The 115343-nt window shown below is 60.8% G+C and carries 92 protein-coding genes, 2 tRNA genes and 2 pseudogenes (2 of these 96 cut by a window edge); 30 read left to right on the top strand and 66 right to left on the bottom strand.

Annotated elements, in window-relative coordinates; all coding sequences use genetic code 11:
* The 11 genes and pseudogenes from ACFX4T_RS00760 to ACFX4T_RS00710 form a co-directional block, all read right to left on the bottom strand.
* Positions 1 to 1290, bottom strand: partial view of a peptidoglycan DD-metalloendopeptidase family protein gene (locus ACFX4T_RS00760; RefSeq protein WP_377650619.1) — the 5' portion only. 126 nt of this gene lie to the left of the window's left edge; only the first 1290 of its 1416 coding nucleotides appear in the window; the start codon lies at positions 1288 to 1290; its stop codon lies off the left edge, out of view.
* A 55-nt stretch (positions 1291 to 1345) separates the two neighbouring features.
* Positions 1346 to 2260: a permease-like cell division protein FtsX gene (ftsX, locus tag ACFX4T_RS00755; RefSeq protein WP_216924000.1), complete on the bottom strand. Its 915-nt coding sequence runs from the start codon at positions 2258 to 2260 to the stop codon at positions 1346 to 1348.
* Positions 2257 to 3021: a cell division ATP-binding protein FtsE gene (gene ftsE, locus ACFX4T_RS00750; RefSeq protein WP_216924001.1), complete on the bottom strand. Its 765-nt coding sequence runs from the start codon at positions 3019 to 3021 to the stop codon at positions 2257 to 2259. Before ftsE ends, ftsX begins: the two co-directional genes overlap by 4 nt.
* 179 nt (positions 3022 to 3200) lie before the next feature.
* On the bottom strand, positions 3201 to 4316 hold the full coding sequence (prfB, locus tag ACFX4T_RS00745; RefSeq protein WP_216924002.1) for a peptide chain release factor 2: 1116 nt from the start codon (positions 4314 to 4316) through the stop codon (positions 3201 to 3203).
* 86 nt (positions 4317 to 4402) lie between these two features.
* Positions 4403 to 4855: a pilus assembly protein TadG-related protein gene (locus ACFX4T_RS00740; protein ID WP_346346989.1), complete on the bottom strand. Its 453-nt coding sequence runs from the start codon at positions 4853 to 4855 to the stop codon at positions 4403 to 4405.
* A gap of 28 nt (positions 4856 to 4883) precedes the next feature.
* Positions 4884 to 5438, bottom strand: a complete 555-nt coding sequence (locus ACFX4T_RS00735) for a hypothetical protein (RefSeq protein ID WP_377650485.1) — start codon at positions 5436 to 5438, stop codon at positions 4884 to 4886.
* Complete coding sequence (locus tag ACFX4T_RS00730; RefSeq protein WP_377650618.1) at positions 5419 to 5841, bottom strand: TadE family protein; 423 nt, start codon at positions 5839 to 5841, stop codon at positions 5419 to 5421. The genes ACFX4T_RS00735 and ACFX4T_RS00730 overlap by 20 nt, the downstream gene beginning before the upstream one ends.
* A gap of 45 nt (positions 5842 to 5886) precedes the next feature.
* Complete coding sequence (locus ACFX4T_RS00725) at positions 5887 to 6087, bottom strand: hypothetical protein (RefSeq protein WP_377650484.1); 201 nt, start codon at positions 6085 to 6087, stop codon at positions 5887 to 5889.
* A 126-nt stretch (positions 6088 to 6213) separates the two neighbouring features.
* Positions 6214 to 7155, bottom strand: a complete 942-nt coding sequence (locus ACFX4T_RS00720) for a type II secretion system F family protein (protein WP_377650483.1) — start codon at positions 7153 to 7155, stop codon at positions 6214 to 6216.
* Entirely contained in the window at positions 7152 to 8009 is an 858-nt protein-coding gene (locus tag ACFX4T_RS00715; RefSeq protein ID WP_377650482.1) for a type II secretion system F family protein, read from the bottom strand. Before ACFX4T_RS00715 ends, ACFX4T_RS00720 begins: the two co-directional genes overlap by 4 nt.
* Positions 8009 to 8359, bottom strand: a pseudogene (locus ACFX4T_RS00710) (CpaF family protein); the annotation flags it as partial. The pseudogene ACFX4T_RS00710 and the gene ACFX4T_RS00715, both read right to left, overlap by 1 nt.
* 382 nt (positions 8360 to 8741) lie before the next feature.
* Here ACFX4T_RS00710 and ACFX4T_RS00705 point away from each other — a divergent pair.
* Together ACFX4T_RS00705 and ACFX4T_RS00700 are read left to right on the top strand one after the other, a co-directional pair.
* Positions 8742 to 9578: an HNH endonuclease gene (locus ACFX4T_RS00705; protein WP_377650481.1), complete on the top strand. Its 837-nt coding sequence runs from the start codon at positions 8742 to 8744 to the stop codon at positions 9576 to 9578.
* 82 nt (positions 9579 to 9660) lie between these two features.
* On the top strand, positions 9661 to 10308 hold the full coding sequence (locus ACFX4T_RS00700; RefSeq protein WP_377650480.1) for a hypothetical protein: 648 nt from the start codon (positions 9661 to 9663) through the stop codon (positions 10306 to 10308).
* A gap of 123 nt (positions 10309 to 10431) precedes the next feature.
* Here the strand turns inward: ACFX4T_RS00700 and ACFX4T_RS00695 are convergent, their stop codons facing one another.
* Positions 10432 to 10944 carry a hypothetical protein gene (locus ACFX4T_RS00695; RefSeq protein ID WP_377650479.1) on the bottom strand — a complete coding sequence of 171 codons (513 nt, stop codon included), beginning with the start codon at positions 10942 to 10944 and terminating at the stop codon, positions 10432 to 10434.
* A 192-nt stretch (positions 10945 to 11136) separates the two neighbouring features.
* Here ACFX4T_RS00695 and ACFX4T_RS00690 point away from each other — a divergent pair, with 192 nt between their 5' ends.
* Positions 11137 to 11736: a recombinase family protein gene (locus tag ACFX4T_RS00690; protein WP_377650478.1), complete on the top strand. Its 600-nt coding sequence runs from the start codon at positions 11137 to 11139 to the stop codon at positions 11734 to 11736.
* A gap of 135 nt (positions 11737 to 11871) precedes the next feature.
* On the opposite strand, the gene ACFX4T_RS00685 is transcribed toward ACFX4T_RS00690, so the two are convergent.
* Positions 11872 to 13440 carry a recombinase family protein gene (locus tag ACFX4T_RS00685; protein WP_377650477.1) on the bottom strand — a complete coding sequence of 523 codons (1569 nt, stop codon included), beginning with the start codon at positions 13438 to 13440 and terminating at the stop codon, positions 11872 to 11874.
* 32 nt (positions 13441 to 13472) lie between these two features.
* Positions 13473 to 14363, bottom strand: a pseudogene (locus ACFX4T_RS00680) (CpaF family protein); the annotation flags it as partial.
* 287 nt (positions 14364 to 14650) lie between these two features.
* On the opposite strand from ACFX4T_RS00680, the gene ACFX4T_RS00675 reads away from it, so the two are divergent.
* Together ACFX4T_RS00675 and ACFX4T_RS00670 are read left to right on the top strand one after the other, a co-directional pair.
* Entirely contained in the window at positions 14651 to 17365 is a 2715-nt protein-coding gene (locus tag ACFX4T_RS00675) for a GH25 family lysozyme (RefSeq protein ID WP_377650476.1), read from the top strand.
* Positions 17366 to 17614: 249 nt separating this feature from the next.
* Positions 17615 to 18961, top strand: a complete 1347-nt coding sequence (locus tag ACFX4T_RS00670) for a hypothetical protein (RefSeq protein WP_377650475.1) — start codon at positions 17615 to 17617, stop codon at positions 18959 to 18961.
* Between the two features lie 77 nt (positions 18962 to 19038).
* Here the strand turns inward: ACFX4T_RS00670 and ACFX4T_RS00665 are convergent, their stop codons facing one another.
* Together ACFX4T_RS00665 and ACFX4T_RS00660 are read right to left on the bottom strand one after the other, a co-directional pair.
* Complete coding sequence (locus ACFX4T_RS00665; RefSeq protein ID WP_377650474.1) at positions 19039 to 19569, bottom strand: hypothetical protein; 531 nt, start codon at positions 19567 to 19569, stop codon at positions 19039 to 19041.
* Positions 19570 to 19655: 86 nt separating this feature from the next.
* Positions 19656 to 20462 (bottom strand): hypothetical protein, encoded by an 807-nt coding sequence (locus ACFX4T_RS00660; protein ID WP_377650473.1) that lies wholly within the window; start codon positions 20460 to 20462, stop codon positions 19656 to 19658.
* 360 nt (positions 20463 to 20822) lie between these two features.
* Here ACFX4T_RS00660 and ACFX4T_RS00655 point away from each other — a divergent pair, with 360 nt between their 5' ends.
* Positions 20823 to 24125 carry a chitobiase/beta-hexosaminidase C-terminal domain-containing protein gene (locus ACFX4T_RS00655; RefSeq protein ID WP_377650472.1) on the top strand — a complete coding sequence of 1101 codons (3303 nt, stop codon included), beginning with the start codon at positions 20823 to 20825 and terminating at the stop codon, positions 24123 to 24125.
* 87 nt (positions 24126 to 24212) lie between these two features.
* Here ACFX4T_RS00655 and ACFX4T_RS00650 read toward each other — a convergent pair whose 3' ends face one another.
* The 10 genes from ACFX4T_RS00650 to ACFX4T_RS00605 all read right to left on the bottom strand — a co-directional run bounded on the left by ACFX4T_RS00650 (position 24213) and on the right by ACFX4T_RS00605 (position 35514).
* Complete coding sequence (locus ACFX4T_RS00650; protein ID WP_216924011.1) at positions 24213 to 25169, bottom strand: glycosyltransferase family 2 protein; 957 nt, start codon at positions 25167 to 25169, stop codon at positions 24213 to 24215.
* A gap of 3 nt (positions 25170 to 25172) precedes the next feature.
* Positions 25173 to 25658 (bottom strand): GtrA family protein, encoded by a 486-nt coding sequence (locus ACFX4T_RS00645; protein ID WP_377650471.1) that lies wholly within the window; start codon positions 25656 to 25658, stop codon positions 25173 to 25175.
* 3 nt (positions 25659 to 25661) lie between these two features.
* The gene (locus ACFX4T_RS00640) at positions 25662 to 27776 is read right to left on the bottom strand and encodes a DUF6541 family protein (RefSeq protein WP_377650470.1); all 2115 of its coding nucleotides are present in this window, start codon (positions 27774 to 27776) and stop codon (positions 25662 to 25664) included.
* A gap of 74 nt (positions 27777 to 27850) precedes the next feature.
* Positions 27851 to 28582 carry an ABC transporter ATP-binding protein gene (locus ACFX4T_RS00635; RefSeq protein WP_224164744.1) on the bottom strand — a complete coding sequence of 244 codons (732 nt, stop codon included), beginning with the start codon at positions 28580 to 28582 and terminating at the stop codon, positions 27851 to 27853.
* Complete coding sequence (locus ACFX4T_RS00630) at positions 28583 to 29440, bottom strand: ABC transporter permease (protein ID WP_216924015.1); 858 nt, start codon at positions 29438 to 29440, stop codon at positions 28583 to 28585.
* Between the two features lie 2 nt (positions 29441 to 29442).
* On the bottom strand, positions 29443 to 31455 hold the full coding sequence (locus tag ACFX4T_RS00625) for a glycosyltransferase (protein WP_216924016.1): 2013 nt from the start codon (positions 31453 to 31455) through the stop codon (positions 29443 to 29445).
* A complete protein-coding gene (glf, locus tag ACFX4T_RS00620; protein WP_377650469.1) occupies positions 31452 to 32636 on the bottom strand; it encodes a UDP-galactopyranose mutase in 1185 nt (394 codons plus the stop codon). The genes ACFX4T_RS00625 and glf overlap by 4 nt, the downstream gene beginning before the upstream one ends.
* Positions 32637 to 32822: 186 nt before the next feature.
* Positions 32823 to 33809, bottom strand: a complete 987-nt coding sequence (locus tag ACFX4T_RS00615; RefSeq protein ID WP_216924018.1) for a Gfo/Idh/MocA family protein — start codon at positions 33807 to 33809, stop codon at positions 32823 to 32825.
* Positions 33809 to 34900 (bottom strand): DegT/DnrJ/EryC1/StrS family aminotransferase, encoded by a 1092-nt coding sequence (locus ACFX4T_RS00610; RefSeq protein ID WP_377650468.1) that lies wholly within the window; start codon positions 34898 to 34900, stop codon positions 33809 to 33811. The genes ACFX4T_RS00615 and ACFX4T_RS00610 overlap by 1 nt, the downstream gene beginning before the upstream one ends.
* Complete coding sequence (locus ACFX4T_RS00605; protein WP_216924020.1) at positions 34897 to 35514, bottom strand: acyltransferase; 618 nt, start codon at positions 35512 to 35514, stop codon at positions 34897 to 34899. The genes ACFX4T_RS00610 and ACFX4T_RS00605 overlap by 4 nt, the downstream gene beginning before the upstream one ends.
* A 174-nt stretch (positions 35515 to 35688) precedes the next feature.
* Between ACFX4T_RS00605 and ACFX4T_RS00600 the strand changes: the two genes are divergently transcribed.
* Positions 35689 to 39864, top strand: a complete 4176-nt coding sequence (locus ACFX4T_RS00600) for an FtsK/SpoIIIE domain-containing protein (protein WP_377650467.1) — start codon at positions 35689 to 35691, stop codon at positions 39862 to 39864.
* Here ACFX4T_RS00600 and ACFX4T_RS00595 read toward each other — a convergent pair.
* Positions 39861 to 40217: a hypothetical protein gene (locus ACFX4T_RS00595; protein WP_377650466.1), complete on the bottom strand. Its 357-nt coding sequence runs from the start codon at positions 40215 to 40217 to the stop codon at positions 39861 to 39863. The two genes, ACFX4T_RS00600 and ACFX4T_RS00595, sit on opposite strands and share 4 nt — an antisense overlap.
* 392 nt (positions 40218 to 40609) lie before the next feature.
* On the opposite strand from ACFX4T_RS00595, the gene ACFX4T_RS00590 reads away from it, so the two are divergent.
* A complete protein-coding gene (locus tag ACFX4T_RS00590; RefSeq protein ID WP_003804966.1) occupies positions 40610 to 40858 on the top strand; it encodes a WhiB family transcriptional regulator in 249 nt (82 codons plus the stop codon).
* 123 nt (positions 40859 to 40981) lie between these two features.
* On the opposite strand, the gene ACFX4T_RS00585 is transcribed toward ACFX4T_RS00590, so the two are convergent.
* Genes ACFX4T_RS00585 through ACFX4T_RS00570 form a run of 4 tightly spaced genes read right to left on the bottom strand, consistent with a single transcriptional unit; the run spans position 40982 to position 49342 of the window.
* Positions 40982 to 42451: a sensor histidine kinase gene (locus ACFX4T_RS00585; RefSeq protein ID WP_216924023.1), complete on the bottom strand. Its 1470-nt coding sequence runs from the start codon at positions 42449 to 42451 to the stop codon at positions 40982 to 40984.
* Between the two features lie 31 nt (positions 42452 to 42482).
* On the bottom strand, positions 42483 to 47339 hold the full coding sequence (locus ACFX4T_RS00580; RefSeq protein WP_377650465.1) for an NAD-glutamate dehydrogenase: 4857 nt from the start codon (positions 47337 to 47339) through the stop codon (positions 42483 to 42485).
* 57 nt (positions 47340 to 47396) lie between these two features.
* Positions 47397 to 48701 carry a CpaE family protein gene (locus ACFX4T_RS00575; RefSeq protein ID WP_377650464.1) on the bottom strand — a complete coding sequence of 435 codons (1305 nt, stop codon included), beginning with the start codon at positions 48699 to 48701 and terminating at the stop codon, positions 47397 to 47399.
* Entirely contained in the window at positions 48698 to 49342 is a 645-nt protein-coding gene (locus ACFX4T_RS00570; protein WP_216924026.1) for an SAF domain-containing protein, read from the bottom strand. Before ACFX4T_RS00570 ends, ACFX4T_RS00575 begins: the two co-directional genes overlap by 4 nt.
* A 152-nt stretch (positions 49343 to 49494) precedes the next feature.
* Between ACFX4T_RS00570 and ACFX4T_RS00565 the strand changes: the two genes are divergently transcribed.
* Positions 49495 to 49710 (top strand): helix-turn-helix domain-containing protein, encoded by a 216-nt coding sequence (locus ACFX4T_RS00565; RefSeq protein ID WP_216924027.1) that lies wholly within the window; start codon positions 49495 to 49497, stop codon positions 49708 to 49710.
* A gap of 30 nt (positions 49711 to 49740) precedes the next feature.
* Here the strand turns inward: ACFX4T_RS00565 and ACFX4T_RS00560 are convergent, their stop codons facing one another.
* Positions 49741 to 50310, bottom strand: coding sequence for a hypothetical protein (locus tag ACFX4T_RS00560; protein WP_377650463.1), 570 nt, complete (start codon positions 50308 to 50310; stop codon positions 49741 to 49743).
* 145 nt (positions 50311 to 50455) lie between these two features.
* Between ACFX4T_RS00560 and ACFX4T_RS00555 the strand changes: the two genes are divergently transcribed.
* On the top strand, positions 50456 to 51250 hold the full coding sequence (locus ACFX4T_RS00555; RefSeq protein WP_377650462.1) for a LysM peptidoglycan-binding domain-containing protein: 795 nt from the start codon (positions 50456 to 50458) through the stop codon (positions 51248 to 51250).
* A 175-nt stretch (positions 51251 to 51425) separates the two neighbouring features.
* Complete coding sequence (locus ACFX4T_RS00550; protein ID WP_254186208.1) at positions 51426 to 51848, top strand: Rv3235 family protein; 423 nt, start codon at positions 51426 to 51428, stop codon at positions 51846 to 51848.
* Between the two features lie 101 nt (positions 51849 to 51949).
* On the opposite strand, the gene secA is transcribed toward ACFX4T_RS00550, so the two are convergent.
* The 4 genes from secA to ACFX4T_RS00530 form a co-directional block, all read right to left on the bottom strand.
* Complete coding sequence (gene secA / locus ACFX4T_RS00545; protein WP_377650461.1) at positions 51950 to 54691, bottom strand: preprotein translocase subunit SecA; 2742 nt, start codon at positions 54689 to 54691, stop codon at positions 51950 to 51952.
* 42 nt (positions 54692 to 54733) lie between these two features.
* Positions 54734 to 56023, bottom strand: coding sequence for a winged helix-turn-helix domain-containing protein (locus tag ACFX4T_RS00540; RefSeq protein ID WP_377650460.1), 1290 nt, complete (start codon positions 56021 to 56023; stop codon positions 54734 to 54736).
* Between the two features lie 27 nt (positions 56024 to 56050).
* Positions 56051 to 56779: a ribosome hibernation-promoting factor, HPF/YfiA family gene (gene hpf / locus ACFX4T_RS00535; RefSeq protein ID WP_216924033.1), complete on the bottom strand. Its 729-nt coding sequence runs from the start codon at positions 56777 to 56779 to the stop codon at positions 56051 to 56053.
* A gap of 158 nt (positions 56780 to 56937) precedes the next feature.
* Entirely contained in the window at positions 56938 to 57141 is a 204-nt protein-coding gene (locus ACFX4T_RS00530; protein ID WP_263426299.1) for a phosphoribosyltransferase, read from the bottom strand.
* On the opposite strand from ACFX4T_RS00530, the gene ACFX4T_RS00525 reads away from it, so the two are divergent.
* Positions 57130 to 57846 (top strand): hypothetical protein, encoded by a 717-nt coding sequence (locus tag ACFX4T_RS00525; RefSeq protein WP_377650629.1) that lies wholly within the window; start codon positions 57130 to 57132, stop codon positions 57844 to 57846. The genes ACFX4T_RS00530 and ACFX4T_RS00525 overlap by 12 nt on opposite strands.
* Positions 57847 to 58052: 206 nt before the next feature.
* Here ACFX4T_RS00525 and ACFX4T_RS00520 read toward each other — a convergent pair whose 3' ends face one another.
* The 3 genes from ACFX4T_RS00520 to mtrA all read right to left on the bottom strand — a co-directional run bounded on the left by ACFX4T_RS00520 (position 58053) and on the right by mtrA (position 62390).
* The gene (locus tag ACFX4T_RS00520) at positions 58053 to 59771 is read right to left on the bottom strand and encodes an LpqB family beta-propeller domain-containing protein (protein ID WP_223946418.1); all 1719 of its coding nucleotides are present in this window, start codon (positions 59769 to 59771) and stop codon (positions 58053 to 58055) included.
* Positions 59768 to 61546, bottom strand: coding sequence for an MtrAB system histidine kinase MtrB (mtrB, locus tag ACFX4T_RS00515; RefSeq protein ID WP_377650617.1), 1779 nt, complete (start codon positions 61544 to 61546; stop codon positions 59768 to 59770). The genes ACFX4T_RS00520 and mtrB overlap by 4 nt, the downstream gene beginning before the upstream one ends.
* Before the next feature lie 169 nt (positions 61547 to 61715).
* Positions 61716 to 62390, bottom strand: coding sequence for an MtrAB system response regulator MtrA (gene mtrA / locus ACFX4T_RS00510; RefSeq protein WP_144649950.1), 675 nt, complete (start codon positions 62388 to 62390; stop codon positions 61716 to 61718).
* Between the two features lie 233 nt (positions 62391 to 62623).
* Between mtrA and ACFX4T_RS00505 the strand changes: the two genes are divergently transcribed.
* The 6 genes from ACFX4T_RS00505 to ACFX4T_RS00480 all read left to right on the top strand — a co-directional run bounded on the left by ACFX4T_RS00505 (position 62624) and on the right by ACFX4T_RS00480 (position 68953).
* A complete protein-coding gene (locus tag ACFX4T_RS00505; protein WP_223946419.1) occupies positions 62624 to 63889 on the top strand; it encodes a hypothetical protein in 1266 nt (421 codons plus the stop codon).
* Entirely contained in the window at positions 63886 to 64578 is a 693-nt protein-coding gene (locus ACFX4T_RS00500; RefSeq protein ID WP_377650459.1) for a DUF4129 domain-containing protein, read from the top strand. The genes ACFX4T_RS00505 and ACFX4T_RS00500 overlap by 4 nt, the downstream gene beginning before the upstream one ends.
* A 110-nt stretch (positions 64579 to 64688) precedes the next feature.
* Entirely contained in the window at positions 64689 to 65768 is a 1080-nt protein-coding gene (locus ACFX4T_RS00495; RefSeq protein ID WP_377650458.1) for a DUF4350 domain-containing protein, read from the top strand.
* Positions 65765 to 66880, top strand: a complete 1116-nt coding sequence (locus ACFX4T_RS00490) for an AAA family ATPase (protein ID WP_377650457.1) — start codon at positions 65765 to 65767, stop codon at positions 66878 to 66880. The genes ACFX4T_RS00495 and ACFX4T_RS00490 overlap by 4 nt, the downstream gene beginning before the upstream one ends.
* A 43-nt stretch (positions 66881 to 66923) precedes the next feature.
* Positions 66924 to 68216 (top strand): DUF58 domain-containing protein, encoded by a 1293-nt coding sequence (locus ACFX4T_RS00485; RefSeq protein WP_223949322.1) that lies wholly within the window; start codon positions 66924 to 66926, stop codon positions 68214 to 68216.
* An 11-nt stretch (positions 68217 to 68227) separates the two neighbouring features.
* Positions 68228 to 68953 (top strand): DUF4166 domain-containing protein, encoded by a 726-nt coding sequence (locus ACFX4T_RS00480; protein ID WP_377650456.1) that lies wholly within the window; start codon positions 68228 to 68230, stop codon positions 68951 to 68953.
* Positions 68954 to 69002: 49 nt separating this feature from the next.
* Here the strand turns inward: ACFX4T_RS00480 and ACFX4T_RS00475 are convergent, their stop codons facing one another.
* A complete protein-coding gene (locus tag ACFX4T_RS00475; protein WP_377650455.1) occupies positions 69003 to 70034 on the bottom strand; it encodes a hypothetical protein in 1032 nt (343 codons plus the stop codon).
* Between the two features lie 4 nt (positions 70035 to 70038).
* Positions 70039 to 70428 (bottom strand): chorismate mutase, encoded by a 390-nt coding sequence (locus ACFX4T_RS00470; protein ID WP_216924041.1) that lies wholly within the window; start codon positions 70426 to 70428, stop codon positions 70039 to 70041.
* A 128-nt stretch (positions 70429 to 70556) separates the two neighbouring features.
* Between ACFX4T_RS00470 and ACFX4T_RS00465 the strand changes: the two genes are divergently transcribed.
* Positions 70557 to 71213: an NADPH-dependent F420 reductase gene (locus ACFX4T_RS00465; RefSeq protein WP_216924042.1), complete on the top strand. Its 657-nt coding sequence runs from the start codon at positions 70557 to 70559 to the stop codon at positions 71211 to 71213.
* A 137-nt stretch (positions 71214 to 71350) separates the two neighbouring features.
* On the opposite strand, the gene ACFX4T_RS00460 is transcribed toward ACFX4T_RS00465, so the two are convergent.
* The 4 genes from ACFX4T_RS00460 to ACFX4T_RS00445 form a co-directional block, all read right to left on the bottom strand.
* Positions 71351 to 73057 carry an ABC transporter ATP-binding protein gene (locus tag ACFX4T_RS00460; RefSeq protein WP_377650454.1) on the bottom strand — a complete coding sequence of 569 codons (1707 nt, stop codon included), beginning with the start codon at positions 73055 to 73057 and terminating at the stop codon, positions 71351 to 71353.
* Positions 73054 to 74046 carry an ABC transporter permease gene (locus tag ACFX4T_RS00455; RefSeq protein WP_377650453.1) on the bottom strand — a complete coding sequence of 331 codons (993 nt, stop codon included), beginning with the start codon at positions 74044 to 74046 and terminating at the stop codon, positions 73054 to 73056. Before ACFX4T_RS00455 ends, ACFX4T_RS00460 begins: the two co-directional genes overlap by 4 nt.
* A gap of 2 nt (positions 74047 to 74048) precedes the next feature.
* A complete protein-coding gene (locus ACFX4T_RS00450; RefSeq protein ID WP_223946425.1) occupies positions 74049 to 75140 on the bottom strand; it encodes an ABC transporter permease in 1092 nt (363 codons plus the stop codon).
* A 125-nt stretch (positions 75141 to 75265) separates the two neighbouring features.
* Complete coding sequence (locus tag ACFX4T_RS00445) at positions 75266 to 76894, bottom strand: ABC transporter substrate-binding protein (protein WP_216924046.1); 1629 nt, start codon at positions 76892 to 76894, stop codon at positions 75266 to 75268.
* 320 nt (positions 76895 to 77214) lie between these two features.
* On the opposite strand from ACFX4T_RS00445, the gene ACFX4T_RS00440 reads away from it, so the two are divergent.
* Positions 77215 to 78042 (top strand): caspase family protein, encoded by an 828-nt coding sequence (locus ACFX4T_RS00440; RefSeq protein WP_377650452.1) that lies wholly within the window; start codon positions 77215 to 77217, stop codon positions 78040 to 78042.
* A gap of 73 nt (positions 78043 to 78115) precedes the next feature.
* Here ACFX4T_RS00440 and ACFX4T_RS00435 read toward each other — a convergent pair whose 3' ends face one another.
* Complete coding sequence (locus tag ACFX4T_RS00435; RefSeq protein ID WP_223946428.1) at positions 78116 to 79741, bottom strand: hypothetical protein; 1626 nt, start codon at positions 79739 to 79741, stop codon at positions 78116 to 78118.
* A gap of 103 nt (positions 79742 to 79844) precedes the next feature.
* Complete coding sequence (gene mnmA / locus ACFX4T_RS00430) at positions 79845 to 80984, bottom strand: tRNA 2-thiouridine(34) synthase MnmA (RefSeq protein ID WP_377650451.1); 1140 nt, start codon at positions 80982 to 80984, stop codon at positions 79845 to 79847.
* 177 nt (positions 80985 to 81161) lie between these two features.
* On the opposite strand from mnmA, the gene ACFX4T_RS00425 reads away from it, so the two are divergent.
* The gene (locus ACFX4T_RS00425; protein ID WP_377650450.1) at positions 81162 to 82415 is read left to right on the top strand and encodes an NAD(P)/FAD-dependent oxidoreductase; all 1254 of its coding nucleotides are present in this window, start codon (positions 81162 to 81164) and stop codon (positions 82413 to 82415) included.
* A gap of 9 nt (positions 82416 to 82424) precedes the next feature.
* Here ACFX4T_RS00425 and ACFX4T_RS00420 read toward each other — a convergent pair whose 3' ends face one another.
* Positions 82425 to 83654 carry a cysteine desulfurase family protein gene (locus ACFX4T_RS00420; RefSeq protein WP_216924051.1) on the bottom strand — a complete coding sequence of 410 codons (1230 nt, stop codon included), beginning with the start codon at positions 83652 to 83654 and terminating at the stop codon, positions 82425 to 82427.
* Between the two features lie 39 nt (positions 83655 to 83693).
* Positions 83694 to 84377 carry a metalloregulator ArsR/SmtB family transcription factor gene (locus ACFX4T_RS00415; protein ID WP_216924052.1) on the bottom strand — a complete coding sequence of 228 codons (684 nt, stop codon included), beginning with the start codon at positions 84375 to 84377 and terminating at the stop codon, positions 83694 to 83696.
* Between the two features lie 91 nt (positions 84378 to 84468).
* On the opposite strand from ACFX4T_RS00415, the gene ACFX4T_RS00410 reads away from it, so the two are divergent.
* On the top strand, positions 84469 to 84888 hold the full coding sequence (locus tag ACFX4T_RS00410; RefSeq protein WP_216924053.1) for a hypothetical protein: 420 nt from the start codon (positions 84469 to 84471) through the stop codon (positions 84886 to 84888).
* A gap of 3 nt (positions 84889 to 84891) precedes the next feature.
* On the opposite strand, the gene ACFX4T_RS00405 is transcribed toward ACFX4T_RS00410, so the two are convergent.
* Positions 84892 to 85599 carry a hypothetical protein gene (locus tag ACFX4T_RS00405; RefSeq protein ID WP_377650449.1) on the bottom strand — a complete coding sequence of 236 codons (708 nt, stop codon included), beginning with the start codon at positions 85597 to 85599 and terminating at the stop codon, positions 84892 to 84894.
* Positions 85600 to 85715: 116 nt separating this feature from the next.
* Entirely contained in the window at positions 85716 to 86642 is a 927-nt protein-coding gene (locus ACFX4T_RS00400; RefSeq protein WP_377650448.1) for a diacylglycerol/lipid kinase family protein, read from the bottom strand.
* A gap of 122 nt (positions 86643 to 86764) precedes the next feature.
* Between ACFX4T_RS00400 and ACFX4T_RS00395 the strand changes: the two genes are divergently transcribed.
* From ACFX4T_RS00395 to ACFX4T_RS00380, 4 genes are all read left to right on the top strand, one after another.
* Entirely contained in the window at positions 86765 to 87709 is a 945-nt protein-coding gene (locus tag ACFX4T_RS00395; RefSeq protein WP_377650616.1) for a J domain-containing protein, read from the top strand.
* 100 nt (positions 87710 to 87809) lie between these two features.
* Positions 87810 to 88277, top strand: coding sequence for a tRNA (cytidine(34)-2'-O)-methyltransferase (locus ACFX4T_RS00390; protein ID WP_216924056.1), 468 nt, complete (start codon positions 87810 to 87812; stop codon positions 88275 to 88277).
* Positions 88278 to 88453: 176 nt separating this feature from the next.
* Entirely contained in the window at positions 88454 to 89059 is a 606-nt protein-coding gene (gene sigK, locus ACFX4T_RS00385) for an ECF RNA polymerase sigma factor SigK (protein ID WP_254186254.1), read from the top strand.
* Positions 89060 to 89890: an anti-sigma factor gene (locus tag ACFX4T_RS00380; protein WP_223946433.1), complete on the top strand. Its 831-nt coding sequence runs from the start codon at positions 89060 to 89062 to the stop codon at positions 89888 to 89890.
* 97 nt (positions 89891 to 89987) lie between these two features.
* Here ACFX4T_RS00380 and ACFX4T_RS00375 read toward each other — a convergent pair whose 3' ends face one another.
* From ACFX4T_RS00375 to ACFX4T_RS00350, 6 genes are all read right to left on the bottom strand, one after another.
* Entirely contained in the window at positions 89988 to 91391 is a 1404-nt protein-coding gene (locus ACFX4T_RS00375; protein WP_223946434.1) for a gluconate:H+ symporter, read from the bottom strand.
* The gene (locus ACFX4T_RS00370; RefSeq protein ID WP_216924060.1) at positions 91388 to 91933 is read right to left on the bottom strand and encodes a gluconokinase; all 546 of its coding nucleotides are present in this window, start codon (positions 91931 to 91933) and stop codon (positions 91388 to 91390) included. Before ACFX4T_RS00370 ends, ACFX4T_RS00375 begins: the two co-directional genes overlap by 4 nt.
* A 74-nt stretch (positions 91934 to 92007) precedes the next feature.
* Positions 92008 to 92787 (bottom strand): PIG-L deacetylase family protein, encoded by a 780-nt coding sequence (locus ACFX4T_RS00365; RefSeq protein WP_377650447.1) that lies wholly within the window; start codon positions 92785 to 92787, stop codon positions 92008 to 92010.
* Between the two features lie 5 nt (positions 92788 to 92792).
* Positions 92793 to 93746, bottom strand: coding sequence for an electron transfer flavoprotein subunit alpha/FixB family protein (locus ACFX4T_RS00360; RefSeq protein ID WP_216924062.1), 954 nt, complete (start codon positions 93744 to 93746; stop codon positions 92793 to 92795).
* A gap of 12 nt (positions 93747 to 93758) precedes the next feature.
* Complete coding sequence (locus ACFX4T_RS00355; RefSeq protein WP_216924063.1) at positions 93759 to 94562, bottom strand: electron transfer flavoprotein subunit beta/FixA family protein; 804 nt, start codon at positions 94560 to 94562, stop codon at positions 93759 to 93761.
* Between the two features lie 268 nt (positions 94563 to 94830).
* A complete protein-coding gene (locus tag ACFX4T_RS00350; protein WP_377650446.1) occupies positions 94831 to 96501 on the bottom strand; it encodes a trypsin-like peptidase domain-containing protein in 1671 nt (556 codons plus the stop codon).
* 345 nt (positions 96502 to 96846) lie between these two features.
* On the opposite strand from ACFX4T_RS00350, the gene ACFX4T_RS00345 reads away from it, so the two are divergent.
* Both ACFX4T_RS00345 and ACFX4T_RS00340 read left to right on the top strand, forming a co-directional pair.
* A complete protein-coding gene (locus ACFX4T_RS00345; protein WP_377650445.1) occupies positions 96847 to 98898 on the top strand; it encodes a TPM domain-containing protein in 2052 nt (683 codons plus the stop codon).
* 99 nt (positions 98899 to 98997) lie between these two features.
* Positions 98998 to 99786, top strand: coding sequence for a PspA/IM30 family protein (locus ACFX4T_RS00340; protein WP_216924066.1), 789 nt, complete (start codon positions 98998 to 99000; stop codon positions 99784 to 99786).
* 101 nt (positions 99787 to 99887) lie between these two features.
* On the opposite strand, the gene ACFX4T_RS00335 is transcribed toward ACFX4T_RS00340, so the two are convergent.
* The 5 genes from ACFX4T_RS00335 to ACFX4T_RS00315 all read right to left on the bottom strand — a co-directional run bounded on the left by ACFX4T_RS00335 (position 99888) and on the right by ACFX4T_RS00315 (position 105655).
* Entirely contained in the window at positions 99888 to 100685 is a 798-nt protein-coding gene (locus tag ACFX4T_RS00335) for a GntR family transcriptional regulator (RefSeq protein ID WP_216924067.1), read from the bottom strand.
* A 144-nt stretch (positions 100686 to 100829) separates the two neighbouring features.
* Positions 100830 to 100903: transfer RNA gene (locus tag ACFX4T_RS00330), tRNA-Met, on the bottom strand.
* 221 nt (positions 100904 to 101124) lie between these two features.
* Positions 101125 to 101198 (bottom strand) — tRNA-Met (locus ACFX4T_RS00325).
* A 205-nt stretch (positions 101199 to 101403) separates the two neighbouring features.
* On the bottom strand, positions 101404 to 104388 hold the full coding sequence (locus tag ACFX4T_RS00320) for a UPF0182 family protein (protein ID WP_377650444.1): 2985 nt from the start codon (positions 104386 to 104388) through the stop codon (positions 101404 to 101406).
* Positions 104389 to 104518: 130 nt separating this feature from the next.
* A complete protein-coding gene (locus ACFX4T_RS00315; protein WP_216924069.1) occupies positions 104519 to 105655 on the bottom strand; it encodes a PDZ domain-containing protein in 1137 nt (378 codons plus the stop codon).
* Positions 105656 to 105866: 211 nt separating this feature from the next.
* Here ACFX4T_RS00315 and ACFX4T_RS00310 point away from each other — a divergent pair, with 211 nt between their 5' ends.
* Entirely contained in the window at positions 105867 to 107333 is a 1467-nt protein-coding gene (locus ACFX4T_RS00310; RefSeq protein WP_377650443.1) for a zinc-dependent metalloprotease, read from the top strand.
* Positions 107334 to 107379: 46 nt separating this feature from the next.
* On the opposite strand, the gene ACFX4T_RS00305 is transcribed toward ACFX4T_RS00310, so the two are convergent.
* From ACFX4T_RS00305 to nudC, 3 genes are read right to left on the bottom strand one after another with little or no spacing between them, the layout of a single operon-like run.
* Positions 107380 to 108024, bottom strand: coding sequence for a M48 family metallopeptidase (locus ACFX4T_RS00305; protein WP_216924071.1), 645 nt, complete (start codon positions 108022 to 108024; stop codon positions 107380 to 107382).
* Entirely contained in the window at positions 108024 to 110156 is a 2133-nt protein-coding gene (locus tag ACFX4T_RS00300; RefSeq protein WP_377650442.1) for an ATP-dependent DNA helicase UvrD2, read from the bottom strand. The genes ACFX4T_RS00305 and ACFX4T_RS00300 overlap by 1 nt, the downstream gene beginning before the upstream one ends.
* Complete coding sequence (gene nudC, locus ACFX4T_RS00295) at positions 110153 to 111142, bottom strand: NAD(+) diphosphatase (protein ID WP_377650441.1); 990 nt, start codon at positions 111140 to 111142, stop codon at positions 110153 to 110155. The genes ACFX4T_RS00300 and nudC overlap by 4 nt, the downstream gene beginning before the upstream one ends.
* Positions 111143 to 111321: 179 nt before the next feature.
* On the opposite strand from nudC, the gene ACFX4T_RS00290 reads away from it, so the two are divergent.
* Positions 111322 to 112638 (top strand): macrolide 2'-phosphotransferase, encoded by a 1317-nt coding sequence (locus ACFX4T_RS00290; RefSeq protein ID WP_223946442.1) that lies wholly within the window; start codon positions 111322 to 111324, stop codon positions 112636 to 112638.
* A 24-nt stretch (positions 112639 to 112662) separates the two neighbouring features.
* Here the strand turns inward: ACFX4T_RS00290 and ACFX4T_RS00285 are convergent, their stop codons facing one another.
* Positions 112663 to 115343, bottom strand: the 3' portion of a protein-coding gene (locus ACFX4T_RS00285) for an ATP-dependent helicase (protein WP_377650440.1). 853 nt of this gene lie beyond the right edge of the window; the window shows 2681 of its 3534 coding nt (coding positions 854-3534); its start codon lies off the right edge, out of view; the stop codon is at positions 112663 to 112665.

Below are 115343 nucleotides of genomic sequence, written 5' to 3'. Positions count from 1 at the left end.
GTTGGACACCACAATGCTGCTGTTGTGGTAGTAAATGGTCGTCAGGGAGTTGCCCTGCACCACACCGTGGGACAGCTTCACCCGCCATCCACCGCCGTCTGCCGAGTTCCAACCAGAGTTGAAGACAGTACCGGCAGCTGCAGCGTAAACAGGAGTGCCGCAGGCTGCACCGAAGTCGATGCCCGTGTGCATGTAACCACCGGTGCCGTAGAAGTCGATCGTTCCCGGGGGTGTTGCACGCCAACCAAACCCGGACGTAATGGGCACATAGCTTGCGAAGGGATGACGAAGTCCGAACGCTGACGGCGAACCGGCGGGCGGCGGGGAGTACGGGGGCTCAGGAGGCGCAGGCCTTCCTTGGGCGGCTGCCGCAGCGGCGGCCGCAGCAGCGGCCGCTTCGGCGAGCCGACGCTGCTCGGCCTCCCACGCCTCCCGAAGCTTGCGGTCCCTCTCAACGATTTCGGCCGCAACAGAGTCCTGTTCGGCCTTCACGCGGGCAAGATCGGCTTCAATGCCGGGCTTGGCCGCCTGTAGTTGTCCATTCAGGCGCGTAGTGTCCTCGATGAGCTTGTCGACTTCGGCTTTCTTGCTGGCAGCCTCGTCGCGCGCAGCCTTCTCCCGCTCAAGCGCGGCGTCGGCTTTGGCCTTCAGGTCCTGGATCTCAGCCTCGACGGCGGCCAGCCGGGCCTGGGAGTTTACGTTGGTGGCGTTCTGCTGGGTCAGCTTGGTCATTGCAGCGTTCTGGCTGCGCATTGCCTGATCGGCGAGGTCCATGGACTCCGTCAGGCTGCCGGACTCGTTAGATCCGAAGAGCAGGGCGATGTTGGTGGGCACGCCCCCGGATTTATAGGCCTGTGAGGCGATTTGGCCGATCAATTTCTTCGTATCGGTGATCTTCTGCTTGTCGCTCTCAAGCTGCTCAGTAATTTTGGCTTTGTTCTGCTGGGCGAGCTCCACCCGGGCAGCCAAAGCCTCGACCTCCTTGACAGCACTGGCCACGCGGCCCTGCGCTTCGAGAAGTGCCTGCTGGGCGCCCGGGAGTCGTCCTTGGTAGATGACGAGATCGCCCGCGGCCTTGGCGATCTTCGAGTCCACAAACTCCAAGGACGCCTGGACGCGCGCCGATTCGGCCTCGAGCGCAGCTTGCTGGTCGTCCAGGTTGTCCGCATGGGCCGTAGGTACAGCAGACAGGAGGCTAACGGCGAGGCCCAGGGCGAGAACGCCACCAAGAATCCTGGCCTGACCGGACGCAAGGCGCCGACGCAGGGAGTTCTGGTCCAACGTGGTCATCATGAGTCCTTTTCGCTTGTCAGCAGAGTCGTTCGCAGCCGCCCGTCCTTCATCACTAAACCTTCAAGTAACGCCGGAGGGTCAACAAGGAGGATATCCCGGCCAAGCCACCGCCGAGCGCAATCAGCACCGGTGCGATCACCAGGACCTGCGTCGATGAGATGAAGGGAGTGTTGAGGAATTGCCGGGACAGATCACCGTTGAGCCAGAAGTGTGCCATCAGCCACAGCGTCACGGAGGCCAACAAGGCGCCGACAACAGCGGCGATCACACCCTCCAGGATGAACGGCAACTGGATGACTGTCTTCGAGGCGCCCACCAAGCGCATGATCCCCGTTTCCCGGCGCCGGCTGAACGCTGAGAGCCGGATAGTAGTGGTTATCAGAAGTACCGCGCAGAAGATCATCACCGCGGCCACACCCATCGCCGCTACCGAAGCGCCGTTCATCCAGGAGAAGATCCGCTCCAGTACCTGGCGCTGGTCACTCACCGTCTCAACGCCAGGTTGCGAGGAAAATGTTTCGCTGATGATCTGGTACTTCTCGGGATTCTTCATGTTGATACGGAACGAGGCCGGCAACTGGTCCTGGGAGACGGAATCAACAATCGGCGAATTGGAGAACTGCTCTTTGAAGTGTTTGTAAGCTTCGGCTTGGGATTCGAACTGGAAATCGTTGATGTACTGCTTGACTGCGGGAGACTCCAACATTGCCTGCAGATTGTCCTGCTGTTCCTTGGTGGCCGGCCCCGAGGCGCAACCAACCGCCGTCGAGCCATCGTTGCAGAGGAAGACCGCAACCTGGACTTTGTCGTACCAGTAGCCCTTCATCTGGTTGATCTGCATCTGCAGCATTCCGGCTGCGCCCACGAACGTCAGGGAAACAAAGGTCACCAAGACGACCGAGATCACCATGGACAGGTTGCGGCGCAGGCCGCTGCCGATTTCCCCAAGGATGAAAAGAAGCCTCACAGCTGTGCCCCCTGTGCGCGGTTGAGTTCCTCGCCACTGGCATCCTTCAGCCGTCGCGATTCACCCACAACCGGGATCATGGACGTGTACAGTGCCTTCGCTTCGTCGCGGATGACCTTGCCATTCTTGAGTTCCACCACGCGGCGGCGCATTTCATTAACGATGTCGTCGTCGTGGGTAGCCATGACCACAGTGGTGCCGTTCTGGTTGATCTTGTCCAGGACGCCCATGATTCCCATGGACGTAATGGGGTCAAGGTTTCCCGTGGGTTCGTCAGCAAGGAGAATGCCCGGGCGGTTGACGACGGCGCGGGCAATCGCCACACGCTGCTGCTCGCCGCCTGAAAGTTCGTGAGGCATCCGCTTTTCCTTGCCCTCAAGACCAACGGTCTTCAATACCTCAGGAACCGTCTCACGGATGATGGAACGGCTCTTGCCGATGACCTGCATGGCAAACGCCACGTTTGCGAAGACGTTCTTCTGCGGGAGAAGACGGAAATCCTGGAAGACCACGCCGATACCCCGGCGAAGCTTGGGCACTCGCCAGCTCGAAATGTTGGCCACGTTCTGGCCGGCAACGTAAACCGAACCTGAGGATGCTTTGTCTTCCTTCAGGATCAATCTCAGGAAGGTGGATTTTCCTGAGCCTGAGGCGCCCACCAGGAAGGTGAATTCACCGCGGTTGATCTCAAGGCTTACAGAATCGAGCGCCGGTCGGGCATTCTGCTCGTAGACCTTGGTGACATTCTCAAATCTGATCATGGCCCTTTAGAACCCCGCCGGACCTGACGTACTCGCCCAGTCCAACAGCCGGAGCGCGGGCTTTCGATGGGGGAAGTGAGAGCACCGGCCACTCGACTATACGCACGCAGCAGCCGGGATTCCGGGGGTTTCGGGGGCGTGTCGTGGAATCGGACGCCCCCGGCAGGCGGACTGAGACCCTAGCTGGCAGCGTTACGGTTGCCGGTGCGCCAACGGATACCGGCGTCGATGAAGTCATCGATGTCGCCGTCGAGTACAGCCGAAGTGTTGCCTACTTCGTGTTCCGTGCGCAGGTCCTTGACCATCTGGTACGGATTGAGCACGTAGGAGCGCATCTGGTCTCCCCAAGACGCCTTGACGTCACCGGCCAAGGCTTTCTTCTCAGCGTCCTGCTGTTCCTTCTTAACAAGCAGCAACCGCGACTGGAGCACACGCAAAGCAGCGGCCCGGTTTTGCAGCTGGGACTTTTCATTTTGCATTGACACTACGATGCCCGTGGGGATGTGTGTCAGGCGAACGGCGGAGTCGGTCGTATTCACCGACTGGCCTCCTGGTCCTGAGGACCTGAAGACGTCTACGCGGATCTCGTTGTCCGGAATCTCAATGGAGTCGGTCTGTTCAATCAACGGGATGACTTCGACGGCGGCGAACGAGGTCTGCCGGCGGCCCTGGTTGTCAAAGGGGCTGATACGGACCAGCCGGTGTGTGCCCGCCTCGACGCTCAGGGTGCCGAATGCGTACGGCGCCTTGACTTCGAACGTGGCGGACTTCAGGCCTGCTTCTTCAGCATAGGACGTGTCCATCACGGTAGTGGGGTACCCGTGGCGCTCCGCCCACCGCAGGTACATACGCATGAGCATCTCGGCGAAGTCGGCAGCGTCAACACCGCCGGCTCCAGCCCTGATGGTCACAACGGCTTCTCGTTCGTCGTACTCGCCGGACAACAGTGTGACGATTTCGAGGTCCGCGAGAGCCTTGCGAATAGAAGTCAGCTCTTTGGCGGCCTCGGCCATTGAGGCTTCGTCGCCCTCGTCCTGGCCGAGTTCCACCAGTACTTCGAGGTCGTCAATCCGGGAGGCAAGTTTGGACAAGCGCTCCACTTCGGCTTGACGGTGGGACAAACGCGACGTCACGACTTGCGCCGATGCGGGGTCATCCCAAAGGTCCGGGGCGCCAGCCTGCTCACTCAATTCGGCGATTTCTGCCTTCAAGGCATCAACATCGGTGACGTTCTCGATGGAACTGTAAGTGGCGCGAAGCGCGCGGATTTCTGCGGGAAAATCAATCTCAGCCATGGTCTTTCCAGCGTACGCTATCAGCCGGACTCCCCCGACTGGGCGCCGTCATTGCGTCTCTATGATTGCGTCCTTGCGTTGTGCCGCTATTGGGTGAGCCGGGACCTGGCGGTGGATCTTGCTTCAACGGGGATTCCCTCAGGCAGCAGGAAGGTGACCAAGGGCGGATGGGCAACGGCAGTTAAGACCACCAGCGCTGTACCGCCGGGTGAACTACCCGTTTCAGGAGAAATTTCCAAGTGATCGTGCGTTGAAAAGGCTTCGCTGTTTCCCAGATACAGTTCAACCGCGCCCAGCACCCGCTCGTCCACCAGCGACGCCGAGGGCGCACCGCTTCCTCCGATGTCACCCACCACGTACGAGTCTGCAGCAGCAAGTGCGGCGCCATCAGCCAAGGACAGGAGTTTCTTATGCTCCAGGTAAATCGCCGAAGCAGCCATTACCACCGCGGCCAACAGGAGCGCCAGAAGTACGAATCCTACGATCAGCACGGTCATCTGGCCCTCTTCCGCTTTGCGCCCTATTCGCCCCATCACCATGTTTACGGCTCCTCCTCACGTTGACGATTCACTTAAAGCGGCCAACGACTTGTGTGGCAGAGGCATTGAGCACGGCAGCGTTCAGATGTAGGGAGTCGCCAAACGGCACCATCGGCAACGGGACAGTCAGTCGAACCCAAACTGTCACTGCTGCGCCCGCTGAAAGGCAATCTGCCCGGTCGCACGTGATCTCCATCTTGGCCGCTTGCGCCGGGTAGCCGTAGTCCTTCAACGCCATGAGGACGCTCTGTTCTGCGTTGGTCCTCGCCAGGGCGGGTTCAGTTTGGGAGACAAAGACCTTGGCCGCCTGATCCGCAGCACCCACCACCGCGAAGGATCCGCCTTGGATTTGGCCCACGGTTACCAGGAAATAGACAACCGGGACCATGAGCATCAGTGCCAGGAACGTAAACTCCACGATGGCACTGCCGCGTTGCCTTTCGACTTCGGTACCCACTGTGGATATGTCTTGATATGGTCCGAACGCCAACCGCCAAGCCTTGGTCAGCAGATGCCTGCGGCGGTTCGAGGGCGAAGCGGGAAACGGCGCCGGAGCCAGAACATCACTTTGGAAGGGCAGCATGTCCGGTAACCTCCATGACTCCACGCGGTCCGATAAGCCCCACGACTGGCATAGGCGCCCTCACGGTCACTTCCAATGCCCGAATTCCATCCAGATTCCTTTCGGCGGTGGTCACATCTGCCGCGAAATCGCCATTGAGCGCCGTTTCGATCAGTTCGGACGCCCTGGCCTCCGCGTCCGTTTCCGTTCGATCGGCAAGGGTTCCATATCGCGCTCCGGACGCGGCGGCATCAACAATCGTGTTTCGGACGTGAAGGACAAGCGTGAGCTGGACGATCGCCATGAATAGCAACGTCAACAGGGCAGCAACCATCACAAAATCGATAACCGCGGAACCTCGTTCCCCGCTATTAGGTGCGTCGGGACGTTTTAATTCACGGAGCCTTTCAAATGCGCAGGACAGGCGGAGTGTGTGATATTTTCTGCGGGACCAGGCTTGTCCCATCTCCTAGTTGCCCACTTTGGCCATGGCCTGCGTGAAGAGGTCCGCCAGCGCTGGCGATGCAATTGCGAGGAGTCCCGCGACCAATATTGCAGACATTAGTGTGATCATCACCCACCCCGGGACGTCACCGCGCTCACGGTGTTCCAGCGGCGCAACATTTCGCGACGTCACGGCGAAGGCCCATGAGAAAAAGGGCCAAGTCATCGTGTTTGCGGCAGAAAACGATCGTCCATGCTTCTTCATTATTTTCCCCAATGTGTGTGTTTGTATCGCTGGCATTAAGCGATGGGTGGATAGAGATAATTGGTCAAGGCGCCCGGCTTGGTCCCGTCAAAGGCTCAGCTGCAAGGCGGCAAGTGCTGGAAACGCTGCGAAAATTACCGTTAGTGGAAGGACTCCGAATACCAGGGGCACCATCATGCCGATTTCTTTTCGACCGGCTGATTCCATCAATTCCCGCTTCGCAGCGTCGCGGACATCGGCGGCTTGCGCCCGAAGTACATCGGCCAACGGAGTCCCCCGCTCCACGGCCACCACCAGTCCGTCAACGAATCGGACGAGGGGCGGCAGTTGCGTCCGGGTAGAGAACGCTTGGAGTGCTTGGACCAAGGACTTTCCTGATCTCGTATCCGCCAGAACCGCGGTGAACTCCTTGGCCAGTTCGCCGGTGGAGGTACGGGAGATCCTGTCCATCGCACCCACTGCGCTCTCTCCGGCGGCGACGGCCAGCGCCATGAGTTCGGCAAGGCTGGGAAACTCCGCGAGAATTACCGATTCGCGGCGCTTAATTTTTTGGCCAAGCACGAAATCGCGGAGCACGTACCCACAAAAGGCAGCCCCGATTACCGCCACCAGTGATGGAAGCGGGCTGAATCGTCCGGAGGCAGCACCCAGCCCTACGCCGACCACAGCAAGCAGGAAACCGGCTGCGGCCCACACCAGTTGCTCCGCCCTGAAATCCAACACGCTTTTCGCGGACCCGGCACGAGCGAGTCTCTTTCGCAACGCTGGGCCGCCGCTGTTAAAGCGGGACAAGTAGCCAATTCCGTCCTGGATAACCGGGCGGAGTATGCGTTCCAATGGTCCAAAGGGTGTCAGATTATGTGTAGGCGCCCGAAGGAGGCGCGACTCGAGATTATGCGACCTAAGCTGCGGGTGAATGCGCTCCGCGAAAGTCCGGCCACGCATGAATGGAAGCCGCACCAGGATCAACCATGTCCCTGAACCCAGGAGTAGTCCGAGGAGTGTTGCGATGGCGGTCGAGGTGCTCATCGCAGGACCCGCCCATCTTCGGGTAACGCCCCAATGCGCAGCATGACTGCGTAACACAAAACCGAGACGATAAGCCCGCCGAGTAGCACCACGGCCCCGATTCCGGAGTTGTAGGCAAGCATGGCTTCAGGTCTACCGGCCATGACCACCAAGACTATCCAGGGTGCTGCGACGGCAAGCCGGGCACCGTTTACGGTCCAGGACTGCCTGGCCTCGAGTTCGCTGCGCGTCCGGGCGCTTTCCCGAAGAAACCCGGCCAACGTACCCAACATGCGCCCGAGGTCCGAGCCACCCACCTCCCGGGTCATGCGAAGTGCCTCGATGATCCGGTCAGCCACCGGATCTGCCAGGCGGTCCTTGAGTTTGTTGACAGCCGCATCGAACTGACCGCCGGACCTATAGTCGGCACCAAAATCCAGGAACAGGCTCCTTAGTTCGTCCGGCCCGTTGTGTCCAAGTTGGATCAAGGCCTCTGGCAAAGCCAGACCGGCGCGAATGGCGGATCTGAGGTGGTCAACAACATCTGGCCACAGTTGGCGCAGGGTGGCACGGCGTTTCCGCGCCCGCCGACGCACGAGGCCAAAAGGGATCCAAGCGCCAAAGAGGCCGAAACAAAGGCAGACCGGCAATGACGCGGTCACAACGAAAAACAGGAGCATCGCGATGATTCCGCATCCAGTGCAACTGAGAAGGAGGCCCGCACTCGTGACCTTTTCTATGCCTGCTGAGAGCAAGAGATGTTCAAGCCGTCGTGGTCGGGGTTCCCTTGCCCTGACGCCTGGCGGATGCTCCCAGGTGGACCACCAGATAAGTAATGCTCCACCGCCGCAAAGGATCCCCAACAGCGGTGCCATTAGTTCAGTTCCAGCAGCGCGGCCACATCAAAACCTGCCACGGCAAACTTTTCGACCGCGGGCATGGAGTTGGCTTTGGGCTGCAACTGCCCTTCCAGCATGCGGAACACCACCGAGGATTCGATGACGCCGTTTTCCACACGGCGTCCCAACGACAGGATTTCGGTTACCTGCCTGCGCCCATTGGCCTGCCTGGCGCAATGCACCACCAAGTCAATGCACGAAGCAACTGTGGGCAGGACGAATGCACTGGAAATGTTCGCCCCTGCCAGCAAAGGCAGCGTGCAAATCTTGGTGACGGCATCATGTGCCGAATTGGCATGGACTGTGCACATGCCAGGCAGGCCGAGAGATGTTGAAACGCAACTCATGTTTCCCCAATTCGCGAGCATTATCGCCCGAGTTTCCGGCAATTACGGACAATTCCGCAGGTCTCGCCTGTGGACGACCGGTGGATTGAATAACATAATGGTTCTGTGGCACTTGACAGATCGCCGGTCGTCTGATCCGTTCGCTGATCCAGTGCTTGCACTACATGTACGGTAGTTATACGAGATCAAGGGAGAGACCCGCTCACGCTGGAGTCCCCCGCTCGCTGAGCGCCTACTCATTCCCATTGCGCCCATCAGGGCGCGCCCTTTCGTCATGCCCTTCCACGCCGTCCGTCCTTTCTGGCGACGGCCCACAACCACGGAGTTTCCCATCACCAGCACCATCCATGCCGTCTCCGCTTTGAGCTACGACGGCCAGACCGAGACCGACAGCAAGAACACCGATGCCATATATAACCCAGAGGCCAGCGACAGGAGTCCAGGCGCTCACAAAAACCCCGCCGACATGCCGGGGAATCAGGGGCAACCGGCAACAGCAACACCGAAAAAAGCGCTACAGGGCCAAGCCACCGCGAAGCCCAAGAAAGCATGCGCCTTGGACGGGGCCGACAAGCCGGTCAACTGCGGCAAGCCGATCCACGCACGGAAGCGCTGCAAGACCCACTACCAGCAATGGCTACGCAAACAGATCAAGTGCAGAGTGCCGGGATGCAACCGCGTCAAGGCCGCGCACTACCTGTGCCGCACGCATGAAAGGCTTGCGCTTTCCGAGCGCAGCCCCGAAGCCCAAGCAGAAACGCTGATGAACTTCCGGTTGCAAATTGAGCCAGACCCCGTAACTGGATGCTGGCTCTGGACCGGCACCAAGAATCCGAAAGGCTACGGCCATTCCGGCACGGTCGGCGGCACATGGCTGGCCCACCGCTTCGCCTACGTCTGGTTTTGTGGTGGCCACGCCCCCGGGAAAGTTCTTGATCACATCTGCAACGTGGTGCACTGCGTCCGGCCGGATCACCTATGGGCGATCACGAACACCGAGAATCTGAGGCTGATGCACGAGCGAGCCGCCGCCGACGATAAAGAGTTCTGGCGGCACACGCGAACCACACCAGTCATTGACAGCATGATCATTTGGGCCATTGATAATGGCCTCCCCTACCTCAAGCCAGAGCCGTCAAAGCACGGCACAGAGGCACCCAAAACACTGGTGCGGGTCCAGTTGGCCCTTGCGGCCTAATCGCCCCGCAGTGCCAACACCGGCACACCTTCAAGCGGCACTCACAAGGAGTTCCGCACACCACTCCAAAGGAGATACACCCATGAGCACCACAACCAACAACGTCAAGACCACAAGCGCCAACCTCAAGGCAGCGGAGACCAAACTGGCCGAGACCATGACCGCGCTGACAACGGCAGGTATGGGAGTTGTCAACGCCGCCAATGAAATTCGGCGGATTCAAAGCGCCATCGAAGCTGGCGACGACAGCATCCAACTGGACGATCTCACCAAGGCCAATGCCGAACTGAACTTTTACCAACTCAAGCAGCAGGCGAAAGCGCGCGCTGTCGAGGCTGCACAGCAAGCCGAGCGTGAGGCCAAGAGCGCTCACGTTGTGGCTCGCGTGGAGTCCGGCGAGTACGGCCTGTCTGCCGACGCATTGCGCACAGAGGGCGAGGCACTTGCTCAGCAGATCGCCACAATGCTGGCCGATCACAAGGCCAAGTGCGAGGCCCACAACGCCGCGCGGGCGCGGCTCATGGCCGATGTAAAGGAGATCACCAAGGGCGGCGAAACCGAGGGCGCTGCGCTGGCCTGGGGCAAGGAGTTCATGATGCCCGATTGGGTATCGGTGAACGGCGAACGAGTTCGCTACGTCTACGATTCCCGCGTTGAGACGGTCGCCAAGCGGGCCACCCAGACTGTCGCCCTCGGAGAGGAGTTTGCCGCCGAACACTACACGCTGTAGTGGCAGCAAGGGCGGGGCTGCGGCCCCGCCCGTCGACTTTCTAACCCGTACACGTGGGGAGGCGCTATCACGACCGGGGGCGGCTGGAAACCGGCAGGGGGTTACCCCCCCTCCCCTTTGCGTCTAAGCCTCCTCAAGCTGCTCCTTCCGGCGCGATGCCGCCACGGCACGCTCGCGCGCGCGTTTGCGCGATGCTTCAGCGAGGGAAGCGAAGTAACCATCGGGATACCCGTCAGCCGCCCAGCCTCTCAACATGGAGGTCAAGTAGCCAGCCTCCCAAGCAACCGCTTCAAAGTTTCCTTCGTCCTCAAGGTGCCAGATTTCATTGGCCTTGTCAGATGCCCACTCCGAGGCGTCCGAATACTCGGCCTCTCGGACGGAGAAGCGAATGAGAGCATGATTCAATTCCCGAGGGCTGTCCTGATCGCGGAGATCAAGCGCCGCTTGCAGAACGTCACCGATCGATTTCGCGGTCCTCTCTTTCCGCTCCTTAGCCTCCTCGGCCTCCCGAGCCTTCTTGTCCCGGTCGAGATCGTGACGACGCGTGAGCACAAAGGCGACGAGTACGCCGACCAAGGCGATAACGGCTCCGACTGATCCTTGTAAGAGATACACCCACCACGGCAAGTTCTGCATGCGCCCATCATGTCACCACTGGCACCGGCGTTCTCATGTCTCGCAAGCCAAGGGATTTAAGACACCTTGCCAGCGAGACACCATTCCCCATCCAGAGCACCATCAAAGTGTCTCGCTTGTATGTCTCGCAAGTGACTGTTAATTTGGATGTAAGCAAACACTGTTGCGAGACACTTTAGATAGGAGTTCCACATGGCAAAGCTGATCGGATACGCTCGCGTTTCGACCAAGGCACAGGAGACTGACCGGCAGGAGATTGACCTGCTCGCTGCTGGAGTGCGGCGAGATGACCTGTACGTAGATCACGGCGTGAGCGGAGCCAAGGCAACCCGGCTGGCGCTGGATAAAGCGTTGGCCGCGCTGCACGACGGTGACACTCTGGTTGTCACTACGCTGGATCGCTTGGGGCGCTCCACCGTGAACATGCTCAAGCTGGCTGAGGAGATCAAGGACAAGGGCGCAGGGCTGCGCGTGCTCAACTTGGGCGGCAGTGTGATGGACACCAGCACCCCCATGGGGGCCATGATCTTCACAGTCATGGCCGCGCTCGGACAGATGGAGCTTGAGATCAAACGCGAGCGCATCAATGACAGCGTGAGCAAGCGCCGAGCCGCTGGCAAGGACTTGGGCGGACGCAAGGAGCAGTTCACGGATCGCCAGATCAGGAGCGCTTTCCGCTTGATCCAGTCCGGTGAGCCAGCCGCTCAAGTCGCACGTGACATGGGAATGTCCAGGGCTACGCTTTATCGCCGGATGGACGCGCTTGGCCTCACGGATAAAGCCAGCGCCTAACTACACACCAACAGCAAGACCCCCGGTTTACGCCGGGGGTCTTGTCGTTTCTCAGAGTGCCCTCTAAACGCCGTGCCCGAGGGGCCAATTAGCGCCTATCGGGACCGGGGCGATGGTTGGGTACCCCTGCGCACTTTACGGGCGCCCTAATCTGCGCCCGGCCGCCAATGCATTATCCACGTCGCCGACTGTGGTGAGGAGGAGACTCGGGCTGATTGGAAGATCGCCCCATCCATTGGCCGTGGCGCGCCAGTCCGCCACGTGCTCTTGTGTGATCTCAGCATCGGGCGTCGCCTTGAGCGCCACCTGAATGGTGAGCGGATCAAAGACGCGGGCACTACCGCGCGCGTGTCGATGGAGCACAATCACCATGTTGGCCCGCAGCCATGCACGCTTACGCTCGACATGCAAGGCGCTCCAGTGTGCTGAGGCGTCGCTGTTCTTCCAATCCACCTGCCCAGCCAAGTCCGTTTCCTTGCTGCGCGCCGTCTCCTCATCCAGCGCCGCCAGCTTCGCTTGTGTCTCAGTAAGTTTGGCCCGCAGCCCTTTCGACATTGCCGCCAGTTGCTCGCTGTCGATGTCTCCACTGGCAAACATCCGCGCCGCCTCATTGAGCCGCTCGCGGTATGCCGACTCATCGGTGCGCAGTGCGCTCACCACCTCAGGATCAACCGCGTGCGTAGACTGGCGATCCGCGCTTGCCAAGAACCACAACACGCGCTCCTCAACCGCCGCATCTACGTACTCAATCCGCTTGTTCACGTGGCCGGGGCCACGCTCTGAACAACGGTAGATCATGTGCTTGACGCCCTTGCGGTCTACGACCTGACCGGACTTCACGGGGCGCAGACACTCACAGAGCGCGATGCCTGCCAGCAGGTATTTGACCTTGTTGGTGGTGGATCGTCGCCGTGCCGGGTCCGTGAGCACCGAGCGCGTTGCCTCCCACACGTGGCGCTCAACGATCGCCGGGAACTCGGACGCCCCCACGATCTCGCCTTTCCACTCAGCAAGGCCCGCGTTGCGGGGGCGCATCAGCATTTGCCGCAGCGTTGCATAGGACCAGGAGCCACCACGCGCGGTCTTGACGCCGCGCTCTGCAAGGCTGTCGATGAAAGAGCCAAGCGACAGGCCAGCCAGTACATGCGAGTGCGCCTCTCGGATGATCGCCGCCTCAGTTTCTTCAATGACTGGCTTGCGATCCACGAACTGCCAGCCAAAGGGGCGAGCACCTCCCGTCCACTGACCATTCATAGCCTTTTGCTGTTGCTCACGGCGGATGCGATCCGCCTTGTGCTCGGACTCCTGCCTACTGACAGCGCCGTGGATACGGGCTGTCATGCGGCCCGTTGCAGTGGACAGATCAAGCTCGCCAGCTTGGACGGTCCGCGTAGTCACGCCATGCTTTTCGGAAAGGCTAATGTACTCCTCAAGCTCAAGTGGGCTGCGATGCAGCCTGTCAGTGTGCCATGCCAACACCACGTCAACATCACCGGACTCCATGGCGGATAGCATTTCCCGGTAGCCGGGACGCTTCTTGCCTGAGTATGCACTTATGTCGTTGTCGGTAAACACCTTGGCGACGGTCCAGCCTTGCGAGGCTGCGAGCGCTTGGCAGTCCTCTAGCTGGCGTTGCACGCCAAGGCCCGCGCCGGTCTTGTCTTCGGAGATGCGGGCATAGATCGCCGCTCGTTGCTGTGCCATGAGGACAGCCTACGTTGTATTGCGTTTGAACGTATACCGGGAAGCCCGGAATTCAACGCGATCAGCATGTCCAGGCTTTCGGCTTCGCGGACTTCGCCAACCACCAGGCGATCAGGTCTCATGCGAAGGGCTTCCTTAACGAGCCTTCGCAACGGAATTTCTCCATGACCTTCCAGGTTCGGTTGCCTGCATTGCAGACCCACAACATCACGCAGAGGGAGTTGCAATTCAAAGATCTCTTCAACGGTCACAACGCGCTCACGTGAGCCAATGCTTGCCGAAAGGCAGTTCAACATTGTGGTCTTCCCTGCCTGGGTCGCACCGGAAACGAGGATGTTGAGTCCGCTTGCAACGGCTGCGCCAAGGAATCTGGCGGATTGGGGTGTGAGGCTTCCCAACTCGACGAGATGCTCAAGCCGGTTCGCCCTGGCGATGAACTTTCTGATGTTGACGGCCCAGTGCTTCCTGGTCACGTCTGGAATAGCAACATGCAATCGTGACCCGTCCGGCAGGGCCGCATCCACGAACGGTGACGACAAGTCCAGCCGCCGTCCCGAACTCTTGAGCATCCGTTCAACGAGGTCCCGGATTTGCTGTTCGCTCAGGGTGATGCCCGTCAGCTCGGACTCCCCATTACGCGCGACATAAATCTCGTGGGGCGCGTTGATCCAAATTTCCTCAATTCCGGGATCATCCAGGAACGGCTGCAGGGGTCCGAATCCCGCTACGGCGTCAAAGACGTGCCTGCGGGCGGTATCCAGATGTCCCAATGGCGGAAGGGGTCCAAGGAGCGCCCTCTCGTCATAGTCGTTGACCGCGTCCTCAACCAAACGTCGGACTTCCGCGGTCTGTTCGAAAGGGTCCAAGCCGCGGCGTCTGATAAGTTCGCGGACCTCACCTTCCACAATCCCAACGGCCTCCATATTTCCCCCAAAAAACCTTCGTGTCCGTATCCGAGAGGCGTATCTCGAGTGACCTACGCTAAGGGAGCCGCTGTCGAGGGCCAAGTTGTGCTTGGCGGGTTGTGGATAACTATTGGAACAAGAGTCCCTTCAGCATCGCCTGTACCACTAGTCACTCCAGTTTCCGAATGTTAGGGTAAAGCCCGTTAGGAGCTGGCCTTTGGTCCCATGCGCAGGCGCCCGCCCCGGAGCTTGTCAGCAAGCCACACCATGCGCCGCTGAACCGCGGCACAGGGCCGGAATTGGATATGACAAGAACCCCCATAGAGTTGGTCCGTCGCTTGCCGCTTGCAAGGACTGGAATCACCCTTTGCCTGGCCCTCCTTGCAGGGACTTTTTCCGGCATTCCTGCATGGGCGGAGGACTCCGGCCCACGCCCGGCTCCCGCCCCCATCGCTGAACAGACGCCGCCCGCAGCGGACTCGCTTCGTCCATCCGGTTCGGGGAGCACCTCGGACAGCGCCCCGACGGTGACCGACCAGCCGCAGGTGCCTACCGCCGTCGAGCCTTCACCTTCGGTTGCACCGCTGCCGGCCGTCGGCCCTGCTCCGGACGATCAAGCAACGCTGCCTACTACGAAAGCAATGCCTGGCAGTGCTCCGGATGCCGAGACCATGAAAGCGGCAATGCGCGCCGCAATTCCTGCTGGCGGGGCAGAGATGGGTCAGCGCTCACCCAGGGTCATTGCAGCAAAGCAAGGCAGCGGAAATTCAGGGCCTGCTGGCGCACGCACAGTGGGACAGGTGGTGCCGATGGACGCCGATCCAGGTCATTGGAGACCAACCATCGGTATCCATGGACAGGACGTCAGCGCGCACCAGGGCAACGTCGACTGGCAAAGCCAATGGAACGAAGGATCCCGCTGGGCTTACGTGAAGGCCTCCGAGGGCAACTATTACCTGAACGAAAACTATGCACAGCAATATAACGGATCCCGCAACGCCGGCATGGTCCGCGGCGCCTATCACTTCGCCATCCCCAACTGGTCTTCGGGTGCGGACCAAGCGAGATACTTCGTGGCAAATGGCGGCGGATGGACAGCGGACGGTTACACACTTCCTCCAGTCCTGGACATCGAATACAACCCCTACGCCGGACGGACCATCAATGGCTTCTACTTCGGCAACACGTGCTACAACATGTCCAAGGCACAACTTGGACAGTGGGCTGCCGATTTCGGCAACACGGTCAAAGCCCTCACGGGGCGTTTTCCCGTCGTTTACAGCACCACTGACTGGTGGAATACGTGTGTAGGAAACTCCACGTTCGGGAGTTACCCGCTGTGGATCGCCTCGTACTGGAACAACCCCACGAACTCCCCTGGCTCCTTGCCCGCCAGTTGGGGCAACTACACCATGTGGCAGTACAGCAGCACCGGGCCGTTCGAAGGTGATTCCAACATCTTCAATGGCAGCTACGATCAGCTGCGGACGTTCGCACGTGGCGCCTCAGCCCCCTCCAACCCGTCCATCAAGTCCGGTGCTGACCTCCTGGCTACAAGCTCAACCGGCAGGCTCGATGCATTTCCGGCGGACGGAAGTGGCCGGATCACTGGTCCAGTGGCCATCGGTTCGGGGTGGACGGGTGCAAAATCGCTCTACGTCGTCGATTGGAACCAGGACGGTGTTCAGGACATTCTTTCTCAGTGGTCCGACGGAACGCTGAAAGTCTTCCGGGGTGCTCCTGGCGGCAGCTTCTATGCTCCCATCCAAGTCGGTTCCGGTTGGCAGGAAATGTCCCTGACCGTGGGTTGGTGGAACTCCAAAGATGCCTATCCGGGCGTTATAGGACAGGACTATCTGGGCAATCTGTACAGGTACCCCAACACAGGAGGTGGAGCGCTTGGGGGTGGCGTCTTGATTGGGACAGGCTTCAGCGGCCACCAGCTGAACCAGATCGACTTCGATGGCGACGGCAGCCAAGACATCGTTACGCGCACTTCCGATGGCACTCTTCGACTGTACCGTTCGAATGGCTTGGGTAGCTTCCTCAACCAAGCCGCCCACGTGATCGGTTCCGGATGGAATGGCATGACGTCGGTAAGTTCAGCAATCGGCTTCAGCGGCGCCGGTTCCCAGGGACTCCATGCCCGCACCGCCAATGGTGACCTCTACTATTACCCAGCCGTCGCGGGTTCGTGGGGCGACCGCAGTCTCATCGGACTGGGCTGGGATGACGCGATCCGGATCAGCGACGCTCCCCTGGATGTTGAGACAACACTCGGCATCGACCCGGAGGATGTTGTCGCGGTCCGTGCCGATGCCAACCTCTACCGCTATCCCGGGACTGGTACCACTGCCCTTCTACCGGAAGACCTCATCGGAACAGGGTGGGCCGGCCTGAAGGCCGGGTTTGTCACGGATTGGAACGGAGACGGCGCCCTGGACATTGTGGCGCAGTGGGCCGACGGCCGGCTTAACGTCTACCCGGGCAAGACGGGCAGCGGTTTTGGGGCTCCCATCGCCCTCGGCAGTAACTGGAAGGACTGGACGCTAAGCGTTGGGACATGGAAAAAGGCCGATGCACATCCCGGAATCGTAGGATACGACTCCACGGGTCGCCTCTACTACTTCAGCAACCCCAGCGGAAAGACGGTGTCCACCGGTATCTCCATCGGAGTCGGTTGGACTGGCTTGGACATAGTTCAAATGGACTTTGACAAAGACTCCAATGCCGATCTCCTGGCGAAAAACGCAGCGGGCGATCTGAAACTGTACCGTTCCAACGGCACCGGCAACTTCATGCAGGAAGCTGCAGCGGTGGTTGGAACAGGTTGGAACGTCATCACAAGTTTCGGTGCCGTCCGCGGATTTGCCGGAGCCGGCTCCAGCGGTGTCATCGCCCGGACCACCCTGGGTGAGCTGCGCTACTATCCGGTGGGTTCGAACAGCTCGTGGGGAACACCAACACGGATCGGCACAGGCTGGAATTCCCTAACGATTCTGGCACCAGCGGCAAAATAGTACGCAAGCAGTCCAGTTTCGAGGGCCCTTTCGTGGAAATCTTCCATGAAGGGGCCCTCCCTTGATTCCCGGCAGACTGCCATGCCTGGGCGGGCGATAAATATCGCCCAGGAGCGGGCAAATTTCGCGGATCACATGGTCTAATGAAGGTGGTCTCACGTATTGGCTGTTCAGCGCTTTTTGGGATACGGACTTTGTTTGGGGGCAAGCGAAGATCACCCATTGCGCACAATCAAGGAGTGATCTTTTATGGCGTTTAGAGTTGGAACTGCAAGCGCTGACATTACGCCGTCGCTGAGCACCAATCCGTATATGGCCGGATATGGCACCACCGATGGCGGACGCGAGGCCACCAGCAGTTCACCGTTCGAGCCCCTGTATGCTCGGGCAATCCTCATCTGGGAAGACGCACATCCCCACATCATCATCTCGTTGGACGTTCTGGCACTGCCTCGGGCCATGCATCAAAGGATCCGCGACAGGATCATTCAACTCGCGGATTGGTCCAGCAGCGACATCCTGATCCAGGCGACGCACACGCACAACGGTCCAGCACTGATCGATACGTTGCATCCCTACATGGCGTATGGGTTGGCAGACCTTGGGTTGCTCCGCTCGTACAGCGCCGATCTGGAAGACACGATCGTTGACCTTGCCCAGGAAGCCCTGGATGCCAATGAAATTGCGGTGACTTTCGACTACAAAGTCTCAACACAGAATTTTTCCGCCAACAGAGTGGGGCTTCCCTATACAGAAACGGCCGTCCCCATTCTCGTGGCCAGGCGCGGCAACGGTACACCCGCGGCCGTGATTTTCAGCTATGGCTGCCACCCCATCAGTGCAGGCTTGCGCACGCTGTTTGACGGAGATTTCGCAGCAGGTGCCTGCAATTACATCGAGAACCGTAACCCGAATTGTTTCGCCATGTTTGTGCAGGGACCCGCTGGGGACCAAGACCCAGGCGGAGTCCGCAGCTGGGAGCTCAGGGACCAGCATGGGGACGCCCTCGGCGCGACCGTCAATTCAAACATGCAGTCGGCCGGACGAGCACTCAGCGGCCCGATGGTGACTCGATACCAGGAGGTCCAGCTTCCACTGGACATCACAGCGACGGCCAGCAACCTGGCTGCTGTGCGTGCCGCGTACGTGGCTCGTTTGGGGAACCCCAATGGCCAGCCGCAGTGGTATCAGCGTCATGCCCAGGTAATGATCGGCCGTATCGACAGCAACAGCTACAAGACAGCGGTGCCCTCCCCGTTCCAAGTGTGGAAGTTCAACGGAAGCCCCCAGCTTAAGATCGCCATGATCGGCGGCGAGCTCGTCAGTGGATATGGGGCCTATTTCCGGAATCGCAACGGCGGAACCAACGGCATCATCGTCGGCGGATATGCCAATGAGTCCTGCTGCTACATACCAAGCAATGAATTTTTTCCGCCCAACATGCCACTCGGCAGCTATGAGGGTGGCTGGGAGCCGGATTACCCAGGAATTGCTGGTGGCTCAATGACCGTCTATGGACATCTGGCCCATTTCAAGGCGGGTACGAATGGCGTGGAGACCACACTTATCAATGCGATGAATACCTTGCTTGCCTGACTGGATGGACTGTGTGAAGGCGCGGATCCAAGAGGGTCCGCGCCTTTCCGTGTCTGCCCCTTCAGGGAGTCGCCTACTTACACTTCCGTCTTAAGCCACTTGGTGAGCACAGCCGCCTGCGGCGCCAACGGCGCAAGCGTCAGGGCCCCTTTCACAACAGGAACCCCATAAATGCTGAGCGAGGCTGCGATTGTCCTGGGATCCGTCCGGGTGCAGGCCTTAATGATGCGCAGACAGAGACCAGACGCATCGCCTGATGCAGCACCCGCTGCCAGGGCGGCATTAACGGCTGCTGTCTCCTCCGGAGTCAGGATATGTGGTCCTTTTCCGACATAGTCGACTTGGCAGTCAGTGACGTGCAAATACCGAGTGGATGCCCAGACTTCTTCAAGGCTCGAGAACTTGCCTATGAGGCTGCCATCGGCCGCCGTACACGTGAATTGATACCGGGTCAGGGGCTCCGGACGTTCCCGGGGGATTTTGTCCTTGTTGTCGACCACAGGCGCCATATCAAGTGCGGCTGGTTGGGAAGTATCTATATTGGTTCCTGAGCAACCGGCCAAGGCAATAGCTGCCACACCGAACTGAAGAACACTGCGCCTGCGCATGTCCACCGAGGGATCCCCACTTCATTCGGATGCTCCCCAGCTCCGCATGCATTGGTTATTCGCCCCAAGCCGTTTCCGGCTGCGTCTTAGTACATCTTCCCCCAAATTCCGCATTTGTCACTAGTAAAGTTTTGGCCGGCAGCAAGATCGAGGCCTTCGCCCACCGCTGGAAGTCCTCCCTCGGCGGCAATGGCACCCCCTGCGCCGGTTAAGGACCACCTGCAATCTGCTGCGGACGGGCCCTGCCTGACGACTTGATATTTGCCGGGTTGCACCGAATCGCCCACGAGGTGGCTGCCGTCAGCCATCCTCGTACCCTCGGCCCATGCTGCGATGATTTTGCCCTGCGGAGCATCCGGGCAGAGTGAGGCCGCGGCAAGCAACGTCCCGCGTCCGGCTTCCTCAAATCCGCCCGGCCCGCTTTCATCACTGATCCGCGTGCAGAGGCGGAGGACGTCCAACATCACTGCCAGTCCGTCATCGTCGCCCGCTCCTTGCGGTGCCGCCGTCGAAATTGCTTCGGTTTCACGGGGCGTTGGCTCGAACGGTTGCGGCCCTGTGTAAGTGACCTCACAGGAGCCCATCCGCGTGTAATTGGTGGCGGCCCAGACCTCGGCGAGGCTCGACAACTGGACTTCCGGCGAGGCGTCCAGGCTTGTGCATCGGTACGCGTAGCGGCCAGGTTCATCACCGTCGCCCAATGGCTCGCCGCCATCGGTGGTGCCACTACTGGGAATCGTCGACGGCGAGTGGCTGGGCTCCGCTGTGGCGCTGCTGTTTGCGGTGCCGGTTGTCGTGGACGAGGTACTCGTTCCCGGCAGTGGTTGGGCCGATGGAGTACAGGCGACCAAAAGCATCACCAGCGGCACCACCATCGGAAACAGTCTGCGCATTATGACCTCCATCTCCATCGTGCGGGGCTGCGCATGCGCGGTCAAGACGTCCGCCGGGGCAACGTTGCGGGCAAAAAATGTCTCGCATCAAAAAGTACCTAGTGACAAATGTGAAAATTGGGGGAAGATGTACGTAGACGCAGCCGGAGACGGCGTGGGGCGAATAACCAATGCATGCGGAGCTGGGGAGCATCCGAATGAAGTGGGGATCCCTCGGTGGACACGCGCAATCGCAGTGTTCTTCAGCTTGGTTTGGCGTGCCTTGCCTTCGCCGGTCGCTCAAGAACCTCTCATGTAAACTCCCATCCCTCCGCGTTCAGCGGGAGAGTTGGAGGACGGCGTCGCCATAGACTCACCGCATTGATCGCCTCGGCGAGCCTGGCTACGGCAGCGCTCACAGGTGTATTCACAGCGGGGGCTGCCAACGCCGACCAGGCCCGCCAAACTGTGGCAGTGGGTCTTACGAAGGCAGCTGGATCGGTGGTGGACCCGGCCGGAAGGATCTGGGTCTCAGATGCGCGTGCCGGATTCTGCCGGGTGACCGAAGCTGCAGGGACCACCCCGGGCGGGCTCGAAACGGGCACCTGCCTCGGGGGCACGTTGGCCGGCCACAAAAAGGGCCCCGCGTTGGCCGGAACTCCTGCCATGATTGATCCGTCTCCTGCCAATCACGGCTCGGGCGACGAAATCGCGTTCATTCCGGATGCCGCCGTCGGAAGTTCCGAGGTAGTTCGCGCGGTTTGGAAGCCCAGCGCAGGCATATTCGACTATGACAGCCAGTTGACCATTTTCGACGGCGACCTCCGTCCGAATGCCGTCAGTGACGGCCCCGATGGCAACATCTATCTGTCGTTCGCAAATGCCCGGTCGATTGTAAAGATCGCGGATCCGACGGCCCTCCATCCGAGCATCGAATCAATCGCTTCGGTTAACTCAAACTCCCTGAGTCTTGCCGCCACGCACCGCAACAGTGCCGGCAACGTAGTGGTTTATGTCGCTGAAACCTCAGGACTGACGGTATTCACGGCACCCGATGATGGAGTATTGACCAACTTCGTTCCAGCACCGCTATATAACGTCGGCAAGCCCACAGCCATCTACTACGACTGGCAGACGCCACTGGTCCTGTACACGGGAACGGGTGGGGGAACCACTACGGCCGACGCCGGCAAAGACACCGTCTCGCGCATCGACTTGAGCACCGACACCGTAGACAACCAATGGGCCCTCGGTTTCAGCAAGATCGGCGGACTGAACATGCGCGACGGCAAACTACTGGTCATGGAAGATCCGGGACAGCTGGATCCTGCCAAACCCGCCCAACAGGGCAGGTTGCTCACCCTTGGTGGCGTCGTACCTTCGATTGTGAGTGGTCCGACGGCAGCAGACGGAACCCAGGCGGCCAACCCGGCCTTCACCAATGATTCCACTCCTACTTTCACCGTGGCCTCCACGCCTCCTGGCAGCGCCCTTGAATGCAGTCTCCAATTAAGTGCCGCGACACCCGTCTGGCAAGTGTGCACGAGTGGCACGTTTACGCCCGCCACTGCCTTGACCAACGGCGCCTACACATTCTCCGTCCGAGCGGCGCCAGCAGGGCTTCCCGTATCGCGGGCATTCACGGTTGATCTGACTGCCCCCGCCGCTCCCGTGATCACCTCACCGGCTGCTGGAGCAACAGTCAACGGTGCGCCCGTCCTGGGAGTGACCTCGGAGACTGACACTGTCCTGTCCTGCTCGGTCGATTCCACGACAACTTACACGGCCTGCAGTAACGGATACGTCTTCAACCTCAGCACCGAGGGCCAGCACGTCCTTCGGGTTCGGGCGACAGACATGGCAGGCAATATCAGCACTGTGGCATCGGTGACTGTTACCACTGACCTGACCGCACCGCAGGTGTCCATCAGTTCTCCTGCAGAAGGCGCAACAGTCGGCATCTCGCCGTCGTTCGTCTTTGCCTCAACGTCCACGGACGTTGCCGGGTTCAGGTGCAAGCTGGGCGCAAACGCCTTTACGGCGTGCACGTCGCCAAAGTCCTACACCAACGTACCCAATGGACCTATCGCGTTCACGGTGGAAGCCCGGGACAATGCGGGGAACACCTCCACCGCAACCAGAAACGTCACTGTCTTCGCTCCCGACACCACGCCACCTGTGGTCTCTGTCGATCCGGTCGGAGGAACGTACGGGCCAAACAAAACCATCAGCCTCACGGTGAACGAAGCAGCCACCATCTACGTGACCACCGATGGCACGACGCCGACAACGTCCAGTCCCGTCTACTCCGGGCCGATAGCGTTGACGTCATCGATGACGTTGAAGTATTTCGCACGCGACACTGCGGGCAACTCTTCAACGGTAGCGACGCAGACGTACGTCCTTGACAACACCGCCCCGGTTCTAACGGTTGCGCCCGCTGCCGGAGCCTATGCTTCAGGGCAGCTTGTCACCATGACCTCCAGCGAACCTGGAAGCATCCTCTACACAACGGATGGCACGACGCCCGCTACTGCAGTTGCAGGAAGCACGAAAGCATACTCGAGTCCATTCGCGCTCACGGCCAACACCACCGTAAAGGCCCTAGCTGTCGACGCGTATGGAAATGCTTCTGCAGTCACTACCAGTGCCTACACGATCTTGGACACCACCCCACCGGTGGTCACCGCGACTCCATCCGGGGGCAGTTACCCGGTGAACCAGCAGATCACCCTCACGGTGAATGAAGCAGGCTCGAGCATCTACTTCACAACCAACGGCACCACTCCGACTGCCACAGCCGCCAACAAGTACTCCACACCCATCACGCTGACGGCCGCGATGACCTTGAAGTACTTCGCGGTTGATCCGTCAAACAATAGTTCGGCGATCATCAGCCAGAACTACACCGTGACGGCGCCACCGGCCAACACATGGAAGGACTACACCGGAGACGCAAAGAACGACGTCGTGGCGCGGGACAACGGCGGCACGCTCTGGCTCTACCCGGGTAATGGCAGTGGTGGTTGGTTGACGCAACGCTCGCTGGGAACTGGTTGGAACTTGCTGAACGCGATCATTCCCACCAAGGACTTCAACGGTGATGGACGCAGCGACGTCCTGGCGCGCGATACCAATGGCGCCCTCTGGCTCTATCCCGGAAACGGGGCTGGCGGGCTTCAGCCCAGGGTGCAGGCCGGCACAGCTTGGTCGGGCATGACGCTCATCCTCGCGCCAGGGGACTTCAGCGGTGATGGGAAGGCTGATGTGTTGGCGCGGGATTCAGCTGGTGTCCTGTGGCTGTACCGCGGAAACGGCACGGGAGGCTTCGCGTCAAGCGCCCAGGTCGGGACTGGGTGGAACTCCATGACGGCCATCCTGAGTACCGGCGATTTCAACGGCGACAGCAAGACGGACGTCCTGGCCAGGGACACGTCCGGGATCCTATGGCTCTATCCAGGCAACGGCACCGGCGGTTGGCTGAGCAGGGTCCAAGTTGGAAGCGGCTGGAGCGGGATGACTGCAATCCTGGGCCCCGGCGACTTCAACGGAGACGGCAAGAACGATGTGCTTGCGCGCGACTCCGGTGGCAACCTCTTCCTGTATCCCGGCAACGGTACATCAGGATGGCTCTCCCGGAGCCAGGTCGGGTGGGGCTGGGGAGGGTTCACGTCGCTCCCCTAGCAGCAAAGACGTGACCCCGGCAGGAAAGAGAAGGGAGGGTCAGGACGCCAAGCGTCCTGACCCTCCCTTTCTTGTTGCGGGAATTCGCTACGTACGTTCCTTCATGGGATGCATCGTCGGTCTGTTTGGACTTGCCTGTATATCCAGTTGGAGGGACACCAACAGCATTTGAACGCCCAGCACAAAGGGCACGACAGCCAACATCACCGATCCCGCGGTAGGAGACCCTACGCTTGCGGCGAGAACCCATATCCCAGCCACAAGACCCATGACGATAAGAGCGATTCCTGCGATCAACAGAAGAGCCACTGCTGAGAAGGACCAGACCATGTACTTCCACCAAACACGGCGCCAGAAGCCGCCAAAGAGCATGGCCAGCAGCTCGGGGATCACCTTCCGAAGCTTGATGCTGGAAACTTCATTGCCGTAGACAGCGGGAATCGGGACATCCACAATCGGTACATCGAGGATATTGAGGTGAATCAGGAGGTCGTTCTCAAAGCTGTAGCGTGCGGCCACCTTATTCATTGGCAGGCGACGAAGAACTTCCGTCCGGATCGCCGTGTAGCCATTCTGGGGGTCGAAGATGTGCCAGTAACCCGAGGCCAGCTTTGTCATGAACGACAAAACGATGTTGCCAAAGATGCGGTAGCCAGGCATACCGGCAAAGGACTCACCTGAAAAGAAGCGGTTGGCCTTGGCAAAGCCGTAACCATCCACCACGGGATCGAGCAGCTGGGGCAGGTACTCCGGATCCATCTGGGCATCGCCGGCCATCACAACGTTGATGTCGGAGCCCAGCTCCATTGCCGCTTTATGCGCCGTCAGGACAGCGCCACCCACACCTTGGTTGACCTCATGCCGAATCAAGGTGACCCTGCCGTCGTCCGCCCGAAGGGCAGCCCCGGAGGTGTCGTCAGGGCTGCAGTCATCAACAATGACAATGTCATCGACGAAATCAGGCATCGTTTCGATCACCTGTGCGATGTGGTTCTCTTCTTTATAGGCCGGTACTACCGCGGCAATTCGAACGCCTCGATACATCGATTATCCTTCGCTGCTGTTAGGTGTGAATTTCTGTGCTGGCGCGTCAGTTTCCGACGCGCCATCTGTCTGTCCGCTGGCGCTCTCCGGATGCTTCTTTTGCGGGAAGATCCAGTGCTTGTAAATGAAGTAGTTCCATCCCATGGTCACAATCGTCGCAACCACTTTACCGGCAACATATCCGGCACCCAGGAACTGGAAGAGCTCCACGATTCCCATGACCGCCAAAGTGTTGAAGGCCAGGAGTCCGGAGTACCGCAGCACTCCACCCAGAGCCGTTCCGCCTCCCCCAAAAGCAAAGTGGCGTTGCAGGAAGTAGTTGAAGAAGAAACTGCCCCAGAATCCTGCGCCCGTGGCCAACCAAAGGGGCCATCCAAACACTTGGAAGCACAGCGCAAGCAGACCGAGGTCCACAATGAAGCTCAGACCGCCCACCACAAGGAATCTGAACAAACTGGACGAGAAGAACTTTTTGATGAATGCCTTCATTGGTTAGCAGATCCTTCCAAGCGGGGCGATGCCATCGGGTTTCCGGTTCTCGAGGATCCCTGGGACTCCGTCAAGCTGCACGCGGTCCTTGGAAGCTGCGTCGAAGGCTTGTTTGCCACCCGGTAACTGGGACCAATCGATCCGGTACAAGGCTGCGTTTCCATCTCGCACAACAAGCTTCAAGTAGGGGATGGAATCAGGATGGGTCAACCCCGCCTTGGGCTCGTCCCAGGCCCGGATCCGACCGTCGGCGATGTACACCCATTCGATACCAAGCTCGGAAGCGGCCGCCTGCGCGTCGGGATCCGTCGCCAACTCAGGGAGCTTTTGAAGGACAAGCAACTGGCGGTTCGTGGGAAGTATTTCGAAGTGCCGGATCATCGGCATTCGGTTCCCGAGTGCATACATCCATACGGAGCCATCACAGGCGTCGTTCAGCACTGTGGCGTCCTGGGGAACATATTGGTCAATTTTGCTCAGCAGATCCACTTCGGATGAGCTGAGGGTGAGGCCATCAATCTTTGTATTGATGTTGATGCGTTCGGCGTTTTGCTTGAAGTATGGGATGGCGCCCACCCCGCATACCAACAAAACGGCGACGGCGGCCGCTGCCGTGATGACGTGGTTCGGCCTGCGCCCATTCTTGCCCCCGGATTCCTGGGATTCTGCCCGACGATTGCGGAAGCGCCGGACGGCCCACTCGATTGCCTCGCCGGCCTGGGCAACACCCAAGCCCGCAAGCGGCACGAGGAGCATGACAAGGATGCCGAAAATGCGCCATTGGTCGTCGTAGAAAGGTGCTGTCAGGTTCAGGAAACGGGGGCTGTCGCTGCCCATGGTGTAAACGGACAGAAACGCAAAAGCCAGGACCGGGCCGAAGTACCACCACATGCGGATCCTGAACGCAACAGCAAGGCAGCCAACGGCAACAAGCGTTGTCAGGATCGGCATTGCCATGGAGCCATGGTTCAGGAAAACAATGTTCTGAATGGCACCGTTGCGATCAGTATCCGGTGCCCACATCATCTTGGAGACGCGCTCAGATTCCTTGAGCATCTGGGTAATGATCGGCAGACCGATGATCGCCGCGAGAACCCCGGACACTGCCAGATAAACAGTAATGCCCAGGATCCTGCCCTTGCGACGTATCAGCGCGGAGAGCAGCCAGAAGAACAGTACCGGCAGTACGACGAAAGCCAGGGAGGGGTGCACGGCAATAAGTCCCACTGCGCCGAAGGCAATGCCCAGGACCCAGAACTTTTGCCGCTCCAAAGCACCTTTGACGGCCAGGAAGACGAATGGACCCACCAACAGCATGCCAGCGAAAAATGGAATCAACGGGCCACGCCACAGTAGGTCGTAGGGGTAGACCGTGAACCATCCCGAGACTGCGGCCGCGGCGGCGACGGCAACCGGGCGGCGTGTGAGGATCATGGTTAAGGCCATGGCGCTCAGGGGCAACTGAACGGCCATCATCACCAAGACGAAAGCATTCAGGAACACCGGGATGCTGACAGTACTCATTGGCCAGAAGAGCGCGAGCACGGCGTGGAAAGCGATCGGGTAGCTCCTGATGGGTGCATCAGAAATAGTGGTGTCGTAGTAGGCGAAGTTTCCCGCTATGGAGGGATCCCATTCATGATTCACCGAGATAAGCCGGATCATGTTTGCGTGCCAAGGAATGTCCCAGTCCTGGTTTATGCCCAGGAGGCCCTCGGTGCCAACAAACCATGACACGGCTGCTACGGCGCCGCCCGCAAGAAGGCCTACCAGCAGTATCCACCAGGAGCCGGCAAATCGGTGCTTACCGAAAATGCTTGGCTGTGTTCGGACGCGAGTCTGGAACTTGTCGGGGAATCTACGCCTCAACAGGAGGCGTAGACCAAACAGGACAGCAGCCAACACCAGAAGGACGAGGGATACAGGAAGCAGCTGCCAGCTCAACCCCAAGGAATTGCCCATCACACCGATGACCGTCAGGGCACCCATGCCCAACAATGGTGCCACCACGGGCAAGAGGGTTCGGCGCACTCCCAGTGCTTCACCGAGAAGCCAACCTGGACCCCACCACAACACAACGATCAGGAGTACACACAACAGCAGCGGGCCGATACCCATTCCTACGATCGCCTTTCTTAGATGCTTCCACTAGCCATCTCTTGACAGACGACTTTTGCTATTGGATGCCGGACTTAGTTGCGTTCCCGCAGCCAGGCGACAGCCTGGTCAGCCGGACCTTCGAATTGGACAGTTCCGGAGGATAAGACGACTCCCCTGTCGCAGATCCGCGAAATCATGTCCAGGTCATGGCTAACAACCACGAGGGTCCTGCCTTCGTCGGACAGCTGCTTAATCTTGGCCAGGCACTTGCGCTGGAAAGGTTCATCGCCAACAGCCAGGATCTCGTCCACGAGGAAGATGTCCGGCTGCGTATGAACAGCCACCGCAAAAGCAAGACGCAGGAACATGCCGGAAGAATAGAACTTCACTTCCGTGTCGATGAACTGCTCGATTTCCGAGAAAGCGACGATCTCGTCGAATTTCTCGTTGATCTCCTGCTCTGTCATTCCAAGGATCGCGGCGTTGAGGAAGACGTTCTCACGGCCGGACAAATCCGGGTGAAACCCCGCCCCAACCTCAATCAGGCCCGCGACGCGGCCTTTGGTCCGCACAGTGCCCTTATCCGGAAGGATGACGCCGGAAATCAACTTAAGCAACGTGGACTTACCGGAGCCATTGAAACCCAGAAGGGCCACGGTCTCCCCATCCTGTATCTCGAAGCTGACATCGTGCAGCGCATCGAACTTCTTGGTGAGGTCACCCTTGCGTCCCTTGACGAGCCACACAAGCGTCTCTTTAAGGGAGTGGGAGTGACGCAGATTGAAAGTCTTTTTCAAGCCTTTGACTATGACGGCGGCGCCCACTCAGACCTCCTGCGCAAAGTGGCCTTCGAGCCGGCGGAACACCAGCTGGCCGATAATAAGGAAAACTGCGGCCATGCCCAGTCCAGCCAACCCTGTCAACATCAGATGAGGGGGCAGTTCTACAGGCTTGGTGACGGTCGGGTACCAGAACGCCCAGTGGAACAATTCCACGGCTACGGTCACGGGGTTGAGCTGGTAGATCGTCAAGACCCAATCCGGGGCAAGACGACGGATCATGGTCCAGTCATATAGGACGGGTGAAGTCCAGGTGACGATCATCATCAACATGTCCACGATGTTCTCTGCATCGCGGAAAAACACGTTGATGGCACCTGCCAGGAGGCCCAGGCCAGTGGCGGTTACGGCCACGATGACAAAGCCCAGCGCTGCGCCCACCAGCTGCATCACATCTGGTCGCCACCCGCTGAAAAGGGCAGCAGCCAGCAAGACGACAAGTTGGGGAAGGAAATGCACTGCAGCGACCCAGACCGACGCCACGGGAAAAAGTTCCCGTGGCAGGTAGATCTTCTTCACCAACGCGGCATTCCACACTATGGAGCGCGTAGCGTTCGAAAAAGCTTCCGTGAAGAAATTGACCACGATGACGCCGGAGAACATGTACAGGGCGTAGTTGGGGATCTGGTCCCCCACGCGAAGTACGATGCCCAAGGCAAAGAACAGAACCAAGTACTGGACCAACGGCTTCACGTATGACCAAGCCAGACCCAGCACGGAGCCCCGGTAGCGGACCCTGAGTTCCTTGCGGACGATCAATTTGAGGAGGTACCGGCGCCGGAATACATCCAGCAGACCGGCACCTACCCCTGGAACAGCATAAATATCAGTGGAGTTGGCCATCGCTACTTTTTGGGCTCCGAGGCATCGAACGTCTCTCGCCAAGACTCCATCGATGTGATCTGAGGCAGCGCCTCACGGTACTGGGCGCGGAGCGTCTCCCAATTCGAGAAAAGCTGCGCGTGCAGCTGCGCTGTCTCAACCAAAAGCCGGCGCGCCAGCTTGGGGTCACGCTGGTACCACGACGCTCCTGTGCCATCAGCGTTGGAGACCACTGCACTGTCAAGATGCGCCAAACTCCACCATTTGCCGTCCTGATGCGCTACATGGGCTTCGGGGTTGGTCTTGGCAGAATCGCGAACCGGAGCAAGGGTCTGCTTAAGGACAGTCTTTACCGCCCAAGGCAGAAGGCCAAGCGCACCCGGCTGCTTGTAGGTCTGCGGCTTCTTCGGGGGACGTTTACGGAAGGACTCAGGGAAGGCGCCAGGGTCGGTCTTGACCTGGGAGTCAACAAATTCCTCGCGCATTGCACGGAGTTTGGGCATCGTGGTGGGCAACTGCTCGTGGAGCTTGCCTGGCCCCTCCAAGACATCCCGGAGAGCCATGACACGGGCTTGCTCGGGGTAGTACTGCATCGATACCAAATGCTTAATGTCCGTGTTCAGGCTTTCCCGGAAAATCCGGCCACCTTTGGGGAACGGCGAATGCAGAAGAGTCGCGATGAGCCTGTTGCGTTCGTGATAGTAAGCCTGCCAGTCCACGGAGTCATCTTTATCAGCCCATGAGACATGCCATACCGCTGCACCCGGCAAGGTAACGGTCGGGAAACCTGCCGCGCGGGCGCGCAAGGAGTACTCGGCGTCGTCCCATTTGATGAACACGGGAAGGGAGAGTCCGATGTTTTCCACGACGGTCTTGGGGATGAGGCACATCCACCAACCGTTGTAGTCAGCGTCCCAGCGGCGGTGCAGCAGTGGCGTTGAGCGAAGGCCTTCTGCGGAGAAGTCGTGATTTCCCAGGCCCTCCACGGGTCCCCAAAGGAAACGGTAAAAATTCACTACTTCGGCGTAGGCGTGCAAAACGGACTTGTTATACATGTCGAACATGTGTCCGCCGACGATGGTGGGCTTACGGCATAGGTCGGCAAATGCGACCGCTCTGAGCACACCTTCGGTTTCAAGTTCAATGTCGTCGTCGAGAAGCATGACGTAGTCGCTCTTGTCAGAGACGAGCATCTCGTACATGTTGCGGGCGAATCCACCCGATCCACCAAGGTTGCCTTGGTTGATAATGCGCAACTGCTCGCCCATGGATGCGGCGACGGCGTCGAACCCGTCTTCGTCGGCAACCTTCTTGTTGCCTTGGTCCACGATGATCAGTTCCGCGAGGATTTCACGGAGACCGGAGTCGGCATCGATTGACTTGATGGTTTCAAGGCAGTAGTCCGCACGGTTGAACGTTGTAACACCCAGCGTGACTTTCCCCTGGGGCCTGCCCTCATCAGGAACAGCCCAGTGCGCGCTCTTAAGTGTCATTCCATCGCCGCCGGCAATGAGGTCGAACCAGTACCAACCGCCATCACCAAAGGGAGCGAGCGTAAGTTCGAACTCGTTCGACGCAGTTCCCTCAACAAGGATCGAGTCGACCCGCTGCGACGCGCCGCGCGCATTCGAGCGGTAAACGATGACCGTTCCTTCGCCCTCGGTCTCGATGTGGAGAACCGTCTTTGTGGCGATGGTCCATTTCCGCCAGTAACTGGCCGGGAAGGCATTGAAGTAGGAACCAAAGGAAAGACGCTCGCCCCGTCGAACCTGCACCGACCCGCGGTCCAGGATGTCCTCCGGGTGGAGTTTGCGGGCCATGCCCACTGCCTGCACAACTGCTGTGCCGTTGTCGTCCTGCTTGCGGACCTTATTGGTGTCCGGATCGACATAGAGCGGCAGGGTGTCGAGGTCGCGGTTGGCTGGGAAAACCACACGCTGGACTATTCGAAGGTTCTGCTCAGTCGACGCCGGGCTGTCTGCGACTGTTGTGGCCGTCATGGCAGTCTCCTGGCTTTCATTTGTTGTGGCGGTCATGCGTCCACTCCACCACTTTCCAGCTTTGCGCCGCCCGTAAAGTGCGGCTTGATCTTGTTGTCGAACATGGACAGGGCCGAACCGATGGCCATGTGCATGTCCAGGTACTTGTACGTTCCAAGACGGCCGCCAAACAATACAGATTTCTCGCCACGTGCAAGATCACGGTAAGCGAGCAGTTTGCTGCGGTCATCTGATGTGTTGACGGGGTAGTAAGGCTCGTCGCCCTTCTCAGCAAAACGCGAGAATTCGCGCATGATGACCGTCGCGTCCTTCGTGTAGTCGCGCTCAGGGTGGAAGTGGCGGAACTCGTGGATGCGGGTGAAGGCAGTCTCCGGATCCGGGTAGTTCATCACCGGGCAGCCCTGGAAATCCTCAATCGGCAGCACTTCTTCTTCGAGGTCGATCGTGCGCCAGGAGAGATCACCCTCGGCGTAGTCGAAGTAGCGGTCTACGGGGCCTGTGTAGATGACCGGAACCTGCCCAAGGACGGATGACCGGCCGAACTCGCCATCGTCAAAGAAATCGGTGTTCAGAACGACTTCGATGTTGGGGTTGTCCGCCATGCGTTCGATCCAGGCCGTATAGCCGTCAACCGGCAGCCCTTCATGGGCGTCATTGAAGTAACGGTTGTCATAGTTGTAGCGAACCGGGAGCCTGGAGATGATCTCCGCGGGAAGGTCCTTCGGATCCGTCTGCCACTGCTTGCCGGTGTAGTGCTTGATGAATGCCTCGTACAGGGGCCGCCCGATCAGCTGAATACCCTTGTCATTCAGGTTCTGCGGATCAGTGCCGGCAAGCTCGCCCGCTTGCACCGCAATGAGCTGGCGCGCTTCGCTGGGGCTCATTGCTGCACGGAAGAACTGGTTGATAGTACCGAGGTTGATCGGCATGGGGTACACCTCGCCCTTGTGGCTGGTGTAAACCTTGTGCTGGTAGTTCGTGAACTTGGTGAACCTGTTCACGTACTCCCAGACACGTTCATTCGACGTATGGAAGAGATGCGCGCCGTAGCGGTGCACCTCGATTCCCGTCTTCTCTTCATTCTCGCTGTAGGCGTTTCCTCCAATATGGTGGCGGCGATCAAGAACCGCGACCTTTAGCCCCAACTCGGTAGCGGCGCGTTCTGCAATGGTCAGGCCAAAGAAACCCGAGCCGACGACGACGAGATCAGCGTTCACAAACTCTCCTGTGTATTGGCGTGCGGGCACAGAAGTGCCCACGTCTACTGGTCAAGGCTACCCGACATGGCTTGCGTTCCCCGTATCCGGGCCCATGGCCAAGCATGGGCGGCCGGGGTCCACAAACACCAAAGGGAGGCTGGCACATGGCCAACCTCCCCCAAAGACGATGCTTGATTTGGCGTATCAGAGGCAGATGACGGAGCCCGACTTCGCCGAGTCCAACACGGCCTCAGCAACCCTCAGGGTCTCCAGGCCTTCCGCCATCGTGACGATATTCATCGACTTTCCGAGGATTGCGTCACGGAACGCCTCGTGTTCCATCTTTAGCGGCTCCCGCTTGGCAAGGGCGAACCGTGTCGAGGATCCCTCCGACACTCCCCGGAAGGCTGCGACGGAATCCCAGTCTGTCTGGAACGTTCCGTTCTCCACGAAGGTCAGGTCTGCAGAAATGGTGTCTGCGATGAATGCTCCACGTTCGCCCAGAACTACCGTTGTACGTTCCTTCATGGGTGACAACCAATTCACGATGTGATTGGTTACAACGCCGCTCTTGAGGTGGCCAATGGCTGTGACCATGTCCTCATGTTCGCGGCCACTACGGGAGGTTGTGTGCGCTACGACGTTCACGAAGTTGCTCTGCGCGAGCCAGGCGGTGAGGTCGATGTCGTGCGTGGCAAGATCCTTGACCACCCCGACGTCGGCGATGCGTGCAGGGAAGGGTCCCTGGCGCCGCGTGCTGATCTGGTAGACGTCACCGAGGTCACCGTTCCCGAGCCGCTCGCGGAGGCTTTGCAGGGAAGGGTTGAAGCGCTCGATGTGGCCGACGGCGCCGATGAGGCCCTTGGCTTCGAAGGCCTGGGCAATGCGTCCGCCCGACTCGGAATCGTTGGCAATCGGTTTCTCAACGAGGCAGTGGATGCCAGCTTCAGCCAGCCGCAAGGCCACTTCCTCATGCAGGATGGTCGGCACGGCAGCCACTGCCATGTCGATTCCTTGCTCAATGAGTTCCTCGACTGTGTTGTAGACAGTCAGGCCATCAGCAACGTTGTGCGGATCGCCGAACGAATCCGCGACAGCAACCAGGTCAACGCCATCAAGCTCGCGGATAACCCGGGCATGGTGGCGGCCCATCATACCCAGTCCGATGAGGCCTGCGCGGAGGTTTGCCACTAGCTTCCTGCCTTTGCGATGGCGTTGACAGCCGTCACGATGCGGTCCAGATCGTCCTGGCTCAAAGATGGGTGCACCGGGAGGGACAGCACGCTGGCCGCAGATTCCTCAGTTACGGGCAGCTCATCCGATGTCTGGAAAGGCGCAAGACGGTGGTTCGGGATGGGGTAGTACACGCCACAGCCGACGTTGTATTCCTCACGCAATGCCTTAGCAAAACCATCACGGTCCTCGGAAATGCGGATGGTGTACTGATGGTAGACGTGCTCATATCCCGCGGCTACCTTCGGCGTGATGACGCCTTCGATGTTCGCGTCAAAGAACGCTGCGTTTTCCTGCCGCGTCTTCGTCCAGCCTTCGACCTTCGTCAGTTGGACTCGCCCGATGGCTGCATGAATGTTGGTCATGCGGGCGTTAAAGCCAACCAACTCATTCTCGTACTGGCGCTCCATGCCCTGGTTGCGCAAGAGGCGGAGGCGACGTTCGACGTCGGCAAGGCCTGTGCTGACCATGCCACCCTCGCCGGAGGTCATGTTCTTCGTGGGGTAAAGGCTGAACATGGCGAAGTCGCCGAAGGTTCCAACCTTCCGGCCGTTGACAGCGGCACCATGGGCCTGGGCCGCGTCCTCGAACACCTTAACCCCGTGCTTGGCAGCGAGCGCGCCAATGGCATCGACGTCGAAGGGGTGGCCATAGAGGTGGACCGGCATGATCGCCGCCGTGCGGTCGGTAATCTTCGACTCAACAGAGGCAGGATCCAGCGTGTAGTAATCCGGGTCAACATCGGCAAAGACTGGCGTGGCTCCGGTCAGTGCGACCGAGTTTGCCGTGGCTGCGAAGGTGAAGGAAGGAACAATGACTTCGTCGCCGGCGCCTATGCCGGCGGCCAGAAGGCCAAGGTGCAGCCCTGAGGTGCCGGAGTTGACGGCGACAGCTGCGCGGCCGTCCAGAAGTACTTGGGAAAATTCCTGCTCGAATGACGCAACCTCCGAGCCTTGGGCAAGCTGGCCGGAGGCCAGAACTGCCTCTACGGCCTTGCGCTCGTCATCGCCAATGATGGGTTTGGCGGGGGGAATGAATTCGGGGCTCATGCCTCTACCTCTCGAAGTGTCTCGTTCTGTTCAACATATGTGGCGCCGGTTTCCGGGCATACCCAGTTCCCGCCAATGTTCTGCAACGGGAAGCCCGCCTTACCGACCCAGCCCCGCCGCTTGGCCGGAACCCCGACCATCAGCGCGAAATCAGGGACGTCTTTGGCCACAACCGCTCCGGCGGCTACGGTGGCCCAGCGTCCGATGGTCACGGGAGCGACGCATACGGCGCGGGCACCAATGGACGCTCCTTCACGAATAGTGACGCCCACAGGCTCCCAGTCGTGCGCACTCTTCAGGCTTCCGTCCGGACCTACGGCACGGGGATAAGTATCATTCGTCAGCACTACTGCCGGGCCGATAAACACCCCGGCTTCCAGTTCTGCGGGCTCGTAGACAAGTGCATAGTTCTGGACTTTGCAGTTGTCCCCCATCTTGACGCCAGTGCCGATGTAGGCACCACGTCCGACGATGCAATTGACGCCTAATTCGGCTTTCTCGCGGACTTGGGCCAGATGCCAGATCTTGGATCCATCACCAATTACCGCCTCGTCTGAAACATCGGCGCTCTCTGCAACCACTATCACCGGTGAAGGTCCCTTCTCATTGAGCACACGCGACAACGAGTTTCATCTTAGCCGAGACGCCATGTCCTCGCGTCAAGTCAGCGCCTTCAGGTGGTACCGCCAAGAGTTATCCACATAGCCCAGGAAAGGGGCAGCCGCCTGCCCGGGAATTCCATAGCCTCAGTTCTGGACGGCTGCGGGATTCCAGGAAGGAATGGGCGAATGAACTTTGAGTGCACACTGGTCCGCGGCCCGAACGCCGCATCACTGGAGCCACCGGAAGAGCTGACAATCACCGTCGACGGCGGAATGCCGGGCTCAGAGCTCCAGCGGCAATTGCACAAGGCCCGTGGGGTTGGTCCCCTCTCAGTTGCGGGGGAAGACCTATCCACGCTGACTGTCGGACACCCGCCACTCGTGGCCGGGGCCGTCCTGGTGGACGGACACCGTCCCGCGGAAAAGTCCGACTCTCCGGCAACGCCGCTCCTGCTCCTGGCACATACCGGGCCGGGGGCCGGCACAGTCTTTGCACTCCAACGCGGTCACCACCACATTGGCCGGGGCGATGTGGACATTCGCATTCCTGATCCGGGGATGTCCCGCGAGCACGCCGTGTTGGGGGTGTCCAGCACCGCATTGAGCATCACGGACACAGGGAGCCGGAACTCGGTAGTTGTTGATGGGGAGCGTGTCCGGGAAAAGACTGTGACGTCGTCGTCGAGAATTCGCTGCGGCAATACAAGCTTCACTATCGTTACGCCAAACAGCTCCACTCCCGGGATTCATGCCGACGCCGGCCATTCCGTTGAAGTGCCACTTGAAGTCCAGCGTCAGGCGGGCTCCTTGAGCCGGTGGTCGGTTGCCGTTGCGGCGGGCCTCCCGCTGGTAGCAGGCGTTGGTCTAGCACTCGCAACGGGAATGTGGATGTTCCTTGGATTTACGGCCGTTTCCGCGCTGAGCCTGCTTGTTCCGATGATCACCGGAAGGAAGGGACGCAGGGAGTTCAGGCTTGCCGTCGCAACGGCGGCCCTGCAGGACGCCGAACGCCGCCGCCGATGTTCGCCGTCTGCCGCGGAGATCATCGTTGCCACGTTGGCCCCGGCGGCAGGCTTGGTCCTGAACCCCCAGGCACCTCTAGCATTGCCCCGCCCTGGGGCGGGATCGCCTGTTGCGTCACGACAAGGTACGGCCGCCGGGCCCGAAACATGGGTCCGTCTAGGTACGGCGCCCACTCTGGCCAACGTGCGGCCCGTCCCTGCAGATCCCCATTTCCGTCCACCAGCAATCGGCTCCATGCCAGTGACGCTAGGCTTGCACCCCGGGATTGTTGAGCTGCACGGCCAGACCGAGCACGTCGATGCCCTGATCCGTTTCATCGTCATGCAACTGGCAAGTTTCCCAGGGTCGTCGGCCAAGCCGATCATTCTTCTTGGACCAATAGGGCGCCTGCCTCTCAGCGCCCGGTTCCTGCCGTACCTGACGCTTGCCACGAATCAGGCGGCCGCGACAGCAGCTCTTCGAAGGTCGAAAGGAACCAACAATGGCAGGCTCATAGTTCTCGATGACCCGCCGGGCGGGGATGACGGCAATACCAAACTCCTGGATGCCGCCTTGGAGGCTTCCTGGCAGGTGTTGCGGCATTCCGGCCCCTACGCCGGGCCCACCGGAGTTGTCATTGAGATCGGACAGTCTGGTACATCCGCTGTTTTGCAGTTCCCCGGTGGCCTGCAGGAGTTCATCCCGGACATGGTTCCGCTAAAGGCTTTCGATCAGTTTTGCCGCACAGTTGCGTCCACTCCGCACCGGGACGGTCCTGCCGACGACGGCATACCAGGATTCTGCTCTCTGAATGACCTTCTTCCCGGCGGACCTCGAGGCATACTCCGGCGATGGGTTGGCGAGAACGGGTCAAACGAGCTCCAGGCAATTCTGGGGCAGGGCCAGGACGGGCCCTTGACCTTTGACTTCCATGTCGATGGACCACATCTCCTGGTAGCCGGAACGACCGGCGCCGGGAAGTCAGAACTCCTGCGGACGATCGTGGCATCCATGGCCCTGAATCATTCACCGGACCAGGTGACATTCCTGTTTGTCGATTTCAAGGGCGGCTCGGGCCTACGCCCTTTACTTGGGCTTCCACACTGCGTGGGCCTTCTTACTGACCTTGGAAGTCATCATCTTGACCGCGTGCTTACTTCCCTGCGAGGCGAGATCCGCCGTCGCGAGGAGTTGTTCGCGGACCTTGGGACTTCAGACTTGGCTGCATATCAACGTTCGCCCGCGGCTACAGAGGCGGCGGTCCCCCACCTGGTCCTTGTTGTGGATGAGTTCCGAATGTTGGTCGACGAAGCCCCCGGGGCACTGCGTGAGCTGATGCGCGTGGCCGCCATTGGACGGTCCCTGGGCATTCACCTGGTCATGGCTACACAAAGGCCACAGGGTGCATTGACTGCCGACATCCGCGCCAACGTCACCTCAAGCATCGCCCTGCGTGTTCAGTCGGATGCGGAATCAATGGACATCATCAATTCCAAAGCTGCAGCTTCCATCGGCGTCGATGTCCCTGGGCGGGCATATCTTGTGAGGGCCACCGGTGACCCCGAAGAATTCCAGACGGCGTCCCTTGCCGTGCCAACCACGATCAGCCGGCGGACCCCGGGGGCAGCAATCGTGCAGTCGGCGATCGGTGCCTTGAACCCTCCCCCGGACAAACAGCCAGTGGCCGGGAAGTCGACGGCACAGGCGGAAGCAAGGGCGGAAGGGGTGGTCTCGGCGACCCGAACCGCTTGGCGCTCGCTGGGGCGGGCCGACCCCAGACAACCTGTAGCCCCACTGTTGCCGGTCTCCATTGGGTGGAGTGAAGACCTGTCCACTTTCCGTGTGGCGGGCAACGACGGTGAAGACGCAATGGACGCGTCGATAACCCCTGTAGGTCCATTGGGGATCGTGGACAGACCGGAACAGCAGTCAGTTGATGTCCTGCAATGGTCGCCTTCCGAGCACGGTCATTTAGCCATGATTGGCAGCAGTTCCAGTGGGATGCACGAATGTTTCAAGGCTGCATCGGCGATGCTGGCAGCACATGGGACCCCACCGCATCTGTACATCCTGGATGCAGCTGGAATGCTGGGAAAGCTCCGCCAAGGCGGCAGCTATGGCGCCACTTTGGGCCTGCATCAGTTGGCGTTGGCGGTACGGGTCCTTGAGCGGCTCGCTGAAGAAATGGCACGTCGCCGCGCGGCCGGCGAGGACGTGTCCACAAGTCCCCGTTTGGTCCTGGTGGTTACTGGCTTTTGCTCATGGGCCGCAGCGCTCCGATCAGGGCGTTTCGCGTGGGCGGAGGACCTTTTGAGGGACATCATCCGCGACGGGACGCCCCTTGGCGTCACAGTCCTGATCTCCGGAGAACGTGAACTAGTCAGCTCACGCTTTTTCGGCGCAATCCCAAACCGGGCATTTTTCCCAACGGGCGCCACGGAGGAATCGCGTTATCACTGGCCCCGCCTTCCGGAAGTCGAGTCTGTCCCAGGGCGCGCTGTTGCCATGGGCGGATTTGTTCAGGGCGCAGCCACCATGGTTCATTTCCGCACTGCCCCAAGCGGGACGGACTGGCCGTTCGTTGATCTTCAACCTTCGTCGGAACCACCTTTCCGGATCCGGCCCCTCCCGGAATCCCTCAGCACGTCTGATTTCGATGTCGCCGTGGCAGCTACCCCAAGAGCATCGCGGCGATCCCCCGAATCGGCGCAGTCCGGTAGCTACCGCGCTGCAGCTGAAGACCTGGAGTGCGGGATATCGCCGGACTTCGTTCCCCTTTGGATCGGCATTGGGGGTGACGAATCGGTCCCCGTGTCATTTCCCCTTGCACCGAGTGGTGTCAGCATCATCATTGGGGGTCGTGGCTCCGGCAGGACTTCGGTGTTGACATCCCTGATGTCCCTTAATCCCCAGGTTCCATGGATCTTCCCGGGGGCTGGAACTACCACGGGGGCTTTCTGGGCAACCGTGGCCGACTCAGCCACTGCTGGATCACTGGATCCTGCGAGCATCCTCTGTGTCGATGACGCCGATCTCCTGGATCCGGAGGGACGGGCAGCTCTCGCCGCCCTGGCTGGCCGGACACGAGGAGTGATCATGACCGCCACGTCAGGTCCCGGATTGCTTCAGCGCTTGCCACTGGCGGCAGAGGCCCAAGCCAATGGCAAGGGCCTCATTCTGGCTCCGAGGACTCCTCTGGACGGAGACATCCTCGGCGTGAGGTTGGAAATAGAAAACTCACCGCGTGCCGGTCGGGGCGTGATTGTCTGGGGAAACCGTGCAGTCCAGGTGCAGGTGGCGTTCACTACCGACTCCGCGACGCACATCAGCACCATTGGAAGTCAGGGCAGCATTGACTAGAGCGCGCCCTGCGTCCCTCCCGCTCGTGACGCATAGGCGATAACGCTCTTTTGGAAGAGAAACACGATCGCTGCCAACGCAGGCAAAATCATAGCCAACCCTGGCAGAACCAGGCCGCCGGTCATGGTTGGGAAACCGATGGTAAGGACGAACAACTGGGCCACAAGGGCGGCCGCGCGGGTCCATCGGTAGCCGCGGAACAGGAAATGGCCCACTGCGAACAGCCACGCGGAGAAGGCCAATAAGAGGCCCAGCGTAAAGACCGCTCCCCAAAAAGTCAGGACAGGGGCTCCGGTCAATAGTTCGAAGGCGTACCAGGCCGCAGCGCCCAGGAGCGCCAGTGCTTCCAGCACGACAACGATCGAAATAATCAGGATTCCGGGGGGTTTCTTGCCTCCGGATTCCAGACCCGGGGTTACGGGGCCGTCGGACGCAGGTCTAACTGGACCGTTGTTTCCATCTGATCCAGAGTTTGGTTGGGCCGGGTTAACAGGAGGTCTTGACACACTGGCACACTACCGGACATAGTCATCTAGCAGTGAGGGCACTGGCGGCTGATGTGATGCATCGCTCACGGATTCAGGGCATTTCAACGACTAATACCCCTTGTTTACAAGGCGTTAACATGAAACGCTTGACTCAGACGACCAAGGGGGCCCATGCGGGCCCCTTTCCTTTGGAGCCTCTCGTGAATGTTTTCACAAAAGGCTCAAACTAGTTCTCACGAATGGAGTGACTGATCAGCATGGATTGGCGTAATCGCGCAGCCTGCCTCGACAAGGACCCGGAGCTCTTTTTCCCAGTCGGCAACACGGGACCAGCACTTCTGCAGATTGAGGAAGCAAAGAGCGTTTGCCGCCGGTGCCCCGTAGTGGACACTTGCCTTCAGTGGGCTTTGGAGTCCGGCCAGGATGCAGGCGTCTGGGGTGGCATGAGCGAGGACGAACGCCGCGCACTCAAGCGTCGCGCAGCACGAGCCCGCCGCGCTTCTTAGCAGCCCAGCGCGCTTCTTCGTAGGCAGTACAAGCACCAAACGCAGAAGGCCGCGGACCACATGGTCCGCGGCCTTCTGCGTTTAAGTCAGCTGCCCGTTAAACCCCTCTACCTCCGGAAGGCCCTATGCGCGCGCGAGGTTCAGGACAATTTCGACGGCGGTGCCGCCACCGTCCCGGGGGCTCCATTGAATGGATCCCCCAAGCTCGCTTGTGACCAGGGTACGCACGATCTGCAGACCCAGGCCTTCCGTGTATTGCCCGTCCGGCAACCCAACGCCATCATCGGCAATTGTCACTGTTAGGAACTCGTCATTTCCGTCTCCCGCTGCACGGTCAGCCAGCAGCCAAACGGTTCCCGTCCGTCCCTCCAAACCGTGCTCAACAGCATTCGTTACGAGTTCGTTGATGACCAGGGCCAGGGGCGTTGCGAAATCGCTCGGCAATTCGCCGAACATCCCGGACCTTTCCGTCCGTACTTGCTGGGAAGGTGAAGCGACTTCGGCAGAAAGCCTGAACTGGCGCCCGATGAGTTCATCGAAGTCGACGCTTTGAGTCAGGCCTTGGGACAGGGTCTCGTGAACAAGCGCGATGGTAGCCACGCGCCGCATGGCCTGTTCCAGTCCCTGTTTTGCTTCGTCGCTGACCATCCGTCGGGACTGCATACGCAGCAGGGCGGCAACGGTCTGGAGGTTGTTCTTGACTCGGTGGTGGATCTCGCGGATCGTTGCATCCTTGGTGACCAGCTCCATTTCGCGGCGCCTCAACTCGGAGACATCGCGGCATAAAACAAGGGCGCCAAAGCGATGTTGCTCGTCGCGCAAAGGAATGGCACGCAGGGAAAGGCTGACCCCTCTGGACTCAATCTCGCTGCGCCATGGCATTCGGCCCGTGACAACCAACGGCAGTGTCTCGTCCACCATGCGCCGATCCTTCAGTAGTCCGGCCGTCACTTCAGCGAGGGAACGTCCTTCCAGGGACTCGACCTCGCCCAACCGCCGGAAAGCAGACACGCCATTGGGACTCGCGTACTGCACAATGCCTTCAGCGTCGAGCCGGATGAGTCCGTCCCCTACACGGGGGGCACCTCTGCGGGATCCCGTCGGCGATGCGAAGTCGGGCCACAACCCTAGAGTTCCCATGCGAAGGAGATCGTAGGCGCACTGCCGATACGTGAGTTCCAGCCGGGACGGCATACGGGAACTGGATAGGTCCATATGGGACGTGACAACCGCGAGAGTCCTGCCGTTGCGCACCATCGGCACGGCTTCGACACGCAGCGCCATCTCGCTGCTCCAGCTCGTCTCACTGGAGCGCTCAATGGAGCGGCTGTTCCAGGCCTTTTCCACGAGCGGACGAAGATCCGAGCGGATGCCCTCACCCACGAAGTCCGCATGAAACACCGTGTGCGATGTTGACGGACGTACGTGGGCGAGGGCGATGTACCCAAACTCCGGATGCGGAAACCACAAGGCGAGGTCGGCAAACGCCAGGTCGGCGACCATTTGCCAATCGCCCACCAGGAGGTGCAGCCATTCAGCATCTCCAGGCCCGAAATCAGCGTGTTCCCTGATGGGGTCTGTAAAGATTGCCACTGCACCTCCATTTGCGACGCGGGACCAGCCCCTAGCGTCGAACGATTGACCTCAAGAGCCTTAATGCTACCGATAGTGAAGCCATGTCATCGGCCTCGAGAGAATTGACCTCATCAAACATGGTCTTCGCCCGTCCAAGTTGTTCGGCATTCAGGCCTTCCCACGCCCTCAGGCGATCCTCGGCAGGGGTGCCGGGCGTGCTCGACTCAAGAACCGACGTCGTCATATCTGCGACGGTTGAGTAGAGATCGTCCCGGAGCGCCGCACGGGCAAGTGCCTGCCAGCGGTCGTCGCGGGGCAGGGCGCTGATCCGTTCCAGCAGCGAGTCCACGTGGAAGCGGTTGAACACCGTGTAGTAGACATGCGCTACTTCCTCGACGCTGTTGGTCCCGGTCTGGGCGATCCTTGCGATGTCCAGCAAGGCATAGCTCTCGAACAACTCGGCCCACCTGTGGGCCAAGTGATCCGGCAATTCCCAGCCACGGGCTTTTTCCAGCCAGCCGCTGATACGAACTTTGTCATCGCCACGCAGGTAGTCCAGCAATTTGGCCCGAAGTGGCGCCATCATGGGCTTGAACGACTTCACGACGTCGGCAATCGGGCGGGACGCCATGCCCTGCCCGAGCACCCACCGGACTGCGCGGTCCAGGAGCCGGCGGACATCCAGATGGACTTCGCTCCAGTGCTCGGTGGGGAACGATGCCGGAAGGGCATTCAATTCCTCAACCATCGGATCGAGATCGTAGATTTCACGCAGCGCCACGAATGCCTTGGCTACCGCTACCTCGTTGGCAGATGTTTCTTCGATCGCCCGGAAGGCGAAGGTAATGCCACCGAGGTTGATGATGTCGTTGGCCACCACCGTAGCGATGATTTCTCGCCGCAGCGGGTGGGTGTCAAGTTCGGCGTCGAACCTCTCCCGCAACTGCTTCGGGAAGTAGGCCCGGATCGTGTCCTTGAACCAGGGGTCGTCGGCCAGGTTGCTGTCCCGGAGGGCAGCCGCCAACTCGATCTTCGCGTAGGCGGCCAGGACGGACAGCTCGGGAGATGTCAGTCCCTGTCCCTGTTCCAGGCGCTGGCGCAGTGTCTCGGTAGTGGGCAGTGCCTCGAGGTCACGCTTGAGGTCGGCTGATTTTTCCAGCCAGTCCATCAGGCGCTCGTAGCTGGGGCTCCAGTCCGCAACGCGGGTCCGGTCGTTAAGGAGCAAGATGTTTTGGTCGATGTTGTCCTGCAGGACCAGGCGGCCGACTTCCTCGGTCATGTCAGCCAGGAATGCTGCGCGTTCTGTGGCCTCAAGCTTCCCTGCCGCCACCATACGGTCAACGAAGATCTTGATATTGACCTCGTGGTCGGAGCAGTCAACGCCCGCCGAGTTATCGATCGCATCCGTATTAAGGATGACGCCCTGCAACGCGGCTTCAATACGTCCACGTTGGGTCAACCCCAGGTTGCCGCCTTCGCCGACTACCTTGACGCGGAGGTCCTTCCCGTCCACGCGGATGGCATCATTGGCTTTGTCTCCGACAGCAGCATGTGTCTCCGTGCTGGCTTTGACGTAAGTGCCGATGCCACCGTTGTACAGAAGGTCCGCCGGGGCAAGCAGGATTGCCCGAAGCAATTCGGGAGGGCTCAGCTGGGTGGTTCCGTCCGGCAACCCCAGCGCCTTACGCACCTGGTCCGACACGGGGATTGTCTTGGCTTGACGTGGGTACACGCCACCGCCCTCGCTGATGAGTGTCCGGTCATAGTCGTCCCACGAGGATCGCGGGAGCTCGAAGAGCCTTTGCCTTTCTGCGTACGATGCTGCGGTGTCCGGGTTCGGGTCCAGGAAGATATGGCGGTGGTCAAAGGCTGCCACGAGCCGGATGTGGCGCGAAAGCAACATACCGTTGCCGAAAACGTCCCCTGACATGTCTCCCACACCAACAACGGTGAACTCTTCGGTCTGGGTGTCCAGGTCGAGTTCGCTGAAGTGCCTCTTCACAGACTCCCAGGCGCCACGGGCGGTGATGCCCATGGCCTTGTGGTCGTATCCCACGGATCCGCCCGATGCGAAGGCGTCGCCAAGCCAGAACCCGTATTCGGCAGCCAATCCGTTGGCCGTGTCTGAGAACGTTGCGGTTCCCTTGTCGGCGGCCACCACCAGATAGGAGTCATCGCCGTCGTGGCGGACAACGTCCGACGGCGGCACAAGCCTTTCGCCGTCCGTTGTAGTAACGAGGTTGTCGGTGATATCCAACAGCCCGCGAATGAAGGTCTTGTAGCTCTCCACCCCTTCGGCCATCCACGCGGCGCGGTCCACTGCCGGGTTGGGCAGCTTCTTCGCGAAGAATCCACCCTTGGCGCCGGTCGGTACGATGACGGCGTTTTTCACGGTCTGTGCCTTCACAAGGCCCAGGATCTCAGTACGGAAGTCTTCGCGGCGATCGGACCAGCGAAGACCGCCGCGGGCCACCTTGCCGAAGCGAAGGTGGACGCCCTCCACGCGCGGAGAGTAAACCCAGATTTCGAACATGGGGCGCGGGAACGGCAGACCCTCGATGGTGATGGGATCCAGCTTGAAGCTCAGGTATCCCTTGTTTTGGAAGAAGTTGGTGCGCAACGTCGACTCAATGAGGTTGACGAAGGTCCGAAGCACGCGGTCCGCGTCCAAGGTTGCGACTTGCTCGATAGCTTCTGCCAGGGCAGCCCTTGCGGCACCTTGCTGTTGGGGACGCTTGCTTTCTTCGACGTTGGGATCAAAGCGGGCGGCAAACAATACGGTCAGACCCCGCGCCACATCCGGATTGGCCAAGAGGGTATCGGCGATGAACCCAAAGGAATTGGTGTTGCCCATCTGGCGCATGTACTTGGCGTAGGCCCGGAGGACTACCACCTGGCGCCAGTGCATGCCTTCGCGAAGCACAAGGCGGTCAAAGTTGTCCGACTCGACGGCCCCTGTGACCGCAGCACCAAACGAGTCAGCCAGGAGATCTCCGGTGGCCAGCGGGTCAATGCCGGCCGGGTACTTCAGCCCAAGGTCATACAGGAAAAAGTCGCGGTGATCCGCGGTTTCGATTTCGAAGGGCCGTTCGTCCAGGACTTCGAGGCCAAGGTTGTGGAAGTAAGGAAGGATCTGGCTCAGGCTCTTGGGCTCCATCAAGTAGAGCTTGACCCTCGCATCCTCCTCCAGCACGTCACCGGCACCTTCGGGAAGGTACACGTGCACGCCGGGGCGCAGTTCCTTGCTCGCTTCCCCTGCCCGTTCGGCCTGGGCTCCATACTTTTCAAACCGTTCGATGTCCTCCAGCGCGTCCTCAACCTCGTAGTCGACGCGGTAGCCGGGAGGGAATGCCTCAGCCCACAAGGCGGACAGTACGTCAGCACTCTCCGCGGGACGGTTCTCACGAAGTACCTCGGCGATGCCTTCGCTCCATGACCGTGACGCCCGCATTAGCCGGTGTTCGAGTTCTTCTGCGTTGACATCGGCAAGTTCCGCGGTGCGTGGCAGCCTGATCCTGAAGAAAACGCGAGCAAGGGCCGACTCCGTGATCCTCGCTTCGTAGTCAATGCTCTCAGCTTGGAACGTCTCGCGCAGTTCCTGCTCAATACGGAGCCTGACACTCGTGGTGTACCGGTCACGCGGCAGGTACACGACTGCGGACATGAAACGTCCGTAGATATCGGGGCGCAGGAAAAGCTTGGTCCGGCGCCGTTCCTGGAGTCGCTGGATCCCGGTGGCCGTGGCCGCAAGATCCGGGATTTCGATCTGGAACAGTTCGTCGCGTGGGTATGTTTCCAGGATGCCCAGAAGGTCCTTGCCCGAGTGGGAATCCATGGGGAAGCCCGCATTCCGCAGCACTGCGTCCACTTTGTCGCGGACGATGGGGATGTTGCGGACCGATCCCGTGTAGGCACTTGTGGCGAAAAGTCCGATAAAGCGCCGCTCACCGTTGACGTTCCCTGCCGCGTCGAAGCTCTTGACTCCGATGTAGTCCAGGTATGCGGGACGGTGGACGGTTGAGCGGGAGTTGGCCTTTGTGATCACCAGTGCCCGCTTTTCACGGGCGCGCTTGCGGCCGGCGTCGGTGAGGTGCTGGATCTGCCGGGTGTTGTCGCCAGCGCGGAGCAAGCCAAGTCCGCTGTCCTCACGAAGTTCCAGGACGTCCTCGCCGTCTTCATTGACGAGGTCGTACTCGCGGTAACCGAGGAAGGTGAAGTTGCCGTCATCCAGCCAGCGCAAAAGGTCCTGCGCCTGCCTGAGTTCGGCAATCTGCTCGGGGTGGGAGACGCTTCCAAGCGTCTCTGCAAGTTCCAGTGCCTTGCTACGCATTTTCGGCCAGTCTTCAACGGCGGCGCGAACATCCCCGAGGACACGTTGGAGCCCCGCAACCAATTCTGCGCGGGCTTCTTCGCTTACGCGGTCAATTTCGACGGCGATCCAAGACTCCATGTGCGACGAATTGTCGTTGTCGCCGAGCAGGTGGGCGACGCTGGGCAGTGCCGCGGTGTCGCCACTGGAAATGCCGATATTTGACGGGACTCTGGAAACGCTGCTGAGTTCGCCCGAGACCCGGTCGCGGGTAACCACGAAAAGCGGGTGCATCACGAGCCGGATGGCGCAGTTTTGGCGAACGAGTTCGGCGTTGACGGAATCAACCAGGAACGGCATGTCGTCAGTAACGATGTAGACCACGTTTCGGTCAGCCTCGACGCCGATCTCCACGATGGCATTTCCAGGCCGCCGGGACTGCGCAACTTTCTTATGTGTGCTTGCCCGCGAAATCAGCAGCTCGGGGGCATACGCCCGGGAGTCCTCCTCTGCGAGGTGCTCATAGTAGTCACCGAAGAACCCCTCACGGACAACTGCTGCATCGGACCGATCCTCCACGCTGGATCCTGACGACATCTACAAACGCCTCCATCACATGTTGATTGCTGCGACTCTGCAGCCCACATAGCGAGCCTAGCGCTTAAGCAGACCGAAAGGTCTGGTAGATCGGCCAAGGGATTTGCGATTTTGCTGGATAGGTGCACAGACCAGCCCCGCAATGGCCTTACGCAAGGGAGAGTCGGGCGATGATTCCAGCAAGACAGACCCCGACAACAGTGCGGCATCGCACGCTTCCGCGTCCGCAGGTAAGTAGGCATCAACGCCATGGCCAGGGCCGAAGCGCTCCCAGGCCTCGGATAACTGCTGCCTAGGAGAACGGCCCGCCGACGCCTGCTTAACCTTATTCAGGAGCACACGTGGTGTTGCCTGCGGAACCGCAGCTTCGAGCTCGGCAAGGCCACGGACCAACCGCGGAACGCCGATCGCGTCCGCAGCCCCGACGGCAAAAACCTCGTCTGCCAACTCCAAGCTGCGCAGGGTAGCGCCATTGCGGCGTGGCGCCATAGTGTCAAAGCTCAATTCCTCGTCTGCTTCCAGGCAGAAACCGGTGTCCACGACGACTACATCGGCGACCTGCGTGGCCCTTTCAAGGACAAGCGAGAGCGCAGAGGCCCTCAGTTCAGGCCAGCGGTCCGCCCTTGTAGTTCCAGTGAGTACGCGAAATCCACCACTCTTGGTGAAGACAGGCGTAGCAGCCCGGTCCAGTGCATCCGAATCCAGCAATCCTTGGTCAGCGAGCCTGCAGGCCTGGGCGAGGCCAGCAGACTCCTCCAACAGCCCCAGCATGGCCGACACGCTCGCACCGTAGCTGTCAGCATCCACAAGAATCACGGACTTGCCTTCGGCCGCCAACTCGGCAGCCATGTTTACCGCAACCAGAGTTCTTCCCGGCGCGCCTGTTGGTCCCCACACAGCTATTACCCTCCCTGAGCCGGCCGCTTCGGGTACTCGGGTTTCCGGCACCAATTGGAATCCCGCAGATGAGTCTGCGAAGCCGGCGTCTGGGAAGGTGCGCGCGCCTACATGCCCACTGTGGCGACCGACTGCCTCGGAAATCCTCACGGCAAGGGCAGCGGGCTCAATATCAGTAGATGCCGTTACTACACCAATGGCGGTGAGCCTCGAGACCTCCACCGGGTCCACGGTCAAGGCGAGAATGGACACGCCTACGGCAGCCAGCCGATCCACCAATGTAGCGGTTAGTTCTTCGCAGCCCTCGGCAACGACTGCCGCCAAGGCAAGGCCGCTTTGGCAAGCAGCCATCAACTCCGCAAGCTCTGAACACCGGCGAACCACTGTGACGGGGCCATGCAAGCGCTCCAGCCCACCAACCACCGCTTCCTGTGCCTGGCCAACAGTTATGACCGGGATGCTCATTGATTGATGCCCGCGGGGTTCCAAACAACAGATACCTTGGCGGCGTTTGCCTTGGCACCCAGCAGCTTGGGCATCTGCTTGTCCGTGACCAGCACCAGCACCACCGTTGTCTTTGAGGCGCCGAGGGCACCGGAACCCACAGTTACCTCTGCAATTTCGGCACCAGGCAGCAATAGCTGTGGTTCTTCAAAGGCGTTTTGCGAGCCCGGCATGGCGACCCAGACGTCCACCTTCGCCCCGGGAACTGCCTGCGCTGGAAGTGACTCATCCATTGATATGGCAACGGGCTTGCGATTCAGGGCGTCAGCCTGCCCGAGGCTCTTCCGTGGAACGAGTTGGTCCTTCTCAATTCTCTGTAGCGCCACCTTGCCCTGGGCAATTCCGCCCTCCACGGTTACGTAGCCGGACTCGACGTCATCCAAGCGAACCTGGACGACGGTTAAATCCTCTGGCCCCACGGTTTGGCCAACCGCGATACCCTCCCGTGCGGCATAAACCTGTGTGGTCCGGTCAGCGGTACTAACGACTGAGATGACCCCGGCGACGGATACAAGCATGAGCAGCACTCCCACCAATAGGCGTGGATCCTTCCAAGACGGCTTCTTCAACCTGTTGCTGGCGACGCCTGTACTCGGATCCATTTTCCCGCTCCCCCATTGAAGTTTCATGGCACGGTTACCCGCGCCTCTTCATTGTTGCCGTGACCCGGCGCAAGCCAAAGTCAAGAACCCCAAATCAATGGAAATTGTGGATAACTGTGTCAAACGGTGCCAACAAATGCCAAAATAGTCACATGCCCCGATTCCTGACTCTGGCGGACGTCGCCGAACAACTGCAGATAAATTCGCCGCAGGCCTACGCCCTGGTCCGCAGCGGTGAGTTGAAAGCCATTCAGGTCGGAGGACGCGGGCAATGGCGCATCGAGGAAAAGATGTTGGAGCAATACATCGAGGAGCGGTACGCCGAGGCCAGCCGCATGATTGAAGAGGCCAAGTCCAAGTCGAGCTAGCGTTGGGCGGTCAAACACGCCTATGAACGGCTAGAGTCCCTGGTTCCCGCTTGAGCATAGGGCCGCGAGTGATGTGAAGGGAATCGTCCTCACGGCAGCCACTGCACCGCCCCGCCGCGCCTCGCCCCGCGTATCCGCAAAATCGAAATGGTCCCGCCCAACCCTGTCGATGACACCATGGAGCCTCTGGTCTCCCCCCGGACCAGCGGCCAGGACGACTGTCACCGGCGCCCTGTCACGGGAGAGTCCCCGGAGGGCGCTGGCAAGCCTTAGCGAACTTTGGACCTGGGAGGCGGGTTTTCTAGCCAATCTTCCGAGTCCGTCGTAATGACTTACCGATGCGCATGGAATGAGCCATTGCCGTCCGTTGGCGACCAACACAAACCAGTCACCGCCAATGTGGCCCAGGGTCCCTTGGAGAGAAATACCGCTGCTCAGCACCAAAGCGATCTCAGCTCCGGCGAATCCTCGAAGCCTGTCCGCAAGGTCCAGACCGGCAAGCTCGACCCGCACGCGTTCGGATATTTCCGATTCACGGGCCAAGGTGCGCTCAGCAGAAAATTGCGCTTCCAGATCTTCGAAGAGAGAGTCCCATCTCATATGGTCACAATAGGACCCGTAGCGCGTGGCGCCAACCGCAATGGGATTTTCCCGTCATGATTGGACAAAGCCCTTCGACTGTGCTCAGAATTGGCAAACAGCACCAAATGATATCAAACAGCATTAAAGAGCCGAAAGGGTAAGAATGAGCAGCGATCCACCAAGGATCCGCCACGATGCCGCCTTCGCCGCCGTGCTCCTCGCGCTGGGGCTGTTGCTGGTAATCGTCGGGCAGAGCCTCTTGGGGCAGTGGCAGGTGGATGTGTCCCACGGACAGACAAGTACGTTCGAGCACCTCCTGGCCCTCGCATCCAGCGCCTCGGGAATTGCCATTGTGTCTTGGTGGATCCTTTCACTTGGCCTCGCAGCCTGGGCTGCAGTTCTGCACGGCGCGGGAAGGAGCGGGAGGGCCGACGCCATCGCCAAGTTCAGTCCAGGTTTCATGCTAAGGCTGGCGTTTGCCCTTCTAAGCCTGAATTTCCTCGGAATACAGGCCGGACAGGCTGCCGCAATGCCGGAACCACAATGGCAAGCCACCTCCAATGGCGCCGCGGGCATGGCAGCGTGGCATCCATCAGCTGGCGTACAAGGACCCGTGCCCGCTGTGGAAATGGTTCCAGCGGTAACCACCGAAGAAAGCCGCGAGGCAACCCGGACAGGGCCTGCATGGCGGCCACATCCTCCCATAGTTGAGCCTGACCTCCTGTCGCGCCCAGGCTCTCGCGAGATGGCGTTTGAACACCCCGTGTCACCCGGCGTTGCCGTCAAGCCGGGTGACACGCTGTGGTCCATTGCCGCGGACCACCTTGGACCCTTCGCGACAGACGTTGACATCGCGCTCCATTGGCCGAGCTGGTATTCAGCCAACCGAAGGATCATTGGTGACGACCCCGCGTCCTTGCGCCCGGGGCAAGTACTGCAGCCCCCAACGCCGGACTAAGGTCCTCGCGGCCCGTAAAGAATCCGCCAGTAAAGAATCCGACTGTAAAGAACGGCACCCACTCAGGGGCACTCGTTCAAGACGTAAGACAGTCCCATTGTCATCCCAGACGTAGCAACCTGAGCCAAGCGATGCCCGCGCAACGGCTCACAGAGTGAACTCATGAGGATTGACCATGACTGTTGCAACTGCACGCCGCCACGCAGACCGCCAAAGAACCAAACGTCCCGCACCGAATGCCGGTGCCGACGCCTCTACCCTGGACGTAAGGCTAGTGGCACGAAGCATCGCCCAAGCTGCAGTAGAGGTACTTGCGGGGACCAGGCCTGCTCTCCAGTTGTCCAGATCCCTCGATGCGCAATGCTTTCTTTCGCTTCAGCATCGGGCTGCCCTTACACGCGAACACGCTGCACGTAGCCGCGGCACGGTTCAGGTCCACAGAAGCCCAATGGTCCGTTCCGTCCGTGCTTGCGCCATTTCAGACTCCATCTACGAGGTCAGCATCGTTGTCTCTGAGGAGCAGCGCTCGCGCGCAATTGCCATGAGGTTGGAACACTCCGACGGGACATGGCAGGTCACCGCCCTGGAGATTGGCTAGGCACCCGTGAGCCAACCAGGTTGCCTCAACCGGGAGGCAGCAGATCTACGAAAAAAGACCCCGGACTTGTGTCCGGGGCCTTCTCTCACAGGGTGGCTGGATCAGCGCCGCTTCTTCTTGGCGGTTTTGCGCTGTTCCTGGGTGGCTGCTTTAGCAGGATTACCCGATCGGCCCGAGGAGCGGCCTTCGATGCGGGTCTGGCTCGCCCCGTCCTCGCCTGGGGCTGTGTACTGCAATTGCGCTGGCTTTTCGGGTGTCTCCAGACCGGCAGCGCGGATCTGGGGATCGTGGTGCTCGGTGTGTGCACCTGCCGCAGTATCGTCGGCAACAACGACATCTTCGGCGGGGGTCACCTCAACTTCAAGGTTGTAGAGGAACCCGATGCTTTCCTCCCGAATGGCTTCCATCATGCTTTGGAACATCACGAAGCCTTCGCGCTGGTACTCCACCAGCGGATCGCGTTGAGCCATGGCCCGCAGCCCGATGCCCTCTTTGAGGTAGTCCATCTCGTACAAGTGTTCTTGCCATTTACGCCCAAGCACCGACAGAACCACCCGGCGCTCCAGCTCACGCATACTTTCGGAGCCAATTGCTTCTTCACGGGCCTGGTACACCAGCCGCGCGTCAGAGAGGATCTCTTCCTTGAGGAATTCGGCAGTGACCCTGGACTTACCGCCGGCTTCATCAATGATTTCCTGCGCAGTGACGGTGGCTGGGTAAAGCGTCTTCAGGTTTGACCAGAGCTGGTTGAAGTCCCAATCATCGCCGTTGCCTTCTGCCGTGGCGGCTTCAATAAGGGCGTTGATGGTGTCTTCCAGGAAGAACTGAACTTTTTCGTGGAGGTCATCGCCTTCGAGGATCCGACGACGGTCCCCGTAGATCGCTTCACGCTGGCGGTTCAAGACGTCGTCGTACTTGAGGACGTTCTTGCGCTGCTCCGCGTTGCGGGCTTCCACCTGACCTTGAGCCGAGGCAATGGCACGGGAAACGAGCTTTGATTCCAGCGCGACGTCGTCCGGCACGGAACTGTTCATGAGTCGCTCGGCAGCACCGGAATTGAACAGCCTCATGAGGTCGTCGGTCAGTGAAAGGTAGAAACGGGATTCCCCGGGATCGCCCTGACGTCCGGAGCGGCCGCGCAACTGATTATCAATCCGGCGGGACTCGTGGCGCTCGGTGCCCAGCACGTAGAGGCCGCCAAGGTCCAGTACTTCCTCGTGCTCGTCCTTAACCGCCTGCTTGGCCGCTGCGAGTGCCTCCGGCCATGCTGCTTCGTACTCTTCCGAGTTCTCCTCGGGGTCGAGCCCCCTCTTGGCGAGCTCTGCGATAGCAGTGAATTCGGCGTTGCCACCAAGCATGATGTCGGTACCGCGGCCTGCCATATTGGTTGCCACCGTGACGGCACTCTTACGTCCGGCCTGAGCCACGATGGAGGCTTCCCGTGCGTGGTTCTTGGCGTTGAGAACCTCGTGGCGGATTCCTTCCTTTGCCAGCAGCTTGGAGAGATATTCGCTCTTCTCGACGCTGGTGGTGCCAACAAGTACTGGCTGGCCCTTTTCGTGGCGTTCCGCGATGTCCTTGACTACGGCGTCAAACTTAACGATCTCGTTCTTGTAGACGAGGTCCGACTGGTCAATGCGCTGCATGTCCCGGTTGGTGGGAATGGGTACAACTCCGAGTTTGTACGTGCTCATGAACTCGGCTGCCTCGGTCTCGGCCGTACCCGTCATGCCGGACAGCTTCGAATACATACGGAAGTAGTTCTGCAGCGTTACCGTTGCCAGTGTCTGGTTTTCGGCCTTGATCTCGACGTTTTCCTTGGCCTCGATGGCCTGGTGCATGCCTTCGTTGTATCGTCGCCCGGCAAGGATACGGCCTGTGTGCTCGTCAACAATCAGGACTTCGCCGTCGAGTATGACGTAATCCTTGTCGCGCTTGAAGAGTTCCTTCGCCTTGATGGCGTTGTTCAGGAAACCAATGAGAGGGGTGTTGGCCGATTCATACAGGTTCTGGATACCGAGGTAGTCCTCCACCTTTTCAATTCCGGTTTCCAGGACGCCAACAGTCCGCTTCTTCTCGTCGACTTCGTAGTCGACCTCCGGCTGTAACCGGAGAACGACCTTTGCGAATTCGCTGAACCAGCGGTTTGTGTCGCCTTGGGCCGGACCCGAGATGATGAGTGGGGTACGCGCTTCATCGATCAGAATCGAGTCAACTTCATCCACAATGGCGAAGTTGTGCCCCCGCTGAACGAGTTCACTGGCGTCCCAGGCCATGTTGTCGCGCAAATAGTCGAAGCCAAATTCGTTGTTTGTCCCGTAGGTGATGTCTGCGGCGTACTGCTGCCGACGCACTGACGGATCCTGGTTGGAGAGGATGCAGCCGCTGGTAAGGCCAAGGAAGCGGTAGACGCGTCCCATGAGCTCGGACTGGTATTCGGCAAGGTAATCATTCACCGTGACCACATGGACGCCATTGCCCGTAAGGGCATTGAGGTAGGCCGGCGCTGTTGCCACGAGGGTCTTGCCTTCACCGGTTTTCATTTCGGCAATGTTGCCCAGATGGAGGGCGGCGCCACCCATAAGCTGGACGTCAAAGTGCCGCATGCCCAACGTTCGGGATGAGGCCTCACGGACCGCAGCGAATGCCTCCGGCAGGAGGGCATCCAAGGTCTCGCCGTCCTGATGCCGGGAGCGCAGGCGGTCTGTTTCCTCCCGAAGTTCAGCGTCAGAGAACGTCTTGAAAGAGTCTTCCAGGGCATTGATGGAATCGGCATAGTTCCGCAGTTGCCGGAGTGTTTTCTTGTCACCCGTGCGGAGAAGTTTTTCGATTAGTGATGCCACGTGAAATTGCTCCCAGTCTCATGCTGCCGAATTCTGGCTGTTTCAGTCTACGGGAGAGAGTATCGCCACGTTATCCGGTTCCCCTGTGAGCGGACTGCTCTGCCCATCTGGTTCACAACGCCCGATAGGGCCTCTGGCCACAGCCTCGGAGAGTGAAACCGCGAGATCCCCCACGGGCCACACAACAACTTCCTGAAGGCCGAGCCATTGGGCCATGAGCCACAATTCGGCGGAAAGCTCGACGGCGGTATCCGGTGGCGCTCCTGGCTCACCAAATGCGGATCGAACCAAGAGTTGGCCTGCGGCCCTGTCAGCCTTCAAATCGACCCGGGCCACGATGCCTTCCCTGAGCAGGAAGGGCAAAACGTAGTAGCCGAAACGGCGCTTGGCAGCAGGCGTGTAGATCTCAATCCGATAGTGGAATCCGAACAACTCTTCCAGGCGCCGCCGCTCGAAGACGAGCGAGTCAAAAGGGCTCAGCAGCGCCCGGCCTTCGGCCTTGCGTGGCAATCTGGCATCGATGTGCCGGTACGTTTCCCGGTCCCAACCGCGAACGGAAACGCGCTCCAGCCGGCCTGCCTGGAGGAGTCGCTGCACCGACGCCTCCCCAGCCTTCAGCGGGGTCCGAAAATAGTCGGCAAAACACCGGACCGTTCCGATGCCATGTGCCAAGGCAGCTGCATCCATGAGCCGGTCAAGGGCGGTATCTGCATCCATCCCGCTGTGTACCGAACCCGGCAGAACCCTGGAAGTAAGTGTGTAGAGACGTTCGAATTGGGGTGTCCGCGAAGCCGCTGAAACGCGGCCTTCTTCAAACAGGTGCTCTAGAACGCGCTTTACGGTGTTCCAGTTCCAGCCCCAATTTGCGCTTTCGGTGTCCTGGGTGTGCCCAAGTTGTACAGTCAAGGCAGACGCCGTCATCGGCGGTCCGGCCTCAAGGGCTGCGAGGATTCGTTCCTCCATGGCGATCCGCACCGCGGGCTCCATGTGATGTGCCCCCACCCACGCCCGCTTTTGCCAGAGAAGCAGGTCGGGATAATGCTCCGGACGGATATAGCTGGCCTCGTGAGCCCAGTACTCCATCATTTTGCGCGGTTTTCGGCCTGCCATGGAGTGAAGGATTGCGGGATCATAGTTTCCCAGGCGGGAAAAGAATGGCAGATAGTGGCTCCGAGCCAGCACATTCACGGAGTCGATCTGGACAAGCTGGATCCGGGCAAAGGTCCGGCCCACCGCCCGTGGGGTCACGGGGCCGGCGGGCCGGACTTTCGCCAATCCTTGGGCTGCCAATGCGATCCGCCGTGCCTGTGACAGGCTCAGCGAAGCGGTCATTGAAGTCCTTTCTCGTGCGATTAAGCCTTACTTGGCGGTGGCCGCCTGGTCATCCGAGCGGTACGCGTGGATCTTCTCCTCCACGGCTTCCTCGCCGGGCTCGCAGGTGGAGTCGAGGGTTATGACACCATAAGTCCAGCCACTGCGCCGGTATACAACCGAGGGCGCATTGGTTTCCTTATCCAGGAACAGGTAGAAGTTGTGCCCCACCAGTTCCATGTTGTCCACTGCATCATCGAGTGTGAGGGATGCGGCGGGGAAAACCTTCCGTCGGATCAAAACGGGTGAATCACCTGCTGGAATATCGTTCTCGATGTCGTAGGGCGACCGCTCATCGGCCTGCGGTTCAGCCTCTTGGTGGTTGTTGGCGCCTGCGTAAATTGGCTCACTGGCACTCGCGGGCTCGAGGGAGGCCGTTGCTTCCCGAACGGCCTTGGGCGTGTGGCGCCCGTGGTGCACCTTCTTCCTGTCCTTTGCGCGACGCAACCGCTCAAGCAGCTTGTTGTACGCAAGATCGAAGGCAGCAAATTTGTCAGCGGCTGTGGCCTCGGCACGGATAACAGGGCCTCGGCCCAGGACGGTCACTTCAACGGTGAGCTGTCCCGGCGTTTGCCGGGGGTTGGTCTCCTTGGAAACCTTGGCGTCGACTCGCTGGACTTTGTCCCCCAGCGATTCAATCTTTGAGATTTTCTCGCCGGCATATTCGCGAAAGCGGTCAGAAACTGTCAGATTTCGTCCGCTGATCATGAACTCCATGGTGCCCTCCAAATAACTCAGGTGACACGATAACGACGCTGTAGGGGGCTGGTCTGACGGACAGTCGAGCCCCTTTCCGAGCCGCTATCGACAGGTACATCTGTTCTTGGTACCCACAACCGACGTTAGTTCATCGGCACGAGTTATTCACCCTTTGGTCACTTATTTTTTGTTTGCGTCTTAACCCCACCAGGGGGCTCGTCCCCGGGGGTATGGGAGGCGTAGGCTGGTGGCCTCGTTGCCGCGAGAACAACGGCGCCGCAGACTATCCCGCCAGCCGCAGACACTGCCCGGGCAGCCTCCGCGAGGGTGGCTCCAGTGGTGAGAACATCGTCCACAATCAGGCATCTTTGTCCGCGCATCTTTTCCCTACAGCGGGGTCGAACCCTCATGGAACCCCGGACACGCCTGGCACGCTCACCCCTGCCGAGTCCTTTTTGGCCTGTGGAACCATCTCTCCCCTCGGTGCCAAGGATGGCCCTGACGCCACTACCGATCAGGTCTTTGCACGTTGCGGCCAGCCGTCGGCTTTCCAGGCGGCTCCCGGTCTTCTCAAGCGCATCGAAACCCGGGCACCGGGACAACATCCCCCGTCTCTTCATGCATCGGAGCAGAACGTGTACGGGGCTGAAACCGCGGCTTCGGAAGGCCTTGCCGCTGCTGGGAACGGGAACAACGCAAAACCCCGGCTGGTCACCAATGGCCAGACGGAGTGCGTTTCCGAAGCAGGGCGCCAACACCTCAGCCAGCCGCCACTGGCCGAAGCTCTTGAAGGACAACAGGGACTGCGAAAGTTCATCCCTATAGGGCCCTGCGGCCACCACACCGAGCTTTACACTGCCATCAACATCGACCAACGCAGGCGATTCCTGTTCGGCCCTGAAGGGGTTCCTGCAAAGCTGACGCACCCGCTTCGCACAATCCCTGCACAGGACGGTATCTTCCACACCGCAGCAGACGCAATCAACGGGAACCAGAAGTGCAACCAACTCCATCAGTGCCGCTTGCAAGTTGGCAATCAGGCGCCCAAGCAGGCGCCGGTCCTCTCCGCGTCGCCGGGGTCCTGAGGGGTCCGGGGCACCGACATCCGGGTCAATCCGGCGCTGGATGAGTTGGGCAGGTCGAGGACCGTTGACGGCAAACGGGAGGTTGATCACGAAAACATTCATGCTGGTAGCCTTAGCCACTTTTTGGTCCGGTAACAGCCCAGCAGCCTGCTATGTGAACAACCACGGTCTTGTGGGGCGGCGCCTCCAGGGTGTCTGGCTCCCGGTCAGCCCGGGAAGGCCGGCTCCGTAGGGCCCTTGAGCTGAAGTTCCCAACCATTTCCGACACGTTGAAAGATTCCCGCTGTGGACTGGCCGTAGATCTGTTCTGCCCCGTTACCTGCGCTCAGACTCATGAGGCCGTCCCACGGCGCCAGTTGCTGCGGCTCCCCCGAGGTCAGCGAGAGCAACTCCGGAACCACGGTAGCCGTTGCCGAACTGGCCATTACGGCAACGGTGGATCCGTTGACCCACACCCCCTGGTCAGGCGAGGTGGAAGTGAAAAGAGTGATCGGAGTCGTAAGATCCTTCGGCGCGCCGTCTGCATTCCGGACGATGCCCGTAACCTGAACCACTGATTTACCGTTAGCTTCGGATATCACCAGCGCCCGGGTACCTTCGCGTGAGATGCGGAAATCCTTGACAGTCCGTCCGGAAAGCCACGTGGGAGATATGGTCGCCGTGGGCACAGCCATGCCAGGGGCAACGCCAGTGGGCTTGAAAGCCACAACCTCAGTATTCCCGCTGGCGCCTGGTCCCGCCGTCCAAACCCAATCATGAGGACTGAACGAAGGCCCGGTCAAAGTGCTTCGGGTGGTCAGTTGCCGGGCCGGTTGACCAGGCTCGATGGAGTACAACGTGGTTTTGTCGCCGTTGAGGAAGGCAACGGTTTGGGATACCGGCGACTCGGCGGGCGAATGGGGGCCGAGCCCCGCAACCGACTGAATGTCAGGTAATGGCGAAACGCGATTGTTCTCATAGCGGACCAAGTCGCCGTTACTGACGGCGATCTGGCGGGCAGGCACATTCTTGTCCACAACCGGCGGCAGAACTGTCCCATTGTCCTCGACGCGGACCAGGTCCTGGTCTGCGCGAAGCTGGACGTTGATGACGTCCGGTTGCCCCCTGAAGGTTAATGCCAGCTGGTTTTGCATCCGTTGGCGGTCTTCTGCCGATGCATCGAACAGTTCCTTGGCCGACAAATCCACCTGGGCTGCCCCTGAAACTACGGGGACAGATTCCCGGGCCAACTTCATTCCGGAGGGAAAGGCGCTCACCACCGCCCCACGCAAATACGGCGCAGGCCCGGCAAGCAGGGCGCTGGTCATGGACTTAACAGTCTTCTTCTTGATGAACCATCGGTAGTCCGGCACCGCATACGTGAACGTCGGATCATAGAAGTAGATCGGAAAAGCGCCGTAAATGACTTTGAACGTCTCTTCCGGAATCGCAGTGCCATCCGGAACCTTGGAGATCCGCCACTCCCCCTCCACTTTCTCCAGCGAGACTGGGATGGTCTCCTTGGTCCCCGGTGGGAACTGCGTCGCTATTCCGTCCGCATCCACCGTGTAGGCAAGGTCCACCTCGTAGAGGTACTCATTCTCCACGGCCGTCTTGACCACGTGGGCTCCGCGGAAAACGATGGCCCGCTTATCCGGCTTCCACGTTACGGCTTGGGCTTGGGTCAAATATTGCCGCGCTACGGGATAGTCGTCCTCATAGCCGCTGCCAGCCATATAGAAATCCTCAATGACGGCTTCCGGTGTGGAGCCTGCACGCGGTGCTGCGGGGAAGAATACAGGGGCGTTGGGGTTTCCTGCTCCCTCATCCTGGCTCTTTCCCACTGGACCGGACCGGGGAATCTGGGCGCACGAGGCCAGCAAGACCATCAGCGCCGCCAACGCGGCAACGAAGGCCCGCCTGCGTCCGGTGCAAAGGAACCTCATGATGCACCGCCCTTTCCCTCGTCATCCGAAGGAGGTGTTCCGACGTCGGATTTGCCGTCTGTGGTGCCAAAACCCGTACCCAGGACAAGCATCTGGCGTTCGCTACGGGCTCCGGGCAAGTCGATGTCCGCAGGTTCCAACTGCAGGGGCGACTTGAGGATGGTTCCACCTTGCTTGAGCGGCAATGTCAACCTGAAGTTTGAGCCCGCCCCTTTGCGACCCCATGCTTGAAGCCAGCCGTTGTGGAGCTTGGTGTCTTCGGCGGCGATGGACAATCCCAGTCCGCTTCCACCAGTAGTTCGGGCGCGTGCCGGGTCAGCCCGCCAGAAGCGGTCGAAGACCCTGGCAGCTTCCGCTTGGCTCATTCCAATGCCGTGGTCCCGCACGGCCACAGCCACGGCGTCGTGGTTTGCTGCCACAGAAATGTGGATCGGCTTTCCCTCGCCGTGCTCAAGGGCATTGAGGAGCAGGTTCCTCAGGATCCGGTCGATCCTGCGCGAGTCCATTTCGACAATGATGCTCTTCTGACGGGCGTTCAGGCGGACCTCAGAACCGTATTCGGAGGCTACGGGTGCTGCGCCCTCCATGACGTGCGAGATCACTTGGAATATGTCCTGGGGTTCGGCGTCCAAGACGGCAGCACCGGCATCGAAGCGCGAAATTTCCAGCAGGTCAGACAACAAGGACTGGAACCGTTCCACTTGGTGATAGAGGAGTTCGGCCGAGCGTTTGTTCATAGGATCGAAGTCTTCACGGGCGTCGTAAAGGACCTCCGCGGCCATGCGAACGGTCGTCAATGGGGTGCGTAGTTCGTGCGAGACATCCGAGACGAACCTTTGCTGCATTTGGGACAGCGTGGCCAACTGGGTGATCTGTTCCTGCAGGCTGGCCGCCATATGGTTGAACGAAGCACCAAGCCTGGCAACCTCATCCTCACCCTTGACCACCATGCGCTCTTGGAGTTGGCCCGCCGCCAGCTTTTCCGACACCACGGCAGCATGGCTCACAGGGCTGACCACATTGCGCGTGACGTACCAGGCGATGGCACCAATCATGAGCACGAGCGCCGCACCACCGGCCCACAGCACGTTCTGGATTTCGTCCAGGGTCTTCTGTGCAGTGTTCAGGTCATAGATCAAATACAACTCATAGGCAGTGCCGTTAAAGGTGACTTTGTTTCCGACAGCAATACCGGGCCGGTCCTCGTTTCCAACAGGGAACTGCATGGAGGCCCAGAACTGTTGCTTCCCGCCGTCCTGGACAGCCTTTCGCAATTCCGGCGGGATGACGCGGACGGTGAGCTGGTCCGAGGCTCGCGACTCCACCCAGCGGTTACGGGGTTTGGTCTGTTCCGGGACGGCTTCAAAGACGTAGCGCCGCTGGATCACCGAGCCCCGGCCCTCTACCGCGGTTAACGTGTCGTAGACCAACGTGATGACGCTTGATTGATCAGTAACCTGTGCGCCGTCGAAGGTGTCCTGAACCTGTTTTACGTTGTAGCGGGACTCCGACTCCGCTTGGGCCAGCCTCTCCTGGAAAAGGTTGTTGGCGATCTGGTTGGAAAGGTACGCACCGACGATCGCAAAGGACGTTACGGCAAGCAGGAGCGTGGTCAGCACGGTCCTGAACTCCAATGACCGCCGCCATCGCCTCAGCAAAGAACGCCAGAGGAAGCGAAGACCCGGCCGTATCTGCCGGACACCGATCGAGACGAGGCGGGAAACCCTCAGAACCAGAATTAGGCCACGTCGAGTCCATATCCGGGCGCGCCACATCAGCCAGGGAAGGTTCCTTGGTAGTGGATCGCTGGGAGTAGAGGGTGAATTCCCGGACGCCGAAGTCTCCGCGGTCTGCTCCAAGGATGTCGTCTTCCCCTGGGCGCGCTGCTCCGGACTGTTCGGACTCTGGTCCTTGCCTGTGGTGCCGGTCTTGCCGGCGGGAGACTCAGGAACCTGCTTTATACCCGACACCACGCACCGTCAATACAACCTCGGGCGCTTCCGGATCCCGTTCAATCTTGGAGCGCAAACGCTGAACATGGACGTTGACCAACCGGGTGTCGGCGGCATGGCGGTATCCCCACACCTGTTCAAGCAAAAGTTCGCGTGTAAAGACCTGCCACGGCTTGCGGGCCAATGCCACCAGGAGGTCGAACTCCAACGGTGTGAGCGAGATACGCTCTCCACCGCGGGTGACCAAGTGCCCTGCGACGTCGATGGTTACGTCAGCAATCCGCAGGGTTTCCGGAGCCTTTTGTTCGCCCGGCCGAAGGCGCGCACGGACCCGCGCCACGAGCTCAGCGGGTTTGAAAGGCTTGGGCACGTAGTCGTCAGCACCGGACTCAAGCCCGCGGACAACATCCGAGGTGTCCGATTTCGCCGTAAGCATGACGATGGGAACGTCCGATTCTCCACGAATCTGCCTGCAAACTTCAATGCCGTCCGAACCCGGCAGCATGAGATCCAAGAGCACCAAATCGGGTTTGGACGAACGGAACACTTCAAGAGCCTGGCCGCCGTCTGCGCAGAATACGGGCTCGAAGCCATCATTGCGCAGGACAATACCAATCATCTCTGCGAGCGCTTCGTCGTCGTCAACTACCAGAATGCGTGCCTTCATAGTTATATATTCCCTTATCGCCAAGCCTTTGTCCTGTTGGGCGGGCGCACGGCATGGCGTCCCCCAAGGCACTTCCACCGTACTGTACGGCCGCGATTTGCTCGACGTAGACCTGCGGTCCGGGCAGTATGGGCTCAGGCTATGAGGGAGGACACCGGGACTATAGGCTTGGGGCGAAGGTCCATGTGGGGGACGTCGGATGTCGGCGGGCCGGATCTCTTGGGGAGGAAATCGTGTCACAACCAGAGCACGGCCAGCAGCCATATCCAGGCGGTCAGCCTGCGTGGGGCAACCAGCCCCAGTGGGGCGGTCCGCCCGCGTGGGCAGCCCCTCAGGGCGGCGGCAACAACTGGCCCGGCTACCCTCCGGGAGGACCAGCGGGTGTATGGCCTTCGGCTGCGCCCGGCGGACCACCCTATGGCCAACCCATGTATGTTGCCCCACCCAAGCCCGGTGTCATTCCCCTACGACCCCTGCAATTCGGCGAGCTGCTCGACGGCTCCTTCCAGACCATACGCCGGAATGCCGCCTCCATGTTTGGTTCAGCCCTGATCGTCCAGGCCATTGCCGCAGCCCTCCTGGGCGTTGTGACCGTTGCCATGTACGAGCTCATGGATTCGTTGGAATCGACGGATTTCAGTGAGGACGCGGCTGGATTCTTCGGCCCGTTCCTGGCCGTCATGGCGGGTTCGGTGGGAGTCTCCGTGCTAATCGGCTTTCTCGGCGCCGTTCTCCAAGGCGTCATGGTCATTCCGGTTTCCCGTTCTGTCCTGAACCGACGAACAGGCTTCGGGCAAATGTGGAAGCTGGCCGTCGGGCGGATCCTGCCTCTCCTGGGGGTAGCAGCCCTCCTCACTATCGGTGGACTGCTGGCCGCAGCCGCCGTCGTCGGGATTGCTGTGCTGTTGTTCACAGCCTTGGGACCGGCTGCCTTGTTGATTGTCATCCCCCTGGGTTTCGGGGCCATCATTGTCTTTGTCTGGATTGGGCTGAAGCTCATGTTTGCTCCCGCCGCCATCGTCGTGGAGCGGATCGGCGTCTATGACGGACTCTTGCGATCTTGGCAGTTGACCAAGAGCAATTGGTGGCGGATCTTCGGCATAACCCTGTTGGTGAGCATCATGGTGGGAATCATCGCGCAGATAGTGCAGATTCCAGCTTCTCTCGCCGCGACCGCCATTGGATCGGTAATCTCCCCCCACCCGGACGCCGAAACAGTGGCCTCCACTCTGATCCTCACCACCGTGATCTCGATGATCATTGGGGCTTTGGTGGGGTCTGTGACATTCGCTTTCCAAACATCCGTGTCCGCGCTCATCTATATGGATCTTCGAATGCGCCGGGATGGGCTGGACGTGGAGTTGATGCGGCTGATGGAAAGCGGTGCAGATCCGGACGGAATTCCGGGTGGTCCCCCACAACAGGTACACGTCAACACGTGGCCCCCGGGCGGGGGCCACTGGCCAGGCACTCTTCCTGGCCGCTGGCCGCAGGCATGAGGGAAACATTAGGCCATTCCATTAACGCTTTGGCCGGCATGGAGCCGCCGGTGACGCCTGACGGTGCGGAAGCACGTCGTTGGGCGGAGGAGGAACTATCCAAGGCGCAGTATGCCCAAGCCCGACCCAGTTGGCTGGACCAGCTTTGGCGGGATTTCCTGGACTGGCTCAACTCCCTGGAAGGGGACGGAACTTCCCCGGAAAGCAACTTCGCTGTTCCCGTCATCATCGCCTTGGCTGTGGTGCTCATTGTGGTGGCTATCTTCGTTGTCCGGCCCAGGCTGAATGCCAAGAGAAAGACCTCCGTTAGCGGCATGTACGGCAGGGACGCGGCTGGGGATGCTGCGACGTACCGGAAGCGCGCTCTTGCCGCGGCCGACGACGGCGACTGGCCTAACGCCGTCGTCGATCAGTTCCGGGCCTTGGTGCGTTCCGCGGAGGAACGGGATGTCATTGAAGCGCGGGCCGGGCGGACGGCCGATGAGGCCGCAGGCCACTTGGGCCTGGCCTTCACCCCTGCTCAACACCGACTGGTCGATGCCGCCCGCCTGTTTGATGCGGTCCGCTATGGAGAACAGGCGGCAACACGCTCGGACTATGACGAATTGCGCAAGCTGGATATGGACCTCCTCGCCCTGACACCTGACTTCAGTGACCAGGAGCAGCAGGGATTCGCGGTGCCGCGATGACCCTCAAGGAACAGGTGCCAGAAGCTTTACAGGGAGGAACTCCTCCTCATCGGCGGGTCAGCGCATTGTGGAGTTGGTTCCGCAGGCACTTGGTTTGGATTGCGCTGGGGGTGGTGTTTGCCGCATTCGTGACGTTCCTGGTAGCGGAGCGGTTCTCGGCACCCAAGGATTCACGGTCCTTATCTACCCGTAATCCCGCTCCCGACGGGGCCATGGCCTTGGCCGAAATACTGGGGCGCCACGGTGTGGGCATAACTCCCACCGATACCCTCGAAGACACCCTGGCCGCACTTTCCGACGACGACTCCACCGTGCTGCTGTATGACCCCCGCGGTTTCCTGGACAGATCACAGTTGCAGGATGTGAGGGCTGCAGCCGGGCGGGTGGTGGTGGTCGCACCGCGCCTACGCACGTTGAACGGCCTCGATCCGGACTTCCGTCCCGGCGGGGTGGTTCCCGAAGCGACAAAAAACCTTGAACCAGGCTGCGGCCAGGAAGACGCGGAGCAGGCGGGACCCGTTGCCGCACAAGGACCGGTGTACCTGGGGCCCGTAGTTTGCTACGCCACCCGCAGTGATGGACCAGGACTTTACGTGTCCTCGGCCGATGGGCACGTCGTTGTTTTGGGGAGCACCGAGTTGCTGGAAAACCAACACCTCGCGGCCGCTGGTAACGCCGCATTGGCGACGCGGACCTTGGGAAGCGCCCCCAACTTGGTCTGGTACACACCAGGCCTCGCGGATGTAGCGTCCGATAGATCCGCCCCGACGCTCAACGAGCTTGCACCGCCGTGGGTGGCGTTTGCGGGTCCATGGCTGGCCGTCATAGCTATCCTTGCCATCCTCTGGCGCGGACGACGTTTGGGACCGTTGGTCTTTGAACCGCTTCCCGTGGTGGTTAAGGCCGCAGAAACAGCCGAAGGGCGTGCACGTCTATATCAGGATTCACGTGCCGTGGAACGCGCCGCCGACAATCTACGGGCAGGAACCCTCGCCCGGTTGGCCAAGCATTTCAATCTGGGGACGGACGCCACCGCGGAGGCCATCATCGACGCCGTGGCCCGGCGCCTTGGACGGCAGTCCCCCGCGATCCGGTGGGCGCTCATTGATTCCAAGCCGCAGACAGAAGGACAACTGGTGCAGTGGGCACAACAGATCGAACGAATCGAACAGGAGGCGACGGCCCGATGAGCAACCAGCCGAACAACTACACGGACAGCACCAACCAATACTCCGGTGGCGCGGCCCACCAGGTAAACCAGGCGCACGCAGGCGATCCGCATGTGCATGGAGCAGAGGTAAATGGAACACAGCTAAATGGACCACAACAGGGCGGCCACCGCAGCGGTACGGAGGATCCTGCCCGACAGTCCCTGCTGAACGTCCGGAACGAGGTTGGGAAGGCTGTGGTCGGGCAGGATCCCACAGTTACGGGCGTGCTGATCGCCCTTCTTTGCGGCGGCCATGTCCTGCTGGAAGGCGTGCCCGGCGTCGCGAAGACCCTGTTGGTCCGGGCGTTGTCCACTGCCCTGAGCCTGGAAACCAAGCGCGTACAGTTCACCCCGGACCTCATGCCCGGTGACGTCACGGGCTCCCTGGTGTACGACTCGCATTCATCGGAATTCACTTTCCGCGAAGGGCCGGTTTTCACCAACATCCTGCTGGCCGATGAAATAAACCGAACGCCACCCAAGACGCAGGCCTCGCTCCTGGAAGCCATGGAGGAACGCCAGGTTTCCGTGGATGGCGTATCGCGGCCGCTCCCTGCACCATTCATCGTGGCAGCCACCCAGAATCCCGTGGAATATGAAGGAACCTACCCCCTGCCCGAGGCCCAATTGGACAGGTTCCTTCTCAAGCTGACCATGCCCTTGCCAGGCAGAGCCGAGGAAATCGAAGTGATCCGCCGGCACGCCGGTGGCTTCGACCCCCGAGACCTCGCTGCGGCAGGCGTGCGGGCGGTGGCTGGCGCCGTCGAGCTTTCCAACGCTCGTGCGGCTGTAGCGCAAGTGGCCGTCGCACCGGAAATCCTGGCCTACATTGTGGACGTAGTCCGGGCAACCAGGTCAGCCCCGTCCTTCCAACTGGGCGTCTCTCCTCGCGGCGCTACTGCCCTCCTGAACACTTCGAAGGCATGGGCCTGGCTGTCCGGGCGGCCCTTCGTGACACCGGACGACGTCAAAGCCTTATCGTTGCCTTGCCTCAGGCACCGGGTAGGCCTGCGTCCTGAGGCCCAGATGGATGGCATCCACGTTGACGACGTGCTCGGAAGCATCCTCGCGTCCGTTCCGGTGCCTCGTTGATTCTGCCGGTGATGCAGATGACAGCAATGGCAAGAGTGCCCTGATGGCCATCACGGGTCGTTTTGTGTTGCTGGCAGTTGCCGGGCTGGTTCCGTTGCTGCTGTTTCCGGCCTGGAGCACGGTGCTGTTCATCGTTATCGGACTGCTGCTGTTCCTGGCTCTTGACCTTATCCTGGCGGCTTCCCCAGCCAAGCTGGGCTTGGCACGCCAGCAACCGGGCAACGTCACTTTGGAGAGTCATGTTGATTCCGTCCTCACGGTGACCAACTTGGGCCGCCGAAAGCTGCGGGCGATGGTCCGGGATGGTTGGCAACCCTCCGCTGGAGCCCTTAACCCAGCCCAGGCGCTTGACGTTCCACCCGGCGAACGTCGCCGCGTGACGGTATCCCTAATGCCACGGCGTCGCGGCGATCTTGAGAGCCCACATGTGACGATCCGTTCGTATGGACCCTTGCGGCTGGCCGCACGGCAGCGGACGAGGACACTTCCCGCCCGCCTTCGAGTGCTGCCGCCTTTCCATTCCAAACGGCATCTGCCATCGAAACTTCGCAAGCTGCGCGAACTTGATGGCAGGGCGGCTGTGCAAATCCGGGGCGCGGGAACGGAGTTCGATTCCCTGCGGGACTACGTTCGCGGCGATGACGTCCGATCCATTGACTGGCGTGCAACCGCCCGCCGCACATCTGTGGTGGTGCGGACCTGGCGTCCGGAACGGGACAGGCGGGTTGTGATCGTTCTGGACACCTCCCGAACCGCAGCGGCCAGGATTGACGACGAGCCGAGGCTCGATACCGGGATTGAGGCTGCGCTGCTGCTCGCGGTTCTAGCGGAACGGGGCGGGGATCGGGTTGACTTCCTCGCCTACGACCGGATGCTCCGCGCGAGGGTCGAATCTGCTTCGAAAGGCAACCTCCTGGCCCAACTCGTTCAAGCCATGGCGGCGTTGGAGGCCGAACTCATAGAACTGGACTGGCAGCAGATCCCAGGCCAGGTACGGGCCGTATCGGCGCACCGCTCGCTGGTGGTGCTTTTGACAGCCCTCGACGGCGGCGCCCCCGAGGAAGGCCTTCTCCCCATGGTGGCCCAACTGGTCCGCCAGCACGTAGTGGTGGTCGCATCTGTCCGGGACCCCTTGCTGGCAGCAATGAAAGCCGGACGTTCCACCGCCAGCCAGGTTTTCCGTGCCGCCGCCGCGGAGCGCGCCCTGCTGGAACGCGCTGCGGTCACAGAACAATTGCGGCAACTCGGGGCTGAAGTGGTGGACGCCGAACCCTCTGAAGTCCCTCCCTTGCTTGCTGACACCTACATCCGGCTTAAAGCGGCCGGGCGGCTCTAGGAAGGACTCCAATGAACGAACCTATCTACCAGCTCGCCCTGGGCAATGATTTCACCAAGTTGGCACCCGAACTCCAGGAGTACTTCTCCCTGGCGGCAGGCTCCGGGTCATATGGAATTGGTGAGGGGGTCTTTGACGTTGTAGGGTGCCAGCAAAAATGGTTGCGTCCTTTGCTGGCCCTGACGGGAAGCGAAGAGGCCTTCTTCCCTGAATACGGCGAAGGCATACCGTTCCGTATTGAGAACCATGCCCACGTGGATCCCTTTGGCCGGCAAGCCCTCACGGCACGGCGTGAAATCTACTTCCCCTCCGGGACGCGGTTGTTCCACGACACCACGAGCGCTATCATCACGCCGCAGACCGGCTCCGTCACGCCCGCACCGATCCGGTTGGTGGACCATGTTGGCCGTTACCGTCGCCTCGTCACGGACCTTGACGTATCTGCCCTGCCCAACGGCCGGCTACGAGGTGTGTCGAAAGCCAGCCGGCTCTTCCTGGGTCCATTGCGCATTCCGTTGCCGGCAGCCTTGGACGCAAAGGCCTTTGCGGAGCAATGGTGGGACGAGAACGAGGGCAAGCACCGGATCCAGGTCAAGGTCATCCAACCCCAGATCGGCGTAGTGCTTGTCTATGCCGGCCGCTTCGATTACCGGTTGGCGCCTTACCTGGCCGGGGCTGCCCAGGGCACATCGCTCCCGCGCTATGCAGAACCGGATCGCTGGGAAAAGAGGATCTAGCCCTCGCCAATCATCCCTGCGACAGGCCAATCAACCTGTGACAGCCCGATCAACCCTGTGACAGCTGATCAAGGCCATCGGCCACTTGGGTGAGTCGGGCAAGGACTTCCTTCGCTGTGGAGGGCTTCACGTGGGCGAGTCCCGTCGCCGGCGTTAGGCGCAGTGCCGGCAAGGCAGACGCCGGGAGGCCCAGTTGGCTCCAAGGCCGCCAAATGCTTTCCACAATGTCCGCGGTCCGCGGAAGCATGGCATCAGCATCCGCTGTGGGCATCGCACCGGCCCACACGCGTTTGCCCTTTTCCACTGCTCCGGCAAGGTGCTCCCACTGGCGGGTAGTCAACGCCTTCAGGGGAACAGCAACGCCATCGGCGCCCGCATCGAGTATGCGATCAATCGGGGCCTCGATCTCCGGTACGGCCACCACAATTTCGACGGCGCCCGCTGCCCTGAGCGCCTCGATCACCAACCGCCAGGCTCCCGCAACTTCCTCGCCGGGGATGGACCGCAGAGTCCGGTAACCACTCGCCGTCGGGATTGTTCCGCCCATCACTGCAGCAATATCCGGCTCGGCCAACTGGACCACAACGCCCGCTCCGGGCACCGCTCCCGAGATCCGCTGAAGGTGTTCTGCGACTCCGGCTGCCAGTGACTCTGCAATGTCACGGCGTGCCCCAAAATCGAGGAGGGCTCTTTCGCCGTTGTGGAGGTACAAACCGGCTGCGAGGCTCAGGGGGCCCATCAGTTGGACCTTGATCCCGCTGGCTGAAACTTCTTCCGTTCCAGCGACATCAGCCAGGATGTTAATGTCAGTCGCAAGCGCAGACCGTGCCCGCTGGGCGTCCTTTCCCGGCCGGTCCACCAATCTCCAACCGTGGGGTTGAACGTCCACGGCCAAGTCCACCAGCAGCGATGCTGTCCTGCCTACGGCATCGGATCCGACACCACGGTCCGGCAGTTCGGGCAGGAACGGAAGGTGGGGGTCCCCCAATTCGCCCCGGACGATCCGCAGGGATTCTGCAGGGTCAGTCCCTGGCCATGGGCCAAGAGCCGTCGCGCTGACCCGTTGCACTTCACCCGACATACTTTCAGGCCTGCTGGCTGGAGATCTGGTGATCCTCTGCGATGGCCTCATGATGGCGGATCACTTCACTGATGATGAAATTCAGGAACTTCTCGGCAAATGCGGGGTCAAGATGCGCGTCCTCGGCCAGGCGGCGAAGCCGGGCGATCTGGGCTGCTTCCCGTCCGGGGTCGCCAGCGGGAAGCTTGTGCGTGGCCTTGAGGACCCCTACTTTCTGGGTGGCCTTGAAGCGTTCCGCGAGCAGGAAAACGAGTGTGGCATCGATGTTGTCGATGCTGGACCGGATGGAGAGCAGCTCATCCATGACGCCGCGATCCACCTGGCCCGCGAGGGAGCTCGCTGACGGGTTGAAGGAATCGTGGTCTTCGGGGAGGGCATTGTTCTGCTCGGTCATGTTCCCCAGTCTATGGGGTGCGGCGGTAGCGTTGCCGGTGTTACCTGACGGCATCCCGTAAGCAGTGTTCCTGCCGCGGGAATCGGTGCAGAATGGCAGCATCACTGCACTCGACCAAGGGAGCTTCCATGAAAATCGCTGTCCTGGGAACAGGAATGGTGGGGCACGCCCTGGCTGGCAAGCTGGTGTCGTTGGGCCACGAGGTCATCATGGGTTCCCGCGAATCCGGCAATCCCAAGGGCGAAGAGTGGGCCCGACAAGCTGGTCCACGCGCCCGTGCCGGCTCTTTCGCGCAAGCGTGCGCAGAGTCCGAGCTGATCGTGAATGCCACACCCGGTACTGTGAGCCTGGCCGTCCTCGCTGAAGCCGGCGAGGCCACCCTGAACGGCAAAATCATCTTGGACGTAGCTAATGCCCTGGATGGATCCAGCGGCTTCCCGCCATCGCTCACAGTCTGCAACACCGACAGCATCGCCGAGACCATTCAACGGACCTACCCCGAGCTTCGGGTAGTGAAATCCCTTAATACAGTCAGCGCCCCCGTGATGGTGGATCCTGGGCGGCTTCCGGGCCCACATGACATGTTCATGGCGGGAAACGACGCGGATGCCAAGTCCACAGTGTCAGGCCTGCTGCAGGAGTTTGGTTGGGCGCCCGAGCACATCAGGGACCTTGGCGGACTCGACGCTGCCCGTGGCATGGAAATGTGGCTGCCCTTATGGCTAAGGATCTTCATGCAGCAGCCGAAGGGAAAGATGTTCAACATCGCTATCGTCTCGGAATAGCTCAGGAACCACCCTCCGCAATGGAGACACTAAAGGCCCGCTCCCCAGCGTGGGAAACGGGCCTTCGGTGCATCATCCGGACTTTCTCAGCGCCGGGCTAACTCAGTGCCGGGCTTTCTCAGTGCGGGCCTTTGGGACTAGCCGCGCAACAGCGCGCGGTGGGCTTCCCGGCGTCGTGCCTGTTCGTCTGGGTCCGGAACCGGCAAGGAAGCGATCAGCCGCTTGGTGTAGTCGTGCTGGGGCGAGCTCATCACATGGTTGCCGATGCCCTGCTCCACCAACTGTCCCTTGTACAGCACGCCAACCCAGTGCGACAACATGTCCACCACCGCGAGGTCGTGGCTGATGAAAAGGGCCGCGAAGCCGAACTGCTCCTGGATGTCCTTGAACAAGTCCAGAACCTTGGCCTGCACTGAGACGTCCAGCGCGGAGGTTGGTTCGTCGGCAATCAGCAGGCGTGGGTTGAGCGCCAACGACCTCGCAAGAGAGGCGCGCTGCCGCTGTCCACCGGACAGCTCGTGCGGGTAGCGTTGCGCGTACGACGCCGGCAACTGGACCGACTCGAGCAGCTCGCCTACCTTTTTCCGCGCCTCAGCCGCGCTGGGCTTCGTGTGGATAATCAGCGGCTCAGCCACGCACTCGCCGATGGTGAGATGCGGGTTAAAGGAGGCGGCAGGGTCCTGGAAAACAAAGCCGATCTCCTTCCGCAGCGGACGGAAAGTGCGCTCCTTGAAGTCCAGCATCTCGTAGCCAAGGACTTTGAGACTGCCGCCCGTTGTCCTGTTCAGGCCTGCGATTGCCCGGCCAATGGTGGACTTTCCGGAACCGGACTCGCCCACCAAGCCAAAAACCTCGTTCTCCGAGACCGTAAAGGTGACGTTGTCCACGGCTTTGAAGCCATGGCGTCCAAACCGGCCCGGGTACTCAACGGTGAGGTTCTTCGCCTCGACGAGGACCTTGCCGTCCTGATGCAACCGGCCACGGGCGCCTTCGGAGGCGGAGTTCCGGCCCAGGTGCGGGACCGCTGCAAGGAGCTTTTTCGTGTAGTCCTGCTTCGGCTCCGCGAACAACACCCTCGAGGGCGCTTCCTCCACCACATCGCCTTGGTACATGACCACCACGCGGTCAGCGAGGTCGGCCACTACGCCCATGTTGTGGGTAATCAAGACGATGGATGTGCCGTAGTTATCCCGCAAGTCACGGAGTAATTGCAGGATTTCCGCCTGTACCGTCACGTCCAGGGCTGTCGTTGGTTCATCGGCCACAATCAGGCCCGGGTTCAGTGCCAATGCCGCGGCAATCACCACGCGCTGCTTTTGCCCACCGGAAAACTGGTGTGGGTAGTAGTTGACCCGGGTTTCGGGGTCCGGAATACCCACCTTTCGCAGGGCTTCCGTGGCCCGTTCCTTGGCTTGCTTTGCAGAAACGCGGTGGCCGTCCTTGGCGTGCGCACGGATCCCTTCGGCAATTTGCCAGCCCACCGTGAACACAGGGTTCAAAGCGGTGGAGGGTTCCTGGAAGACCATCGCTACGTCGCGGCCGCGGATCCTTCGCAGTGCGGATTTGCTGACACTGATCACGTTGCTTCCATTGATCACCACGGCGCCGGAACTGATGGCGGTTTCCGGAAGCAGCCCAAGGATGGTCTTGGCCGTCACGGTCTTGCCGGAGCCGGACTCCCCCACGATCGCCACTACTTCCCCGGCTTTGACGTCCAGGCTGACATCCTTCACGGCATAGACGTCCCCGCCGTCCGTGGCGAAGGTGACTTTGAGCCGGTCAATGGTGAGGACGGGTTCGCTGGGAGCCGCGGCGTCGGAAATGTTTCCGAGGTTGGTGGTCATGGCTTACCTGCCTCTGAAGCTGTAGGGGTTGCAGGGGTTTTCGTGGCGCCTGCGCGCTTGCGGCCACGGATCCGCGGATCGTTGAGGTCGTTGATGCTTTCGCCAACCAGCGTCAGGCCCAGGACTGTCAGCACGATTGCGATGCCAGGGAAGACACCCGTCCACCAGATACCCGAAGAGGTATCGGCGAGCGCCTTGTTCAGGTCAAAGCCCCACTCCGCAGCGGATGTTGGCTCGATGCCAAAGCCCAGGAAGCCAAGGCCTGCAAGCGTAAGGATCGCTTCGGAGGCATTGAGCGTGAACATCAGGGGCAGGGTCCGCGTTGCGTTTTTGAAGATGTGCCGTCCGATGATACGCAGGCTGGACGCACCCAGTACCTTGGCCGACTCGACGAATGGCTCAGCCTTGAGCCGGATGGTTTCGGCGCGGATGACCCGGAAATATTGGGGCACGAACACCACGGTGATCGAGAACGCACAGGAGAAAATACCGCCCCAGAAACTGGACTGGCCACGGCTGATCACGATCGAGATGACTATTGCCAAAAGCAGGGTGGGGAACGCATAGATGGCGTCCGCTACTACTACAAGGATCCTGTCCAGCCAGCCGCCGAAGTAACCGCTGAGCAAGCCCAGGGCGACGCCGAGGAAAAGTGACATCGCCACGGACACGATGATGACGGTCACGGCCGTCTGGGATCCCCACAGGACGCGGGACAGGACGTCATAGCCGCCCACCGTGGTGCCAAGGAGGTGTTTGGCCCCCGGTGCCTGCTGGGTGGGGAAGGAACCGGACGCATCGCTGAGTTGGGAGTAGCCGTAGGGGGCCAGCAGCGGGGCGAAAATGCTTGTCAGCAGGAACAACCCGCTGAGAACGACGCCCACAATCAGCATGCCCCGTTGGAGGCCAACGCTCTTCCTGAGGTGGGACACCACCGGAAGCCGGGAGAAGAGGGGCTGCTTGGGAGCAGTCAGTGAAGGAGTGCTCATGGTCAGTACCTCACTCGGGGATCGATGAGCGCGGCAATGATGTCCACGATGAAGTTGGTCACGGCGACGATGATGGCCAGCAGCACGACAATGCCTTGGACAGCCACAAAGTCACGGGCGTTCAGGTACTGCACCAACTGGTACCCCAGGCCCTTCCACTCGAAGGTTGTCTCGGTCAGGATGGCACCGCCGAGCATGAGCGCAATTTGCAGGCCCATGACAGTGATGATGGGGATCAGTGCAGGCTTGTAGGCGTGTTTGGTCACCAGCCGGAACTCACTAACGCCCCGGGAACGGCCGGCCTCAATGTAGTCCTTTCCCAGTGTGCCAATGACGTTTGTCCGTACCAGCCGCAGGAAGACCCCTGCGGTCAGCAAACCAAGGGCCACGGCCGGCAGGACAGCGTGGGATGCAACATCTCCAAGAGCAGCGAAGTTGCCGCTGCGGAGCGCATCCAGCCAGTAGATGCCTGATGGCGCTCCCAAGGTGCTCATGGTCAGTTCCGTGCGGGTGGAGGCGCGTCCTGCTACGGGGAACCATCCGAGCCACACCGAAAATGTCAGTTTGAGAAGCAGGCCGGAGAAGAACACGGGGGTGGCATAACAGAGGATTGCGAAGAACCGCAGGACGGCGTCGGAGCTCTTGTCGCGGTGTTGGGCGGCGATGAGTCCGAACGGGATACCGACTGCGAGCGCCACGATCAATGCGTTGATCGACAGCTCCAGCGTTGCGGCACCAAAGGTAGTGAGTACCTCCACGACTGGTCGACGATCAGTGATCGTCGAGCCAAAGTTGCCGGTGATGAGTTGGCCGAGGTATTCAAAGTACTGGATCAGAACCGGGCGGTCATAGCCGGCATCGTGGATTCGCTGGGCCAGTACATCCGGTGGGAGGCGTCCGCCTTGGGCAGCTGTGATGGGATCTCCAATGACCCGCATCAAGAAGAAGACCAGCGTCACCAGAATGAAGACGGTGGGGATGATCAGGAAGAACCGGATCACGATGTATTTTCCAAGGCCTCCCCCGGCCTTGGACTTGCTCTTGGGAGCTACTATTCCGGGCTCGGCCTCGGGTACCTCTATAAGTGTTGTCATTGTTACCTGTATTTCCTGCCCGTGGATTGCGCGGGATTGGCTCATGCATGCCGGCCACGATCGTGGTCAGCAAAGGAGGCGGGACACCGGATCAGTGTCCCGCCCCTTTCCATCACATGGTGTGGTTACTTGGAAACAGTCCCGAGGCGGAACTTGAATGAAGCGTCCAGTGTCTTGTCGACACCGTTGACACCACTTCCGACCACCGCCACCTGTGCGCCCTGAAGCAGCGGCAGTGTGGAAATGTCCTTCGCAAGGGCGTTTTGGACGTCCTTGATGGCGGTTTCACGGGCCGACTTGTCTGCCTCTGTAAGCTCCTTGTTGATGAGCTCGTTCACAGCATCGTTGTTGTAGTGGTTGTTCAGGAAGCCGCCCTTGGGGAAGAACGGCGTCAAGTAGTTGTCAGCGTCACTGAAGTCCGGGAACCAACCGAATTGGAACAGCGGGTACTCATCGGCGCGGCTGGCCTTGGTATACGTGACCCATTCGGTGGACTGCAGGTTCACCGTGAACAGCCCGGACTTCTCCAGCTGCTCCTTGACCATGGCGTATTCGTCACCCGACGACCCACCGTAGTGGTCCGGGTTGTACTGCAGGTTCAGGGCCACTTTTTCAGTGATTCCGGCGTCTGCCAGCACCTTCTTGGCCTTGTCGAGGCTTGGCTTTCCTGCGTCGCCGTAGGCATCCTTGAACGACTCGTTGGCGCCCAGGAATCCGCTCGGAACGTTGGAGTACAGCGGCAGGTAGGTGCCCTTGTAGACCTGGTCCGCAATCGCCTGGCGATCGACAAGGTTGGCTATTGCTTGCCGGACCGCCAGGGCCTTTGCCGGATCTGCGCCCGGCGCCTTGGTGCCGAAAGGCATGGTGTCGAAGTTGAACGTGATGTAGCGGATCTCGCCACCTGGACCGACCAGAACCTTGACCTTGGAATCCTTCTTGAGGTCGTCAACATCGGTGGCACTCAGGCTGCGGAACGCCACATCGAGGTTGCCCTGCTGGATATCCAGCTTCAGGTTCGTAGGGCTGGCGTAGTACTTGATCGTGGCGGCGTCATTGGCCGGCTTGCCAAGGACACCCTTGTAGTCGGGGAATGCCTTCAGGCTGACCAGTTCATTCTTCTTGTAGCTATCGATCGTGTACTGCCCGTAGAACGCTTTGGCCTTGATGATCTCGTCGTCAGGAAGGACCTTGTCCGCGGGGAAGACTTCATCGTCCACAATCGGCGCAGCTGGGCTGCTGAGGATAAACGGGACGGTCTGGTCGTTGGCCAGCTTCGACTTGAACACCACCGTGTTGGCATCCGGGGTGGTCACGCTCACAATGTTGGCCAGCAACGACGCCGGGCCGGAGGGGTCGTTGATGGCGACCTGGCGGTCAAAGGAGAACTTGACATCCTTTGAATCCAGCGTGTGTCCATTGGCCCATTTCAGACCGGACTTGAGCTTGACGGTGTATTCGGTAGGTGCCGTGAACGACGACGACTCCGCAAGGTCCGGGACCGGTTCTGCACCGCCTGGCTTGGAGTTCAGCAGGAACGAGTAAATCTGGTTCATCACCATGAATGAACCATTGTCGTAGGATCCTGCCGGGTCCAATGCGGTGACTTTGTCTGTGGTGCCGTAGGCGATCGGGCCGCCGGCAGCCGGGGCGGACGATGAACCGCCGCCGGAGGGGCCCGTGCATGCAGTCAAAGCGAGGGCGGAAACGCCCGCCAGCGCGATAACGCCATGCAGGGCCTTCTTCTTCAGTGCCATCTGTGAACCTTCTGTTCGATGGATTAGGCGAACCGCCGTGGGATATTTGTGACGGAGCGCACTCTTGATTCCACGATTCAATCAGACTTCCGCGCCCCGGGGCCCTTGATTTTGTGATTCGAGACACAATATTTACCAACCAGTAGGTTTTCCAGGGGACGCTAAGGCATTGCCCCTGAAGAAGCGCCGGAATATCTTTATTCCGAGTTGATAAGCGCTGGATCACGGACAGGCAGAACACGGCCGTGGACAGCATCCAGGCGGCGGTTCAGGGGGCCGCCGAGGTAATGGGTGCAAGGACCAGTCCTAAGGACGGGAACATGAGCAAGGCAGCCCTCTGTGTGGGGATCAACAAGTTCAAGTATTTACCCGAATCGAGCTGGCTTCACGGTTGCGTTAATGACGCTGAAGACCTGGCCGCCCTCCTTGGGGCGCAGTACGGTTTCGCTTCCTCCAGCATCAAGGTCCTAAGGGATGCCAAGGCCACCAAAAAGTCCGTAATGGCCGAACTCAACAAGTTGGTCGACAGCGCGGTGGAGGGAGCGTCCAACCATATTGTCTTCACCTTCTCCAGCCATGGCACGCAGATACCCGATACCAGCGGCGATGAGGTGGATCGGCTGGACGAGGCCTTTGCCTGCTATGACATCAACAACGCCGGCGACTCCTGGGACCCGGAGACAGTGATCAGTGACGACGAGTTGGCCACGCTCTTCGGGCGTCTGCCGGAGGGTGTCCTCATGGACGTCGTCCTGGACACCTGCCACAGCGGCACTGGACTGAAGTCCTTGGACCTTTTGCCGGGCCGGCGCCCGCGTTTCCTTCCTGCCCCAACACCGCGGGCCGCGATCGCGAACGAGTTCAGCGACGCCCGCACCCTTCGCGATTTGGTGAAATCAGCCACGCTGTCCAAGCCTGTGCTGATGGCAGCCTGCCGATCGGACCAGACAGCCGCGGACGCCCTGATCGAGGGCCGCTACAACGGAGCCTTCACCTATCATTTCGTGAAGTCCCTGCAGGGCAACGGCACAGTGGGGCGGGCGGAAGTCCTGAAGCTGGTGAGCAAAGCGCTCAAAGGCGGCGGTTTTGATCAAATCGCCCAATTGGAAGGCACGACGGCGGCACGCAAGGCTGCCTGGGGCAGCTAACCTTCCGTTGGCGTCACCCCCGGGGGCATCAGCTATCGCCCGCGCCTATGCCGCCGGGCCTATTCCCCCGTACCTATTCCCCTGTGCCGTGGAACTTGTGCCTGGCACCGGAAGATGCGGCTTCCTCGACGTCGTGCTGTTGATCGGAACCAAACAGCATCCCCTGCCGCTCCCGGTCCATTACTGGTTTGAGCGCGGCATAGACCAGGCGGCCACCGGCGTCGAATCTGAGGATTCCTCCTCCACGGACATCCACGAAATCCCGCCGCGTCTTCAAGCCAAGGCGGACATAGGCCTCCTTGCGGCTCATCCGCACCGTTTGAATGAATGATGCCCCGATTTCGGAGATGATGAAGCCGTCCGGTGACACGCGTTCGGACGTGCGCACCCGCGTGGAGCTCAGTGGAGTGCGCCGCTCCAGCCGGGCCGCGTCCAGGAGCCTCGGGTTTTCCCACACGAAGCGTTGAACTTCCTGGGGGTCTGACCCCAGGGCCGACAGTCGGATGGGATAGCGAAGCCCCTGGTAGTTATCCACCCCGCTGATGTTGTTCAGCGACACCCGGCGGATCCCTATGGCAGAGAATTCCGTTTGGAGGGCGTCCCGATAGCCGTAGGTGTCTTCCGGGACCATGTCCAGGTCTGCGGCAATGATGCCACGTAGGAGATCCCGCCAAGTAACGTCCACAGGTGGCATGTAGGAAAGGCCCCTGATCACCATGCGCAGGACCCTCATGGCCACAATGGAACCGGATTCCGCTTTCTGCTGCAGGCTTTGGTTGTCCCCAAAACGGGCATTTCTTTCCGACCACAACCGCTGGACGGCCCGGAGTACTGCCCCGACCACCACCGCCCCGCGGGCATGCGGGTCCAGCATGGTTTGCCAACCCTCAGGAACGGCGCCAACAAATGGTTCCCTCAACGGACCACGGGCGAAAAGGTCCCTCGCAAAGTCAAAGAGGGACCTTATCAGGATCGCGTCGTCCACCACCTGCCCTGCCTCAAACCCTTCCCCGGCAGCTTCAAGTTGCCGGAAGACCACCTCACGGGATGAAAACACCGACAGTATGGCCACCAGGTCTGCCAGTGCCTCGTGCATGGCAAGTTGCTCCATGGTGGCCAGCTGGTCCGCCCACGCAGGCCGGAAGCCGTCCAGGATCGCGTGGGTGACTTCGTGGGCAACAATGTCCCTGAACAGCGCAGTGGGTACTTTGTAGCCCATGCGGTCCACGGAGCCGAAGCGTATGGTGTTGGTACCGCGCTCATATCCGGTATCGATGGCTGTGACACGATCCCTTGCCTTCAGGACCACCCGCCCCTCCGGATTCCAGGGCATTCGCCGGCCGAGCGTGGATTCGAAGATCTCCAGGGTGCTCATGGCCACGCCGTAGACGTGCTGGGCGAGGAAACGGGTATCGTCCAGGAGTTCGCGGAGGTCCGTGGGCGGAGCTTCTGAAACCAGTTGCCAGGGGTCGCCTTGGCGAGTCAGGGTTACTGGAGACACATTGGTGCCGCGCCACTTCCGGATGTGGATCGCGTAGCGGTGTCCAGTGGGGCCACGCCGGAGCCGCTCTACGGGTATCCGTACCTGGGCTGTCAGCGGTGGAGCCCCGCCGCTGCCTATCGGCCCCTCTGCAAGGACCGTCACGGAGACCATCTGCCCTGCTTTGATGTCTCCCGGGCTCTTCTTTGGAAATGCCACAGCCATCGCCATCTTCGAATGCGGACCCCAACACACCGCAGCGGTTGCGCTACTTAGGCCAGTATGGGGGCCCTCAAACCCGGAGGCAATAATCCGGTGACAGCTAAAGAACTGCCCTCTGCAGGGAACGTGCGGCGTCGATGGTTGCCTGTCCCAGTACCCGGGTGCCCTGATACAGCACGACGGTCTGGCCAGGCGCCACTCCCCGTAGCGGTTCGGTCAGGGTGACCACGAGTTCGGCCCTCTCAACACCCTCTTCATCGGCAACCGGCTCAATGTGTGCACGGGCCGGAACGGGATCACCATGTGCCCGCACCTGGGCGTGGCACTCGAATTCTGCACCCGTCTCAACCTCGGAGATGGGCAGGCCAGCCCATGACACCTTGATGCCGCGGATTTCATCGATGGCAAGGAGCGCTTCCGGCCCCACAACCACCTTGTTTTCCTTCGGACGGATTTCCAGGACAAACCGGGGCTTACCATCGGAAGCCGGCGTGCCCAGCTTCAGTCCCCGGCGCTGGCCGACGGTGAAGGCGTTGGCACCAGGGTGCTCGCCTACCTTCGTGCCGGTTTCGTCCACGATGTCGCCAGTTGTCATTTCGATTTTCTCGGCCAGCCAACCACGCGTATCTCCATCGGAGATGAAGCAAATATCGTGGCTATCCGGCTTGTTTGCCACCGACAAACCCCGCCTTTCGGCCTCAGCCCTTACCTCGGCCTTGGAAGGAGTGTCCGCAAGCGGGAACATGGAGTGCTTAAGCTGCTCATGGGTCAGTACGCCCAGGACATAGCTTTGGTCCTTGGCCCAGTCCGCCGCCCGATGCAGTTCACGGTTGCCGTCGGCGTCTTCGATGACTTTGGCGTAGTGCCCGGTGCATACAGCGTCAAACCCCAGGGCAATGGCCTTTTCCAGCAAGGCAGCAAACTTGATGCGCTCGTTGCAACGCATGCACGGATTCGGGGTGCGTCCTGCAGCATATTCGTCGATGAAGTCCTGGACGACATCTTCCTTGAAGCGTTCGGAGAAGTCCCAAACATAGTAGGGAATCCCTAGGACATCACAGGCGCGCCATGCATCGCGGGAGTCTTCGATGGTGCAGCAGCCCCGGCTTCCGGTGCGAAGGGTGCCGGGCATGCGCGACAACGCAAGGTGGACTCCGACGACGTCGTGTCCGGCCTCGACGGCGCGGGCGGCGGCCACGGCGGAGTCGACTCCGCCGCTCATTGCTGCAAGTACTCGCATGCTGGCTTTCCGTGGTTTAGGGGTTTTGGCTATTGAATCCGGCTGAGGCGAGCCGGCACGCCCAACTATTCTAGCTCCCGCACCAATGTGCGCGCTAAATCCCTTGACTGGCCATAGGACGAAATCTAAAGTCAAAGTAAGTTGTTTTAGAAAGGCAAAGACAAAAGGTGGGCTGAAATGACGCATGAACGAATACTCATCGCCGGCGGCGGCCTGGCCGGTGCAACCGCAGCAAAAACCCTTCGCTCAGAAGGCTTTGCTGGACCCGTTACCCTCCTGGCATCCGAGGAGCGGATCCCTTACCTTCGGCCGCCCCTGTCCAAGGAGTTCCTTCTGGGCAAGGCCGACGAAGATAGCGTTCCGGTGGTGCCAGCCGGCTGGTACGAAGAAAACGACGTCGAACTGCTGTTGGGCAACCCTGCAATGGGCATCGATGCCGGGAACCGAACCGTAACCCTTCAGGACGGCCGGACCCTTGACTACGCCAAACTGCTGATAGCCACCGGGGCGCAACCTCGGCGCATCCCGCTTCCCGGCATTGACCTGGAGGGCGTGATGACTTTCAGGACCTTTGAGGACAGCCTGCGCCTGCAGTCCCTGCTCAGGGACGGAGGCAAGCATGTGGTCATGGTGGGTTCCGGGTGGATCGGCATGGAGCTGGCCGCGGCTGCCCGCAGTTACGGCAATGATGTGGTCCTGCTCGGCTTGGAAGAGATTCCACTTAGTGCCGCCATCGGCCCTGAACTGGGCAACTACTTCCGGGCACTCCACGAAGAGAACGGCGTCAGCTTCAGGCTACCTGCGAGCGCTTCTGCCATCGAGGGGAATGATGGCCATGTCTCCGGAGTCCGAACCAACGCGGGAGAAGTCCTACCCGCGGATATCGTCATCATTGCAGTGGGGGTGGTGCCCGACACATCGTTGGCAGAAACAGCAGGGCTAAGCCTGGACAACGGAGTCCTGGTGGATTCCGCTCTTCGCAGCAGCGCCCCGGACATCCTGGCAGCAGGTGACGTTGCCAACGCCCTGCATCCCTTCACCGGCGAGCACCATCGCAGTGAGCATTGGGCGAATGCACTCAATGGCGGCAAAGTGGCCGCAAAGACGATGCTGGACCAAAATGCCGCCCTGGATGTTGTGCCGTATTTCTATACGGATCAGTTCACGCTCAGCATGGAGTACTCGGGTTTCCCTTCGCTGACCTCCGGGGTGGAGCCCGTGATTCGCGGCTCGCTCGATGACGGCAGTTTCATCGCGTTCTGGATGCGCGATGGCCAGAAGGAGCAGGGCGAAGTGGTGGCCGGAATGAGCGTGAATATGCGCCGCGTGCAGAAGCCCATCAAGGCGCTGATTTCCGGCCGGGTGCCCGTAGACATAACCCGTCTGACAGATGCCGACGTTCCCCTTGAGGAACTGTTGCCCCACGAGTGAAACCCGGCGCTAAAACTCCGTTGGCCCTCGCCGCGCCACCGTTGCCGCTGTCTGGATGCTGGATTCATGACCGGCCATGCCTGCTTGCCGAGCCCGCGAACAGGCCTCCGGCAGCGCCTTAAGCAGTGCCTCAACATCGGCTTCTGTTGAGCTGTGCCCCAGCGTGAAACGTTGAGCACCACGGGCAGTGTCTTCATCCAGCCCCATGGCCAGGAGGACGTGGGAGGGACGGGGCACCCCCGCGGTGCAGGCCGAACCGGTAGATGACTCAACGCCTGCGAGGTCCAGAAGAAACAGGAGCGAATCTCCCTCGCACCCAGGAAAAGTGAAGTGGGCGTTGCCGGGCAGTCGGCCTTCCCCAGGTGCCCCACGGAGCACAGCGTCAGGAACAGCCTGCCGAACCCCGGCAATGAGACGGTCGCGCAGCCCGCTGATGCGCTCGCCCTCAGCGGCCAGGCTACCTGTAACGGCCTCCGCAGCTGCCGCAAAGGCAGCAATAGCCGGAGTGTCCAGCGTTCCCGAGCGCACATCGCGCTCCTGCCCGCCGCCATGTTGAACCGGAGTCAACTTGATCGCGCGTCCGAGGAACAACGCGCCAACGCCGACGGGCCCGCCGAGTTTATGCCCCGAGACTGACATTGCAGCGAGCCCGGAAGCCCGGAAATCGACCGGAACGGAACCGAAGGCCTGGACCGCATCCGAGTGCACCGGAATCCCGTATCGGCCAGCCAGTTCCACTATCTCTGCAACGGGCTGAATGGTGCCCACTTCGTTATTGGCCCACATCACCGTGACAAGCGCAACGGAGTCGGGGTCACGTTCCAGTTCGCGCTGCACGGCATCAAGTCGCACCGCACCCTGGGCATCGACCGGCAACCACACGGCCTCGGCTCCCTCATGACGCTCAAGCCACTCCACTGTGTCCATGACCGCATGATGTTCGACGGCGGAGCACAGGATACGGGTCCGGCGGGGGTTTTCGTCATGGCGGGCCCAGAAAAGGCCCTTGACGGCCAGGTTGTCGGCCTCAGTCCCACCCGAGGTGAAAATTACCTCGGAAGGGTGGGCCCCGGCGGCGGCCGCCAACGTTTCGCGCGCATCTTCCACCGCGCGCCGTGCCCGCCGCCCGGCTCCATGGAGGGAGGACGGGTTGCCGGTCCGCGCCAGCTCGCGCGTCATGACGGCAAGGGCTTGGGCCGACATGGGGGTGGTGGCGGCGTGGTCGAGGTATACAGGCACGTTGCAATTCTACCGGCGGCGTCAGCGTCAGGTCCGGGGTCAGGTTTTTGGGCCTGGTTCCAAGCTGCCGATCCGGGCACAGCAATGGCCAGGGCCAGGTTCCGGAAGGACGTTGTCAGCACTAAGACCGGATGCGGTGGCCGCGCCCTTGAGGAACGCGCCGTTCATGGCGCAGACCACCTCCTCATGATCCTGCGAAAGCCGATGGAACGGACAGTTAAGCAGTCGGTACCCTCCCGCGTCATCAGCCATTGGCTCATAGCCGAGGTCCGCCAAAGCACCCAGGAAATCGCCGGGCCGGCCCGCTTCCTGGCCCTTGCGGCCCGCAACATCCAGCAAAGCGTCCCGCACGGGAAGTTCCCCTTTCAGGGAACGCGTGATAGCCGTAGCCATCAGATCCCCGGCGAGATCGTACTGGCGCTCAGGAACAGAGGCACCAACCTCATCCATGGCCGGGCGGTAGAGCTTGGCAGGCCGACCCGAACCAGGCCCGGCTTTGTCAGAGGACTTTCTGAACTCCACCTGCAAGACTCCGTCCTTCACCAAACGATCCAGATGGAAGGAGGCCGTGCTTCGGGGAATACCGAGGGCACGGGCCGCTTCGTCCCGACCGACCGCATCTGCGGCGCCGCGCACGTAGGCGAACAACACCCTGCGGTTGTCGTCGTCCAAGGAGGCGATCGCCGAGATCCTTTGGAGCCAAGAGTGGCGTGCAGTGGTCATACAGTCAGAATATCTCTAAAAACAAGATTCGTTGCTTAAACTTCGGCTCGGATCTAAAATCAAGTTACCTATTTTTAGAAAGGAATGCGTCATGGAAGCCGCAACCACCCACATGAGCCCGAAGTCCAGCCACAGCGACCTCCGGGACCCTTCCCGGCAGGCCTTTCTCCTCCTGAGGACGGTCTTCACGATTGCCCCGATCATTTTCGGGCTCGATAAATTCAGCAACCTCCTGGTGGACTGGACTGTCTACTTGGCGCCCGCAGCCACCGCCGTGGTACCTGTTTCAGCCCAGACCTTCATGTACGGCGTGGGAGTCATCGAAATTATCGCCGGCATCCTCGTCGCCCTGCGGCCACGCTGGGGATCCCTCGTTGTCGCAGCCTGGCTGCTCGGCATCATCGTCAACCTGCTGGTGCTTGGCTCGTTCTTCGACGTAGCGCTGAGGGACTTCGGCCTGCTGGTGGGAGCACTCGCGTTGAACCGCCTGGCCACCGCGTTCAAGAAATAACTCTCAGGCTGGTGGGACCACGGCCAACCGGGACTGGACCTCAGCCCTGGCCTTGGCCAGGGTCCCGCTATCCGGACAAGCAACCGATATGTAAACAGAGGAAGCCGGGCTGCTGAAAAGCCTGGCAAGGACCACGGAAGCGACACCGCCGGAAGCCGGAGCTGATTCCAAGGCCAATAATTCCACGCTATGCTCCGGCTTGCCCGAATCCTGGCCCCACCGCAATGAGGCCGGCGTTAGCTTGTCCACAGCGATGCCTGGATCCACGTAACGGAACAGTTCCTTCGTGGACGCGGCGTCATCCCCCGGCACTACCAATGGCCCCTGGTTAAGGCTGACCCGGACAACCACCGCGCACCCATCTGTCTTTGCGTACCGGGTTTCACCTTGCAAGCCGGAGTGCACAACGGACCATCCTGGCGCCTCCTCCAGGCGGCTGGACACTAATACCGGGTCTCCGGGCGCCAAAGTTCCTCCCGCGTCCAAGGGCAGGTCCTTCGCGGCGAGAGCCTCAGCATCGTGTCCGGGCGTGATGGTTGGGGTGGAAAGCGTCGACTCCGAAGGTGAAGGCTTCGGTGCTGCGGGGTCAGGCACGTTCACACTGCATCCGGCAAGCAGCGCACCCAAAGCAGCCACAGCAGGCACGACGCCCAAACCAGGTACAGCGCCCACCAACGCCCGGAACTGCCGTCGTCCAACACCCCGCGTCATTGGCGATCCTTTCTTTTGCCGGCCAGCCACGTCTGCCGCGATCGAGTCTAACCTCCCGCCACAGCGGACCGTGGCCGGCGGACCTCAGACTGGTCAAACGGCTCCGGGCAGTTCAACTATGCAAGGACGCGCAGACCCCCGGGCACAACCTCGACCTCCACAGGCAATCTGCCCACGCGCTCGCCGTCGGCGTAAGCCACAACGCCTTCTGCCTCCAACCGCACCTTCCGGACCCGGCGGATCTCCACGGCCGGATGGCCAAGGTGTTTGCCGGCGAACGCCTTGGGAAACACTGCCAGGAAATTCAGCCGCGATAACTCCTTGACGATGAACAAATCCAGCCACCCGTCGTCGGGTAAAGCATTGGGCGTTATTCTCATCCCGCCGCCGATCGATTGGCCGTTCGCCACGGAAATCAGCAACGCCGGTTGGCGCCACTGCCCGCCGTCGGCCGTCACTGTGTATTCGATACGCCGGAAGGAACCGAGTTCCCGGAGCATCGCCAGGTTGTAACGGCTCTTTCCCTTGGGCCAACGCCACGAGTTCGCCCTCTCATTGACGGCAGCGTCAAATCCAGCAGACAGGACCCCCGCAAAATAGCTGCTTCGGCCGCCTGCGGTGACGCGTCCGGCGTCGATCTTCCGGCCGCCCGATGGCATTGACGCCAGCAAACGATCGCACGCCGCCTTTGTGTCCGTGAGTGGCAAGCCCAGCAATCTGGCAACATCATTGCCAGTGCCAGCGGGAACAATTCCCAGGGGAACGTCCTTTCCGGCGAGCGCATTGACACCCAAATGGACCATGCCGTCCCCGCCCACCACAACCAGCGCACTGATGCCTGCAGTTATGGCCTCATCAACCAGGGTTCGGAGGTCGTCATAGCTTCCTGCTTCCAGCACGACGACGTCACAACCGCCAGCGCGAAGGGAGGCTGCCGCCTCGTCCCCGGCGAGGCCGCGACGGCCGAACGATGCTGTTGGATTTATGGCAAGGGCGATCTTCTCCGCCGAGTGCGTGGGATTCTTGGGCGCCGGAGGATTCACCTGCTGAATTATGCCAGCCGGGAACCACCGCGCCCGCTGCCGACGTTCTCATAGTGGCTGGATAAACTGGCCATACCGCCCCGCGAGTGGAGCGGACCACCATCCTAGAGAAGGGCCTGTGCTTGGCCGAGGGCAGCAGTTCCCACTATCAGGTTCTTCGCGTGTCCGTCACTGCGACTGACAAGGAGATCAAGGTGGCCTATCGGAAGGCCGCACGGATGGCCCACCCCGATCACGGCGGCGAGGCCGAAATGTTCCGTCGCGTAACGCTCGCGTATGAGACCCTGATTGATCCGAAGCGGCGGGCCGAGTATGACCGCAGGTATGCCAGCGGCGCTTCCGGACGCAGCCAACCGCGTCCGGGAGACTATACGGGTGCATCTGCGCCCGGTCCGGCCACCAGTGCCGGGGTCAGGCGTCCGCAGGCCCAGCGCAACACGGCAGGCGATCCGCCCGTTTACGTTCCGGCCTTTGATGACCCGCTGGAGGTTCCGCTCATTTCAAAAGCGGAAGCCGCCCAACAGGTCCATGGATTGCCGCGAAAACGTGGCATATTCGGTGCCGAAGCGCGCATCCAGCGCGAGATGCGTACGGTTCAGCTCATCAGCAGGCAGGTCCTGCCCGCCATCCCCGCCGCAAGGCTCATCAATGGGCTCCGCTCCCCCTCTGACAACAACCACATCGACCACGCGGTGCTTTCCGGCTACCGGCTGGCGTTGGTTGGTTCCATGCTGTTGCCCAAGGGCGCCTACGCGTGGGACGGCAATTCGCTGCGCCACGGCGGCCGGGCTGTGGCTCCGCCGCAGCTGGCCCACATTGTCCGCCACATGCAGGACCTCTTCCCTGAGTTGAACGTCACCGGCTGGGTGGTCCTGCACAGTCCTGACGGCAACCTGCACGAACCGGTCATTGACCAGTACGGCAAAGGACAGTCCAGCCATAATGCGGTTGAGGTGGTCAATGGTGCAGGATTGGTCCGCGGTTTGAAGCAGTTCCTTGGTTCAGGACCAGCACCGAACACCGTGGTGGTTCCAGTTCTTGCCCGCTTGCTCCGCGGCATGCACTGACATCTTGCTTTCGCCGGCACTGGGTGGCTCAGAATGAAGCCAACGCAATGGGACCGGCTGCGATGGGACCGGCTGGGACGGGACTGGCTAGGATGGGACGGTGTTCCGCATCCTCTTCCACACTCCAGAAATCCCGGGCAATACGGGCAACGCCATTCGTTTGGCCGCCATCACCGGCGCCGAACTCCATCTGGTGGAGCCTCTGGGCTTTGACTTTTCCGATGCCAAGCTGCGCCGGGCGGGCCTGGACTACCACGATCTCGCCGTCGTCACGGTCCATAAGGACATCAACGCGGCATGGGCAGCCCTGCAGCCTGAGCGTGTGTTTGCGTTTACGTCCGACGGCGAAACGTCCTACACGGATATCAACTACCGTGAGGGTGACGTACTGATGTTCGGCCCTGAATCTGTCGGGCTCCCGGATTGGCTGAAGAAGGATTCGCACGTCACTGCCCGGGTGCGGCTCCCGATGCGGCCTTCCCTGCGTTCACTGAACCTGGCAAACGCCGCGTCCATCGCCGTTTTCGAGGCGTGGCGCCAGAACGGATTTGCCGGCGCCAAGGTGTAGCCCATCCACGGCGCCCGCAGCTGCGAATAACCTATGCAGGATGAATTCCTGCTTTGGACATTCGATGAGGGAGCAACATGAGCGCGCTCGAGGCCAGGGTAGTGACGGCAAGCTGCACCGCCGCGCCACTCCCTCGTGCTGCCCGTTTCAAACCGCACGACTTATGCTGGACAGTGATGGACACCCCCAACAATCCCGGTCCCCCGGTCGTCGAGACTTCCGGGACCGCGAAAGACCTGAACCCGCAGCTCGCGGGACTGCTTGAGTTGGTTGCGGCTGGCGACCAAGAGGCCTTTGCCGAGTTCTACCGATTGACGTCCAAACGCGTCTTCGGCATGGCCAGGCGCGTCCTGGTCGATTCCGAGCTGAGTGAGGATGCCACCCAGGAAGTCTTCATCCAGGTCTGGCAAGGCGCCGCAAAATTCGACCCCGCGGCCGGCAGCCCCCTGGCTTGGCTGATGACCATCGCGCACCGCCGGGCCATCGATCGCGTCCGTGCCGTCCAGGCGGCCACAGACCGCGAAGCCCGATACGGGGCGGCGAGCCAGGAACTTGATCGCGACGTCGTGTCCGAAGAAGCCGACACAAACTTTGAGGCCGAGGCAGTCAGCCGGTGCCTGGGCACTTTGACGGACACCCAGCGCGAGTCCGTCCGCCTTGCCTATTACGGTGGGCTCACTTACCGGGAGGTCGCTGAGCACCTCGGTGCCGCAGTTCCCACCATCAAGTCCCGCATTCGCGACGGACTCCTGCGCTTGAAGACCTGCTTGGGGGTGGGCTGAATGAGCGAGAACAACGGTGGAGGATTTGTCCGCAGAATGTTCGCCAATGACATCGCAACCGACTTGGCCGAGGGCCGTGTCCTCGAACTCGCGGAAATCTATGCCTTGGACGCCGTCACTGAATCCGAACGGGCACTGATTGACGAATACGTCAAGGACGCTCCGGAAGGTCCAGCGTTCCAGGAGCGGGTCCGGCAGGCCCGCGAGACCCTGGTGGTGGGTTTCACTCCTGAAGAAGAACCGCCCCCTGCCGTCTTCGCCAACATTATGGACCGGATCAACCGGGAATCTGCCATGGACTCCCCCGCCAGGACCGGCATTAATGTAGAGGCGGAGCCAATCCTCGACGAACTGGCCCGCGCCAGGACCAAGCGCGGAGAACGCCGCCTCGGGCGGGGACGCGCATGGCTGGTTGGCGCAGCGGCTGCTGCCGTCATCGCTTTGGGTGGCGTAGGTGTCGGCGTGTACGTTGCCGGCCAGAACGATCCCGTGAACCAGGTCCTGCAGGCCCAGGATGTCCAAAAGAAGACGGCCCAGGTTCCCGGCGGCGGGACGGCTACAATTTCAGCTTCCTCCACCAAGGACTCCTTTGTGGTGCTGATGGACGGCGTAGCCCCGGCCCCCGACGGTAAGGTCTACCAGTTGTGGACGTTGCCGAAGGATGGGTCAGCCCCCGTGCCGCAGGGCACTATGGACGCCGAGACGTTGTCCAAGCCGGCAGTGGTGAAGGGATTGTCCTCAGCTTCCTCGGTGGCCATTACGGTGGAGCCCGCTGGCGGATCAAGCTCGCCCACGCAGCCGCCTGTGTTGGTGGTTCCGCTGAGCGCCTGATGTCAGCCAAGGCTGGCCCCAACGCTTAAGGCCCGACGGCGGCCGTCCCACCAAGGTGGGGCGGCCGCCGTCGTTCTTGCCTGCAGTTGACCGGCAGCTACAACACGAGCGACAACAGCATCACGAAGCCGAACCCAACCAGGGAGATCAATGTCTCCATCACAGACCAGGTCTTGAAGGTCTGCCCGACTGTTAGGCCGAAGAGCTCCTTGACCAGCCAGAAACCGGCATCATTCACGTGCGAAAGGAACAATGAGCCTGCACCGATCGCCAAGGCGAGCAGTGCCGCGTGGGTTGGGGTCAAGCTGCTGGCCAGGGGCGCGACAATGCCGGCGGCAGTCACGGTTGCAACAGTTGCCGAGCCTGTAGCGAGCCGGAGAGCCACCGCCACAATAAAGCCCAGCACGAGGACGGACATGTTGGCCCCTTCCGCCCACTTCTTGACGGCGTCGCCCACGCCGGCACCAATCAATGTCTGCTTGAACCCACCGCCAGCTCCAACAATCAGAAGGATTGCTGCGATCGGGCCCAGGCTGTCGCCCAGCTTGGCAGTGATCTTGCTGCCGGTGAATCCCACTGCATACCCGAAGCTCACAATGGCAGCGAGTACGGCCAGTGTCATGGCCACCAGGGGCTGGCCCACGAAATCGAAGAAGATCCTGATCATCGGAGCGGTTGCGGCGTCCGGCCAGATGATGTCACCCAAAGCCTTTAGCAGCATGAGGACTACCGGGAAAATAATGGTCAGCAGCGTCACCAGGAACGAGGGCTGGCGCTTGACGTCGCTGAGGTCAGCGCGGTGCTGGGTGTCGATGCCACCCGCCACGGCGGGAGCGTCCACCGGAACCCACCGCGCAGCCAGCCGCGAGAAAAGCGGTCCACAAATGATGACCGTGGGAATGGCCACGAGAATGCCCAGGCCCAGTGTTGTTCCCAATTCGGCTTTCACAGCGCTGATGGCAATCAGCGGCCCCGGGTGCGGGGGCACCAAGCCATGGAGCACTGAAAGGCCCGCCAAAGCCGGGATTGCGATGCGCATGAGCTTCATCCCGGATCTCTGCGTCACGAGGACAATCACGGGAAGCAGGAGCACAAGACCGATCTCGAAGAACATCGGCAGGCCAATGATCACTGCCACGAGCGTGATCATCCAGACGATCTTGTTGCCGGTGGCTTTGGCCAACAAGGTGTCCACTACCCGGTTGGCTCCACCGGAGTCCGCAAGCAACTTGCCAAGCATTGCGCCCAAGGCAATCAGCAGGCCGACTTCCTTGAGGACGCCGCCAACTCCGTCCTCAAAGTTGGTAATGACCTTGCCCAGTTCCACGCCCGAGGCGAGGCCGACAAACGCCGAGCCCAGCACCAGCGCCAGGAATGGGTGGAGTTTCAGCTTTGCGATCAGAACCACGATCAGTGCAATGCCCACGGCTGCCACCACAAGAAGCTGGGTGTCGTGCCCGGTCCACTCCTGTACCTGCGTGGCAGTTTCCACGGCGATCACGTGGCGCTCGCTTCGGAACCTGCACCCACGGGGCGCAAGCCGAGCCGCTCGATGACTTCGTCCGCTTCCTCAGCGGGCGATGCTGAAACACACAGCGAGATATAGTTCTCGTCTTCCGTGGGTTCCTCGAGTGCTTCAAACTGGGACTCCAGGAGCGACGGCGGCATGAAGTGGCCGTGCCGCGACGCGAGCCGGTCCGAGATCTTGTCTTTGCTCCCTTGCAGGAAAACAAAGACAACCCCTTCGCCCCGGAGTACGTCGCGGTACTTCTTCTTCAATGCCGAGCACGTGATGATGGCCGGCGTACCGGCATCGGTGTGTTCCCGGATCCAGTCGGCAATGATGCCAAGCCAAGGCCACCGGTCCTCATCGCTGAGTGCCTGGCCCGAGTGCATCTTGGCCACATTCGCTTCCGGATGGAGGTCGTCGCCTTCGGCGAGATCCCATCCAAGCTTTCCGGCCAGTACGCCGGCTACTGTCGACTTGCCCGAACCGGAGACTCCCATAATCACCAGTACGGGTTGCTGTGCAGTCTTCGCCATCAAAGTCTGCCTTCCTCGAATAAATATGATTTAACCGAGGTCCAGCATATGACACGGGTTACATATCGGCAATGTCAGAAGCCGGCGATAGTACTGGATCCGTTGACGGACACCACGTGGAAACTCTCAGCACTGGTCCCGGCAGGAAGCCCTGCACGCGCACCATTGGCCATCAACATGCCACGGACCACGCGCTCCATCCCCTCTATGTCCGGGTGCTGGCTCGCGTGGATGCGGATCGCATCGAGCTTGGCATCAACATGCTTGGTGACGTCCACGAAATGGTTCTCACGGTCCGCTGGACTGGAGATAAACCAGAGCCAGGGCAGTTTGTAGGCCGCGAGTCCGGCCTCAGCCAACTCAGGGTACGCAAAGGGATTCTCCACAGCGGGATATACCGCCCTGGTCACGGCTTCCCCGGCTGCGAGGTGGTCGGGGTGGCTCTTCTGAAGGCGGTCCCAGTTCCGTTCCGGGTGCATGGTCAACACGATGTCCGGGCGGATTTCCCGAATGAGCTTCACAACCTGCTTGATGACGTTGTGTGTCGGCTCGAGGTAGCCGTCGTGTTCGTGCAGGTACCGGATGTCGTTGACTCCCACCAACTCGGCTGCGCGTTGCTGTTCGGTGGCACGGAGTTCGATGATGCGTTCCCGGTCAACGGGATCAAACCCGCCGGCGTCGCCGTCAGTCATGATGCAGTAGGTGACCTGAACGCCCGCAGCAGTCCAGGCAGCTATGGTTCCTGCAGCTCCAAAGTCGATGTCGTCAGGATGGGCAGTAAAACAAAGCACCCGCTCAACACGCTCCGTGGAGGCGTTGAACGGGCTCTTTGCTGACGGAACGCCAGAAGTCAAAGGGATCAGCCTTTCCGCTTTTTGATCTCAGCTGTTGCCTGCGGCACGACTTTGAACAGATCGCCGATGATGCCGAAGTCCGCGATCTCAAAGACAGGAGACTCTGCATCCTTGTTGATGGCCACAATGACCTTGGATGTCTGCATTCCAGCCTTTTGTTGGATTGCTCCTGAGATGCCTGCCGAAATATACAGCTGCGGAGAGACAGTCACACCGGTTTGGCCCACTTGCGCGTCGTGGCCAATCCAGCCAGCATCTGTTGCTGCACGGGAAGCGCCAACGGCAGCACCAAGGGCATCAGCGAGTTCTTCCAACGGGCCAAAGTCGCCATCGACACCCCGCCCGCCGGCCACGACGATCCGGGCCTCGCTGAGGTCGGGCCGACCACTGGCGGGCTTCTCCGTGCGGGAAGAGATCCGGGCCGCATTAGCTGCTGCGTCCGCAGGAACCTCAACCTTGGCTGTCGTGGGAGCTGTGGCTGCGCCTGCAGGCTCTGTTTCGACGATGTTCGCTTTTACCGAAAAGACCGACACTGGAGTGGTGGCCTTCGCCGTGGTGTTGTACGAACCCGCGAGAACCGACTTGTGGGCGGTGCCATCCGCATCCAGACCAACGACATCCGTGATGACTCCGGCGTTCAACTTAATGCCGAGTCGTCCCGCGATCTCTTTGCCCTCGGGCGAGTTTTCGATCAGGACAGCCGTGGCGCCTGAAGCCGCCACTGCAGCCGCGAGGTACCCGGCCTTTGGCGCAACCAGGTAGTCGTCAAGGTCCTCCACAGAGGGCTGGTAGATCGTCGCCACGCCATAGGCACCCAAGGTGGCAGCGACGTCGTCGGTTAATTCACCGTTGATCGCGACGGCGGTCTCCCCCAGCTTCCGCGCAAGGGTCAGGAGCTCCAAACTGCTCTTCTTGAGCGCGGCCCCGGGGTTATCAATGAAAACAAGTGCATTAGCCATGGTTGGAGTCCTTTAGAGCAGCTTCTGTGCGGCCAGGAAGTCGACGAGCTTGATGCCGGCGTCGCCCTCGTCGGTGATGATCGTACCTGCGGTCCTGGGCGGGCGGGCAGCTGCAGACTCCACAACTGTCCACGAGCCTGCTTGGCCTACCTCGGAAGGATCGACACCGATATCGGCAAGCGACAACGAGGCAATCTTCTTCTTCTTGGCTGCCAGGATTCCCTTGAAATTGGGGTATCTCGGTTCATTGATCTGGTCTGTGACCGAGACGAGCGCCGGGAGCTGCGCTTCGACGGTTTCCGAGTGGGAGCCGGCATCGCGACGTGCCACGACAGTTCCGCCGTTAACCTCGAGGCTGGACGCAAACGTAAGCTGCGGGAGCGACAACCGCTCGGCCAGCTGGGCCGGGATGAGCGAGGTCTCGCCGTCCGTGGAAGCCATGCCGGTCAGGACCAGGTCCACCGGGCGTCCGTCTGCGGAGAGATGGCGGATGGTGGCTGCAAGCGCCAACGAGGTGGCAGCGGCGTCCGAACCAGCCAGCGCGTCATCGCTCAGGTGGACTCCGGAGTAGGCGCCAATCTGCAACGACTTCTTGACTGCGTTTACCGCACCGGAGGGTCCCATGCTGAGGGCAATGACCTCGTTGCCGGCTTTGGCCCCGCCACGCTCTTCAGCCAGCTGCAGTGCTGCCTCAAGGGCGTACTCGTCAAGTTCGGACAAGATGCTCTCATCGCGGTCAGTTGTGTTGCCGGGTCCGGTGATGTGCCGGTCGAACTGCGCGTCCGGGACGTGCTTGACCAGAACGACAATCTTCAATGTCTCTTCCACTGTCTTCGAAGCAGCCTTCCATGCTTGTGGACGGCCAACCGCAGGAGCGTGGCCGTGAATTGCCCAGCGCGTGGGCTTCCCCTAGCTAAGCATATTGCCCGCAGAAACCCGCAGAAAAACGACTGTGCGTTAACGCCTGTTTCATGAGCTACGTCAACAGAGGCACAACGCCTGCGTCAACAGGAGGGCGGGTGACACCTGTGAGGTGGCACCCGCCGTCGTCCGCTTTGCCAGCAGGTTCCTGCTGTTGGGGTTGTTACTGCTGTGCGGCGTCCAAAGTAACTTCTACTTCCTGCGGCTGGCCGTTGCGCTGAATGGTTACCTTGACCTTGGCACCGGCGGGCTGTTCGCGGACGGCCGCGGTCAATTGGTTGGGATCAGTCACCTGGTAGTCACCGAACTTGGTGACGACGTCGCCAACCTTGATGCCTGCCTTGGCCGCGGCCGAACCCGTTGTCACCGAGGCCACCTCTGCGCCAACCGAGAACCCTGAATCATTGTTCGTGGATGACTTCGATCGTACAGAGACACCAAACTGGCCATGGCTTGCCTTGCCGGTATCGATGATTTCCTGTGCAACGCGCTTTGCGTGATTGATCGGGATGCTGAAGCCCACACCGATGTTTCCGGTGGAGGAATCCGCTGTGCCACTGCCCGCCGAAGCAATAGCCACGTTGACGCCGATGATCTCGCCCTTGCTGTTTACCAGTGCGCCACCGGAATTGCCCGGGTTGATGGCTGCGTCTGTCTGGATCACGTTGATCGAAATCGAGCCCTCATTGGCACTGGGCTGGCTTTGGCCGCCACCTGGAGGTGCAAACTGGAAGCCCTGGTCACCGCCCTGGGAATTGTCAGTGCCTTCCTTCGGGGCGGCAGAGGAAGCGACGCTAATGGTGCGGTTGAGGGTGGAGACAATACCGTCCGTGACAGTGCCCGTTAGGCCAAGCGGCGAACCAATCGCGACGGCGGTATCGCCCACGTTGATTTTCGAGGAATCCCCGAGTGTGGCCGGCACCAAACCGGACGTATCGTCCACCTTGATAACTGCGAGGTCGGAGAGCGGATCAGTTCCAACAACCTTCGCCTTGAGAACCTTTCCGTCACTGGTGCGGACCTCGATGGCAGCATTGGATGTTGCACCATCAAGCGTGACGACGTGGGTGTTGGTCAGGATGTGGCCTTGGTCATCGATAATAATGCCGGACCCTGTTCCGCCCTCGTTTCCACTGGTTGCCTTGATGGTGACCACGCTCGGCGACGCCTTGGCTGCTGCTGCCGTGATGACGTTGACGTCGTCCTTGTTATTCACGATCACCGTGCTCGACTGGCCACCACTTGAGGCCGCCGGTGCCGGGTTGTCCAAAAGCGCGGTGCTGCCTGCCACCACACCGCCACCTACGAGGCCGGCGGCAAGGATGCTGGCTATGAGCGTTCCGATACCGAATGCCGGCTTGCGCTTGGTGCCAAGGGAGGACTGCTGGCCCGGAGCGCTGTGGAGGTTTGGGTTCCCTGGATTGCTGCCTCCGCCATAAAACGGCTGGTGCTGCGGGTAGTTGGGACGATGCCCCGGGTCTTGGTGCTGGGGACCGCCGTAGTACTGCGGCTGGCCTGTGTTTCCGTGAGGCTGGCCGGTGCTTCCCTGCTGGCCGGTGCTTCCCTGGGAACCCGGGTTGCCGTCAGGGCGTGTGTTGGTGTGCAGACCTTGGTTTGCGTTGGTGTGAGGTGCCGGTTGGGCCGGCGGCTGAAAGGCCGGCAGCGGAGTCGTTGCATGCGGACCGGTTCCCTGCCCGGAGTTCCAGCCAGACTGCTGCGCCTGCTGCTGCGGCTGCTGGTGGGTGGCAGCGGAGTCAGGCCTCGCAGCGGGATCCCGCGGCTCGGACGGATCACGGTTCTCTGGTGCGGTGCCCTGCGCTGGGTTCTCCGTCATGGGTCTTCCTTTCATCCTTGTCTTCCATAACTATGGCCCTTTTTACTGGAACAAAATCGGACGTTCGCTGGGAGCTTCCTGAAAGCCGTTGGCCGTGCTCCAACAGAGCCCACGTTGAGGCCAACATGGCAACCGCACAGAGCCTCAACGCCCAGGCATCGCGCGTTTCTCCTGTGTTTCGCTGGTGGCATATTCAAGGCTGTGGACGGGGTATGGGGTGCACCATAGAATCAAGTGGAATTGCCACAGCGACCTGCGGCTTTACAAACCATGCGTGGGGGCGCTGAGCATTCTGTGACGATTGGTTCGCCTTGTTCCAGTCGCATACGTGCTGAAGGGTTGCACATGCGGTCAATAGTGAAACGTGTACTCGCCGTGATTGGCGTGGCTGGAATGTTGGCCCTCCCGGCCAGCGCCGCCTGGGCTGCGGATCCGGTGACCATACCGTCCGGCACAAACATCGTCGATGACGCCAACGTCCTTGGCAGCCGGAAGGGCGAAGTTCAGGACGCCATCCAGAAGACCCTCAAGGACCACAAGTACAACCTGTACGTGGTTACGGTGAACTCCTTCGAAAACCCTTCCTCCCCTGCGGACTGGGTTAAGGCAGTTGCCACGAAGAAGGGCATGGGCAAGGCCGATGCAATCTTGGCGATATCCACAGCCGGCCAGTACAACTTTGCCTTGAATTCCGGGAGCTCCATTTACTCCAAGCAGTCCACCATCGCGCAGAATGCCGTGGCAGCGAACCTGGGCGGCGGCAAGAAGGACTACGCCCAGGCCGCCATTGACACCGCTGCTGCCATTGGCGACGCGGCAGGCGGTGGAAGCGGTACCGTGCCAAGCGGCAACGGCAGTGCCGGGGTCCTCGTCGGTGTTGGCGTAGTAGCAGCAGGGGGCGCGGCCACCTATCTCTACCTGCGAAACCGGCGCAAGAAGGCCGGCCAGGCGTCCAGTGCCAGCTACGGCCCGCAAGGACAAGAGCTTGACCCGCTGGCAGCACTGAGTATTCCAGAGCTGCGCCAGAAGAGCGGCTCGCTGCTGATCGAAGCTGATGACGCCATCAAGTCCAGCGAACAGGAGCTCGGCTTCGCCCAGGCCCAATACGGTGACTCTGCGATTGGCAACTTCACCAAGGCCCTGCAGGAAGCCAAAGCCCATATGACCGAATCGTTCAAGTTGCAACAGCAGCTGGACGACCATATACCGGACACCGAGGAACAACAGCGCACATGGCTCGGAGAGATTATTCGCCGTTCAGAAGCGGCCCTCGCATCACTACGTGACCAGAAAGCGGACTTCGACTCCCTTCGTGAACTCGAGAAGAAGGCCCCGCAAGCGTTGGCCACAGTCACCGCAGGCGCCCGGGAGGCCGACTCCAGGATCGCCACCGCAGAGCAATCCCTCGAGGGCCTCCGCAGTAAGTACGCCGAATCTGCCTTGACGCAGGTCTCAGACAACATCCTGCAGGCCAAGGAACGCCTTGCTTTCGTGCAGAACGCTGCCACCACCGCCCAGGAAAAACTGGCTGCCGGCGAAAACAGCCTGGCTGCCGTAGCTGTCCGCGCTGCCGAAGAGAGCCTGCACCAGACAAACGTCCTGATCGATGCCATCTCCAAGACTGCAGGCAGCCTTGACGAGGCACGCGCATCGCTGGAAAGCGCGGTTGCGGAGACCAGCCAGGACCTCGCGCAGGCCAGGGCCATGATCCAGTCGGGTGAACATCCCGAACTCGCTGGGCCCGTGGCTGGTGTGGAGGCGGCGCTGGGTCAAGTCAAGGCTGAAATCCAAGGTGGCAAGATCGACCCCATTGCTACGTTGACCCGCGTAGAAACAGCGCACCAGGCGCTTGATCAGTCGTTGTCCGGCATCCGGGACCAGCAGGAACAGGCCCGCCGTGCCCAAGCATCCTTGCAGCAAACCATCATGGCGGCACAGGCCCAGATCAGTGCTACCTCGGATTACATCACGGCCCGTCGGGGTGGCGTTGGCACGGAGGCCCGCACCCGGCTCGCCGAGGCCCAGCGCAATCTCGACTATGCTTTGTCGATCTCGCGCAATGACCCGGTGACGGCTCTGACCTATGCCCAGCAGGCACACTCACTCGCCGCGCAGGCAGCACAGCTGGCGCAGGCCGACGTCGACCACTTCGGCTATGCCGATCAAGGCTACGGCCGCGGTGGCATGTTCGGCGGTGGCGGCGGAGGTGGCGGTCTTGGAGGCGCGATCCTCGGCGGCATTCTGATTAACTCCATCTTCAACAGCGGTGGCGGCGGTTGGGGCGGCGGCCACAGCGACGGCGGTGGCGGCGGCGGGTTCTTCGGCGGCGACTCCGGCGGCGGCGACTGGGGCGGCGGTGGAGGAGACTTCGGTGGCGGCGACTCCGGAAGTTTCTAGCCCCACAGTTTAGATGGGGTCCATGCCCCGTCTAGGAGCGGTACAACAACTGATCACTGATTTCAGTGGCTTCCACTGAGCAGGACGAAAGGCAACACCATGGTTAAGCAGTCCATTTTCGGTCGGATCTCGCAGCTCGCCAAAGCAAACATCAACGCTTTGCTGGACCAGGCTGAGGACCCGCAGAAGATGCTGGACCAGATGGTCCGCGACTACACGAACAACATTGCTGAGGCCGAGTCCGCAGTGGCTCAGACCATCGGGAACCTCCGCATGCTGCAGGCCGACTACAACGAAGACGTCAAGAACGCCCAAGACTGGGGCAACAAAGCCCTTGCCGCGTCACGCAAGGCCGACGAATACCGTGCTGCCGGGGATACCGAGGATGCCACGAAATTCGATAATCTGGCCAAGGTTGCCATCCAACGCCAAATGACGGCAGAGTCCGAAGCCAGGGCCGCCGAGCCCAGCATTGCGTCCCAGACTGAGGTTGTGGACAAGCTCAAGAGCGGGCTTGACCAAATGAAGAACAAGCTCAACCAACTCACTGCCAAGCGCAATGAACTCGTGGCCCGTTCCAAGACCGCTGCTGCGCAGTCGCAGGTGCACGATGCCCTGAAGAGCATCGACATCATGGACCCCACGAGTGAAGTTGGCCGCTTCGAAGAGAAGATTCGTCGCGAGGAGGCCAAGGTCCTGGGCCAGCAGGAACTTGCTGCATCCAGCTTGGACGCCCAGTTCAACCAGCTGGAAGACCTTGGGGAGCAGACCGAAATTGAGGCGCGTCTGGCAGCTCTGAAGTCCGGCGGCAGCAAGCCTGCGATCGGGGCCGGTGCCCCTGCCTCCAGCGGTGCAACCATCGACGAAACCGACTTCGACAAGCTCTAACAACGTAGGGCATGGCAGCCCTTTGATGTTGCCTGAACCATGAAAACTGGCCGGATCCCTCTTCGGGGTCCGGCCATTTCGTTTTCTGTGCAGAACTTTGCCTACAGCGGGGAGGCCTCCAATGGATCCTGGCTGGGGCTGGCATCTGTGGCCACTTCAGCACGAATTTCGAAGCCCTTTGGGTGAAAATATGTCACAGTGCATTCCAGGACTTCACCGTGTGCTCCCAGCGTGGTCCTTTCCAAGCGCGGAACCATGGGAAATTCGCGGACATTCAGGGCATCAGCGAGGTGCTCCGGCGGGGCGTGCATCGTGACGTTGATTTCAGCACGCTGGAGGGGCTTGGATGTCCGGTCCTGGATCACCTGGTAGATGGAATTGCGCTCGGCGTCCGCGAGGCTGATGTGACGGCCAATGTGCGAGGGAATGAAGATCTCCGCGATGGCATAGGGCCAACCGCCGCTTGAATAGGAGCGACGGATCACGAGGACAAGGTTGTCATCGGATACCAGCTTGGCTGGCACCGACCTATCCTTCTCCATCCATTTGTATTCAATCAGGCCTTTGACAGTCTTCATTCCTGCCGCTGTGAACGTCTCCATGAAGGGCGCCAGGCGGTTCAGCATCCGTACCGGACGCTGGGCCATGACGAAAGTTCCCTTGCCCTGCCGGCGAACAAGCAGCCCCTTCACAACAAGGCTTTCTATCGCCTTGCGGACCGTAGTACGACTGATCCCGTACTCGTCCATCAATGATTCTTCGGTCGGGATCCGTGCGCCCGGTTCCAACCGGCTGACTTGATCCGTCAGTACGTCTGCAACCTGCTGGTAAACCGCTACAGGGCTGTTCCTCTGCAGGGCGTGTCGATCCAGGCCCTGGTTGTAGTCTTCCTTGACCATCCGGCCTTCCCATCCATTCCCGGCGTGCAGCCGTTCCGGATTTGATGCTAGCACCGGCACTGAACGCGAACACCGGCACGGCCGGGCCTGTGCCGCACAAACAAAAGGTCCGGATCAGTGAAACTGATCCGGACCTTTCTCCAGTTGCGGGGACAGGATTTGAACCTGTGACCTCTGGGTTATGAGCCCAGCGAGCTACCGAACTGCTCCACCCCGCGCCGCAAGAACAACTCTACCGCACCAGGCAGGGTGCTTATGACCATAATGGGTTGAAGGTGCTGCAGATCACGGCCCTGGGGTTGGCCAGCAAATGGTCGCCAGGCTCGCGGCGAAATCGACCTTCCGAGCCTGACTCTGACCCTGCGCCAACTCCGGCCCGAACACCCGGGGAAAACAAAAGATCCGGACCAGTAAATACTGATCCGGATCTTTTCTCCAGTTGCGGGGACAGGATTTGAACCTGTGACCTCTGGGTTATGAGCCCAGCGAGCTACCGAACTGCTCCACCCCGCGTCGCAAGAACAACATTACCGTCCGGTGAATGACAGACCAAATCCTGGCGACGTGACGTGCATCTCCCCCCGTCAATATCGCTCCCCCGGACGCCCAGCAGACCGCTTGCCCGAGGGGCTCCTCTAAATCGAAAGGGCCGTTGCCCGCTCCAGGAGGAGAGGACAACGGCCCTTCTAATCATGCGGCGTCAAACATTCACCGGGTACTAGCTGCTCGGTGAAGGCGACGGTGTGGCGCTGGGTGTAGCTGTCGGTTCGGGCGTTATGCCGAGACGGGTTTCAGCGTCGATCGCCCTCTTGAGAGCATCGGAGAGCTTCGCCTGCTGCTGGCCATAACCGGCAAAGTCTCCCTTTGCCAAAGCTCCTTGGCCATCCTGGATTGCCTTGTTGGCGTCGTCGAGAGCAGCCTTGAGGTCAGCCTTGGCATCGGTCGGGCCGGCAGGAGGCGTTGTGGTCCCAGGGGGTGTTGCGGGCGTCTGGCCATTGTTCTCAGAGTCGCCAGCCTTGGCACCGGAGTTACCGCCGAACAACTGGTCCAGGGCCTCATCCAAGGTAGCTGCAAAGCCGATCTTGTCACCGAATGCCACGAGGACCCGCTGCAGGGTGGGGTAAGAGGTCTCGCCTGTTGACTTCAGGTAGACGGGCTGGACGTAGAGTAGACCGCCACCGACGGGCAGGGTCAGCAGGTTGCCGTTCAAAACGTCCGAAGCGCCCTGACGCAGCAAGTTAAGCGCCTGGGAAACGGTGGGATCCGAGTTGAACTTGTTCTGCGCCTGTCCGGGGCCAGGAACCTGGGTGTCCGTTGGAAGTTGCAACAGCCTTAGTTTGCCGTAGCTGTCCGCCTTAACACCCTTGACATTCCCGGCATCGGAGTCGGCGGCCAGGAATCCGTAGAGGATATTCCTTGCATTGCCGTTGACTGTTTGTGGGATGAACGAAGACGTCAGCTGGAACGCAGGCTTCTCCTGGTCTGGCATCTGCAAAGACATGTAGAACGGCGGCTGCTTGACTGCTTCCGAGACCGTTGGGTCGTTCGGAACACTCCAGGCATCGTTGTTCTGATAGAAGTTGTCTGGGTTGGTGACGTGGTAGCGACCCAGAAGTTCACGCTGGACCTTGAAAAGGTCCTCGGGGTAACGGACGTGGCTCATGAGGTCGCCAGACATCTCTGTGTAGGGCTTGATCGTAGTGGGGAACACCTTCTGCCAAGCCTTCAGCAGAGGATCCTGGTCGTCCCAGGCGTACAGCGTGACCGAGCCGTCGTAGGCATCAACCGTGGCCTTGACCGAGTTGCGGATGTAATTCACCGAGCTGTTGGGCAGTGTCACCGTCCGGCCTGCGCTGGTCTGCGAATCAACGGTCGCGTTCTGCAACTGCTGGGGTTGGGAGTACGGGAAGTACTGGCTGGTGGTGTAACCATCAACGATCCACTTCACCCGACCATCCACGACGGCCGGATACGCGTTGCCATCCACGGTCAGGTAGGGAGCGAGCTTCTCAACCCGTTCGCGGGGATTGCGGTCGTAGAGAATCTGGGATTTCTCGTTCACGCCGTCCGAAAGCAACAAATCCGAGGACTGGAATTTGATGGAGTACAGAATGCGGTTGAGCCAGTTGCCTACATTGGGTCCGCCGTTGCCGGTGAAGGTGTATTGCGTCTCTCCCCCGCCTTCGCGTCCCGCTGGGCGGTCCTGTTCGCGATGCTGGGCACCTTCGGGAGCGCCAACGATCGAATATTCAGGAGAGTTCTCGCCGAAGTAGATGCGGGGTTCGTACGTGGTGTCATTGCCGAGAACGCCGTTGGACGGAATGCCTGATTGCAGGAATTCCGGCTTGCCATCAACGGTGAACTTATTGCCCTTCGCGGCGACCACACCATAACCGTGGGTGTAAACGATGTGCCGGTTGACCCAGGTCTGCTGGTTTGCGCTCAGGCCATCAGGGTTCAGCTCGCGAACAGCGATTACTGTGTCCTGCACTTTGCCGTCCACCGTGTAGCGGTCCACATTCAGCGTCTGCGGGAATTGATAGTACGGACGGTACTGCTCAAGCTGGGCGAACGCCGAGGAGATGAGGTTCGGGTCCAGCAGGCGGATGTTGGCCGCCGTCTGCGCGTCCTTTGCCAAAGCTCCGCTTGTAGCCGTTGTTGTGGCGTTATAGGCGGAGACATCAATCTTGTCCAAGCCGTAGGCTGCCCGGGTCATCTTGATATTGCGGTCAATAAAATCCCTTTCCAGGGTGTTCTCCGAAGGGCGCACCTGGAATTGCTGGATTACCCATGGGTAGACGCCACCAGCCAAGATAGCTGTGATGATCAGCATTGCGGTACCGATCACGGGCAGGCGCCAGCGGCCAATAACCGCAGCAATGATAAAGAGGATCGCAACCAAGCCCGCAGCAACCGCCAGGATGGCCTTGGTGGGCACAACGGCATTGACGTCCGTATACAGCGCACCTGCCCACCGTCCGGATGAGCTCTGCACAGTGGAGTACCTGTCCAGCCAGAAATTCACGCCAAGGAGCAACAGGAAGAATGCACCGGTTACGGCAATGTGGATTTGGGCGGCACGGCTGGTGAAAACACCACGCTCCATGAGCCGGATGCTTCCATACAGGTAATGCGTGAGGATGCCGGCAATGCCAGCCACTACGGCGATGCTGATGAGGAATCCGGTGACAAAGCCAAGGAACGGGAGCGACATCAGGTAGAAGCTGATGTCCAGATTGAACAACGGATCCGTTTGGCCGAAGGGCTCCTGGTTGAAGAAGAGGAGGACCTTCTGCCACTGGCTTGCCGCGGCGCTGCCGGCAAAGAGCCCGAACAGGATGGGAAGGCCAACCATGACGACGCGGCGGACAGGCTCAAGCTGGGCCTGGTAGCGGTTGAGGTTGTCACGTGACTCAGCATCCGGAGCATAGACCGGCCGGGCGTGGTACGCGATCCTGATGGCGAAGTAGACGGCAGCGAACATCATGGCGAAACCGACCAGGAACGTGACGATCCGGGCGAGGTTCTCACGGACATAAACTTCGAAGAAGCCGAGCTGCTGGTACCAGAGGACATCTGTCCATACATTGGCGAAGAAAATGAATCCAACGACGGCCACTGCCACGACGATGAGCGTCGGAGTCAGGGCACCTCGTCTCAGCGGCGATCTTCCGGGCGGGTTGGAGCTGGCGGGACGGGACAAACTCTGTACCTCATTGGTGGTCGTCAGTTAAAAGTCGGTGTGCGTGCGTTCGACGATCTCTGCCCCTGGGCGATGGCGGAGTCCGTCATATATGCCACGAGTGGCGGTGGAGCTAAGTTCCACCGCCAGTCTAGTTGTTGGTGCAGGTGGGAAGGCCCGCCGTGTCCTGTCCTGAACCGAGTCGTTCCACTGCCGCGGTGGCATCGGCCAAGGTTTCCACCTTCACCACCTGCAGGCCATCAGGAACGTGCCCTACGACGTCGCCGCAATTCGCGGCCGGAGCCAGGAACATCGTGGCTCCATGCTGGCGCGCTCCAATCATCTTCTGCGCAATGCCGCCGATGGCTCCCACTGCTCCATCGGCGGTGATGGTTCCGGTCCCGGCCACGTGCTTTCCTCCTGTGAGGTCCCCCGGCGTGAGATTGTCCACGATGCCCAGGGCAAACATCATTCCTGCGCTTGGACCCCCCACATTGTCCAAGGAAATTTTCACCTCAAACGGGAAAGTGAAGTCGCTGCCCAGGAGGATGCCCAGGACATAGCGGCCAGCCGGATTCTTGGTGGGCGTTATCGTTTCCGTGACTGCAGAACCGTTCCTGTCCACGACGAGGACCGCCGGGGTGCCGTTTCCGGCTGCCAGTTCAGCCTGGACCATGCTGAGGGAGGAGATCGGCTTTCCATTAATGGAGGTCAACCGGTCGCCCTCCTGAAGTTTCCCCACTGAAGGTGACGGATCCGACAGGCCCGCCACCTTGAGCCTCTGTTCAAAAGGGATGTCCAATTGCCGCAGCGCTGCGGCAACAGCGTTTTCCTGCGAAGTCTCCATGGCAATTTCGCCTTGCTGGACCGTCTCCTCCGCCGTCGTGCCTTTGGGATAGATCAATTCCTCGGGATAAACGGCTTTCGATTTGTCCAACCACGCCCGAAAGACCTCAAAAATAGTTGCAGGAGTCTTCGGCCCGCCCGCCATCACTACCGTCGTCAGGTCCAGGTTCCCCTTGGCCGGGAAGGACTCATGTCCCGAAATGCTGATGACCGGCTTGTCCCCATCCTGCCCCAACGTATTAAACGTCGGTCCGGCAGACTCAACAACGTAGGGAACCGGCAAAGCAGCCGCCCCGATCCCAAGTCCGAGTGCCAGCAGTCCCGAAACCACCATGATCATGTACCGGCCGCTGCCGGGAGGTTCCGGAGATTCCGGGGAGGAATCGGCGTCGGGCGTTTGACGCGGATCGAGCGAGCCCTCCGGGCTGGGCGAAGTAAGCATTGAGGCCTCTCTTTACCGGCATTGCGAAACCGGCATTTTGGCTCCTGCCGCTGGCCGCGGCGACGGGCACATACCAAACATCCACATTACGCGGTCGGACGTTGTGGGGATGCTTTGCCTACAGCGAACGACGCCGCGCACAGGCAGACAGCCTTCCCACCGCGCGGTACGGTGAAAGTGATCACCAGCCAGTTCGACGATCGGCGGCACCATGACTTCCAACCCCAACAACCCGTCAGATGACGATGAGACGCCCAAGGACCCGCTGGCGGAAATGCTGCAGAACCTGATGGGCGGCCAAGGCATGGGCAACATCGATCCCGCCGAACTGGCCAAGGCCGCGGGGCTGCCCAACGATCCCCAGCTCCTGCAGCAAATGTTCGCACAGGTTCAGGCCATGATGAGCTCAACATCCGAGGGCCCGGTGAACTGGCAACTGGCCCATGAGAACGCACGGCGCGTTGCGGCTTCCGGGAGCGATCCCTCGGTGAACGCCCAGCAGGCCCGGGACATCGATGAAGCACTCCGGCTAGCGGAACTATGGCTGGATCCGGTGACAGATCTTTCCGCCACCGGACTTATCGGCCGTGCGTGGTCCCGCGCCGAATGGGTTGAAGCAACGCTTGGAACGTGGAAGCGGCTGACTGAGCCAGTTGCCAACAGCATCGCCAATGCCTTGTCCAATGCCTTGACCCAGCAGATGCCCGAGGAAATGAAGTCCATGATGGGTGGTGCCTCGTCAATGCTCCAGAACATGGGCGGCGCCATATTCGGGATGCAATTGGGCCAGGCGATAGGCGCGCTCTCGGCCGAGGTAGTCAGCTCCACGGACATTGGTGTTCCCTTGGCTGACCTGGAGATGGCTCTGCTGCCGGCCAACGTCGCCAAGTTCGGCGAAGGACTCAGCCTCCCCGAAAATGATGTCCGGCTCTTCCTCGCCGTCCGCGAGGCAGCCCACGCCCGGTTGTTCGTTCAGGTCCCCTGGCTTCGCGGCCACTTGCTGGGCGCCATCGAAGCCTATGCACGAGGGATCCACATCGACATGTCCCGAATCGAGGATCTCGCGCGGGATCTGGATCCGGGCAATCCTGAAGGAATCCAGGAAGCCTTGTCCCAGGGTGTCTTCACTCCGGAGCGGACGCCGGTGCAGACCGCCGCTCTCGAAAAGCTCGAAACAGCACTTGCCCTCGTGGAGGGTTGGGTAGATGAGCTCACTGCTGAAGCCACGGAAAAGGTACTGCCCTCGGCTACCGCCCTGCGCGAAACCGTCCGTCGTCGGCGTGCCACTGGCGGTCCTGCCGAACATGCCTTCTCGTCGCTTGTGGGGCTGGAACTGCGCCCCCGCAGGCTTCGGGAGGCCGCTACCCTGTGGGCAACCCTGAAGGCAGAACGCGGTATTGCAGGCAGGGATGCCATCTGGCACCACCCTGACCTGTTGCCCACCGGTGAAGACCTGGACGATCCCAAGGGCTTCTCCGAACGCCGCAGGCTCGCCGAGGCCAGCGACACCGAAGTTGACGATGCTCTGCAGAAGCTCTTGAGCGGTGGCTACGATGAGCCTGCGGACGCTGTGTCGGAGGACGCTGTGTCGGAGGACGCCGAACCGGAGGACGAAGACTCCCAGGACGACACCGGGCCCGACTCGGGCAGCGCAGACCCGAAGTCACCGTCCACATGATCTCAGCAATGGTCGCCATGGATTTTCATGGCGGCCATTGTCGTCTCTAGCCCGTTGCCTCCGTGCCAGCGCTCGTTCCAGCAGATTGGTTGGCGTCACCGCTAATCCCATCACCGCTAATCCCACGGGATGTCGCGAACGCGACCCCCTCCAGGAATGCTTTGGCGCGCTGTGTCTCCGGGTAGGCCTCAAGCAAGCGCCAAAACTGCGCGTTGTGTCCAGCTACCAACAAATGCGCCAGTTCGTGCAGGAGCACGTAGTCGATCACCCACTGCGGCATCGCCTGAAGCTTGTTCGAAAGCCGGATGGTTCCATCCGCTGGAGTGGCCGAGCCCCACCGTGAGTTCTGGTTCGTCACCCAGCGGACCGACGTCGGAACCGCCCGTCCTCCGAGGTAGGTGCGCGAAAGGTGCGCTGCATGCTGGGCAAGTGCCTCGTCCGTTGCAGGCCTGCGCCGATCTGGTTTACCCGCTCGACGCTCCCCTTGCCTCTGCAGCTTCGCAAGCATGCGCCGCACCCACTCGCGCTCCTGCGATTTGGTAAAACTTGCCGGAATCGCGACAACGGCATTACCGTCTTCCCAAAACGCAGCTACCGTTCGCCGGCGCCGGGCTGAGCGCCTGACGACTACCGGAGCGCCGTCGTCGGTGAGCATAGGAACGTCCGGCTGGCCGGCTGTTGAGCGCGGCATCAGAGGTTGGTGCTCTCGGCGAGGACTGCGAGGACGGCTTCGCCGTAACGCTCGAGTTTGGAGGGCCCTACCCCCGCCAGTCCGGCCAATTCCTCCAGCGACGCCGGCCGGGCTTCGGCTATTGCGGTTAACGTGGCATCAGTGAAGACAACGTAGGCGGGTACGTCGGCAGATTGCGCTTCATCGCGCCGCCACTGCCTCAGGGCGTCGAAGGTCTGTTCCTCATACGTGGGTGGGCATTGGTTGCAGCGACCCACCTTCCTCTCGGCTCCGGAGGCAAGCATGCTTCCACACACCCTGCACGACGCCGGCGCGGCAGCTTTGCGGCGGGTGGAACCTGCCCGGCTCCTGGCGTTCGCAGACGCTACCGAATCCGGCCGGAGTCCGTCGAGGAAGCGCGAGGGCTTGCGGTTGGCGCGGCCACCAGGAGTGCGCGCCGAAGACCACGACAGGTTCAGATGCTCACGCGCACGAGTGATCCCGACGTACAGCAGTCGGCGTTCTTCGTCCACGTCCTCCGGTGTGTCCGCGAAGGAGATAGGCATGAGTCCTTCGCTGAGGCCCACCAGGAAGACGGCATCCCATTCAAGGCCCTTTGCTGCGTGAAGGGAGGCAAGCGTTACACCCTGAACTGTGGGAGCATGTTGGGCCACCGAACGTTCCTGGAGCTCGTTGACGAACTCAGCCAAGGTGAAAGACTCTCCACGGCTGACTGACAACTCATCAGCCAAGGCCACCAAAGCGGCCAGGGATTCCCAACGCTCGCGAAGGGCTCCCCCGCTGTGGGGCGCGGATTCACTGTAGCCAAGGGAGGCAACGATGTCACGGACAATCTGGCCCAAAGGCTCCAGGGGGCCTTCCGCCACAGCCCTGGTTGCCGCACGCAGTTGCAGGATGGCATCCCGGACCTCCTTGCGGGCGAAGAACCTCTCTCCGCCGCGAAGTTGGTAACCGATCCCCGCCGACGCCAACGCTTGCTCGTAAGCTTCGGATTGCCCGTTGGTGCGGAACAATATGGCGATCTCGCTAGCCTTGACACCCGTGTTGAGTAGCTCCTGGATTCTGCCTGCAACAACCGCCGCTTCCGCTTCGTCGTCCGGACATTCCATGAACCGCGGTTCCGGGCCGGCCGGCCTTTGGGCGACAAGCTTGAGCGGAGGCGCCCACGCCGCATCGGCAACCGGTCCACCACTTCGGCGGGACCCAAGGAGATCATTGGCCAGCTTAACGACCTGTGGCGTAGACCTGTAGTCACGGATGAGCTTGACCACGGTGGCGCCTGGGTAGTGTGCCTTGAAATTCAAGAGATGTTTGGGTGAGGCTCCCGTAAAGGAGTAAATCGTCTGGCTGGCATCGCCCACCACGCACAATTCGTCACGACCACCCAACCAGAGGTCCAGGAGCCGCTGCTGAAGCGGGGAAACGTCCTGGTACTCGTCGACGACGAAGTGGCGGTATTGCTCCCTGACCGTCGCGGCCACCTTGGGATCCTCTTGGAGGATCCCGACCGTAATCAGCAGGACGTCTTCGAAGTCAATGACGTTGCGGTCAGTCTTAATATCCTCGTACGCCTGGAACACCCTGGACACAGCCGTGAGGTCGAAGCCTCCCGGAGTCCCGCGTCCTTGTGCATTCTCCAGATAGTTGGCAGGGGTGAGCATAGAGACTTTTGCCCATTCAATCTCTGCAGCCAAGTCCCTGATGGACGCCCGATCAGTGCTGAGGCGAAGCCTGCGTGAGGCCTCAGCGATCATGTTGGCCTTGTGGTCCAGCAGGCTGGGCAGGGTACCGCCGATCGCCTGCGGCCAGAAGAACTGTAATTGCCTCAGGGCCGCAGCATGGAAAGTCCGTGCCTGGACATTGGCCACGCCAAGATCCCGAAGCCTGCTCCGCATTTCGGCCGCCGCCCTGGCTGTGAAGGTCACTGCCAGCAGCCTCTGCGGTGAGTAAACCCCCGAGTGCACTCCATAGGCGATGCGGTGCGTGATGGCGCGGGTCTTGCCTGTGCCTGCACCTGCAAGTACGCACAGGGGGCCAGTGAGAGTGCTGGCTACTTCACGTTGCTCATCATCCAAGCCGCTGAGGACTCGCTCCTCAAGTGAGCCACCGACGTCGAAAATTCCTCCTGTCACGGCTGGAGGTCTTCGATGACGCCGCCGTACCAATGCTCAATCAACGAGCGCGCAATCGACAGGCGCGTGGAGATGGTGATCTCGCCACTCAACACGGCCTCCTGCAACTCTTCCCGGCTGAACCACCGCGCGCGGGTGACCTCGACGCCGTCGGGGCGGGCAACGGCGTCGTTCGTTATCGCCGTAAAGCCCAACATGAGCGAGGCAGGGAAGGGCCACGACTGCGAACCGAGATACTGGCACGCTGTAACGCGGACACCTACTTCCTCGCCGATTTCACGGACAACAGCCTGCTCAAGCGATTCCCCGGGTTCAACAAATCCAGCCAGGGTGGAGTAGTTCCGGGCGTCGGCAGGCCCGCCGCCACCCAGCAGGAGCCGGCCATCAGGGCCAACGACAGTAACGATGATCGCCGGGTCTGTGCGCGGATAGTGCTCAGAGTTGTCCTGGGGACACCGCCGTACCCAGCCCCCGGATTCAATATCAGTTGGCGTGCCGCACTGCGGGCAATGGGTATGTGTCGCGTGCCAGTTGGAGATGGCACTCGCCTCGATGAACAAGGCGGTGTCAGTAGCATCGAGACGTCCGGCAACCTCCCGGAACCCGGCCCACTGCGTATCGGAAGGGATCAGAGCTGTCCCGGGCAAAGGCGGCTCAGCAACTGTAAACAGCAAAACAGGAGTACCCTCGGCCACGGACGAAGGCCGCAAGGTTGTACCCAGGTAGATAGCAGTCAAGGCGCCGGCTTTTGCTTCGCCGAGGGCAGCCCACAGTGGACCAGCGTCCCCGAACCATAGGCCGTCCCTGCTCACCAGCGCCTTGCGTTGGGAAATGACCATGGCCTTGGCCTCACCGGAGACGATCAGGTCCTCAACCATGCCAGGCTTCATGCGCTCATTTGAGCCTCGGTCCACCAACGCCGGGCGCACTGGAAGAACAGTTTCCATCAAGTGGTTGGCCAGCGCCGGAGACTCCGCATAACTCATGTATCTACCGTACTGATTCGCACCGACAAAGAACATTTGGATCGGCCGCATGTGCATATCGTGGCACTGCCGGCCGGTGAACGGACCGATGATCCACTTCTGCCTTGTTTTCGTGCGGATCTGAAGACTCGCCGCACTGCATCATGGCCATAGGCGCCACTCAATCTACCGTGGAAGACGTGAGAAGAACACCGCTCGAACTGGCCGCTGTAGCAACCGCGGCGGTGCCCGGACTGGCACCGACGGCTACAGCCTATTCCCCCGATGACGACGCCGACTTCGATTCGGCGTTGTTGCTCGACGCGGAAGGCAAGCGCTGGCGCGTCCGTTCGCCGCGTCATCCCGAGGCCAGTACCCGTCTCGAAACGGAATTCATGGTCCTGCGCGCCTTCGCGCCCGCCATCCGTGCCGAGCTTCCTTTCCATGTGCCAACCGTCGCCGGCACAGTCCGGCAGGGCGCCCTCACAACGTTCGTATACGCCCATCTGCAGGGTTCCACGTTGTCCATTGACGAGCTATCCGCCGGCAGTCCGGCTTTGGCCCGTGATATTGGCAATGCCCTTGCGGCCATCCACGACCTCCCCCTGGCACTGGTCAACAATGCAGATCTGCCCAGTTACTCGGCCAACGAGTTTCGGCAGCGCAAGCTCAACGAATTGGACCAGGCGGCCACTACCGGCAAGATTCCCGCAATTTTGCTGCGTCGCTGGGAACATGCCCTCGAGGACGTCGCACTATGGCGATTCAACCCCTCGGTGGTTCATGGCGACCTCCACGAAGACAACCTGATGGTCCAGGACGATACTGTGACGGCCTTGACAGGATGGACTGATCTCCGCATCGGTGATCCAGCAGATGATTTCGCCTGGCTGGTGGCGTCCAACGAAGCCTCGTTTGTTGAGGCCGTGCTGAGCCGGTATACCGAGGCGCGCCGGGACACGCCCGACGCCCATCTGCTTCGACGGGCCGCTTTGCTGGCTGAATTCGCGTTGGCCCAGTACCTGGTGAAGGCAATGGCCGTTGGACACGAGGACATGACGACCGAGGCAGTATCGATGCTGCAGTCCCTTGCGGACGACATCGAAGAGCAAGCCCGGCATGACGAGGCCGCCCTGGCCGCCGAACAGGCAGCAGCAGCTGACGCCGAGGCAGAAGGCGCAGCACTACAGGAGGCCTCGAATCACTCGACGAACGCCCGGCAGCCTGCCGTTACCGTCGTGGCGATTCCCGACGCCGGGACGCCAGTCTCAGTGACGCCCGTACCGCCCACATCGTCGAAGGAAGTCCCCCACGCCGGAGTGCCTGACGCCGAAGCGCCTGACAAGGAAGCGGCTGACAAGGAAGCGCCTGGCAAGGAAGCAGCATCAGACGCGGATGCTGGAAGCGCGTCTGAGAAGCTGGCGGAAGAATCCACCTCCCGGCCTCAGGATGACGCGTCGACTGCAGCTTTGAATGTTGTCACTGTGACACCGCTGCATGCCGGCGGGCGTTCCTAGACCAGCGCTTCTCCAGGACTCCTTCTACTTTGAGGCCTCACTTGCGGGATCGCTCTTGAGGGCCTTGGCGATGATCTGCTCGAGTTCCTCGGCGCTGCCCAAGTCATGCGGGCGCACCACAGCATCCTCCGCAACGTAATAGAACGCCGCGCTGACTTCCTCCAGGGAAACGCCCTTCAACCGCGCCCAGGCAAGACGGTACACAGCCAACTGCACGGCCCTCGCTGCAAGCTGTTTGCCTGCAGGCCGGCGACCTGTTTTCCAGTCGATGAGTTGCCATCGCCCGTCCGCGTCGCGGAAAACGGCGTCGATACGTCCGCGGACCACCACGTCACCGATCTTCGTTTCCACGGGCACTTCCACAAACGCTGGAGCCCGATGCGCCCACTCGGACTGCTTGAACGCTTCAACCATGTGATCCAAGCCGTACGCTTCGTCGATATGGGCATCCGAGCCAGGTGCTTCGTCGATGTCCAACATGCCGGTTGTTCCGAAGTACTCCTCCACCCAGGCGTGGAAAGCTGTTCCCTTTCGGGCCGAAATGCCTGGTTCCCGGGGTACGGGTCGGCGCAATTGGGCCAGCACCGCTGCAGGATCGGCGCCAAGGTCAACGAACAGAGACGCCGAGATATGGCTGGGCAAGTGCACGTCCTGATGAAGCTTTCCCTGGAGCCGGCGATCCAGGAGAAGCTGGGCTTCGTGTGACCACCGCCCCGGGTTGCCTGTCAAAGCTTCCGGTGATGCTTGAGAAGCGCATTCCTCCATGAATTCAAGCACCCGGGCTGCCGCCCGCTCCATGGCGGCACGGCGGCCGGGAACGAGCCTAATGCGGGCTCCGGTGCGGGGATCGGACGGGCCTTCGAGTGGATCATACGGAAATTGAGCCACTTCCAACGTGGCGGTGAGCGGACTGCTATCGGGCAGTGATTCTTCGGCTACTGACTCAGGGTGGACCACAACAACGCTCCGCCCAGTCCCGACAGCGCGGGCGTCCCCGGACGAGGAAGACACTCCCGCGAGTGGCGCCAGTTCGGAAAGGAACGACGACATCCCTGCCATACCGGATCTGGACCCGTTCCACGCTGAGCTGGACACCATCAAAACAAACTTGGCCCGAGTGTAGGCGACGTACGCAAGCCGGCGTTCCTCGGCTTCGCCATGATGTTGAACATCCGATTTGAAGTCCCTCTCTGCGTCCAACCACCCTTTTTGGTCGTTGTGGTCCAGATCCCACTGCGGCAGATCAGCCCGGTCACCCCGCAACGGCCATGGCAAGGCGGCTGCGCCGCTGCTCCATCGGGAGTCCCTGTTGCTGGGGAAGGAACCTGCGTTGAGCCCCGGGACAAAGACGACGTCCCATTCCAGCCCCTTGGAGGCGTGGACTGTCAGGAGTTGGACTGCTTCCCGATTGGTTTCAAGAGGTGCAATGTCCAGGCCACCTTCCTCGGAGGCTGCGGCTTCCAGCCAGGAGAGGAATGCCAGGAGATCTATCCGCTGGGAAGTCTGCAGGAATCCGGCTGCTGCGTCCTGGAAGGCATCCAGGTTTCGGCGTGCTTGGTGGATGCTGACGCCAGGCTTTGCGGCTACCTCGATATCCAGCAACATGGCACGTTCAACCTCGCCGAGCAAGGTTGTCAGGTCATCCCCGATGTAGGTGCGAAGGGAGCGCAATTCCTCCGACAACCTCGTCAATCGTTCCAGGGCTGAAGGGCTCAGCGTCCTCCCGTGTCCGGATGTCCATCCCGGCCGCGGCAGGAAGTCCAGGGCTTCCACAAGGCTTGCGGCGTCAGTGATGTCGCTTTCCACCGTCACAGCCGCCGGGTCCTCGTCGGCGACCTCAAGAGTGTTCCCTGGTCCTGACCTCCGCCTGGCCAAAAAACGGGACCAATCGTTGAAGGCCATGAGGTCCGCTGGTCCAATGCGCCATCGGGCTCCGGCAAGAAGCCGCATCAATGCATCGGAACGGCCAGGATCAGCCAGGACCCGCAGCGTTGCCACCAAGTCCACTATCTCCGGAGTGTCCAACAGACCGCCGAGGCCGACGATCTCGTAGGCAATTCCCTGAAGTTCGAATTCCCTCCGAATGCATTCCATCTGCGCACGTCTCCGACACAGAACCGCCATGGTTGGCTTAACAGGAATACCGTCTTTCTCTTCCTCGAAGACGGTCCTCTGGTAGCGCCGGACGTCGCGGGCAATAGCGCCAGCCTCGTCTTCGTCTGTGCTGAACCGACCGATAACAACGCTGCCTTCGGCCGCGAACGGACTTGGCACCAGCGGCGGAACCGCAACGCCACTTGCGGTGTCCCTCTCCCCTGCGGGGCCGTCGGCAGCTGCCGCTTTGTTCAAGGGTGCGGCAATAGCGTTGGCCGCTTGGAGGATGTTCCTACCGTTGCGCCAAGCCGTGGTCAGGTAAGACGTTGGCGCCACAGAATAGGCTTCTCCGCCAGATGCTTGATCGTTGTGCCTCACGGGAAACTCCTGCACAAAGTGGAAGAGCTGTCCCGCCGAGGCGCCGCGGAATCCGTAAATCGATTGGTTCGGGTCCCCCACCGCGGTGACGGCATGACCTTGCCCGAAAAGGCGCGAAAACAAGACAAGCTGAGCATGCGAAGTGTCTTGGAACTCGTCCAGCAGCACTACCTTGTAGCGTGCCCGCTCAGTGGCCGCAGCCAACGGTATTTCCCGCGAAATGCGGGCCGCGA

This window comes from Paenarthrobacter sp. YIM B13468, from assembly GCF_042788025.1.
GTDB lineage: Bacteria > Actinomycetota > Actinomycetes > Actinomycetales > Micrococcaceae > Arthrobacter > Arthrobacter aromaticivorans.
This window is presented reverse-complemented; position numbering and strand designations above follow the sequence as displayed.

Excerpts from the sequence above, each read along its gene's own strand:
- ACFX4T_RS00370 (WP_216924060.1), bottom strand. The coding sequence starts at position 91,933 with ATGGCGAAGACTGCACAGCAACCCGTACTGGTGATTATGGGAGTCTCC.
- ACFX4T_RS00685 (WP_377650477.1), bottom strand. The coding sequence starts at position 13,440 with ATGGCACAGCAACGAGCGGCGATCTATGCCCGCATCTCCGAAGACAAG.
- ftsE (WP_216924001.1), bottom strand. The coding sequence starts at position 3,021 with ATGATCAGATTTGAGAATGTCACCAAGGTCTACGAGCAGAATGCCCGA.
- ACFX4T_RS00530 (WP_263426299.1), bottom strand. The coding sequence starts at position 57,141 with ATGCGCGGACAAAGATGCCTGATTGTGGACGATGTTCTCACCACTGGA.
- hpf (WP_216924033.1), bottom strand. The coding sequence starts at position 56,779 with ATGGAGTTCATGATCAGCGGACGAAATCTGACAGTTTCTGACCGCTTT.
- ACFX4T_RS00580 (WP_377650465.1), bottom strand. The coding sequence starts at position 47,339 with ATGTCGTCAGGATCCAGCGTGGAGGATCGGTCCGATGCAGCAGTTGTC.
- ACFX4T_RS00540 (WP_377650460.1), bottom strand. The coding sequence starts at position 56,023 with ATGACCGCTTCGCTGAGCCTGTCACAGGCACGGCGGATCGCATTGGCA.
- ACFX4T_RS00440 (WP_377650452.1), top strand. The coding sequence starts at position 77,215 with ATGAGCAAGGCAGCCCTCTGTGTGGGGATCAACAAGTTCAAGTATTTA.
- ACFX4T_RS00570 (WP_216924026.1), bottom strand. The coding sequence starts at position 49,342 with ATGGATCCGAGTACAGGCGTCGCCAGCAACAGGTTGAAGAAGCCGTCT.
- ACFX4T_RS00350 (WP_377650446.1), bottom strand. The coding sequence starts at position 96,501 with ATGACGGAGAACCCAGCGCAGGGCACCGCACCAGAGAACCGTGATCCG.
- ACFX4T_RS00670 (WP_377650475.1), top strand. The coding sequence starts at position 17,615 with ATGGCGTTTAGAGTTGGAACTGCAAGCGCTGACATTACGCCGTCGCTG.
- ACFX4T_RS00630 (WP_216924015.1), bottom strand. The coding sequence starts at position 29,440 with ATGGCCAACTCCACTGATATTTATGCTGTTCCAGGGGTAGGTGCCGGT.
- ACFX4T_RS00340 (WP_216924066.1), top strand. The coding sequence starts at position 98,998 with ATGGTTAAGCAGTCCATTTTCGGTCGGATCTCGCAGCTCGCCAAAGCA.
- ACFX4T_RS00645 (WP_377650471.1), bottom strand. The coding sequence starts at position 25,658 with ATGAAGGCATTCATCAAAAAGTTCTTCTCGTCCAGTTTGTTCAGATTC.
- ACFX4T_RS00520 (WP_223946418.1), bottom strand. The coding sequence starts at position 59,771 with ATGAGGTTCCTTTGCACCGGACGCAGGCGGGCCTTCGTTGCCGCGTTG.
- ACFX4T_RS00735 (WP_377650485.1), bottom strand. The coding sequence starts at position 5,438 with ATGCTGCCCTTCCAAAGTGATGTTCTGGCTCCGGCGCCGTTTCCCGCT.
- ACFX4T_RS00610 (WP_377650468.1), bottom strand. The coding sequence starts at position 34,900 with ATGAGCCCCGAATTCATTCCCCCCGCCAAACCCATCATTGGCGATGAC.
- ACFX4T_RS00740 (WP_346346989.1), bottom strand. The coding sequence starts at position 4,855 with ATGGTGATGGGGCGAATAGGGCGCAAAGCGGAAGAGGGCCAGATGACC.
- ACFX4T_RS00555 (WP_377650462.1), top strand. The coding sequence starts at position 50,456 with ATGAGCAGCGATCCACCAAGGATCCGCCACGATGCCGCCTTCGCCGCC.
- ACFX4T_RS00405 (WP_377650449.1), bottom strand. The coding sequence starts at position 85,599 with ATGACGCGGGGTGTTGGACGACGGCAGTTCCGGGCGTTGGTGGGCGCT.
- ACFX4T_RS00575 (WP_377650464.1), bottom strand. The coding sequence starts at position 48,701 with ATGAGCATCCCGGTCATAACTGTTGGCCAGGCACAGGAAGCGGTGGTT.
- ACFX4T_RS00315 (WP_216924069.1), bottom strand. The coding sequence starts at position 105,655 with ATGCTTACTTCGCCCAGCCCGGAGGGCTCGCTCGATCCGCGTCAAACG.
- ACFX4T_RS00640 (WP_377650470.1), bottom strand. The coding sequence starts at position 27,776 with ATGGGTATCGGCCCGCTGCTGTTGTGTGTACTCCTGATCGTTGTGTTG.
- ACFX4T_RS00470 (WP_216924041.1), bottom strand. The coding sequence starts at position 70,428 with ATGACCGAGCAGAACAATGCCCTCCCCGAAGACCACGATTCCTTCAAC.
- ACFX4T_RS00490 (WP_377650457.1), top strand. The coding sequence starts at position 65,765 with ATGAGCAACCAGCCGAACAACTACACGGACAGCACCAACCAATACTCC.
- sigK (WP_254186254.1), top strand. The coding sequence starts at position 88,454 with ATGGACACCCCCAACAATCCCGGTCCCCCGGTCGTCGAGACTTCCGGG.
- ACFX4T_RS00450 (WP_223946425.1), bottom strand. The coding sequence starts at position 75,140 with ATGACAACACTTATAGAGGTACCCGAGGCCGAGCCCGGAATAGTAGCT.
- ACFX4T_RS00625 (WP_216924016.1), bottom strand. The coding sequence starts at position 31,455 with ATGACCGCCACAACAAATGAAAGCCAGGAGACTGCCATGACGGCCACA.
- ACFX4T_RS00720 (WP_377650483.1), bottom strand. The coding sequence starts at position 7,155 with ATGAGCACCTCGACCGCCATCGCAACACTCCTCGGACTACTCCTGGGT.
- nudC (WP_377650441.1), bottom strand. The coding sequence starts at position 111,142 with ATGAGTTATGCGGAGTCTCCGGCGCTGGCCAACCACTTGATGGAAACT.
- ACFX4T_RS00345 (WP_377650445.1), top strand. The coding sequence starts at position 96,847 with ATGCGGTCAATAGTGAAACGTGTACTCGCCGTGATTGGCGTGGCTGGA.
- ACFX4T_RS00590 (WP_003804966.1), top strand. The coding sequence starts at position 40,610 with ATGGATTGGCGTAATCGCGCAGCCTGCCTCGACAAGGACCCGGAGCTC.
- ACFX4T_RS00725 (WP_377650484.1), bottom strand. The coding sequence starts at position 6,087 with ATGACTTGGCCCTTTTTCTCATGGGCCTTCGCCGTGACGTCGCGAAAT.
- ACFX4T_RS00665 (WP_377650474.1), bottom strand. The coding sequence starts at position 19,569 with ATGCGCAGGCGCAGTGTTCTTCAGTTCGGTGTGGCAGCTATTGCCTTG.
- ACFX4T_RS00455 (WP_377650453.1), bottom strand. The coding sequence starts at position 74,046 with ATGAGCACTCCTTCACTGACTGCTCCCAAGCAGCCCCTCTTCTCCCGG.
- ACFX4T_RS00480 (WP_377650456.1), top strand. The coding sequence starts at position 68,228 with ATGAACGAACCTATCTACCAGCTCGCCCTGGGCAATGATTTCACCAAG.
- ACFX4T_RS00360 (WP_216924062.1), bottom strand. The coding sequence starts at position 93,746 with ATGGCTAATGCACTTGTTTTCATTGATAACCCCGGGGCCGCGCTCAAG.
- ACFX4T_RS00715 (WP_377650482.1), bottom strand. The coding sequence starts at position 8,009 with ATGGCACCGCTGTTGGGGATCCTTTGCGGCGGTGGAGCATTACTTATC.
- ACFX4T_RS00675 (WP_377650476.1), top strand. The coding sequence starts at position 14,651 with ATGACAAGAACCCCCATAGAGTTGGTCCGTCGCTTGCCGCTTGCAAGG.
- ACFX4T_RS00465 (WP_216924042.1), top strand. The coding sequence starts at position 70,557 with ATGAAAATCGCTGTCCTGGGAACAGGAATGGTGGGGCACGCCCTGGCT.
- mtrA (WP_144649950.1), bottom strand. The coding sequence starts at position 62,390 with ATGAAGGCACGCATTCTGGTAGTTGACGACGACGAAGCGCTCGCAGAG.
- ACFX4T_RS00445 (WP_216924046.1), bottom strand. The coding sequence starts at position 76,894 with ATGGCACTGAAGAAGAAGGCCCTGCATGGCGTTATCGCGCTGGCGGGC.
- ACFX4T_RS00500 (WP_377650459.1), top strand. The coding sequence starts at position 63,886 with ATGAGGGAAACATTAGGCCATTCCATTAACGCTTTGGCCGGCATGGAG.
- ACFX4T_RS00380 (WP_223946433.1), top strand. The coding sequence starts at position 89,060 with ATGAGCGAGAACAACGGTGGAGGATTTGTCCGCAGAATGTTCGCCAAT.
- ACFX4T_RS00690 (WP_377650478.1), top strand. The coding sequence starts at position 11,137 with ATGGCAAAGCTGATCGGATACGCTCGCGTTTCGACCAAGGCACAGGAG.
- ACFX4T_RS00650 (WP_216924011.1), bottom strand. The coding sequence starts at position 25,169 with ATGTATCGAGGCGTTCGAATTGCCGCGGTAGTACCGGCCTATAAAGAA.
- ACFX4T_RS00410 (WP_216924053.1), top strand. The coding sequence starts at position 84,469 with ATGGAAGCCGCAACCACCCACATGAGCCCGAAGTCCAGCCACAGCGAC.
- mtrB (WP_377650617.1), bottom strand. The coding sequence starts at position 61,546 with ATGTGGCGCGCCCGGATATGGACTCGACGTGGCCTAATTCTGGTTCTG.
- ACFX4T_RS00560 (WP_377650463.1), bottom strand. The coding sequence starts at position 50,310 with ATGAGATGGGACTCTCTCTTCGAAGATCTGGAAGCGCAATTTTCTGCT.
- ACFX4T_RS00565 (WP_216924027.1), top strand. The coding sequence starts at position 49,495 with ATGCCCCGATTCCTGACTCTGGCGGACGTCGCCGAACAACTGCAGATA.
- ACFX4T_RS00660 (WP_377650473.1), bottom strand. The coding sequence starts at position 20,462 with ATGCGCAGACTGTTTCCGATGGTGGTGCCGCTGGTGATGCTTTTGGTC.
- ACFX4T_RS00460 (WP_377650454.1), bottom strand. The coding sequence starts at position 73,057 with ATGACCACCAACCTCGGAAACATTTCCGACGCCGCGGCTCCCAGCGAA.
- ACFX4T_RS00695 (WP_377650479.1), bottom strand. The coding sequence starts at position 10,944 with ATGCAGAACTTGCCGTGGTGGGTGTATCTCTTACAAGGATCAGTCGGA.
- ACFX4T_RS00485 (WP_223949322.1), top strand. The coding sequence starts at position 66,924 with ATGGCCATCACGGGTCGTTTTGTGTTGCTGGCAGTTGCCGGGCTGGTT.
- ACFX4T_RS00475 (WP_377650455.1), bottom strand. The coding sequence starts at position 70,034 with ATGTCGGGTGAAGTGCAACGGGTCAGCGCGACGGCTCTTGGCCCATGG.
- ACFX4T_RS00310 (WP_377650443.1), top strand. The coding sequence starts at position 105,867 with ATGACTTCCAACCCCAACAACCCGTCAGATGACGATGAGACGCCCAAG.
- prfB (WP_216924002.1), bottom strand. The coding sequence starts at position 4,316 with ATGGCTGAGATTGATTTTCCCGCAGAAATCCGCGCGCTTCGCGCCACT.
- ACFX4T_RS00335 (WP_216924067.1), bottom strand. The coding sequence starts at position 100,685 with ATGGTCAAGGAAGACTACAACCAGGGCCTGGATCGACACGCCCTGCAG.
- ACFX4T_RS00425 (WP_377650450.1), top strand. The coding sequence starts at position 81,162 with ATGACGCATGAACGAATACTCATCGCCGGCGGCGGCCTGGCCGGTGCA.
- ACFX4T_RS00550 (WP_254186208.1), top strand. The coding sequence starts at position 51,426 with ATGACTGTTGCAACTGCACGCCGCCACGCAGACCGCCAAAGAACCAAA.
- ACFX4T_RS00305 (WP_216924071.1), bottom strand. The coding sequence starts at position 108,024 with ATGCCGCGCTCAACAGCCGGCCAGCCGGACGTTCCTATGCTCACCGAC.
- ACFX4T_RS00415 (WP_216924052.1), bottom strand. The coding sequence starts at position 84,377 with ATGACCACTGCACGCCACTCTTGGCTCCAAAGGATCTCGGCGATCGCC.
- ACFX4T_RS00600 (WP_377650467.1), top strand. The coding sequence starts at position 35,689 with ATGAACTTTGAGTGCACACTGGTCCGCGGCCCGAACGCCGCATCACTG.
- mnmA (WP_377650451.1), bottom strand. The coding sequence starts at position 80,984 with ATGCGAGTACTTGCAGCAATGAGCGGCGGAGTCGACTCCGCCGTGGCC.
- ACFX4T_RS00700 (WP_377650480.1), top strand. The coding sequence starts at position 9,661 with ATGAGCACCACAACCAACAACGTCAAGACCACAAGCGCCAACCTCAAG.